Here is a 109,995-nt window from a genome sequence, read left to right on the forward strand (position 1 = left end):
CGCGCAAAGCGGCGCGCATGGAGGAAGCGATCTCATGACGTTCGCCGGGAGACTGAGCGTAGTCACCGCGTACCTCGCCATGGCCTTCGTCGGCGCCATCGTGATCGGCATGATCTAGCGGCTCATCAAGGGCCGTTCTTCTTCCTTCCCCCCTTGTGGGAGAAGGTGGCGCGAAGCGCCGGATGAGGCGTCTGCTTCAAGCGAGTGCCGCAGGGTGAGCAAAGGCGGACTTGCGCCGTGCCCACCATCTGGCAGTTCAATTCGAGATGAATCGTGGGCACGCTTCGCTTTGCCCACCCTACGACCGCGCGCTCCATTGCCGCGACGTCGTCATCATTTGCTCGCGCGGCTCCTCGACCCGCGTCCAGTCGTTGCCCGAGCACCAGAAGCGGCCGATCGCGCAGGCCTCGACATAGAGCCTGCCGGAGCTCTTCAGCGTCATCCTTCCGTAATAGGTGCGTCCGCTGGTGCGACTGTAAATGCTGCCGGTCCAGACGTCGTGCGATTTCGGCTTCATGTTGACGAGCACACTCTCGCCCCGGCTCAAGGCCTCGGTCAGCGCAAAACCGCACAGGGCAGGTCCACATCGTTCGATCCGAACCGTGCCCTTGGCGCCGACACTCTCCCATTCGCCGAGCGCCGTATAGCCCGGCTCGTCGTCGCTACGCTCTGCGATCGGTGCCGCCTGTTTGATGTCTGGCTTCGCAACGGCTGGCGGCTCCATGTGCGGCGGATCGAGGTGCGGCAACTCAATCCTTGGCGGACTGGGGCTCAGCGCCTCGGGTCTTGACGTCTCGAGTCTTGACGTCTCGAGTCTTGGGGCCGGCGGCGGCACAACCGGCTGCGACATGGTCGCGGCAAGGACGGGGGCTGGAGCGGGCGGCGGTGTTGCGACATATGTCGCCGGTGCTGGCCGGGCGGGAGCAACCGAGACCGGCTGTGGCGCTTGGACCACCGGCGCAGGCGTAGGCGGCGCGGCCGGCCTCGCGTCGGCATCCTCGGAGGGTCGAAGGCTGCGATTGGAGATTGAAACGCAGGACGCGGATCGGCAACTCTTGGGCGCCTCGACGTGAAAGCGGTGGCCGCCGATCGAGAAGGAATAGGAGCCGGCCTCGGCCGCGGGCGAAGTCGCCAGCAGTGCGATCAAGGTGCCAAGCGAAGTCGCAAGCCGTTTCATCCACGCCTCCCTGAGTGCAGCCACGAGCTTATGCAGAGGATCTTCCGCTGAATGTGCGCTTCCTCACCCAGACCGCGCGCCACCGTTGTGATCCCCATCACAGAACGCCGGGCGGCCCCGGCGTAGGGTCGAACCACGCTTCATCCACCAGCGACTTCAGTCCATATCGGGACCGCGCCATTTTCGGAGGTTGTCATGAACAAGCTCGCCATCGCCGCCACCGCGCTCTTTCTGGCCTCGACCGCCGCCGCCCACGCCGGCGGCAACACGATCGCATTCCAGATCGAGGGCCAGCACATCCGCATCGAGACGCCGCGCAATTGCGCCTCACTCAACTGCGTGACCATCGTTGCACCCGGCCTGTCGGACAAGCCGATCAAGTTGAACAACATCAACCTGAAGGGCCTTGGCGGCTCCAAGGACGATGACGACACCACACCAAGCACGACGACTGCACAGCCCGCGCCGGCTCCGGTGCAGCAGGCGCCAGTGCAGGCGACTGCACCGGCCGCGCCCGCCGTCACGGCTCCCGCCGCTCCGGCCCCGACGGTTGCCGCCGCGCCGTCGGTCGGCTTCGACGCCAACACGCAGCCGGCGCCCGTCGCGGCTCCTGCTCCGGCCCCCGCGCCGGTCGCAATTGCTCCTGCGCCCGCTCCCGCCCCTGTGGCCGCCGCGCCCGTGGTCGTCGCCAACTCGCCGATCGGCGTCTGGGCAACCGAAGAGAACAAGGGCAACGTCCGGGTCGAGCAGTGCGGCGCCAATCTCTGCGGCTACGCCGCGAAGACCAATGAGCGCATCCTGATCAACATGAAGCCCGAGGGTTCGAAGTGGAGCGGCCGCATCCACGATCCCGACTCCGGCCGCAATTACGACTCGACCATCGCGATGAAGGGCCCGAATGCGATGCGCGTGCAGGGCTGCGCCTTCGGCGGCATGTTCTGCGGCGGCCAGACCTGGAAGCGCGTGAGCTGACACGCCGAGCGCACAATTCCTCGTCATGCCCGGGCTTGTCCCGGGCATCCACGTTCTAAACGTCGTACGTCAAGACGTGGATGGCCGGGTCAAGCCCGGCCATGACGATGCGGAGACAGCTAGTCCCTCGTTAGCATAGCGCGCCCTTTGATCGTTCGTCGCTCCCGTACGACGCATGTTCATCCGCCATTCAGGTCCCCCCGGCTGATATCAACCGATCTCGCCTCGCGTTCTCACCGGGACTTCTTCGTGACATCCATGCTGGCCTGGCGCCGCTTCGTGTTCGCGCTCATGCTGCCGGCTTTGCCGGTGGCAGGCAGCAGCGTGGCTCGCGCGTCCGAGACAATCGAGCTCGCGCAGACGCAGCCACAAGCTCAGCCGTCCCCTGCTCCCTCCCCGGCGCCCTCCGCTTCGCCAACGCCTGCCGCGGACGCACAACCCGCCGCGGTCGAGCCGATTGGCAACGTTGCGACCGTCACGGGGATCGCCACCGTGATCCGTGACAAGAATTCCTATCCTCTGCGCGTGCGCGACGACATCTATCTCAACGACGTGGTGCAGACCTCGTCGAACTCCTCGCTCGGCATCACCTTCGACGATGCCACCACGTTCAATCTCTCCGCCTCCTCGAAGATCACCATCGACAATTACGTCTACGAGGACGGCGGCAAGCAGAACTCCGCGATCTTCGACGTCGGCAAGGGCACGGTCGCCTTCGTCGCGGCCGCCGTGGCGAAGACCGGCGACATGAAGATCACGACCCCGACCGCGACGCTCGGCATCCGCGGCACCACCGGCGTCGTCGACGTGCCGGAGGGCGCGGCAGCGAGCAGCGCGCGCAACGTCAACATCAAGCTCTATCCCGATGCCGACGGCCGCGTCGGCCACATCGACGTCGACGACCGCAGCAGCGGCACGCGGCTCGGCGCGCTGACGCAAGGCGCCAGCGGCTTTGCGATCCGGCCCGGCGCGGCCACTGCCGGAATCATGCGCTTCGCCGCGGTGCCGATCACGATTCCCGCACAGCAGATCGCGCGCGACCGCGGCTTCGTCGGCCAGGTGCATCTGGCGCAGACCACCGGACGCCAGATCGTCACCGAACAGCGCGACTTCCGCCGGGCCAATCCGGCCGCGGTCAGCCGCATTCCGCGGCCGGTCCAACCGCCGCAGCAACAGCAATTGCGGCCGGCGACCGCACCTGGCCAACAGCCGCAGCGGCCGAACGGCCAGCCCGGCCAGAACATCCGTCCGGGTCAGCAACCGCCGGGCACGCCAGGCCGGCAAGGCGCGCAGCCGCCGCAACGGCAAGGCCAGCAAGGCGGCGCCGTGCAACCGGGCACGCCGCGTGCGGGCCAGGGTCAGCAGCAACAAGGGCAACAGCAACGCGGTCAGCGCCAAGGTGCAGGACAACCGGCCGGCGCACCGCGCACCGGACCAGGCACGCCGCCCCGCGGCGCGCCGCAGACGCAGCCGTCACGCACCGGCCCGCCTAACGTGCAACCCGGCGGGGCCCTGCCGCCGCAGCCGGCGACGACGCCACAGCCGCAAACCCCGCGCACCGGATTGCAACCGGGCCTACCGCCCGCGGCTCAACAGCCGGGCGTGCAGCGACCAGGCAGCTTCCAGCAGCGCCTCCCTGCCGCACAACGGCCCGCCGCGCCGCGCAAGCCGGCACCCGCGAGGGAGAAGAAAGAGCGGCGGTGACTCTTCTTCCCTTCTACCCTTGTGGGAGAAGGTGGCGCGGAGCGCCGGATGAGGGGTATCTATCCGCAAATTCAAACGTGAGAGATTTGCACGCGGAGAGAGACCCCTCACCCGTCTCGCCGCTACGCGGCGATCCACCCTCTCCCACAGGGGGAGAGGGAGTGCACCCTCAACGCGGCGCAATAATTCTGTGCCAAAAATCTCACGCCTCGCCGCGCAGCCAGGCTTTCACTTTCTGCAGCAGACCATGCCGCAGCTCGTCGACGGAGGCGGCTTCGGCCGGCGTCAAAGTCTGCAGCGTTGCATCGATATCGTCGGCGGCGAGCGTCGGCTCGGGCGCGGGCAGCGCCGTCAGCCCCGCTGCCGCAAGCGCGATCGGGCCGATCTGGGTCAGGAAGGCGCGCTCATATTCGCGCGACAGGCGCGCGAGCGCATCGTCGAGCGTCAGCCAGTCGACCGCCTTGATGTCGTTCATCAGCTTGCGGATCGGACCGCCCTCGACCTCCATGCGCCAGAAATGCACGACCTTGGTCCGCCCGCCGGACTGGTAGACGAGCGTGCCCAGGAATTCATGGATGGCGACGTCGTGCCCGGTTTCCTCGAGCACCTCGCGGTGCGCCGCCTGCTTCGGCGTCTCGCCGTCGTCGAGCTTGCCCTTGGGCAAAACCCATTCGTTGCGCTTGCGCTGGCGCACGACCGCGATCAGCGGCGGCGCACCACGCCGCAGCACAATACCACCCGCCGCCATCACCGGCGCCCGCGCCATCGCTCGAATCCGTGTCGATCTATCGTCCCCGCCGAGGATATAGGCGGCGGGGACGGCGGATTGAAGGCTACTTTTTCCTCAACAGCGCTTGACCGGCGCGAATGCGCGTGCCCTCGGCGATGCCGTCGCAGAAGGTGAAATCGCCGGGCGCGAGGATGATGATGGTCGAGCCGTGCTCGAACCAGCCGAGCTCCTCGCCCTTGGCCACGTTGACGTCGCAGGGGAAATTGACCGGGCCGTGGGACTGCGCGTTCAGCACCATGTCGAGGAAGTGCAGGCGGATGCTGGCGACCAGGATCGCGGCGACCGGCACCAGCGTCACGGCTTCGCCGGTCGAAAGCTTCGTCCGGATCACCGCGCGCTCGTTCTTGCAGAACAGACGCTCGACCCGCTTCAGCGCGATCGGGTTGACATTCCAGACATCGCCATGGATCAGCGTGACCCGCTCGACATGCGCGTCGAAAGGCGCATGGAAGCGGTGATACATGCTCGAGGTCAACCGCAGCGTGACGAAGGAGCCGTTGCGGTGCTGGTCGACCAGCGCGGAATCGCCGAGCAGGTCGAGCAGCGAATAGGGGGCGCCCTTGACCTGAAATAGTTCGGTGTCGGCGATCCTACCATGGGCACCGACGATGCCGTCGGAGGGACTCGCGACAACGGACGGATCCGGATCGAAGGGACGCAGGCCCGGCTTGAGCTCCCGGGTGAAGCAATCGTGCAGGCTCGTGAAATGATCTTTCCGCGCCTCCGACAGATCGAGGTCGGAGAACAACTTCCACAGCGCGATCGAGGCGTCCCGCACCAGCGGGTTCTCGATCTTGGAGAACCAGCCCATGAAGCGGGTCAGGGCCGCGCGGGGGATGCGGTTGGTCAACAGGAAGTTGAGGTCTTCCTGCTGGGTGAAAGAGGCGATGATGGCTTTGACTGTCATGAATCTGTCAGCTCACAGTATTAGCGCTTGTTGTCATGGAAACGACACTCCCGATTCTCTCGATGTCCGTGGCCGCGGCAGCGTCTGCTGCCGCCGTCTTCCCGAAGCTCAAGGCGCGGGTCGAGCTGTCCCGCGCCAAGCACCGCTCGCTCGCCGGGCACTCCAAGATGTCGCGGCGGGTGGCAAAGCTGCTGCCGTTCTACGAGTTCGAAGGCGACAAATATTTCGGCTGCGACGGCGCGCCTGATGACGTGGTCGCGCAGCGCAAGGACGCCTTCTTCCGTCTCGCTAGCATCTACGCCGAGCGCTACCCCAAGGGCCGCGCGATGACGAAGGAAGCGGCAGAGACGATCTCCGACCTCAATTTCACCGAAAGCTACCGCGTGCCGTTCCAGTTCTCGCGCCTCGTCCGCGAGCATCTGGGCACCTCGACCTTCGTGGACTCCTCGAGCGGCGTCACCGTCACCGATGTCGACGGCAACACGTCGTACGATCTCACCGGATCCTACGGCGTCAACATCTTCGGCAACGACTTCTACAAGGAGTGCATCGAGGGCGCCGAGAAGCGCGCGCATGCGCTGGGTCCCGTGCTCGGCCCCTATCATCCCGTCATTCTCGACAACGTGCAGCGGCTCTGCCGGATCTCCGGCCTCGACGAGGTCTCCTTCCACATGTCCGGCACCGAAGCCGTGATGCAGGCGGTGCGGCTCGCGCGCTACCACACCAAGCGCACGCATCTGGTTCGTTTCGCCGGTGCCTATCACGGCTGGTGGGGCGACGTGCAGCCCGGCGTCGGCAACCCCATTGCCGCGCATGAGACCTACACCCTCGCCGAAATGTCGGAGAAGACGCTGCACGTCCTGCGCACGCGCCGCGACATCGCCTGCGTGCTGGTCAATCCGCTGCAGGGCCTGCATCCGAACGGCAACGCGCCCGGCGATTCCTCGCTGGTCGACAGCTCGCGCGGCGGCCATTTCGATCGCGCGGCCTATACCGAATGGCTGAAGCAGCTGCGCGATGTCTGCACCGAGCGCGGCATCGTGCTGATCTTCGATGAAGTCTTCGTCGGCTTCCGCCTCGCCGCCGGCGGCGCCCAGGAATATTTCGGCGTCAAGGCCGACATGGTGACCTACGGCAAGAGCCTCGCCGGCGGCCTGCCGATCGGCGTCGTCTGCGGCAAGCGCGAGCTGATGCGCCGCTTCCGTGACGACCGTCCCGCCGACATCTGCTTCGCCCGCGGCACCTTCAATTCGCACCCTTACGTCATGACGGCGATGGACGAGTTTTTGAGCCGGCTCGCCAGCCCGAATTTTCGCGCTGTGTATGACGGACTCGAGGAAACCTGGAACGGCCGCGCCGAGAGGCTCAACCAGATGATGCGAGATGCCGGCCTGCCGGTGCGGTTCGCAAACTTCTCGTCGATCTGGACGGTGAAATACACCACGCCGTCCCGCTACAACTGGATGCTGCAATATTACCTGCGCGCCGAGGGGCTGGCGCTGAGCTGGGTCGGCACGGGACGGCTGATCTTCAGCCTCAACTACACCGATGCCGATTTCACCGAGGTCGCCGAGCGCTTCGTCCGCGCCGCCGGAAAGATGAAGGCCGACGGCTTCTGGTGGCACGACGGCGTGCTCACCAACAAGAATATCAAGCGGCAGATCCTGAAAGAGATGCTGGCCAGGCGCTTCGGACGCTGAGGCTGATTTCTCCAGTGCCGTCATGGCCGGGCCTGTCCCGGCCATCCACGCGTCTCCGCGCAACAGCCCCAACACGTGGATGCCCGGGACAAGCCCGGGCATGACGCAACCATTGGACATCGGAGTGCTTGATGAGACCGGCGCGCTCAGGCGTGCTGCTCTTCGAGCGTGGGCTCGCCGATGAGACCCAGAGTGTGCTCGGGGTTGAGGTGCAGGCCGGGGTCCATCAGCTCGCCGCGCATCAAGGCGAGCGGCGCGGTGCGATAGAGCATCAGGTCGTGGAAGGGGTCGGTCAGGATCTTGGTCATCCAGACGAGACCGGTTTCGACGTCGCGGATGAAGAACAGGTGCACGGTGCGGAACAGCAGACCGCCGCCGCCGACCACGAGCCAGATCTTGGCAACCTGCCGCATGAAGTCGGTCGCGGTCGCCCAGGGCGTGAACAGGCCGAACAGCGTGGGATCGGCGACCAGCACCAGCGGAGACAGCGCCCAGATCGCCATCAGCACCACCTTGCGCTGCAGATTGTAGCCGACCTTGATCTCTTCCTTGTACTCGTGGGTGGCCTGGTTGACGTGATCGTACGTGTGCGGCTCGAAGAAGAAATGACCGGCCTGGCGCGAGGTCATCGAGACCAGCCATCCGACCAGCGCGGAGACGACGGGATCGATGAACAGCCAGACATAGGCAAAGAGAAAGCTCAGCGCGCTGATGAAGTGCAGGCTCTGATTGATCCGGCTGTGGTGATAGTAGCGATGGTCGTCCCAGCGCTGGATCCGCAGCTGCTCGAGATAATTCTTGATCATGCTCTCCCCCAAAATGCTTTCGGGTACGGGAATACAGGGATTCGATGTAGGCCGTGTGACATCATCATTGTGTCATGTGACGATGCGGAGCGGCGCGATGACGCACGCGACGTGTAAGCTCACGCCGCTTTCGCGACGTCGACCTTGCGGAAGCGCACCAGCGAGAAATGACCGAGCGGCGGGATCAGGCGGCGCTCGGCCAGCTCGATGCCGTGGGCTCCCGCCAGCCACGTCGCATAGCGCGACCAGGCGAACTCGGCGGTGCGGAAGCCGAGCGGGCGCACCACCGGCTGCAGCTTCTGCTCGATGAAGCGGCGCATGCCGGTATCGGCACTGACCCGGGTGAGGATGATCAGCTCGCCGCCCGGGCGCAGCACGCGGGCGAATTCGTCCAGCGCGACTTCCGGATTCGGCACGGCGGTGACGACGTATTGCGCCATCACGACGTCGAAGGAATTGTCGGGGAATTCGAGCTTCTCGGCGTCCATCACTGCAAGTCCCTCGACATTCTTCAGCTGGCCCTCGGTGACGCGCTGGCGCGCCTTGTCGAGCATCGCTTCCGAAATGTCGGTACCGAAGATGCGCAGGTGCGGCGCGTAGAGCGGCAGCGAGATGCCGGTGCCGACGCCGACCTCGAGCACGCGGCCGCCGATCTTGTTGGTGGCCGCGATCGCAGCCTGCCGGCCCTTGGCAAACACGCCGCCGAACACGAGATCGTAGACGGGCGCCCAGCGATCGTAGGCCTGCTCGACCGTGCCACGGGTGAGGTCGAGCTGCTGGGTGCCGTCAAGGTTCATGATCTTGGACATCGGTGTGGTTCTCGCTGTGGTCAGACGTTTTGGGATCAACCGCGCACCGGCCGCCGCGCCATCCGGGGCGAGGCGCGCAGGACGCGGCTGGGCTGAAGTGATGTGAGGTTGCCGACGAACTGGCGCGCGCTGTTTTCCCAGGAGCGCTCCAGCGCGAAGTTGCGGCAGGTCTCCCGCGACATGGTGAGCGCGCGGAGGCATGCGGTGCGCAGATCCTGATCGATCGCGCCGATCGGATGATCGGCGATCACGTCCTTGGGCCCCGTCACGGGAAATGCCGCAACCGGCGTGCCGCAGGCGAGCGCCTCCAGCTGCACCACGCCAAAGGTGTCGGTCAGGCTCGGAAACACGAAGACGTCGGCGGCGGCGAGATGCGCGGTGAGATCGGCGCCCTTCTTCTCGCCGAGAAACACCGCATCCGGGTATTTCTTCTCGAGTGCCGCCTTCTGCGGGCCGTCGCCGACCACGACCTTGGTGCCGGGCAGATCGAGCGACAGAAACGCTTCGAGATTCTTCTCCACCGCGACCCGGCCCATGGTCATGAAGATCGGGCCCGGCAGGCCGAGCTTGGCGGGATCGTCGGGATGAAACAGCTCGGTGTTGACGCCGCGCGTCCAGAAGCCGAGTCGCTTGAAGCCGCGCTCGGAGAGCTCCTGCCGCAGCGAAGGCGTCGCCACCATGGTCATCGCGGCGGCATCGTGGAAGTGGCGCAGCACGGCATAACCGACGGCAGAGGGGATGCCGGTCCGCACCGCAACATATTCAGGAAAGCGCGTCGTGTAGGAGGTGGTGAAGGCAAGCCGGTTGCGGCGGCAATAGGCGCGCGCGGCCCAGCCGATCGGGCCTTCGGTCGCGATGTGGAGCGCGTCCGGCGCGGCCTTCTCGATCCGTCGCGCGATCTCCTTGCGGCCCGGCAGCGCAAAGCGCAGGCCCGGATAGGTCGGCAGCGGCCAGGACGGAAAGCCCTCCGGCGTCAGGAAGTCGATCTCGACATCGAGCGCCTTGGCGGCATTCGCCAGCGAGGTCAGGGTGCGGACCACACCGTTGACCTGGGGATGCCAGGCGTCAGTTGCGATTAATACCCGCATGGGGAAATTCCGAGAGTTTGATGATTCTCGGTTTCAGACCATCAACGAAGGATATTTCAGGCGTGTGACGTCACAGAAGTGTCGGCCCACCGTTTTGTTCGTTAACGGACGCCTGCGGCCACGAAACTGTCATGAAACAATCCTTTCAGCGACGAAACCGTTTTCGGTTTTCCGCGCAAATGTCCTGAAACGTTTTGCCGTTAGTGATCCAGGCAACAGAGCACCGCAATGGTGCCGCGGTGGCGAGACCACCGAGCAGACAGGGGCGATCAAATGTTCAATCTGGACACGATCAGGAATTTTTCGCGCGCCGTTGCGCTCGGCGCAGTCGCGGTCTCTGCAATTGCATTTGCAGGTGCGGCCAAAGCCGCGCCGGTGCAGCTCTTCCCCTTCTTCCAGCCGCTGCCGTTCGCCGCGCCGCAGCCGGTTCAGCCCTATCAGCCTTACCAGGCGCCGACCTATCAGACCGAGCCTTCCGACGATCAGGACGCGGTGGAGATGCCGGCACGCTTCCGCCGCCAGACCGTCTCCTACGCGACGCGCGAGGCGCCGGGCACCATCATCATCGACACCCCCAACACCTATCTCTATTACGTGCTCGGCCACGGCAAGGCGCTGCGCTACGGCATCGGCGTCGGCCGCGACGGCTTCACCTGGTCGGGCACCCAGTCGGTGACCCGCAAGGCCGAGTGGCCGGCCTGGACTCCGCCGCCGGAGATGATCGCCCGCCAGCCCTATCTGCCGCGCCACATGGCCGGCGGCCCCGGCAATCCGCTCGGCGCCCGCGCCATGTATCTCGGCGGCACCATTTACCGCATCCACGGCACCAACGCCCCCGACACCATCGGCAAGCGCGTCTCCTCCGGCTGCATCCGCCTGACCAATGACGACGTCTCCGACCTCTACTCCCGCGTCAACGTCGGCACCAAGGTGATCGTGCTGCCGATGACCGAACGGAGAGCCGAGCTCGGAACCGCGACTCGCTGAATCGACAGGACATTGTGACGCAAACGGCCCCGGAACCCACCGGGGCCGTTTTCGTTTGCCCTCGACGCGCTCGCCTGTTGCGGCGCGAATTCCGAGAGAGGCGCAGATGCGATCACGCCTGCAGACGCTACGAGGTTCATGGCTGCGCACGATCGCGGCCGCCGGAGCGGTGACGCTGCTTCTCTCGCCCCCCTCCTCGCACGCGCAACAGCCTGCGGGCGACGAAGCGGCCCACCAGGCCTTCAACAATTCCTGCCGCACTTGCCATTCCGTGAAGGAAGGCGACAACCGCCTTGGGCCCAATCTCAACAAGATCCTGGGCCGCAAGGCCGGCTCGCTGCCGGACTACAATTATTCCTCCGCAATGAAGGATGCCGGGTTCGTCTGGGACCAGGACAAGCTCACGCGCTTCATGGTCAAGCCCGACGAGGTGGTGTCGGGCAACAAGATGCAGCCCTATGGCGGCATCTCGGCCGAGGAGGCCGCGAAGGTGGCGGCGTATCTGCAGGCGGCGGGGGCGCAATAGCAGCGCCTGCGCCGCGCGGCTTGCATCGGAAGTCGCGGCGATCCTTCGAGACGCCCGCCTTCGGCGGGCTCCTCAGGATGAGGGCGGAGTGCGCGGTAACACTCCTGTTGCGGCACGACTGCCGGTTAGCCTCATCCTGAGGAGCGCGCCCTTGCGCGCGTCTCGAAGGACGAGGCGTTCGCTCCGGCGGATGCTCCCAATTCCCGCTACTCCGCGATCAGCTTCAGCCACGCGGCTGAATGAAACGCGCTCATCAACAGATACATCGGCACCATGCCGCCGAGCAAAGAGCCGTGCCCGGCGGCGCAGAGCATGTCCGCCGGGCCCTCGCCGAGCACGGCCGTCAGCAGCGCCATGATCGCGAAGGTCGGCGCGGCGGCCAGACCAAGCCATCGGGCGAGACGGCGCGCGGCCACCACGCCGTCGCGGCTGGCGCAGGCGGGACTAGTCACGGCCTTCCGCGGCCTCCTTGCGAAACGCCTTCTCCCCGGCATCGGTGACCTCGACCCATTTCCTGTCGGGCGCAGCACCTTCCGTATAGCTGTCGTGCCAGTTCCACCATTTGTAGGTCGGCGTCTGCGGATAGCCCTTTGGCGAGTCCTCCCAGACCTCCTGCCGGCCGAGCGGCGTGATATCGAGATAGTTCCAGGTGCCGCCCATCTGCTCGTCGCCGCGGCTCTTGACGAAATAGGTGCGAAAGATGCGCGTCCCGTCATGGTAGAACACATTCGTGCCATGCCATTCATCGACACCGAAATCGGCGTCGAAGCTGTCGGTGATCGTCACCCACGGCATGGTCCAGCCCATCCGCTTCTTCAGCCTGATGATGTCCGCCCGCGGCGCGCGCGAGGCGAACACCAGCGTGGTGTCGCGGGCGTTGAGATGCGCGACATCGGCGACCTGGTCCGCCACCATCGAGCAGCCGCGGCAGGCGTGATCGGGCCAGCCGAACACGCCGGGCTCGAAGAAGGCACGGTAGACGATCAGCTGCCGCCGGCCCTGGAACAGGTCGAGCAGGCTGATCTTGCCGCCGGGCCCCTCGAAAGCATAGGCTTTGCTCACCTCCATCCACGGCATGCGCCGGCGCTCGGCGGCGAGCGCATCGCGGGCACGGGTATGCGCCTTTTCCTTCACGAGCAGTTGCTGACGGGCCGCCTCCCAATCCTGCGGCGACACCACCGGCGGCGTCTGCATGGCGGTTCCTGCTTTTTCAACTGATGTCATGATGTCTCTCCAAACTTTTTGCCTGACGTCCTGTCAACGAATTCTGCCACCTCGCGGTTGCGCGGTGGGAGTAACAAGTGTGGCGGGATTGACATGGAGTCGCTGATCAATGCCGCAGCGCGTGCGCTCGCGGCCGGCGATCCGCTCGGCGCGCTGAACCGCGTCGCGCTGCGCAACGATGCGCCGTCGCTGGCGCTGCGCGGCATCGCGATGGCGCAGCTCGGCGATCTGGCAAAGGCGAAGACGCTGCTGCGAAGCGCGGCGCGCGCGTTCGGTCCGCGCGAGGCGGTGGCGCGCGCGAGATGCGTGGTGGCCGAAGCCGAGATTGCGCTGGTCTCGCGCGATCTGGGCTGGCCGGCGAAAATGCTCGCGGCGGCGCGAACGACGCTCGAAAAACACGGCGATGTCGCCAATGCCACGCATGCCGGCCACATCGAGGCACGCCGCCTCCTTCTCGTGGGACGGCTCGATGAAGCCGAGCGTATCCTCGCCGAGCTCGGCACCTCGCCGCTGCCGCCTGCGCCGCAGGTCGTCCGCGAGCTCGTGGTCGCCGGCATCGCGATACGGCGGCTCAGAACCAAAGACGCGCGCGCAGCACTCGGCCGGGCGGCTCGCGCAGCGAGCCTGGCAGGCATCCCTGGGCTCACGGCCGAGGTCGAGAATGCGAACCGCGTGCTCGATACGCCCGCAGCGCGACTGATCACGCATGGTGACGAACGTCCGTTGCTGCTGGAGCAGGTCGAAGAGCTCGCGGCGTCCGACGCGCTGGTCGTCGACACGTTCCACCATTCGGTGCGCAGGCGAGGCACCATCGTATCGCTCGGGACCCGCCCGGTGCTGTTCGCACTCGCCCGCGCCCTGGCGCAGGCGTGGCCCGCGGACGTCTCGCGCGAGGCGCTGATGGCATCGGCGTTTGGGGCGAGGCACGTCGATGATTCGCACCGCGCGCGCCTGCGGGTGGAGATCGGCCGGCTCCGCGCCAAGCTCAAGCCACTCGCCGATGTGGCCGCGACGAAGCAGGGTTTTGCGCTGACACCGCGCAAGACGCGGCAGGTCATGGTGCTGGCGCGGCCCGTCGAGGAGAAGCACGCGGCTGTCCTCGCCTTCCTCTCCGAGGGCGAGCCGTGGTCGAGCTCGGCGCTCGCGCTGGCGCTCGGGACCAGCGCGCGCACGGTACAGCGGGCGCTCGACGAGCTGGCGCGATCGAACAAGGTGCAGTCGTTTGGTCATGGCCGGGCGCGGCGCTGGATGACGCCGCCCGTCCCGGGTTTCCCGACAGGCTTGTTACTCCCGGGACCGCTCCTGAAGACGTAAGGTAGCAGCACATCACAGGGAGACAGAACATGAAGCGATCAGCCGCCGAGATCGTCAGGGAGTACGGACCTTTTGCCGGCGTCGAAGCCGTGCACGGCGTCACCTATGACGGCAGCCATGTCTGGTTCGCATCCGGCGACAAATTGAGTGCGGTCGATCCGGAGAGCGGCAAGATCGCGCGCTCCCTCGATGTCGCAGCCGATGCAGGCACGGCGTTCGACGGAAGACACCTGTTCCAGATCGCCGAGGATCGCATTCAGAAGATCGATGCGGCCTCGGGCAAGGTGCTCGGCACGATTCCAGCGCCGGGCGGCGGCGGCGATTCCGGCCTGGCCTGGGCCGAAGGCTCGCTGTGGGTCGGGCAATATCGCGAGCGCAAGATCCACCAGATCGATCCTGATACGGGCAAAGTCCTCCGCACCATCGAGAGCAAGCGCTTCGTGACCGGCGTGACCTGGGTCGACGGCGAGCTCTGGCACGGCACCTGGGAAGGCGAGGACAGCGACATCAGGCGGATCGACCCAGAGACCGGCAAGGTGCTCGAGCAGCTCGACCTGCCCGCGGGAACGATGGTGTCAGGGCTGGAGTCCGACGGCGGCGACCGCTTCTTCTGCGGCGGCGGCGCTAACGGCAATGTGAGAGCGGTCCGCCGTCCCCGGCGCGGCTAGCCCCCCACGATGGTTGAAGGTGCATCAACGTGGCCGCTGCCGTTAACCCATCCGCCCCAATTCCACCCCATCGGTGCGCTCTAGCGCCCTCCTCGCCTGCCCTGTAGAATCCCTGCCGGGGCGGCCCGGGGGATCGATGCGACTGACGTTGAATCTGAAGACCATCATGATCGCCGTCGCGGTGCTCGCGGCGTCGTTCTTCATCAGCTTGAAGGCGATGGACTGGCTGTCGCCGCGCGCGACGAATTCCGCGCCGCCGGTGGCGCAATTGCCGCCGCTGCCGCCGGCGTCGAAAAGCTCGATCGTGGTGGCGCCGGTCGCCATCGCGCTGTCGGCGATCCGCGACCAGGCCGAGAAGGCCGCGCCGCGCAATTTCGCGGGGAAGGCCGACAACCCGATCTCGCAGATCCTGGAGAACGCCGACATCGGCTGGACCGCCGTGCGCGGACCGATGGCAGCTGCCGGCGACAAGGACGTGCTGACGATCTCGACGCCGCTCAACGGCAAGCTGAACGTGACCGGCTCGCTGTCCTCGAAGGCCACCGGCGCGCTCGGCGACGCGCTTAGCAGCGTGCTCGGCGGTGACGCCGCGAAACGGATCGGCGCGGTCAACATCAAGAATTTGAACGCCAGCGCCGAAATCAGAGGCAACGTGGTCGTCACCTCGCGCCCGAAGCTCGCGGCCAACTGGCATCTCGAACCCAATCTCGGCGCCCAGGTCAATCTCGGCGACACCAACCTCAACGTCGCCGGCGCCAAGGTCAACGTGCCGGCACAGGTGAAGCCGCTGATCGACAAGAATGTCGGCGAGCAGATCAACATCGTCTCCGAGCGGATCCGCAACGATCCGAGCCTGCGCGAGAACGCAAAGCTGCAATGGGCCAAGGCCTGCCGCTCGATCCCGCTGCAGGGCTCGGGCGCCTCGGCCGGGCTGCCGCCGCTCTGGCTGGAGATGAAGCCGATCCGCGCCATCGCCGCGCAGCCGCGGGTCGATGCCCAGGCCGTGACGCTGCTGATAGGTCTGGAAGCGGAGACGCGCGTGACGTCGACGCAGACCAAGCCGGACTGCCCGTTCCCCGACAAGATCTCGATCGTGCCGCCGACCGGCACCGGCGTGAACGTCGGCGTGCCCATCGACGTGCCCTTCACCGAAATCAACAAGCTGATCGCCGCGCAGATGGTCGGCCGCACCTATCCCGAGGACGGCTCCGGCCCGGTCGACGTCACCGTCAAGAGCGTCAACGTGGTGCCGTCGGGCGAGCGCCTGCTGATCTCGCTGCTGGTGCGCGCCAAGGAAAAGAAGAGCTGGCTCGGTCTCGGCGCCGAGGCGACCGTGCACATCTGGGGCCGGCCGGTGCTCGACCAGGCGCAGCAGACGCTGCGGCTCACCGACATCCAGCTCGCGGTGGAGTCCGAAGCGGCCTTCGGACTGCTGGGCGCCGCGGCGCGCGCGGTGGTGCCGCAGATGCAGCAGGCACTGTTGCAGAGAGCCACGCTCGACCTGAAGCCGATCGCCGCCAACGCCCGCGAGAAGATCGCCGGCGTCATCGCCGACTTCCAGAAAAGCGAGGACGGCGTCAAGGTCGACGCCAAGATCGACAGCTTGACGCTCGCCGACATCGCCTTCGATTCCAAGACGCTGCGCGTAGTCGCAGAAGCCGGCGGCTCGCTGAATGTGTTCGTGAGCAAGCTGTCGGGGATGTAACGCTCCTTCGCTCCAGCGCATTGAGAGGCTTTCCCTGCTGCCATCCTTCGAGACGCCCGCCTTCGGCGGGCCCTCAGGATGAGGACGGAATGTGCAGCGATAATTTCAGCGAACCCCCATGCCGATGAGCCTCATCCTGAGGAGGCGCGTCAGCGCCGTCTCGAAGGACGAGGCGTCCGCACAGGCTGCGCCGCGAGTCGAACCCACGGCCGCGTCATCGCTCCCCCCGCTGGCATTCTCGCCCGAGGCTGCTAAGCTGCTGCTCGGCAACCTCGAACGAGGTTCTGACGGCATTGTAGCGGCAAGTCGAGGTCAACATGGAAGCCGGCATGGTCACGCCTGCGCCGGCACTGGTACGTTTTTCCGGCATTCAGAAGACCTATGATGGCGAGCATCTCGTGGTGAAGAACCTCGATCTCGACATCAGGAAGGGCGAGTTCATCACCCTGCTCGGCCCGTCCGGCTCGGGCAAGACGACCACGCTGATGATGCTGGCCGGCTTCGAGGTTCCGACCCAGGGCGAGATCTACCTCGCCGGCCGGCCGATCAAGAACATGCCGCCGCACAAGCGCGACATCGGCATGGTGTTCCAGAACTATGCCCTGTTTCCGCACCTGACGATCGCGGAGAACATCGCCTTCCCGCTTTCCGTTCGTGGCACCAGCAAGGCGGACGTGCAGGAGCGCGTCGGGTTGGCGCTGCGCATGATCAAGATGGAAACCCTGGCGCACCGGCGGCCCGGGCAGTTGTCCGGCGGCCAGCAGCAGCGCGTGGCGCTGGCCCGCGCGCTGGTCTTCAATCCGCAGCTCGTGCTGATGGACGAGCCGCTCGGCGCGCTGGACAAGCGCCTGCGCGAGCAGATGCAGCTGGAGATCAAGCAATTGCACGAGACGATGGGCATCACCGTCGTGTACGTCACCCACGATCAGAGTGAAGCGCTCACGATGTCGGACCGCATCGCCGTGTTCAACGACGGCATCGTGCAGCAGATCGACAAGCCCGACGCGCTGTATGAGCATCCGGTGAACAGCTTCGTCGCCCATTTCATCGGCGAGAACAACGTGCTTTCAGGCACCGTCGAGACGGTCGACAAGGATTATTGCCGCGTCGTGCTTGCTGGCGGCGGCACTGTCACCGCACGGGCGATCAATGTGCCGGGCGCAGGCGCATCGACCTCCCTGTCGGTGCGGCCGGAGCGGATCTCCATCGTCCCGGACGGCAGCTCCAGTGACGGACCGAACCGCCTGCCGGCCAAGGTGCAGAACACCATCTATCTCGGCGACCACGCGCTGGCCGTGCTCGATGTCGCGGGGAATGCCGAGTTCATGGTCAAGCTTCAGCCTGGCGCGCATGACAGCCTGACGCATGGTGCAGACCTGTTCGTCACCTTTCGCCCCGAGGACTGCCTCGCCCTCGATCCGGTCTGATGCAGCGATCGAAATCCACGCAACGCAGATGAAGAAGGAACAAGGACCATGCTGAAGCGCAAGATTGGCAAGATTGCTCTGGGTTTCACCGCGGCCTTCGCCGCCAGCGCCGCGCTGGCCAATGTCGCGCAGGCGCGTGATCTCACAATCGTGTCGTGGGGCGGCGCTTATCAGGATGCCCAGAAGAAGGTCTATTTCGAGCCGTTCAAGAAGGCGGCCGGAATTGCCATGAACGATGAATCATGGGACGGCGGCGTCGGCGTGCTGCGCGCGAAGGTGCAAGGTGGCGCGGCCACCTGGGACGTCGTCCAGGTCGAGAGCGACGAGCTCGCGGTCGGCTGCGAGGAAGGCCTGTTCGAGAAGCTGGATTACTCCAAAATCGGCGGCGAGGCCGCCTATATCCCGCCGTCGGTCAACCCGTGCGGCGTCGGCGCCATCCTCTACGACTTCGTGCTCGGCTACGACAAGGACAAGCTGAAGCAGGCCCCGAGCGGATGGGCCGATTTCTTCGACACCAAGAAGATCCCGGGGAAGCGCGCCCTGCGTCAGGGCCCGAAGACCACGCTGGAGATCGCACTTATGGCCGATGGCGTCGCGCCAAAGGACGTCTACAAGGTGCTGGCGACCGACGAGGGCGTCGAGCGCGCTTTCAAGAAGCTCGACACCATCAAGGGCGACATCGTCTGGTGGAAGGCCGGCGCCCAGCCGCCGCAACTGCTCGCTTCCGGCGAGGTGGCGATGACCTCGGTCTACAATGGCCGCATCGACACCGCGAACAAGAACGAGAAAAAGAATTTCGGCATGGTGTGGGATGGCGCGCTGTTCACGCTCGACAGCTGGGTCATCCTCAAGGGGAGCCCGAACAAGGAAGCGGCCTACAAGTTCCTGGACTTCGCAGGCAAGGCGGAGAACCAATCGAAACTGTCGGAGAATATCTCCTACGGCACCTCGAACAAGGACGCTGCCGCCAAGCTCTCCCCCGCCGTCCTGAAGGACCTGCCGACCGCGCCTGACAACATCAAGAACGCGGTCGAGATCAACGTTGCCTTTTGGCTCGAGAACATCGACCGCCTGACCGAGCGCTTCAACAAATGGGCCGCGAAATAGCGCGGCGGCCGAAATGGGCGCTGAGGCCAAGACGTGGCAGATAGCGCGCCCGCGGCGCATCCTTCGAGACGCCCGCCTCCGGCGGGCCCTCAGGATGAGGTCTGAGTTTGTGGCAGCGACTCTATGGGCACCGTCGTCGATGAGCCTCATCCTGAGGAGACCGCGAAGCGGTCGTCTCAAAGGACGAGGCGCTTGCGCGGGCCTGTCGTCACGTAGGCTCACGTCATGACGACCTCGTCTCTGACCGGCGCCGACGCGTCGACCGAAGTTCCGCTCAAGCGCCGATTGAGGCGTGCGGAGCGCGCCCGCCAGGTCAAGGCATTGGCGCTGGTGCTGCCGCTTCTCCTCTTCCTGCTCTTCACCTTCGCAGGGCCGATCGCCGGCATGCTGTGGCGTGCGGTCGATGACCGGGAGGTGCGTCACGTCCTGCCGCAAACGGTCGCTGCTCTCGCCAGTTGGGACGGCAAGGACCTGCCGAATGAAGACGCCTTTGCTGCGCTCGCAAGCGATATCGTGGCGGCGCGTGCCGCCGGCACCATCGCGATTGCGGCGAAGCGTTTGAACTACGCACTCAACGGCTTTCGCACAATCCTGACCAGCACGGCACGCAACCTGAAGGCCGCGCCCGAGCCAGGGGCCGCCAAGGAGACGCTGAGCAAGATCAATGCGGCCTGGCGTGAACGTGCGACATGGACGACGATCAAGGACGCCGGCGGTCCCGTGACCGGCTACTACCTTTTGTCCGCGCTCGACCTGATGCGGAACGTCGACGGCGCAATCATCGCAGCCCCGCCGGACCAGGCCATCTACCGCGAGGTTTTCACCCGCACCTTCGTCATCAGTCTCAGCGTCACCGTCCTCTGCCTGTTGCTTGGCTTTCCGGTGGCCTACCTGCTGGCGGCGCTGCCGCCTGCCAGATCGAACCTGTTGATGATCTTCGTCCTGCTGCCGTTCTGGACGTCGCTGCTGGTCCGCACCTGCGCCTGGATCGTGCTGTTGCAGAGCAACGGTGTCGTCAACGACAGCCTGCACTGGCTCGGCATCATCGACCAGCCGTTGCGGCTGATCTACAACCGCTTCGGCGTCTGCGTGGCGATGACCCACGTGCTGCTGCCGTTCATGATCCTGCCGCTGTACAGCAGCATGAAGGCGATCTCGCCGGCCTACATGCGCGCCGCCGCCTCGCTCGGCGCGCCGCCGGTCACCGCTTTCCTGAGGATCTACCTGCCGCAGACGCTGCCCGGCATCGGCGCGGGAAGCCTGCTCGTCTTCATCCTGGCGCTCGGCTATTACATTACGCCCGCGCTCGTCGGCGGCGCCGCCGACCAGATGATCAGCTACTTCATCGCGCTCTACACCACCGAAACCGCCAATTGGGGCCTTGCATCGGCGCTCGGGGCCGTGCTGCTGCTCGCCACCCTTTTGCTGGCACTCGTCTACGGCAAGCTGGTGCAGGGCCAGCAGGTCACGGGAGGCATGAAAAATTGAGCGACAATGCCTCCTTGCGCACGCCCAGCCAGCGCATCGCGTGGACCGCGACCATCGCAGTCTCCACGCTGGTGTTCATCTTCCTGATCGCGCCAATTTTGGCGATCATGCCGCTGTCCTTCAGTTCGGGCTCGTATTTGACCTATCCGCTGCCCGGCCTGTCGTTGCGCTGGTACGACGACTTCATCAATTCGCCGCGCTGGATGAACGCGCTGAAGAACAGCATGATCATCGGCGTCGCCTCGACGGCGCTCTCCATGGTGCTCGGCACGCTGGCCGCGCTGGGGCTGGCGCAATGGAAGAGCCGGTTCAAGCCGCTGGTGCTCGCCTTCGTGCTGTCCCCGGTCGTGGTGCCCGGCGTCATCACCGCGGTCGGCCTGTATTTCTTCTTCGCGCCGATCGGACTGACCGGCAGTTATCTCGGCCTGATCCTGGCTCATACCGCGCTGGCGACGCCCTTCGTGGTGATCACGGTCGGCGCGACGCTGCAGAGCTTCGACACCAATCTGGCACGCGCCGCCGCCTCGCTCGGTGCCTCGCCAATCTACGCGTTCCGCCGCGTGATCCTGCCGCTGATCCTGCCCGGCCTCGCATCGGGCGCGCTGTTCGCCTTCGCGACCAGCTTCGACGAGGTCGTGATCGTGCTGTTCATGGCCGGTCCCGAGCAGCGCACCCTGCCGCGCGAAATGTTCAGCGGCATCCGCGAGAACATCAGCCCGACCATCACGGCCGCCGCGGTCATCCTGACGACGGTGTCGGTAATTCTTCTCGCGACGCTGGAAGGCCTGCGCCGACGCAACGAACGGCTCAAGGCCGGCGGCTGATGGCAAAAAGACACGACGGCGCGCCCGGTGTAACCCAGGCGCGCCGCGTTTAGTCTGTTAGTCCAACCTGATTACTCCGAGTACTTGAACTCGGGCATGTTCTTCAGCTCGTCCTTGGTCGCGTTGAAGACGGCGTGGTCCGGGTACCACTTCGAGGTCGACGAGGTGGTCGTAGCGGCCGGGGCCATCGTCGTGGTCTTTTCAGTGCCGGTCGCGGCGCCCGTCGTGGTGGTGGTCGTCGCCGGCTTGGTGGTGGTGGTCGAAGCCACCGCCTCGTTGACGAACTTCAGCTTCTCATAGGGCACGGCGACCAGATGCTCGCCCATGCCGAGGAAGCCGCCGACGCCGATCACGGCGATCTTGATGTCACCGCTCTTGTCCATCAAGAGATCGCTGATCGTGCCGATGTTCTCGTTGGCATCGTTGTAGATCTTTAGGCCGTCCATCTTGGACGTACGCCACTGGCCCGACGCCGTCGTGGTGGTCGTCGTGGCGGTGGCAGCGGCCGGCGCCTTGTCGGTGGTCGCGGTCGGCGATTGTGCGAACGCAACGGTGGCAAACAGTGCGGTGCCGGCAAGACCGGCGGCGATCGATTTCATCATCATGTTGTCCTCTCCTTCATGAAAAACTCGTGTTGAGAAAACAGCGATGATCACCCGCAGTTCCGTGCGCGCCGCAATTTCGTCGCGCTATGCGCGAGCGCGACGATTTTCAAAGGACTGGTCTTGCAGCGACTGTTCCTGTGTCACCCAGGAACATTCGCGGCGCCCGGTTCCCCGCCTGCGATCATGCGCCCTGGGTGAAGCACGATCGCGGCGAGGACCCGCGCCGACCCGCGTCGCTCAGGGTCAGCTCTTGTAGTCGATCAGAAGCGCGGAGAATCCGGAATTGCCGGACGACCCGCCGTTGGCGCCGTAGGACGAGCTCGACGATTGCGACTGCTGCAGCGCCTGAAGGAATTGCTGGAGGATCTCGGCCGTGGTGGCATCGGCCGACGTGCTGCCGGTCGAGTCCGTGGACGACGCCGAATCCGAAGAGCTGTCGTCCGGCGGCGGACCGGGCGGAGGTCCGCCTGCACCACCGGGGCCGCCCGCCCCGCCTGGACCGCTCGCGAAGGCGGACTGAAACACATTCTTCAGCTCCTCGGCCTGGTCCGAGGTAAGCGTCCCGTTCGACACCTGGTTCGAGATGAGGTCGTCGATCTTCGACTGAACCTCGTCCTTGGAGGGGCGCGTGCCGCTCGACTGATCGCTCGACCGGCTCTGCTGGAGCGCGGTGTCGATGTCGGTCAACGCTGTCGAGAGCGCCGACTGGTCCGACGACGAGATCGTGCCGGCGGACACTTCCGATTGCAATTCCTGCTGCAGCCGCTGCAGCGGCGACTGGTGATTGCCGGCGGAGGCCGCCGAAATCGAGGTCATGATGGCTCCGTGGATTTTGCGGGGTTTCGTCGCGAACCACGCCACGGTATGGTTAACGGCCTTAACGAGACCTTGCCGCTCCACAACCCGGCGATTGCCGCCTGTTGCGGAAAGCCAGGCAGAAACAATCCGAAACAAAAATCTTCGCCATTTAGCCGGAATCTTGGACAAACAAAGCGCATGGCCATTCCCAATCCCAACATCCTGGTCGTCGAAGACGACCGCGAAACCCGGACATTGATTGCGAAGTACCTGCGCAGCAACGCCTGCAACGTCACTGCCGTGGGCGACGGCCGCGAGATGTCGCGCGCCATGGCCGATCACCGCATCGACCTGATCATCCTCGACGTCATGCTGCCGGGCGAGGACGGCCTCAGCCTGTGCCGCAAGGTACGTGCCGAGGCGCAGACGCCGATCATCATGCTGACCGCGCGCGGCGAGGACGTCGACCGTATCGTCGGCCTCGAGATGGGCGCGGACGACTATCTGGCGAAACCCTTCAACCCGCGCGAGCTGCTCGCCCGCATCAACGCGGTGCTGCGCCGGCAGGCCGCAGCTCAAGCGGCAAGCTCGATCGAAGGCGCCTCCACGCTCGCCTTCGAGGGCTGGCACATCGACCTGCGGCTGCGCGAGCTGCGCAATCCCGAAGGCGCGCGCGTCGCGGTGACCAGCGCCGAATTCGATCTGTTGCGCACGTTCTGCGAACGGCCCGGCCGCGTGCTGTCGCGCGACAGCCTGCTCGACCTCACCCAAGGGCGCAGCACCGGATCGTTCGAACGCTCCATCGACGTGCTGGTCAGCCGCATCCGCCGCAAGATCGAGCCCAATCCGGCCGACCCCATCCTCATCAAGACGGTGCGCTCCGGCGGCTATCTGTTCACGCCGAGAACGCAGGCTGCGAGCCCTCTGGCGGCAGGCACTGAAGCGGTTGCGGCGCCCCTGAGCGGTTGAAGGGGACGCCGACGATGAAGTCGTTCGGGTTCTTCCACCTCAAGGGGATCGGCGGGCAGATCGCCGCGCTGGTGCTGGCTTCGACCGTCGCGCTCCATCTCGTGGTCACCACCGCGTTCCTGATCGGCCGGCCGGACCGCTCCGATGCGCCGCCGGATGGCGCGCATCAGCTGACCGATGCCGCGCTGCTGCTCGGTTCGGCCGAGGCCAGCGAGCGTCCGCGCCTCGTCGCCGATCTCGCGCGCGCCTTTCCCAGGCTCGGCATCGAAATACTCGCGCCCGGCACCGCAAGCGTCGAGGAGAGCGACAACCCGCACCTGCACGGGATGCGCCGTCATCTCGGGCGCGGCTACAAGGCGGTGCAGCTGACCCCGAGCGTTGCAGGATCGCGCGTCGGCGTCGAGTTGCCTGACGGCACCATGATCGCCGGACGCGTCGAGGGCGGGCCGCGCCCATGGTTCTGGGGTGGCCCGTGGCTGATGGCGTTGATGACCGCTTTCATCTGCGTCAGCGTGCTCGGGCTGTGGGCGGCGCGCGCGCTGGCGGCGCCGCTCTCGTCCTTCGCCAAGGCCGCCGAGAATTTCAGCATCGACGGCGGAGCGGAGCCGCTGCCGGAGCGCGGCCCCGAGGAGATCCGTTCGGTCGCGCGTGCGCTCAACCGCATGCACGAGCGGATCGCGCGGCTGATGTCGGACCGCACCCGGATGCTGGCCGCGATCAGCCACGATCTGCGCACGCCGATCACGCGGCTGCGCCTGCGCGCCGAGTTCATCGAGGACGAAGGCAACCGCAAGCGCATGCTGATGGACCTCGACCAGATGCGATCGATGCTGGAAAGCGTGCTGTCGCTGCTGCGCAACGACCGCAAGGTCGAGGCGGTGACGCTGGTCGACATCGCCAGCACGCTGCAGCTCGTCGCCGACCAGTTCGGCGACATGGGCCATGTCGTGCATTACGACGGGCCGGCCTCCGCGACCGCCGCCGCGCGGCCCGACGATCTGCATCGCGGCGTCACCAATCTCGTCGAGAACGCGGTGCGCTTCGGCGCCGAGGTGACGATCCGCCTCGACATATCGGGCACCACGCTCGTCATCGACGTCGAAGACGACGGTCCCGGCATTTCGGACGCGCGCAAGCAGGAGATGCTGGAGCCGTTCGTGCGCGGCGACGATGCGCGCACCATGGACGAATCCACCGGCTTCGGGCTCGGCCTGTCGATCGCGCGCGCGATCGCGCTCGCCCATGGCGGCGAGCTGTCGCTGCACGACCGCAAGCCGCATGGACTGATCGTGCGGATGCAATTGCCGCTCTGGCAGCAGCCGCGGCTTGCCGCCTAGGGCATGATCCGGAAAAGTGTGCAGCGGTTTTCCGAAAAGATCATGCCTTCTTAAGACTACGCCGCGAGCGGCGGGTGCTCGACGGCGACCTCGTCGAAGATCGCCACCGCCTCGAAGCGATAATTGCAGGCGTGGCAGGTCCAGAGATAGGAGACACGCCCCTCGCCCGGCTCGATCCAGTCGGGCCGCGGGATCGGCATGCCGCATTGGGCACAGGGGTTTTGCTTGGGGGTCTCTCTGGGGGTCTCGCTGAGGACTGCTTTTGTCATGGCACCTCTCCCGATTTGCCAGCCGCTTCCTACTCGCTTTCGCCGGCTCGCGCGACTAGACAGCCTTGCTGCCGCGAGCGGGCATCCGCCTGAGGGAACCCGTAGCCCGGCATTGAGTCGTAACAACGGCTCGGCGCCGCCAAATCGTTAACGGCGGCGTTTGGTCACATCATCGCCGCGTTCGACAGGCCTATCGGCCATCGGGCGCAGGTCACTCATAGGACCTCAGGAATATCTGATGAAATTTTTACGCATTGCCGCGCTGCTCGCGGCCGGATTGACATTGCCGCAGGCCGCCTTCGCCGGCGAAGCCGACTATGCCGAGATGGTCGCGGCCCATGCCCGCGCCAACGGCGTGCCTGAAGCGCTGGTGCACCGCGTCATCATGCGCGAGAGCCGTTACCAGCCGCATCTGGTCGGCCATGGCGGCACCATCGGGCTGATGCAGATCAAGCTCGCGACCGCCCGCGGGGTCGGCTACACCGGCGACGCCGCCGGCCTGCGCGATCCCGACACCAACCTCACTTATGCCGTGAAATACCTTGCCGGCGCCTACCGCGCCGCCAATGGCGATCATAATCGGGCCGTGCGTTATTTCGCTGGCGGCTATTACTACGCCGCCAAGCGCCAGCGGCACGAAGCGGTGCAGGTCGCCAACATGGGCGACAACATGATGGGCCAGCCTTGGCTCGAGCCGAACGGCAATCCGCAGCCGATGTTCGGCAACGTGCCACACCGGAAGCTTGCCCAGCGCGTGCGCAACGCCCGGGCGCAGGCATCGAAGTAACTCTCCGTGTCCCGGACGCGCCGCAACGCGCAGCGTTGCTGCGCCGAGCCGGGACCCAGCATCCGCACCAGGCATGGGCCCCGGCTCTGCAGCGCACCACTTCGTGATGCGCCGCGTCCGGGGCACGAGCGGTGAGGTTCCCACCTACCGCGTTGACCATCCCTCTCTGAAGTCCTACATTGGACCCGTTCCGAGGGGTGCTCCGAGGAGGAGCTGAGATACCGCTAAATGGGCAATAACGCCCAGGACCGCGGTGACCCTTTGAACCTGATCCGGGTCATGCCGGCGAAGGGACAGGGATGTTGCAAACGACCAAGCGACCGGATTCTCCGGTATCCATCATCGGCGCAGGCATTGCGGGAGCCTGGCAGGCTCTGCTGTTCGCGCAGGCCGGCCATGCCGTGACCCTGCACGAGCGCGGTGACGAGGCGATGACGGATGCCACCAGCCATTGGGCCGGCGGCATGCTCGCGCCCTATTGCGAGGCCGAGGTCGCCGAACCCATCATCAGCCGCCTCGGGCTGCGCTCGCTCGACATCTGGCGGCGCGAGCTGCCGGACACGCCGTTCAACGGCTCGCTGGTCGTCGCCCATCCGCGCGAGCGCAACGATTTCGAGCGCTTTGCGCGCATGACCGAGGACCACCGCCGGCTCGATGCCGCAGGCCTCGCCGAACTCGAGCCGTCGCTGGAGGGCCGCTTCCGTGATGCGCTGTTCTTCCCGGCCGAGGGCCATGTCGAGCCGCGCCGCGTGCTGCCGCAGCTGCACGATCGCATCCGCGCCGCCGGCGGCACCATCAAATTCTCGAGCGACGTCACCGTGAGCGACCTCGCAAAAAATCCCGACGGCATCGTGATCGACTGCCGCGGCCTCGGTGCCCGCGACGAACAACCCGAGCTTCGCGGCGTCAAGGGCGAGATGATCCTGATCGAGACCAGCGAAGTGCAGCTTGCGCGCCCGGTGCGGCTGATGCATCCGCGCTGGCCGCTCTACGTGATCCCGCGCGAGGCCAATCTGTTCATGCTGGGCGCGACCTCGATCGAAACCGAGGACACCGGCGTCAGCGTCCGCTCCGCGCTGGAGCTGCTGGGCGCGGCCTACACCGTGCACCCCGCGTTCGGTGAGGCCCGCATCGTCGAATTCGGCTCGGGGCTTCGTCCTGCTTTTCCCGACAACCTTCCGCGGATCGGTGTTCGCGGCAGCACGATCTCCGTCAACGGCCTCTACCGCCACGGCTTCCTGATCGCGCCGGCGCTGGCCGAGCTGACGCTTGCCTATGTCGAGCGCGGCCAGATCGACAACGAGGTGATGCGATGCGCGTGATCGTGAACGGCGAGCAGCGCGAGGTGACTTCGGCAAGCGTCCACGCGCTGCTCGCCGAGCTCGACTACGAGGGCACCCATTTCGCCATCGCGCTCAACTACGACGTCGTGCCGAAAAGCCGCTGGGCCGAGACAAGCCTCAAGGCCGGCGACGAGATCGAGATCATCACCCCGCGGCAGGGAGGGTAAGGATGAAGCGTCCGCCCCGCGCTCCCCTGTCATCGCCCGGCTCGACCGGGCGATCCAGTACGCCGCGGCTCCTCGCTTCTAGCCGCGCTGGCTCGGAATACTGGATCCCCGCCTTCGCGGGGATGACAGCGCCTCTGTTGCCCGTTCAGGTCGATTTCTCCCGTCATTGCGAGGAGCGAAGCGACGAAGCAATCCAGAGTGTCTCCGCGGATGAATCTCTGGATTGCTTCGCTACGCTCGCAATGACGACGGAGAGCACATTAATCACGGAGACACCGCCCACATGGTGACCTTCTACGGCAAAACCTTCTCCTCCCGCCTGCTCATCGGCAGCGCGCTCTATCCTTCGCCTGCGATCATGCAGGACGCGATCCGCGCCTCCGGCTCGAACATCGTCACGGTGTCGCTGCGGCGCGAATCCGCCGGCGGCAAGTCGGGCGACGCGTTCTGGAAGCTGATCCGCGAGCTCGACGTCACCGTGCTGCCGAACACCGCGGGCTGCCGCACCGTGCGCGAGGCCGTGACCACCGCCAAGCTCGCGCGCGAATTGTTCGGCACGTCCTGGATCAAGCTCGAGGTCATTGCCGACAACGACACGCTGCAGCCCGATGTCGTCGGCCTGGTCGAAGCCGCCGGCATCCTGATCAAGGACGGCTTCGACGTGTTCCCCTATTGCACCGAGGACCTCTCGGTCGCGAACCGTCTGGTTGACGCCGGCTGCAAGGTGGTGATGCCGTGGGCCGCCCCGATCGGCAGCGCCAAGGGCATCACCAACCGCGATGCGCTGAAGCTCTTACGCGAGCGCCTGCCCGACATCACGCTGGTGGTCGACGCCGGCCTCGGCGCGCCCAGCCACGCCGCCGAGGCGCTCGAGCTCGGCTTCGATGCCGTGCTGCTCAACACCGCGATCGCCAAGGCCGCGGACCCGGTTGCGATGGCGAACGCCTTCCGTCTCGGCTGCGAGGCCGGACGCACCGCCTACGAGGCCGGGCTGATGAACGCCCGCGACTTCGCCTCCCCGTCCACCCCTGTCGTTGGGACACCTTTTTGGCATGCCGTATCCTGATCGCTTCTATCCCGTCGTCGACAGCCTGGCCTGGGTCGAGCGCCTGACCAGGCTCGGCGTCGGCACCATCCAGCTGCGCGCCAAGGCGCTCAACGACGCCGACGCGCTGCAGATCGTCACCGACGCGCTGGCCATCACGAACGGCACGCAAGCCAGGCTGGTCGTGAACGATTATTGGCGCGCCGCGATCGTCGCCGGGGCCAAATATCTGCATCTCGGCCAGGAGGATCTGGCCGAAGCCGACCTCGCGGCGATCCGCGAGGCCGGGTTGTCGCTCGGCATCTCCACCCATGACGACGCCGAGCTCGAAACCGCGCTCGCGGCCAAGCCCGACTATGTCGCGCTCGGCCCGATCTTCTTCACCACGCTCAAATCGATGCGCTTCGAGCCGCAGGGCATTCCGAAGATCACGGAGTGGAAGAAGCGCATCGGCAACATCCCGCTGGTCGCCATCGGCGGCATCAAGTTCGAGCACGCCGCGGAGATCTTTGCCGCCGGCGCGGACTCGATCGCGGTGGTCAGCGACGTCACCCAGAATGCCGATCCCGATGCCCGCGTGCGGCAATGGCTCGATGGTTGGAAGGAGGCGGCGTGATGCCCCACTCTCTCCACGTCATTGGCAGGAGCCCTTGCGACGAAGCAATCCAGACTGCTTCCGCGGATGCATTCCTGGATTGCTTCGCCGCGCTCGCAATGACGGAGCAAGAACTGCCCGCCTCACTCCAATCTCCGTCCCTCACCCTGAGGTGGCCGCGCAAGCGGCCCTCGAAGGGCGACGGCCCGGCTCCATCCTTCGAGGCGCGCAAGTGCGCGCACCTCCAGCGACGAGCGCTCCGCGATCGCGCAAGGATGACGAACAGCACGCAACGACGCGATAATCATATTCACCGGAGGATCCAATGAACATCCGCTCCAACCCTGAGAAAACCGTCCCCGCCGTCACCACCGGCCCGCTTCCCTCCTCGCGAAAGATCTTCGCCTCGCCCGACGCCGCGCCCGATCTCCGCGTACCCCTGCGCGAGATCATCCTGTCCGAAGGCGCCGGCGAGCCGAACCTGCCGGTGTACGACACCTCCGGCCCCTACACCGATCCTTCCGTGACCATCGACGTCAACGCCGGTCTCGCCCGCGGCCGCAAGGCCTGGGTGCTGGAGCGCGGCGGCGTCGAGGAATATCAGGGCCGGCAGGTCAAGCCTGAGGACAATGGCAGCGTCTCCACCGACAAGGCCGCGCGCGCGTTCAGCGCCTATCACCAGCCGCTGCGCGGCCTCGACGGCCACAAGATCACCCAGCTCGAATTCGCCCGCGCCGGCATCGTCACCAAGGAGATGATCTACGTCGCCGCGCGTGAAAACCTCGGCCGCAAGCAGCAGCTGGACCGCGCGGAAGCAGCGCTCGCCGACGGCGAGAGCTTCGGCGCCTCGGTGCCCGCCTTCATCACGCCGGAGTTCGTGCGCGACGAGATCGCGCGCGGCCGCGCCATCATCCCCTGCAACATCAACCACTCGGAACTCGAGCCGATGATCATCGGCCGCAACTTCCTGACCAAGATTAACGCCAACATTGGCAACTCGGCGGTGACCTCTTCGGTCGAGGAAGAGGTCGAGAAGATGGTGTGGGCGATCCGCTGGGGCGCCGACACCGTGATGGACCTCTCGACGGGCCGCAACATCCACACCACCCGCGAATGGATTTTGCGCAACTCGCCGGTGCCGATCGGCACGGTGCCGATCTACCAGGCGCTGGAGAAGTGCAACGGCGATCCTGTCAAGCTGACCTGGGAGCTCTACAAGGACACGCTGATCGAGCAGTGCGAGCAGGGCGTCGACTATTTCACCATCCACGCCGGCGTGCGCCTGTCCTACATCCACCTCACCGCCAGCCGCGTCACCGGCATCGTCTCGCGCGGCGGTTCGATCATGGCGAAGTGGTGCCTGGCGCATCACAAGGAAAGCTTCCTCTACACGCATTTCGACGAGATCTGCGACCTCATGCGCAAGTATGACGTCTCGTTCTCGCTCGGCGACGGCCTGCGCCCCGGCTCGATCGCGGACGCCAACGACCGTGCGCAGTTCGCCGAGTTGGAGACGCTCGGCGAGCTCACCAAGATCGCGTGGGACAAGGGTTGCCAGGTCATGATCGAAGGCCCCGGCCACGTGCCGATGCACAAGATCAAGATCAACATGGACAAGCAGCTCAAGGAGTGCGGCGAAGCGCCGTTCTACACGCTCGGGCCCCTGACCACCGACATCGCGCCGGGCTACGACCACATCACGTCGGGGATCGGCGCCGCCATGATCGGCTGGTTCGGCTGCGCCATGCTCTGCTACGTCACGCCGAAGGAGCATCTCGGCCTGCCCGACCGCAACGACGTCAAGACCGGCGTCATCACCTACAAGATCGCCGCCCACGCCTCCGACCTCGCCAAGGGCCACCCGGCCGCGCAGCTCCGCGACGACGCGCTCTCCCGCGCCCGTTTCGACTTCCGCTGGAGCGACCAGTTCAACCTCGGCCTCGACCCCGAGACCGCCAAGAACTTCCACGACGAGACCCTGCCGAAGGAAGCCCACAAGGTCGCGCATTTCTGCTCGATGTGCGGCCCGAAATTCTGCTCGATGAAGATCACGCAGGACGTGCGGGATTATGCGGCAACGCTGAATGACCCGGCGGCGGTGGGCATGTCGATGAGCGGGACGGCCGAGGACGGCATGGCGAAGATGAGTGCGAAGTTCAAGGAGATGGGGAGCAGCGTTTATCTGGATGCGGAGAAGGTGAAGGAGAGTAATCGGGTGTTGTAAACGAGTTGAATTGCGATTTAGATTGCACGTCGGAAGGGCGGCGGATCGCCCTTCCGCTAGGCATTTAGATCCATCTTCTTTCGAAGGCGACTGATTGCATTAGCTAGCTGGTGGGACCGCCATCTGTTGTCCAAGCGAAGGTCTAGTCGATACTTTAACAGTATCGACAAGGGATCAACTTGAAATTTTGTCTGCGACGGCCGCCCCAAATTCCGGTCCCGAATGACGTAGAACAAGCTCATCAAGATGGCTTGAGCCTTTTTCGTTTCCCCATTTTGCAAAAGATCATCGATGAAGACATCGAGTATTATGACCGCCGCATGAGCAGAACTGATGGAATGGGGATCCGTTCTCTTCAGATCGTTGATATTTGAAAGCCTGCTCCGCAAGCAATCCAAGGGATGCAGAATAAGTATGTCGATTTGGCTGCCCTGGCCTTGGCTCGGTCCCGTGAGCGTTACCACGTTGTTCTTGAGCGATCGCGGATCAACGCCAAGGACAGCTCTCAAAAAATCAACTTGTATCGTCTTCTCCCCGAGCTGCCCGACCACTACGGCAGCATTCGGCGATGGATCAAAAGCTGGCGGTATATAAACCTTCGCGTTCATCAATTTCTTCGCGAAAGCCTCCGCGGCTTTTCTGTCACCGTAAAGATCGACGTCTTCACTCGACATCGAATACACGCGCGCAATCTGCGGCGCTCGACCTAAATAGAGGCGAGACCAAATCGCGAGGGACTGCCCACCAACCAGTACCGCATCAACTTCCTTTAAATAATCTAGGACAGTTTCAATTTCTGCAGGAGTGAGATGAGTGGGCGGGCTACTGGTCATCTTTCGCGAGAGGGCGGCGACCTATCGCACTCACCCTAAAGTCGCTCAAGTTGAGAGAAGCGAAAAAATCATTCTGTATCGCCAGCTCGTAGTTGGAGGAGATACCTTCTTCCAACTTGTGAGCGTCTAAGTCTCGCGATATCTTCTTAATGATATCTCGCTTCCACGCGTCGTCGACAAATACCTTATAGGCCATAGTACTCTCCTGCGAGAGATAAGCTATCGACGGACCACTCCCATGACAATAGGAGGCTTCCAGTATTAATCTTCGACCGTTCCACCTTAACAGAGCCTTAACAATTGCCTGTGAGGAGGTTTCAAGCCCCTAAACCACTTAATCGAAGGCTTACTGAACCCGGAAGGACGAAGTCTGGAAAAAAGGGGAAGACCAGAGGCAGCAATTGGGCTGCATCGCACTTCCGTTCACAAGGCCAATTAATCGTGGTCGCCGACGCGACGCCAAAAACGTCTGATTTGCTCGTGCCCACGCCCCACCGCCTCCCCGACCAGCTCCGCCCCGACCTCCGCCTCGTCTTCGTCGGCACCGCCGCCTCGACGCGCTCGGCCGAACTCGGGCACTATTACGCCCATCCCGGCAACCGCTTCTGGCGCGCGCTGCATGAGGCCGGCATCACGCCGCGGCGCTATCAGCCGGGCGAGTTCGCATCGCTGATCGCGCTCGGGATCGGCTTCACCGATCTTTCCAAGACGGGCGCCGGAATGGATCACCAGATCGCGGCGGAGACGATCGACGTGCCGGGCTTCAGAGCGAAGATGGAGACGTACCGGCCGCGGACGATTGCGTTCACGAGCAAGAAGGCGGCGAGCTTGTTTTATCGCAGGCCGTCGAGCGGGATTGCGCTGGGACGGCAGCCGCGCGATGAGAGCTTGCCGGAGATCTTCGTGCTGCCGTCGCCGTCGGGCGCGGCGTCCGGGCACTGGACGATCGAGCCATGGCGCGAGTTGGCGGCGTGGATCGCTGCACTCGACGCACAACACCCACAGACCTCATCCTGAGGAGACCGCCACCGGGTCCGCCCTACGCGCGGCCCGATGACAGGCTCCGCGGTCGTCTCGAAGGATGGCCGCGGGCGAGATGCGGGCCTGCATGGTTCGAGACGGCGCTTCGCGCCTCCTCACCATGAGGGTCGAGCTTCGTAGGGTGGGCAAAAGGCGCGCCAGCGCCGTGCCCACGATTTGTCCGTGAGTCCCGGCAGTGCGTGGGCACGGCGCGCGAAGGGCGCGCCTTTGCCCACCCTACGGCACCGTCGGTCCTCACCCTGCATAGGCCTTGTCGAGATCGGCGATCACGATCTTCCGCATCCCCATCATCGCCTGCATGACGCGATTGGCCCGGGTGCGGTCCGCATCGCCGAGATAGCGGCCGAGCTTGGTCGGGATCACCTGCCACGACAGGCCGAACTTGTCCTTGAGCCAGCCGCATCTCGACTCCTCGCCGCCGTCGGCGGTCAACCGGCTCCAGAAATAGTCGACCTCCGCTTGCGTCTCGACGCTGATGAAGAACGACACCGCCTCGTTGAAGCGGTATTGCGGCCCGCCATTGAGGGCGTGGAAGCGCTGGCCTTCGAGCTCGAACACCGCCATGAAATCGCTAACGGTCTCGACTTCAGCGTTGGGAAACACCGATTTGTAGAAGGCCACGGCCTCCGGGACGTTGTTGTCGAACCAGAGAAACGGCGTGATGGTGGTCATGGTCGGTCGCACCTCGGCTGGATGGATCCGCGTCGATCGCGGCATCGCCCGGAGGACGAAGCGCGGGCCCCGCATCCGACAAGCCGGGCAGGATTTTTCCGGCCATCCTGGAGGAGGCTCGTGGGCGTCAGCTCGTAGGGGCCGTCTAACCCACCACGTCCGTCAGCGCGGAAACCGAAGCGGTGGGTTACGCCCTGCAGATGCGCTTTGCGCATCCGCAAGGCTTACCCACCCGCCGGCACCTGCGCGCTACCGCATCGTGATCGCGAGGCCCGAGAGATCCGCGTTCGCCATCAACCCGACCTGCGTGCCCGACAGTTCCAGCACCGCGCCCTTCTGGTTGGAGAGCACGATGGCGCGGGCGCCGCGGCCCACCGCAATGCCGGCACCGGCGGCGCCGTAGACGCCGGCGATGTCGGAGGGACGGTTGATGTTGGAGACGCGGCCGCGCAGCACGGTCTTGGAACCGCCGAACACCAGGCCGTAATCGAGCCCGCCGGTCGACAGCGCATAGGACCGGCCGCGGAAGTTCAGCACGCCGGAGCCGCCGGAACCACCGATGATCCAGCCCGCCTTGTAGATTGTCAGCACCACGGTGCCGCCGTCGGCCAGCGCCGAGGTCGAGAGGCCGGCCAGGGCGGCGATGGCGACCAGCGCGGCGCGACAAGAGGATGCGAACTTCATGGGTGTCTCCGGGGGCTATTTTTCAAGGGAGGATTCGAATCAGACGCAGCGAATGTACAGGATGGATCGGGGCGGCAACATGATGGGATGAGGCGTCGGGCGCGCTCGGCCCTCGCTCTCCGTCATTGCGAGGAGCTCTTGCGACGAAGCAATCCAGACTGTCTCGGCGGAGCCGGTCTGGATTGCTTCGCTACGCTCGCAATGACGGACGAGGCAGATGCGGTCCTCTCGCCGAGACTGGCCGGAAGCAGAGGCCTGGTTGCTGACCGACCATGGCCATGATGCCATTCTGCCCCTGTTTTGCCCGACGGAGCAACCGGGCTTCTTCCCCGTTTCCGAATTCTAAAAACTCAATGATCTCTGTATGATCCCTACTGTGCATGGGGTTGTTTTCGCACTTTTTGGTTTGAGCACCCCCCGCCTGCCGCTACGCTCATGGACCACGAGAACACTATTCGAGGTGATCCCATGCCGATCCAGCATTTCGCGCCCCCGCCGCACGTCAAGTCGCCGCCGCTGTCGTTTGCCACCCGCGTCGGCGATCTCCTGTTCGTCTCGGGCATTCCCGGCTTCGACGCCAATGGCGCGCTGCCCGAGAGTTTCGAGGCGCAGTTCGCCAATGTCGTCGTCAACATCAAGCGCGTGCTGGACGAGGCCGGCGCCACCACACGCGACCTCGCCAAGGTCAACGTGCTGCTGACCCGCGCCTCCGACGTCGCCGCCATGAACGCGCTCTATGCCGGCGCGTTCGGCCCGCCGCCCTACCCGGCGCGCACCACCTGCGTGGTGCAGGCCCTGCCCGATCCGAAGATGCTGATCGAGATCGAGGCGGTGGCCTCGCTGGCGAAGTGAGCGGCTTCGCGTGTGGCTTGCAGGGCACGCGGCCCAACCAAATGCGCGGGGAACAGCTGACATGTCCGTGAAGGGCAGCGCCCCGGCTTGCAAAGGACCTGCTTTTACCGCACGAATTTGAGCTCGGACTTCCCCTCAAGGAGATATTTCATGCGTCGCGTTCTTGCGCTCTGTGCCGTTGCCGGCATCGCCACTTCCGTCTTCGCCGTGCCGGCCTCGGCCAAGGTCGGCTATTACGTGATCCGCTGGGACAACACCGGCATCTGCCAGGTCTGGAACGAGGACCTGAAGTACAAGCCGTTCCAGTGGGGCGTGTCGACCTACAAGGTCGTCAGCAAGCCGCTCCCGACCTTCCAGGCCGCGTCCGACGTCCAGATCAAGCTGCGCGCCGAGCGTCGCTGCACGCTCTAAGCTCTAGCAACGGACCGGATTTCGAGGGCGGGTCGCGCGAGCGGTCCGCCCTTCTGCTTTTGCGGGACGCGCGTTTTCGGCCGAAATCAGCCGTTGTCCGTCCGCGCGCTTTGAACCTGATCAGCACGCGGAACTACTCACATCTTGTCCGGCGCGCATCCCCCAGGCGTCCGGCACCGAGCCCTCCCCATCATTGCCGGGAGGCGCATCACATCATTCATTCGAGGAGCTGATCATGCGTCGTATTTCCGTGCTGTGCGCTGCCGCCGGCCTTGCCGTCACCGCCTTCGTCGCGGCGAGCCCGGCGGAGGCCAGCTATCACCTGATCCGCTGGCAGGACACCGGCCTGTGCCAGATCTGGGACGAGAGCATCCCGACCACTCCGTGGCCGGCCGGCTATCATCGCGCCAGCGCAACCGTGCCGACCTTCATCGACGCCCTCGCCGTGAAGGATGCCGCGTTGAAGAACGGCCATTGCAAGTGGTGAAATAATCGATCGGCGGACGAAGAGCGGGCAAGGACGCGGGCATGCGTCCTTGCCCGTTTGTTTTTGAGAACTGAGCTTCTCACCCGTCCCTGTGCGCGCCGGGATGGATCAGGACGTCGCGTGCGGCGGCGAGGTCGATGAAGGCTTGCGCGCTGCCGCCGCGGTCGGGATGCATGCCCTTGGCGGCACGGCGATAGGCCTGGTTGATGTCCTCGCAGGTGAGCTGCACCGAAAGCGGCAGGCCGAGCACCTTGCGCGCGCGATCCTCGCTGGACAATTGTTTCGGCGTGGCGTTGCGGCGGCCGAAGCGCGGCGCGGTCAGGTCATGAACGACCTCGAGAACCACACCGAGACGGCGCTGGGCCGCCAGCGTGACGCCGTGATCGTCATTGTCGGCCGCCTGGCGCAGCACCGGAAGCGCCTGCTCGGCGGCCTGGCGCAGCGTGACATCCGGGCTCATCCGCGCGATCTCGGCCACGAGCCGGCCCGCCTCGGCGAAGTCGGCGGACTGCACCGACCGCAGGCGTTCGAGGGCCAGTTTCCAGGAGTCGAGCCGGGTGTCGAGCCGTTCCATCATGCGCGCAACGTTTAGCAATGAAGATCAGTATGCCAAGGCTGCCGTTTCCGACCCCTTAATTTCGAGTTAGCGTTTGGTGAAACTTCGAAACGAAATCGGGAGGAAAATGTCATGGCATTGCTCGCAAACCATATCGCCGTCGTCACCGGGGCCGGCTCCGGCATCGGCCGCGCCATCGCCGCCGGCTATGCCCGCGAAGGCGCGCAGATCGTGCTGCTCGACGTCAACGCCGACACCGCCGCCGAGGCCGCAGGGGAGATCCGCAAGGCGGGCGGCAAGGCCGAGAGCTTTGCGCTCGACGTCACCAGGCGCGAGGATTGCTTCGCGCTGGCCCAGCAGGTCGCCGACAAGGTCGGGCAGGTCTCGATCCTCGTCAACAATGCCGGCATCACCCGCCGCAACGCCTTCACCGCGGAGACCGAGACGGTAGCGAAGGACTGGAACGACATCATCTCGCTCAATCTCAACGGCGTCTTCAACATGACGCAGGCCTTCCTCGCACCCTTGCGCGCGAGCAAAGGCCGCATCGTCAACATCGGCTCGATCCAGTCCTTCGTGCATCTGCGCACGCCGAGTTCGGCGGCCTACACGACGTCGAAGCATGGCGTGCTCGGCTTCACCAAGGCGTTGGCGGCCGAGCTCGGCCGAGAAGGCGTGCGCGTCAACGCGATCGGGCCGGGCTTCATCGAGACCAACATCAACGCCAATGTGCGCGCGACCAATCCGGCGCTGGTGCAGGCCTTCCTCGACCACACCCCGCTGGCGCGCACCGGCAAGCCCGAGGACATCGTCGGCCCCGCGATCTTCCTCGCTTCGGATCTGTCGGCCTATGTCACGGGAACGATCGTGATGGTGGACGGCGGCTACCGCACGGTGTGAGGGGCCATCACGGAGCCGCCGCCAATCGCGGCGGCTTCGCGGCTTTCCCGAGGTCATCTGGTGCGATCGTCGGCGATTAACCTTTCGTTAACCAAACCGGACCACCGTAGATCTACGGCTTGGGGGTCGTTTGTTCTCGATCCGCTTCCAACGATGGCAGCGGGCGTCGATCGGGGAGTGTGTTGATGACCACTGTTCATGTCGCTGCGTCCGTACCGGGCGCGCAATTCCTGGCCCCTCACCAGATCGTGCCGCTCCTGATAGGCGCCACCGTCGACGAGGTCGAGCGCGAGCTCGTGCTTCAGACGCTCGCGCGCTGCGACGGCAACCGCACCCGCGCCTCGCGCGTGCTCGGCCTGTCGGTGCGCACGCTGCGCAACAAGATCAAGCTCTACGCGGCGTCCGGCATCGACGTGCCCGCCTATCAGGATTAGCGTCCGAGGATGCGCCGCTGAATCAGTCCGCCGATGACGACCGCAAGCGCGATCGTCGCGACCGAGGCGGCGATCATCTCGATCGCGCGAAGGAAGAAGGCCGTCATCACAGCCCATGTCGGCTGCGGCTCATCGGCGAATGCGACCGGCACGATTTCAGGCACCAGCAGGAGAGCGAGACCAAGCGCTGCTGCAAGGACGACGGCGAACAGCCAGAAGATCTTCCACGCCGCGCGCATCGGTCGCTCCAGGAGTTGTGGCCGCACGATCGATGACACGGCGGCGCATGCCGCCGATTGATGTTGATCAAGCGTGGCGAGATGTCCGGGCGGAATTGCTGCTGTCGTCAAACGCCGCTAAGTAGCTTGCTTCCGGTCAAGGGAGCAGCGGCGTGGCAGACGAACAGAAACGGCAGGGACCTCAAGGTCCGCGCGGGCGGCAGGGCGAACCGGGACGGCCGGGACCGCAGGGTCATCCGGGCCGGCGCGGGCCCGACGGCGCGCGCGGCAAGCCGGGGCCCCAGGGCAAACCGGGGCCGATCGGAAAGGCGGGACCTCAGGGCAAGCCCGGTCCGCAAGGCAAGCAGGGCGAAGCCGGCCCGCGCGGGACCGCCGGCGCGCAGGGATCTGCCGGAGCGCAGGGACCTGCCGGAGCGCAGGGACCTGCCGGACCGCAGGGGCCGGCGGGACCGCAAGGCCCGCGCGGCGAGGCTGGGCCGGCCGGTCAATTGCCCACGATCGAACAGGTGCTGCCATGGCTCGATCAGCTGTTCGACGCCTGGGACGAGCGCCGCCGCCAGCGCGAGCGCGACGCCGCCGAACGCGAGGCACTGGAGGCCGCCGAGCGCGCCGCGCTGGAAGCTGCGGTGCGGGAGACCGACGAGGAAATGGTCGACGACGAGAGTGATGACGCCGAAGGCGACGAGCACAGGAAGAAGAAGAAAAAGAAGAAGCACGGCCACAAGGATTAGTGGCAGCGCCCGTGCCCCGGACGCAGCCGCCGCGTTCCTTCAGCGGCGTGCTGCAACGTGTCCTGAACACGCTGGAGCATCAAGGCGTGCTGGTGGAATCATCCTTGTGCGGCAGCATGCCCATGCGCTCGAACTGCCAGCGCATGGCGCGATACCAGAGATAGCCGACCGCTGCGCCGCACAGGGCCAGGATGACCACGTTCGCGCTCGAGAACGAGCCGCTCCACCACATCATCCACGCAGTCCATAGCAGCGTGAAGACGATGGCACCTGCTTTCAAGGGAAGAAGGGGGCGGCTCATGATCCTGCTCCGGGCTGTCAAAAACCCCGGCAGACATCATCGCAGAGCGTGGCGCCCCATTCAGTGAGCCAGATCACGGAACGCGGAGCTGCAGCCCTCTAACCGAAGCGCAGCCGCGAGCGCTCCCTGGCCCTTTCCGCCTCGACCTCGCGATCCCGCGCCGGGGCATGGGTGTGCAGCGAGGTCAGGAGATCTCGCGCGGCCTGCGAGACCTCGGCCACCGCGCGGTCGAACGCCGCCTCGTTGGCCTGCGACGGCTTGTTGAAGCCGGACAGCTTTCGCACGAACTGGAGCGCGCTGGCGTGGATCTCATCCTCCGTCGCCGGCGGCTCGAAGTTGAACAGCGTCTTGATGTTGCGGCACATGCAGGGGCCTCCTTCCGGATGTTTCCTTGAAGACGATCGACGGAGCCGAAATCCTACATCCTTCCGAGGACTTCTGTTAAGTTCCTCCGCAACGCGGCCGCCGACCATGAGCCGCAATGGGGAGAGAAACATGAAGGCTTGCTACGCCGCGCTGTCAGCCGTCGTGCTGATCTTTTCGAGGCCGGTCTTTGCCGCCGATTATCCGGCACCCAGGCAGGGCGACTGGATCGCCAGGGACTTCAAGTTCCACACCGGCGAGACCATGCCGGAGCTGAAGCTGCATTACACCACGGTCGGCGAGCCCTCAGGCCAACCGGTGCTGGTGCTGCATGGCACCGGCGGCTCCGGCACCGGCATGCTGGGGCCGACATTCGGCGGCGAGATGTTCGGCCCGGGACAGCCGCTCGACGCCGCCAAATATTACATCATCCTCCCTGACGGCATCGGGCACGGCAAATCGTCGAAGCCTTCCGACGGCATGAAGACAAGCTTCCCGAAATACGATTACGACGACATGGTCGAGGCGCAGTATCGACTGGTGACGGAAGGCCTCGGCGTCAAGCATCTGCGGCTCGTGATCGGCAATTCGATGGGCGGCATGCACACCTGGCTGTGGGGCGAGAAATATCCGAATGCGATGGACGCGCTGATTCCAATGGCCTCGCAGCCGACCGAGATGGCGTCGCGCAATTGGATGATGCGGCGGATCATGCTCGACACCATCCGCAACGATCCCGACTACAATGGTGGCAATTACACCAGCCAGCCGCGCATGATGAAATACGCCGCCACCGCCTACGGCGTCGCCAGCATCGGCGGAACACTGGCCTATCAGGCGCAAGCTCCGACCGCAGCCAAGGCCGACAAGATGATCGACGAGCGGCTGGCAACGCCGATCACGACCGATGCCAACGACTTCGTCTATCAGTGGGAATCCTCGCACGACTACAATGCCGGCGAGAAGCTGGAGGCCATCGAAGCATCGCTGCTCCTGATCAATTCCGCCGACGACGAGCGCAACCCGCCCGAGACCGGCATCACGGACGCGGCCATGAAGCGGGTCAAGAACGGCCGCCTCTATCTGATCCCGGCGAGTGCCGCGACGCGCGGCCACGGCACCACCGGCAATGCGAAATTCTACAGCGAGCAGGTCCGGCAATTGCTGGAGAGCACGCCGCAGCGAGCCGTCGAGGCGGCGCGTCGCTGATCTTGCAGCGCATCATGTGCGACGCACCCACGCCGCATATTATTTGAGCATGCAATGCACGGATGGCTCGGGCTTAATCGCACGAGCGATGCGAGTCGACGCGCGGACGATCGCGCGCGATCGGCACGGCACGCGACGAGGAGGATCGCATGCGCAGGCTCGCACTGTGCGTCTGGCTGTCCGCAACGACCGCGCTGGCCGGCGCCGCGTTCGCGTTCGACAACGGACAATACGACCACGTCCCGCCCGATATCCGCGCCTGGTTCAAGAGCGTGATCGCGCCGAACGGCGTTCCCTGCTGCGACGTCTCCGACGGGCATCGCACCGAGTACGACGTACGGCGCGGCAGCTATTGGGTTCCGATCGAGGGACAATGGATGGAGGTCCCCGAACGGGCGATCATCCGCGATCGCGGCAACCCGGTCGGCCAGGCCGTGGTGTGGTATGTCCACCACCGCGGCGCCATCATCATCAGCTGCTTCGTGCCGGCGGATGCGGTCTAGCCGCGCGATGGCGCGTCAGTGCTGCGCGTGGTAGTTCGAGCGATGGCTTCCGAACCCGACCGCAGGCGCGCGGTAATGCGCTTCGCTCTCGCCGCACTCTACGTCGCTGCCGGGTTCGCGCATCTGGTCGTCCCCGACAAATTTCTCGCGATCACGCCGTCCTGGGTTCCGTTCCCGGGAGAGGTCATCTTCGCCACCGGCGTTTGCGAGATTGCGGGCTCGATCGCATTGCTGACCACGCCGCTGCGCCGGTGGGCAGGCGTGGCGCTCGCGCTCTATGCGCTTTGCGTTTGGCCGGCGAACATCAAGCACGCGCTGGAGGGCATCGACCTTCCGCCCATCCCCGATAGCTGGCTCTACCATGGACCGCGCCTGATGCTTCAGCCCGTGCTGATCTGGTGGGCGCTCTACTGCGCCGGCGTCATCGATTGGCCGTGGCGGCGACAAAGGGGATAGCGAGAGGGCCGGAGGATGATAGTCTCGGCACGTCAAGCCAAGGAGAGCTTCGTGACCGAGCTTCGCGCTGAAGACCTAGCCACCATCTATGCCGAACCGAGCCCGCGTGTGATCGCGAAGGCGCGGCCCGCGATCGACGCGCATGCGCAGAAGTTCATCGAGATGTCGCCGTTCTGCGTGCTCGCGACGTCGGGCGCGGACGGCAGCGTCGATGCCTCGCCACGCGGCGGCGGCACCGGCTTCGTCCACGTCGCCGGTCCCAACCGCTTGCTGATGCCGGACCGCTCCGGCAACAACCGGATCGACAGTTTCCGCAACGTCGTCGAAGGCTCGGGCTTCGTGCATCTGTTGTTCTTCGTGCCAGGGATCGACGAGACGCTACGCGTCGGCGGACGCGGCACGCTGTCGGCCGATACGGATCTGCTCGCCACAATGGTCGAATTCGGCAAGCCGCCGCGCGCGGTGCTGAACGTCGCGGTCAGCGAGGTCTATTTCCACTGCGGCAAGGCGCTGATACGCTCGAAGCTATGGTCGCCCGAGAAAGTGCAGCGCTCTGTGATGCCCAGCATCGTCACGGTCGTTCACGAACAGACCGGCCTCGGCGAACCCGCGAGCCAGGAGAGCGTGGAAGAAATCTACAAGACGCAGTTGTAGGTGGTGCGTGGTCCCGCGCACGAACGTCATGCCCGGGCTTGTCCCGGGTATCCCCGTCTTCGTTGTGCGGCAACACGTAGATGGCCGAGTCAAGCCCGGCCATGACGAATGGAGAGAGTGGGCCGGAGCTTAGTGCCCCTCGCCCTCGAGCCCGCCGACATGCTTCTGGGTGTAGAGCTCGAGGCCGATGCGGCCGATCAAATCGAGCTGGGTCTCGAGGAAGTCGATGTGGTGCTCCTCGTCGCTCATCAGCTTCTCGAACAGGTCACGCGTGACATAGTCCTTGACGCCGTGGCAGTAGGTCGCCGCTTCCTGGTACAGTGCACGCGCGCTCATCTCGGCAGCGAGGTCGCACTCGATGATCTCCTTGACGTTCTGGCCGATGCGCAGGGGATCGAGCACCTGCATGTTCGGGAAGCCGTCGAGGAACAGGATGCGCGCGGTGAGCTTGTCGGCGTGCTCCATCTCCTCGATGGACTCCTTGCGCCAGACCTTGGCCATGTCGAGGAGGCCCCAATTGTCGAGGAAGCGGTAGTGCAGCCAGTACTGGTTGATCGCAGTCAGCTCGTGACGCAGTGACTTGTTGAGATAGTCGATGACTTTTGCGTCGCCCTGCATGGTTCACTCCAGCTCTTGCAGTCCAAATCGGCCCTAAGCCGAATTTAGAACGCTTCTAAGTCAGTTTACAAACGAGGGCAACTGGCTACACGGACGCAGCCGGGGGAAAAGCTCAGCCATGACCGGCGCAAGATTCAGCAGGCCGCGAGGGCGAACTGGGCGGGCTCGGCCGCCTCGTCATTGGCGGCTACGGTGTGGTTATGCGGGCAGCCCGAGCAACAGGACTGGGCGCACGGGCCCAGGGCTTCGTCGATGATGGTCTTGATCGTCCGGGCGCAGCGGCCGCATTCGGCGCTGCAGCCCAGGCATCCATAGACCTGCTTGGCATGGCGCACGGCGTCGTCGGACTCGGCGACGGCGGCGCGGATGTCGTCATCGCTCAGCACGTTACAGGAACAAACGATCATGGAAGCGGAAGGCCCTTCGGTGATGCGTCATCATCGATATTTAACGGGCCGGCCGGATGCAAAAGGAAAAAGCGGTATTTGAAGCTATTCCAAACTAGCCCGGAAACAGCCTAGAGCACCTCTCGATTTTGGGGTTGTGCTGGATCAAGATTGGAAGGGATCTAATCGCCGCCGCCTCCCCCACCGTCGCCGCCGCCTCCGCAATCGCTGCCACTATCGCTGCTGGAACAGCTGCCGCCGTCGGTCGAGCTGCCCGAACTGTCACTGGAAAACCAGCTTCCCAGCGAGAAGCCGTCATTGCCGCCCGAAGAGTCGCCGCCGCTGCTGCTGCCATCGCCGCCCGCCCCCGCGCGGGAGCGCCGCTGGCCGCGGTTCTGAAGATGGGTGATCCAGCCGTAGCCGATCGCGGACACGACCCCGGCGGCAATCAGTGCATTGACCATCGCGCTACCCATCACCGTCTCCAAGCCGAGCTGCGACCGATATCAATTGGTCGCGCCCGGCAAAGATGCCGTTCATTGATCATTCAAACGAAGTATGGAACTCTGCTCCGAAAGCGTTCCCGCGTGCTCGTACGAAAGGTCCAGCCATGAAGAAGTTGCTTCTGACGGTCGCCGCCGTCGCCTCCCTGGCCGTTGCGGCCGGGGCCCCGGCCCATGCCCAACGTGGCGTCGCGGCGGGCGTGGCGGCCGGAATCATCGGCGGCGCCATTGTTGGCGGCGCGCTGGCTTCCCCGTATTATTACGGACCCGGACCCGGCTATTACGAACCCGGCTATTACCCGCCCCGCTACTACGCGCCGGGCCCGGGCTATGTCGCCGACGGCTATTACGGCGGCGGCTGCGTCTGGCAGAAGCAGCGCTTCTGGGACGGCTATGCCTGGCGCGTCCGCCGCGTCAGGGTCTGTGGCTGAGGCGACCTGAACCGGTCCATCGCGACCGCTTCGGTTGACCGGTTCACGGATGGTCGCGCCGTTCATCTCCGGGCCTGAAAAAGACCGCTTTTTCTCGTCACAGCTCCGTGTGCGTTTACCGTGGGTTGACCAATTGCGCGCTTCCTAGCTGCACGGCCAATTCCACCAGCGTGTGTGTGAACCTTTGAAACCCGGGCGCCTCTCACAAGAGGAACCCATCTCCCAGGAGAGCCAGAAGCATGAAGAAGACTTTAGTTGCCGCCCTCACGGTCGCGACGGTCGCCGGTTCGCTGGTGACTGCCACGCCGTCCGCGAAGGCGCATGACGGCATCGGCGCAGGTCTCGCGGCCGGCCTGATCGGCGGCGCCATCGTCGGCGGCGCCATCGCGTCGAGCCGGCCCGCCTATGGCGGCCCGGTTTACGTCGCCGAGCCCGGCCCGCCGCCCCCGCCCTGCTACTGGCAGCGTCAGCGTTATTGGGACGGTTACGGCTGGGTGGTTCGCCCGGTTCGCGTCTGCTACTGACCTGATCGCCAGATCTGATCGCCTTGGCGCATCCGCGCCGCGATCGAAGCCCGGCCGAGCATCTCGGCCGGGCTTTTTCTTTGCTCCCACGCTATCGCGCCGCCTGGATTGCGCGCAGCACCTCTTCGCTCGGCCAGCAGTCGACCTTGAGGCCCGCCGACTTCTGATAGGCGCCGAGCGCGGCGCGCGTCTGCATGCCGGCCTTGCCGTCGATCTTGTCCTTGTAGAGCCCGGCGCGCGTGAGCCCCCGCTGCATCGTCTCCACGTCTTTCGTGCGCAATTGCTTCGAGGCCGCCCATGGCGTTGCGAACGGCAGCGGGCTCGTCATGCGGTCGGCAAGGTGGCCGACGAACAGCACGTAGAGATCGGAGAAATTATATTCCTTGATGACGAAGTAGTTCTTCGTGGTCAGGAATGAGGGGCCGTAGATGCCTTCCGGCTGCAGCAGCGAGGCCGGCTGTGCCTGTTCGGTGGCGCTCAGCTTCTGGCCGCGCACCGGCACGAAACCTTCGCGCAGCCACTGTCCGATCGGCTTCGTCAGCTCGGGCACGCCGGTGGTGCAATCGACCTTCGCCGGCGCCTGCACCTCGTAGGCCCAGCGCACGCCGCTCTGCCAGCCCTTGTTGACGAGCTGCTGCGCGGCCGACGCCAGCGCATCCGGCACCGAACGCCAGATATCGATGCGGCCGTCGCGATCAAAATCGACACCGTGCTTGTAATATTCGGACGGCAGGAACTGCGTCAGCCCGGTGGCGCCGGCCCAGGACGAACGCATGTCCTTGCGCGTCACCACGCCCTCACTGAGGATCTTCAGCGCGAGGATGAACTCGGTGCGGTATTGGTCCTTGCGGCGCCCGACATAGGCCTGCGTCGCCAGCACACGGACGAGACCGTAAGGCAGCGCATAGCGGCCGTAATCGGTCTCACGGCCCCAGATCGCCAGCATCACGGTCGCCGGCACGCCGGTCTTCTTTTCGATCTCATCCAGCGGAGCGCGATACTTTTGCAGCAGCCGCTGTCCTTCGCTCGCCAGGCGCGCGATCGAAGCCTCCTTGACGTAATCCGCCGGCACCTGCACGAACTCGGCCTGGGACGGTGCGCCCGTCGCGGGCCTGCCGGGCAGGATCAGATCCGGCAGCTTGTAGTCTGGCTCGAGCCCGCGCGTCTGCTCGTCGAAGGTCTTGCGCGAGACGCCTTCAGCCTGCGCCTCCGGCCAGAGCGAGGCGACGAACTGCGTGAAGGCGGCGTCGGCGGCGCGGGCGGACGTCCAGCCGCAAGTGACGACAATCACCGCAGCGATGAGCGCCCGCCGCATCATGCCTAACTCACCGCGTCAGCTTCTTGTACTTCACGCGGTGCGGGATGACGCTGTCCTGGCCAAGCCGGCGCATCTTGTCCTTCTCATAGTCCTGGAAGTTGCCTTCGAACCATTCGACGTGGCTGTCGCCCTCGAAGGCCAGGATGTGGGTCGCGATACGGTCGAGGAACCAGCGGTCATGGCTGATGATGACGGCGCAACCGGCGAAATCCTCCAGCGCCTCTTCGAGTGCGCGCAGCGTGTCGACGTCGAGGTCGTTGGTCGGTTCGTCGAGCAGCAGCACGTTGGCGCCGGACTTCAGCATCTTCGCGAGATGAACGCGGTTGCGTTCACCGCCGGAGAGCGCGCCGACCTTCTTCTGCTGGTCGGCGCCCTTGAAGTTGAACGCCGAGCAATAGCCGCGCGAGTTCACTTCCTTCTTGCCGAGCAGGATCAGCTCGTTGCCGCCGGAAATTTCTTCCCACACGTTCTTGTTGCCATCGAGCGCGTCGCGCGACTGGTCGACATAGCCGAGATGCACGGTCTCTCCGACCGTGATGGTGCCTGAATCCGGCTTTTCCTGCTTGGTAATCATCTTGAACAGCGTGGTCTTGCCGGCGCCGTTCGGTCCGATCACGCCGACGATGCCGCCGGGGGGCAGCTTGAAGGTGAGATTGTCGATCAGGAGGCGATCGCCAAAACCTTTGCTGAGACCTTCGAAGTCGACCACGTTGGCGCCGAGCCGCTCGGCGACCGGAATGATGATCTGCGCGGTCTGGGTCTGTTTCTCGCTCGCCTGCTTGAGCAGATCCTCGTAGCGCTGATAGCGCGCCTTGGACTTGGCCTGGCGTGCTTTCGGCGACGAGGCGACCCATTCCTGCTCGCGCGCGAGCGTCTTCAGGTGCGCGGCGTCCTCGCGGCCCTCCTGCTCGAGCCGCTTCTGCTTCTGCACCAGCCAGGACGAATAATTGCCCTCGTAGGGAATGCCCTTGCCGCGGTCGAGCTCGAGGATCCAGCTCGTGACGTTGTCGAGGAAGTAGCGGTCATGGGTCACGATCAGGATCGCGCCGGGATAGTTGCGCAAGTGGCCCTCCAGCCAGGACACCGACTCGGCATCGAGATGGTTGGTCGGCTCGTCGAGCAGCAACAGCTCGGGCTGGTCGAGCAGCAGCTTGCACAGCGCGACGCGGCGGCGCTCACCACCGGAGAGCTTCGTGACGTCGGCATCGTCGGGCGGGCAGCGCAGCGCGTCCATGGCCTGGTCGACCTTGCTGTCGAGATCCCAGAGGCCCTGGGCCTCGATCTCGTCCTGCAGCTTGGTCATCTCGTCGGCGGTTTCCTCGGAGTAGTTCATCGCCAGCTCGTTGTAGCGATCGAGGATGGCCTTCTGCTTGGCGACGCCCAGCATGACGTTCTCGCGCACCGAAAGCTTGGGATCGAGATGCGGCTCCTGCTCGAGATAGCCGACACGGGCGCCCTGGGCGACCCAGGCTTCGCCATTATACTCCTTGTCGAGGCCGGCCATGATCTTGAGCAGCGTCGATTTGCCCGAGCCGTTGACGCCGAGCACGCCGATCTTGGCGTCCGGGTAGAACGACAGGTGGATGTTATCGAGCACCTTGCGGGTCGGGTAGCTCTTGGTCAGGCCCTGCATGAAATAGATGAACTGGCGCGCCATGGGTCCCGTGACACCTTCAATTTGAGGAGATTTGCTGCCGCCGATGTAGCGATCCCGCCCCCAAAGGGCAATGTTTTCCGTCCGTTCACCACGGATGAATACGGATCGGACACCATCCGGGCCAGATCCGGACAATTGAAACCATCTTTTAATCAATCAGGCCGAATGCTCGGTCTCGCGCGGCAACAGCGCCACCCGCTCAGAACAAGCGGGAGCACAGCGAGACAGCGTCATGGCTCTGATCGACACCCATTCACTCCCTGTTCCGGCCGAAGCCGGCGGCTCCTCCGCGCTCGGCTCGGAGATCAAGGGTTTCTTCAAGCGCTTCTTCGCCACCGCCTTCAATCCCTACCGGCCCGAGCTGCACTACATGCGCGGCCCCGGCCCCGCCTGGCGCGCCAAGCATGGCATGGATGCGCCGTTCCGCCTGAAGCCCCGGGATCTCTGAGCCACCTCCTGCTATCGGACTTTTGAAGACGCAAGCGGCTTGCGCGCCGTCCTGATTGCGCGCAACCATGCCCGGGTTTCGACGATGGCGCGCCCAGCGCCCTCACCTCTCGCCATCAACTCTGGCCCTGGATGAACGCTGATGAGCCGGCTGCGCTGTGCAATTCTCGACGACTATTTCAACCTCGCGCTCGACGTCGCCGACTGGCAGAAACTGTCCGACCGCCTCGACGTCACCGTGTTCAGCCATCCCTTCGCCTCCGAACAGGCCGCGGCCAGCGCGCTGGCCGATTTCGACATCATCTGCGCGATGCGCGAGCGGACGGCGTTCCCGAAGAGCTTGTTCGAGAGCCTGCCGAAGCTGAAGCTGCTGCTCACGTCGGGCATGCGCAACGCCGCGATCGACATGGAAGCCGCGAAGGCGCGCGGCGTCACCGTCGCAGGCACGCAATATTCGCGCGATCCCACGGCGCCCCTGACCATGGGCTTGATCCTGGAGCTGACCCGGGGCATCGGCCGCGAGAACTCGCGCATGCATGCCGGCGAGCCCTGGCAGACCTTCGCCGGCGTCGAGATCGAGGGCATGACGCTCGGCGTCGTCGGGCTCGGCAAGCTCGGCAGCAGGATGGCCGGGATCGCCAAGGCGTTCGGCATGAATGTGATCGCCTGGAGCCCGAACCTGACGCCGGAGAAATGCGCGGCTGCGGGCGTCGGCTACGCCACCAAGGAGGAGCTGTTCGCCAAGGCCGACATCGTCACCATCCACGTGGTGCTGAGCGAGCGCTCGCGCGGGCTGGTCGGCGCGGCCGATCTGGCGCGGATGAAGCCGACGGCGTTCCTCGTCAACACCGCGCGCGGGCCGATCGTGGACGAGCAGGCGCTGCTGGAAGCGTTGCAGCAGCGCAGGATCGCAGGCGCCGGCTTGGATGTGTTCGCAGTCGAGCCGCTGCCGGTCGACCATCCTTTCCGCAAGCTCGACAACCTCGTGCTCACGCCGCATCTCGGCTACGCCACCGAGGACGGCCTGCGCATCCATTACGGCCAGATGGTCGAGGCGATCGACGCCTTCACCGGAGGCCGCGAGCTGCCGCGCAAGCTGGCCTGAAACGAGGAAGGGCGCGCCGGTGGCACGCCCTTCGCAATTCTGAATTGCAATCTACTGACCTGTCAGTCGAAGCTCAGCGCACGGTGACCGGCGCGGGCAGCGGCGGCACCACGGTCGGCTGCGTGCCCGGGACGGGGCCAGCCTGAGCGGCCATCGGAGCGGGACCTGCGGCAGCGCCCGGCATCGGTGCAGCGGAGGCGGTCGCCGTTCCCGGCGGCGGGCCACCGGGCAGCACCACCACGCGGGTGCCGACCTTGACGCGATCGAACAGGTCCGAGACGTCATCGTTCAGCATGCCGATGCAGCCGGACGAGACGAACTTGCCGATGGTCGAGGGCTGGTTGGTGCCGTGGATGCGGTAGACGGTCGAGCCGAGATACATCGCGCGGGCGCCGAGCGGATTGCCGGGGCCGCCGGCCATGAAGCGCGGCAGATAGGGCTGGCGCTCGATCATCTCGGTCGGCGGATGCCAATCCGGCCACTCGGCCTTGCGGGTGATCTTCTGCACGCCGGTCCAGGTGAAGCCGTCGCGGCCGACGCGGACGCCGTAGCGGATCGCACGGCCACCGCCGAGCACATAATAGAGATAGGTGTTGGGCGTATCGACAACGAGGGTGCCGGCGGGCTCCTTGGTCTGGAACGAGACCTCCTGGCGGCGCAGGTTCGGCGGCAGCTGGGCGGGCGCAGCGTCGGGCTGCTCCTCGGGCGGCAGCGAAGCGACCGTCATCGGCCGGCCATCGGCACCGACGGGCGGCTGTCCAGCCTGCACCGTTCCGGTCGCGGCGGGACCGCCGACGGCTTCCGGCGGACGCATGCCGTCATTGCCGGGGGGGCGATCGGCATAGATCACAGCGGGCGGACCGGCGGGGCGGCCGTAGCGGGGATCGTCGGGCGACATCACCGGCCCTTGCGGCGGCGCGGCCGAATAGACCGGCGGAGCGCCAGCCGGACGGCCATAACGCGGATCATCCGGCGACATCACCGGCCCCTGCGGCGGCGCGGCCGAGTAGACCGGGGGGGCGCCGACCGGGCGGCCGTAACGCGGATCGTCGGCCGGGCCGGGCGGCGGCAGCGACGTGTGCGGCATCGCATCGTCGTCATCGTCCAGCGCGTCGAAATTCGGCGCACGATCGCCGGGCCGATATTCGGCCGGGGCGCCGTAGCTGGGCGCCTGCTGGATCGGATAGCTCTGAGCCTGCGCGAGCGAGGTTCCCGCCGCAGCGACTGTTGCGGCAGCGCATATCGTCAGAAAATGTTTGATCATCATCGCTCTTGTAGTGTCCCCGGGCCCGTCAGGACCGATCACGGCCAGATGGCCGAAGATAGCGGCACATTCAAGACATATCAGGCTTATTTGCGCCGGACTTGCCGATTTGTGATCCGCAAGACTACCGTTGCCCCGTTGCATCACGGGGCGGAAATCAACTCATGCCGTCAATTGCCGCAGTCTTTGCCTCCGAATTTAAGGGAATGGCTCGGAATCGTTGCGGTATGTTCGAATCAGCCTGATTCGCCGCCGATTTGAGCACCAGATCCCCGCGTGGCGAACGCGGCAAACAGTACCGTCACCGCGTTCAGATGGCTCATGGGCCCTGGCACCTTCGCCGCCGGGGCGGAAATTCGCAATCCTTCGATGCTTCCCGGCTTTCGCTTCCTGTTTGCCGCGATCCTGCTCTCAACCTCCATCCTGGTGTTCGGCCTGGGCGCCGCCGCACTGCTGCGGGCGAGCCACGAGCAGTATGCCAACAACGCGTCCTGGCTGAACGGCCCGCAGGAGCAGAGGTTCGCCCAGGCTCCCGAGCCGGCCCAGCCGGTGCTTGCGGTTTTGCGAGCGGAGCCGGAAGCGGCCGAGCCCGAGCCGTCGCTGCGCGACCAGGTGCCGACCATCGGACTGCCCGGAAGCGAGCCGGAGCAGATCGCCGCGCTGACGACCGAGGCTCAGCCTCCGGCCGCCACACCTCCGGCTGACGTCCCGGTCGCCGAACCGGCCAACGCCGAGACAACGAAAACCGAGACAACGCAGGCCGAGACAGCGACGGAGGCCGCAGCACCGGCGCCCGCCGATACGCTCACCCCGGCCGACACCACGGCATCGATCCCCGCGCCCGGGCCTGCCGCAACCACCAGCGAGCCGGCGCCAGCGGACAGTGCAGCGCTGGCTACCTCCGCACTCGACGCCGCCTCGGCCAAGCTCGCGGCCCTGAACGAGCCGGCGGCGACGGCCGCGAAGGATACGCCGCCGAAGGCCAAGACCGAGAGCAAGACCAAGGCCGACGACAAGGCGACCAAGCGCAAGGCGAAGGCCAGGAAGCGGCATCGCGTGGTGCGACGTCCGCCACCTCAGCAGTTGCAGCAGCAGCTCGATCCGTTCGGCCAGCCGCAGACCTTCGGGACGACGACCACGCGCACGCGGTGACGTTCATCTCTCCCCGCAAGCGGGGCGAGGGAGCACACTTTCGCAGTGGCGTTACGCCGGCCCGGTCGCGATGGCGGGGCCGCCCTCCTGGCCCCATTCCGACCAGGAGCCGTCATAGAGCGCGGTGTCGGTAATCCCCAAGCGATACAGCGCGAGCGTCAACACACCGGCCGACACGCCCGAGCCGCAGCTCGTCACGATCGGCGCATCGAGCTTGACGCCGGCACCCGTGAAGGCAGCGCGCAAGTCGTCGAGCGGCTTCATCTCGCCGGTCGCGGCGTCGAACAGCTGATTGTAGGGCACGTTGCGGGCGCCGGGGATGTGACCGGAGCGAATGCCGGCCCGGGGCTCGGGCGCGCGGCCCTCGAAGCGGTCGGCGGCACGAGCGTCGATCACCTGCTCGGCACGGCTTTCGACATTGGCGATCAGCTGCTGCATGCTGCGCACGCGGTTTGAATCATAGCTCGCCTTGAAGCTCGCGGGTTTCGGCTTCACCTCACCGCTCTCGACCGCCCGCCCTTCGGCGCGCCACTTCTTCAAGCCGCCGTTGAGGATGCGCACGTTGGTATGGCCGAAGGCCAGGAACATCCACCACGCGCGGGGCGCGGCGACCCAGCCGCCGGCATCGTAGAGCACGACGGTGTCGGCGTTGGAGATGCCGAGACCACCGATGTCACGGCCAAACTGCTCGGCGCTCGGGTACATGTGCGGCAGCGGATTGGAATGATCCGACACCGCATCGACGTCGAAGAACACCGCGCCCGGCAGATGCGCGGCGAGATAGTCGTCCTTTGGCAGCGGCAGCACGCCGGGGAGCTTGAAGCTGGCGTCGAGGATCTTGACGTTGGAATCGTTGATATGGGCGGCGAGCCATTCGGTGGAGACGAGGGGGTCTGTGGCGGTGGTCATGCTTCTGTACTCTCCAATCGTCATTGCCCAGCTTGACCCGGCAATCCATCCTTCTTGAGATGATGGACACGCGGGTCAAGCCCGCGTGTGACGAGTTTACCCCTTCTTCTTCGGCTCCCACTTCTCCGTCGGCCCGCCGGCATCGCGCCAGGCGGCGTAGCCGCCGGCGATGTGGGCGACGGGCTTCAGGCCCATGTCCTGCGCGGTCTTGGCGGCGAGCGCGGAGCGCAGGCCGCCGGCGCAGTGGAACACGAACTTCTTGTCCTCCTGGAACACCGGCTTGGCATAGGGGCTCTGCGGATCGATCCAGAATTCCAGCATACCGCGGGTGCAGGCGAACGCGCCGGGGATGCGGCCGTCGCGCTCGATCTCGCGGGGGTCGCGGATGTCGACGATGACGACGTCGCCGTTCTTGGAGATCTCGATGGCGTCCCTGGCGTTGAGCGTCTCGATCTCGGCATTGGCCTCGTCGATCAGCGCCTTGATGCCGCGGGTGATGTTTTGGGGCATTGGGTCTTCCCTTCTCTTTCGTCATTCCGAGGCGATGCACAGCATGGAACTATGGTGCGCAATTGCGCAACAGAGAATCCATTTATCTGCACGTACCGCGGCCCGATGGATTCCGGGTTCGCCCTTCGGGCGCCCCGGAATGACAGGGGCTAGTGCGTCAATTCCTTCATCGCGCCTTCCAGACCCTCGATCGTGATCGGATACATCCGGTTCGCGAAGATGCGTTTGATGATGGTAGTGGATTCCGAATAATCCCAGTGCTTCTGCGCGACCGGATTCAGCCATACCGCATGCGGATAGGTGCGGATGATGCGGTCGAGCCAGACCGAGCCGGGCTCCTCGTTGACGTGCTCGACCGAGCCGCCGGGCACCATGATCTCGTAAGGCGACATCGAGGCGTCGCCGACGAACACGATCTTGTAGTCGTGCGGATACTTATGCAGCACGTCCCAGGTCGGGGTGCGGTCGGTGAAGCGGCGCTTGTTCTGCTTCCACACGCCTTCATAGAGGCAGTTGTGGAAGTAGAAATACTCCATGTGCTTGAACTCGCTCTTCGCCGCCGAGAACAGCTCCTCGACCTGCTCGATATGCATGTCCATGGAGCCGCCGATGTCGAAGAACACGAGCAGCTTCACCGCGTTGCGGCGCTCGGGGCGCATGTGCACGTCGAGATAGCCGTGATTGGCGGTTTCGCGGATGGTGGTGTCGAGATCGAGTTCGTCGGGCGCGCCGGTGCGCGCGAATTTTCGCAGGCGGCGCAGCGCCACCTTGATGTTGCGGATGCCGAGCTCGACATTGCCGTCGAGATCCTTGAACTCGCGCTTGTCCCACACCTTCACGGCGCGGTTGTTGCGGTTCTTCTCCTGGCCGATACGGACGCCCTCGGGATTGTAGCCGTGGGCGCCGAACGGCGAGGTGCCGGCGGTGCCGATCCACTTCGAGCCGCCCTGGTGGCGGCCCTTCTGCTCCTCGAGGCGCTTCTTCAGGGTTTCCATGAGCTTGTCCCAGCCCATGGCCTCGATCTGCTTCTTCTCTTCCTCGCTGAGATACTTCTCGGCGAGCTTCTTCAGCCACTCCTCGGGGATCTCCGCCTTCTCCATGGCGTCGAGCAGGTTTTCCAGCCCCTTGAACACCGTGCCGAAGACGCGGTCGAACTTGTCGAGGTTGCGCTCGTCCTTCACCAGCGAGGTGCGCGACAGATAGTAGAAATTCTCGACCGAATAGTCCGACAGGTCGGCGTCGAGCGCCTCCATCAGAGTGAGGTATTCGCGCAGCGTCACGGGGACCTGCGCATCGCGCAGAGAGGTGAAGAATTGCAGGAACATGGGTGACAGATTGCCCGTCGGGGGACGAACGTCAAGGGGCGGAGACCGCCGCGGGGCGCTGGACCGGGAAGCTTTTTGCTCTAGAATTGGGCCCTCACGGGGTTGTTTGGGGACGTTTGCAATGGGAATTGTCGCAGCACTCATCATCGGCGCGATCGCAGGCTGGCTTGCGGGCAAGATTGTCCACGGGGCGGGATTTGGACTGATCGGCAACATCGTCGTCGGCATCATCGGCGCGCTGGTCGCAAGCTGGGTGCTGCCCCAGCTGCACATCCAGCTGGCAACGGGCACGGTCGGCGCGATCGTAGACGCCACGATCGGCGCGGTGATTGTGCTCGTCATCCTTTCGCTGATAAAACGGGTCTGAAAGCCTGACTGAACCAGGAACGGCCGCCGTGCGCGGCCGTTCCGTTGTCGCGACCGGGGCCGCCCCTCGCGCCGACGATTACCCAAGGACACGCCAAGGACACGCAATGAAATTTACCGGCACCAAGGACTATGTTGCGACCGACGATCTCAAGGTCGCCGTCAATGCCTCGATCGTGCTGGAGCGCCCGCTGCTCATCAAGGGCGAGCCCGGCACCGGCAAGACGGTGCTGGCCGAGGAAGTGGCGAAGGCGCTGAACGCGCCGCTTCTGACCTGGCACATCAAGTCCACCACCAAGGCGCAGCAGGGCCTCTATGAATACGACGCGGTGTCGCGCCTGCGCGACAGCCAGCTCGGCGATGCCAGGGTCTCGGACATCAAGAACTACATCAAGCGCGGCAAGCTGTGGGACGCCTTCGCGGCCGAGCAGCGCCCGGTGCTGCTGATCGACGAGATCGACAAGGCCGACATCGAATTCCCGAACGATCTGCTACTCGAGCTCGACCGCATGGAATTCCATGTCTACGAGACCGGCGAGACGATCAAGGCCAAGCAGCGCCCGATCATGATGATCACCTCCAACAACGAGAAGGAGCTGCCGGACGCCTTCCTGCGCCGCTGCTTCTTCCACTACATCAAGTTCCCCGACGCCGACACGATGGGCCGCATCGTCGACGTCCACTTCCCCGGCATCAAGAAGCGCCTGGTGGAAGAGGCGCTGCGCATCTTCTTCGAGGTGCGCGAAGTGCCCGGGCTGAAGAAGAAGCCGTCGACCTCGGAGCTTCTGGACTGGCTGAAGCTGCTGCTCAACGAAGACATGAGCGTCGAGCAACTGCGCGAACGCGACCCGCGCAAACTGATCCCGCCGCTGCACGGCGCGCTGCTCAAGAATGAGCAGGACGTGCACCTGTTCGAGCGGCTGGCGTTTTTGAGCCGACGGGAAGTGTGAGGCTCGTGTCCCGGACGCGCTGCAGCGTGTAACGCTGCTGCGCAGAGCCGGGACCCAGACATCACGTGGAGATCGTGGAAAGATGGGCCCCGGCTATGCAGCGCACCGCCGAAGAGGCGCTGCGTCCGGGGCACGAGACCACCCTACGCCACCGCTGTATCCGGAATCCTTGCGGCCTCCATCGGCGTCTTGCCGCGGATCAGGTCTGAGGCACGATCGGCGATCATCATGGTCGAGGCATTCAGGTTCGCCGAAATCATGCGCGGCATCACCGAGGCGTCGATCACGCGCAATCCCTCCAACCCGTGGACGCGGAGTTGGTCGTCGACGACTGCCCAGCTCGAATCCGCCGGGCCCATGCGGCAAGTGCAGCCGGGATGGAACGTGGTGGTGCCGCGTTCGGTGGCGGCGGCGAGGAATTCGTCGTCGGTGTTGATGTTCGGGCCCGGGAAATCCTCATAGGCGTAATAGGGCGACAGCGGCGCAGACTTCAGCAGCCTGCGCGCCAGCTTCATGCCGCCGACGATGACACGGCGGTCGAGCTCGGCGTCGAGATAATTGGTCTGGATGATCGGCGGCGCGAAGGGATCACTGGAGCGGATGCGGACATAGCCGCGACTCTCGGGGCGCTGCTGCCAGGACGCGACCGTCATGCCCGGCTCGTCCTCGAGCTGGCCCTGCACGCCTTCCTTGTAGGACGCGGGGGTGAAGGTGAGCTGCAGATCGGAGGAGTCCGCGCTCTCGCCGGAGTGCCAGAAGCAATAGACCATGGTCGGCGACAGCGAGAGCAGGCCGCGGCGCGCGGTCGCCCATTTCAGCGCCTCGATCCACAGCGAGACGCCGCGGCGAAGCTCGTTGATGGTCTTGATGTCCTTGACCCGCGCCACCGTGCGCGGGGCGTAATGGTCCTGCAGGCCTTCGCCGACGGGAAGCGCATGACGCACGGCGATGCCGTGTTGCTGCAGCAGGTCGGGCGAGCCGATGCCGGAGAGCTGGAGCAGCTGCGGCGAATTATAGGTGCCGCCGGACAGGATCACTTCCTTGTTGGCGCGCACTTCGATCGGCGTGCCGCCGCGGCCGCCCTTGGTGTAGCGCACGCCGACGGCACGCTTGCCTTCGAAGATGATCTCGGTGGCATGCGCATGCGTGTGCACATGCACGTTCGGCCGCTTCATCGCGGGCTTGAGGAACGCGGTCGAACCGGAAACGCGCAAGCCCTTGTCGATGGTGCGCTGGCAGTAGGAGACGCCCTCTTGTATGGCGCCGTTGTAATCGGGATTGCGGGGAATGCCGAGCGACATCGCGCCTTCCATGAAGGCTTCGCAGAGCGGATCGCGCCAGTCCATGGTGGTGACGGTGAGCTTGCCGTCGCGGCCGCGGAAGGTGTCGTCGCCCTCGCCGACCCGCTTCTCCAGCCGCCGGAAGTAGGGCAGCACGTCGGCATAGCCCCAGCCGCGATTGCCCATCTGCGCCCAGGTGTCGAAATCCATCCGTTGGCCGCGGTTGTAGATGTGGCCGTTGATCGAGGAGGAGCCGCCGAGCGTCTTGCCGCGCGGCGCGTAGATGCTGCGCCCGCCGGTCCAGGGACCCGGCTCCTGCTGATAGGCCCAGTTGATGCTCTTCATGTGGAAGGTCTTGATGAAGCCCGCCGGCAGATGGATGTAGGGATGCCAGTCGGATGGGCCGGCTTCGAGCACGCAGACGCTGGTGTTGGGGTCCTCGCTCAGCCGGCTGGTGAGCACGCATCCGGCAGAGCCCGCGCCGATGATCACATAATCAAATCTGTCCATGATGCCTCGGCGCCGCTCAGCGCGGCTTTTCGTTGAGTTGATAATTCAGATGCGTCCGCACCGTCGGCCATTCGGCCGCGGTGATGCTGTAGACCACGGTGTCGCGCAGCGTACCGTTCGGCGCGACCTGGTGGCTGCGCAGGATTCCGTCCTGCTTGGCGCCGAGGCGCTCGATGGCATTGCGGCTCTGGTGATTGAAAAAGTGGGTGCGGAATTCCACCGCGATGCAGTTCAGGGTCTCGAAGGCATGGGTGAGCAGCAGCAGCTTGCACTGGGTGTTGAGCGGGCCGCGCTGCGCGCTCTTGCCGTACCAGGTCGAGCCGATCTCGACCCGCCGGTTGGCGGCATCGATGTTCATGTAGGTCGTCTGTCCCACGATCTTGCCGCCGGCATCGAACACGGTGAACGGCAGCATCGAGCCAGCTGCCTGCAGTCCCAGGCGGCGGTCGATCTCCTTGGCAACGTTCTCCGGCGTCGGGATCAGGGTGTACCAGATCTTGTAGATCTCGCCGTCCTTCACGGCCTCCACCAGCCCCTCGCGATGCTGCTGCGACAGCGGCTCGAGACGGGCGTGCTGTCCACGCAGGGTGATGGGATCGGGCCAGGGCATTTGATACTCTCTCTTTTGTCATTGCGAGGAGCGAAGCGAAGAAGCAATCCAGACCGTCACCGCGGAGGCATTCCTGGATTGCTTCGCTTCGCTCGCAATGACGGTCACTAGCACCGTTTACTTGTTTAGGAAATTGAGCGGCAATCCGCCGCGCGGCCAGTCCATGGCGACCAGCTCGCCCTTGCCTGATAACGTGATGTACGCCGTCTTGAGCTCGGGGCCGCCGAAGGCGATGTTGGTGGTGACGCGGTCGCCGGTCGGGATCTGCTCGACCAGAGCGCCGTCCGGCGCGATCACCGAGATGCAGCCGGAGACGAGGGTGGCGACGCAGACATTGCCGCCAGCTTCCACCGCGAGCGAGTCGAACATCTGGTAGCCGCCAAGGCCGCAGATCGGTTTTCCCCGCTCGCCACGATAGATCACGTCGCGCGGCTTCAGCGTACCCGGCGCCGAGAGCTCGTAGGCCCAGAGCCGGCCGGTCGGCGTCTCCGCGATGTAGACGGTATTCTCATCCGGCGACAGCCCGATGCCGTTGGCCGGCAGGATGCCGTGCACGACCTCGACCAGCTCACTCATGCCGGGCTTGAGATAGTACATGCCACCGACATCCATCTCCCGCGCGCGGCGCTTGCCGAGATCGGAGAACCAGAGTCCGCCCTGCTTGTCGAACACCAGATCGTTCGGCCCGCGCAGATCGTGCTCGCCGCATTTGGTGACGACGGTCTCGACCTTGCCGGTCTGCAGGTCGACGCGCTGGATCGAGCCGCCGAGATAATCGTCGGGCTGCGGGCCCGGCATGATCATGTTGCGTGTCGGGATCCAGGAGAAGCCGCCATTGTTGCAGATGTAGATCTTGCCGTCGGGACCGAGAGCTGCGCCGTTCGGGCCGCCCGGAATTTTCGCGACGATTTCCTTGCGGCCGTCGGGGTAAACGCGCGTCAGGCGCTGGCCGCGGATTTCCACCAGCACAACCGAACCATCCGGCATCACGACCGGCCCTTCGGGAAATTCGAGGTCGGTGGCGAGAACGCGAACGTTGGACATTGGAGACCCTCCCGGCTGCTTGTTATGGCTTGCGCGGGATGTCCGGCACGGGCCCGCACGCAAGATTTGCCCGCGGTTATGGCAAAGCCGCCTCGACTTGCCAAGCAAGCGGGATGGTATGCCAGCGTTGCGCGCATTCCTTCGGCGCCGCGACACGACTGCGCTGAACGCCACTGGCAACGCGCCGGCGTTCGTGGCTACACTCCGCAGAACCGCTCACCAGAAAGCCCGGAGGAACCGCGCCATGGAAATCACCGATGTGCGGGCGCATCATATCCGCATCCCCTATGATGCCGGCGTCGCGAGCTTCCGCCAGGGCGCGTCCGCGATCTCCGCGCTCGACATGGTGCTGGTCGAGGTGACCACCGACGCCGGGCTGACCGGCTGGGGCGACGCCTTCGCCTATGTCTGCCCGCGCACCACGCGCAGCGCCGTCGAGGAGATGATCGCACCGCAGGCCCGCGGGCTGAAGGTGCCCGATGCGGCCGGCATCCCCGGCGTCATGGAGCAGATCCAGCGCAATTTGCATCTGTTCGGCCGCTACGGCATCACCATGTTCGCAGTCTCGGGGCTCGACATCGCGCTTTGGGACCTTGCTGCCAAGATCGAGGGCGTGCCCGTGCATCGCCTGCTCGGAGAAACCAGGCGCACGGCCATTCCGGCCTATGCGAGCCTGCTGCGGATCGGTTCGCCCGAGAATATCGCCAGCGAATGCAGCAAGGCGCTTGCGCTCGGCTATGGCGCGATCAAGCTGCACGAGACCACGGCGCCTGCGGTGTTCGCCGCACGGAAGGCGATCGGGCCGGCCATTCCGCTGATGGTCGACATGAACTGCCCCCTGACGGCCGAGCAGGCGATCGCATTCGCGATCACGTGTCGCGACGCGCGACCGATGTTCCTGGAGGAGCCGGTGTGGCCGCCGGAGGATTTCGCTGGGCTCGCCGAGGTGCGCAGCAAAGGCGGGCTTGGGATTGCCGCCGGCGAGAATGCCTGCACGGAATATCAATTCCGCCAGATGATGGAAGCCGGCGCGGTGAGCCACGCCCAGCCATCGGTGATTAAGGTCGGCGGCATCACGGAGTTTCTGAAGATCACAGCGCTGGCCGACCGGCTCGGCGTCAAGATCGTTCCGCACTCCCCGTATTTCGGCCCGGGCCTGCTCGCGACGCTGCATCTGCTTGCGACACGCGACGATGGTCTCGTCGAGCTGTTCTATCTGAAACGCGAAGCCTGCCTCTGGGGCGGCCGCGCGGACAGCGATGCCACCGGCCATGTCGCGGTGCCCTCGGGCGTGGGGCTCGGCTATGAGCCAGATCGGGAGGTGATGGAGCGATATCGCGTGACGTGACCGGCGGGCCTATTTCGCGTCCTTCGCCGGCGGCGCGTCCTGCTTCTTCTTCAGATCCTCGGCCGTCTTCACTTGCGCGGCCTGGAGATCGCCAAGCGTCTTCTGCAGACCTGCCACACTCGTCTTCAACGCATCGATCTGACGATTGGCTGCGTCCAGCTTCTGCTGATGGTCGAGCGTGAGCTTGGTGATCGTCTTCTGCAGGAAGTCGACATTGCTTTGCAGGCAGCTTGTGCGCCGCTCCATCGTCTTCTCGACCGTGCAGATCTCGATGCCGGGCACGTCCTGCGCGTGCGTCGGCGCATTCGCCAGCGTTGCGAGCAGCAATGTCGCGAAACAAAAGCCGGCGTTTCGATGCAGCATGCAGGTTCCTCGTCCAATCGATCACGGCAATGTGCGCTGTTTGCGCGCAGCCACCCAAGGCTACCACACTCGTACCGCATTCTCGCGTTGAGCTTGCATCGTTCCCTTGGACGGGGAACGATGATCCGCGCGCGGCAGAAGTGGGCGCTCTTGCTGCGGCTTTGTTTAGGGGAGATTTTTGGAATGGCAACGCGCGATAGACGTCTGGCGGAATTCGACGGCGCCGGAGAACCACCGCCGGGCCTTGCAGTCGAAGTGCTGTGCGAGGACCACAGCGGGACGTACCAGCTGCCGTTCGCCTGCCGTTATGTCGAGGGACGATGGCAGAACCACGAGGCCGGTATTGCGGTCGAGGCGACCGTCATCGGTTGGCGCCTGCCGCGCGTGAGGCAGCGCGGGGCCGCCTGACGCCTGCATCTGTTTCAAAATGCAACGGGGCCGCGCTCCGCCTTAACCTTCAGAACGCGGCCCGAACGAATCACGTCCGAATCAGCCGAATGGCCGCGTACGTAGCTGTTCACGGCTAGATGTCGATGCAGCTCTGCCGGCGCGTACAATATCTGCGCAGCTCGGCGGATGGCCCGGGCCGGCACCAGCGTCAAAGGTTAATTGTGACAAGGGTATAGCTCGCGGACCGCCCCGGCCGGTCCCCGCCCCCGAAACAGGCAGGGCCATGTAATGCCTGCCTAATATTCGACCTCGAGCTCCTCGATCTCGGCCGGCTCTTCCCGCGCCGCGGCGATCCATTCCTTCATCTCGGGCATCGCCATGATGGTATCGGCATAGGCCTTCAGCTGCGGCTCGAGCTTGACGTCATAGGTGACGAAGCGCGTCACCACCGGCGCGTACATCGCATCCGCCATGGTGCGCCGCTCGCCGAACAGGAACGGGCCGCCCGACATCTCCAGGCAGTCGCGCCAGATCGACCAGACCCGGTCGATGTCGGCCTGCGCGCGCGACCAGATCTTGAAGCCGGGAAAATGGCCTTTCAGATTGACGGGCAGCGAGGCGCGCAAAGTGGTGAAGCCGGAGTGGATTTCGCCGCAGATCGAGCGGCAATGGGCGCGCTGCACGCGGTCATCAGGCAGCAGGCCGGCTGCCGGCATCGCCTCGTTGAGATATTCGGCGATCGCCAGCGTATCCCAGACCGTGGCGCCGTCGTGGCGCAGGCACGGCACCAGGATCGACGACGACAGCAGGAGGATTTCGGCGCGCGCCGACGCATCGTCGGGCGCGGTGACGATTTCATCGAAATCGAGCCCGGAGAATTTCGTCAGCAGCCAGCCACGCAGCGACCAGGACGAGTAGTTCTTGCTGCTGATGGTCAGTGTCGCCTTCGCCATATCGGCCCTTCCCTGTGACCTGCACCCCGCCCGGCCCGCGAGTGTGCCGTGACCCGTACTTTCCGCGAAATGAGCAGCAAGCGACGTGCCAATTTTCGGAGGCGATCTGGCTCCCGTCTGGCGTCGATATTGCATGACAGCAGGGGGAAAGTGGGCATTTCAGTATGATGTCGATGTATTATCAGGCCTTTCAGAACCATATGGACCTGACCGCGCCTTGGCGGGCCGGGGCGTCCTCTGCGCTCAAATTCCTCAATCTGGTGCCCGAGGGCGTGCCGGGCCAGGTCGTCAACCGGCTCTCGGCGGCGCTCGAGCTGATCTCGCGCTCCACCCTCACCTATCATCGCCCGGCCTACGGCATCGACAGCGTGATGGTGGGCAATCGCGAAATCGCCGTCACCGAGGAGATCGCCTACGCGACACCGTTCGGCTCGCTGCTGCATTTCAGGAAAGAGGGCGTATCGGAGCAGCCGCGCATGTTGCTGGTGGCGCCGATGTCGGGCCATTTCGCCACGCTGCTGCGCGGCACCGTGAAGACGCTTCTACAGGATCACGACGTCTACATCACCGACTGGCACAATCCGCGCGACATTCCGCGCAGCGAAGGCCGTTTCGGGCTCGACGACTACACCGAGCATCTGATCGATTTCCTCGGGCAGCTCGGCCCGCGCCCGCACATGGTGGCGATCTGCCAGCCCTCGGTCTCGGCGCTCGCGGCCGCCGCGATCATGTGCGAGGACAACCATCCCTCGCGGCCGGCGACGCTGACGCTGATGGCGGGGCCGATCGACACGCGGATCCAGCCGACCAAGGTCAACGACTTCGCCAAGAGCAAGCCGATCGAATGGTTCGAGCAGAACCTGATCAACTACGTGCCGATGCAGTGCGCCGGCGCCTTGCGGAAAGTCTATCCCGGCTTCGTGCAGCTCACCGCCTTCGTCTCGATGAATCTCGAGCGCCATATCAAGCAGCACATGGATCTCGCCAACCACATCGCCAAGGGCGAGAAGGACAAGGCCGCGAGCATCAAGACCTTCTACGACGAATATTTCGCAGTGATGGATCTTCCGGCCGAGTTCTACATCGAGACCGTGCGCGATGTGTTCCAGGAGCATCTCCTGCCGCAAGGCAAGCTGATGCACCGCGGGCGCCCCGTGAACACCAAGGCGGTCGGCCGCATGGGGCTGATGACGGTCGAGGGCGAGAAGGACGACATCTGCTCGATCGGCCAGACGCTCGCCGCGCAGGACCTCTGCACCGGCGTGCGCGCCTATCGGCGCGTCCACCACATGCAGGCCGGCGTCGGCCATTACGGCGTGTTCTCCGGCAAGCGCTGGAACAACGAGATCTATCCGCTGCTGCGGGATTTCGTGCACGTCAATTCGTGAGGCGGTTTCAAGCCGACCACTCCTCGCCCCAGACCTGGACGACGTGGCCGGGCGACACTTCGCGATATTGGCGCAGCGGCGGCTGATAATCCGGCGCGCGCATCGGGCTTCTGATCTCGTCGTATGCGACCTCGCGCTTGGTGGCGCGGCGTGCGGGATCGGGCACCGGCACGGCCGCCATCAGCTTCTTGGTATAGGGATGCTGCGGATTGCCGAACACGGACGCGCGCGGGCCGGTCTCGACGATCTCGCCGAGATACATCACGGCGACGCGGTGGCTCATGCGCTCGACCACCGCGATGTCGTGGGAAATGAAGAGATAGGCGAGACCCATGCTGGCTTGAAGATCGAGCATCAGGTTGACGACCTGCGCCTTGACCGAGACGTCGAGCGCGGAGACCGCTTCGTCCGCGACGATGAGCTTCGGCCCCAATGCAAGCGCACGGGCAATGCAGATGCGCTGGCGCTGGCCGCCGGAAAATTCGTGCGGGAAACGCGCGGCCATGTCGGCGGTCAGGCCGACACGGACGAGGAGGTCTGCGACCTTCTCCCGGGCCTGCGACGCCGAGGCGAGTCCATTGGCCAGCAAGGGCGCCGCGATCGCCGTGCCCACGGACATCCGCGGGTTGAGGCTTGCGAACGGATCCTGAAACACGATCTGCATCTGCTTGCGGACGTCGCGCAAGGTGCGGCCGGACATCTTCAGCACGTCCTGGCCGTCGATCAGGACGGTGCCGCTGTCAGGCTCCGTCAGCTTGAGGATGGAGCGGCCGGTGGTCGACTTGCCGCAACCGGACTCGCCGACAAGCGCCAGCGTCTCGCCGGCGCGCAAGGTGAAGGAGACGTTCTCGACCGCATGGACCCGGCCCGAGACCTTGCCGAACAGGCCCGAGCGGATCGGAAAGCGCGTGGTGAGGTTCGCGACCTCGAGCAGCGGGCGTTCGGCGGGCGAGACCGTATCGGGCGTCTCCGCCGGTTCATCCGAGGTGCCCGTCACCTTGTCGACGATGGGAAAGCGCATCGGCCGCGCGCGACCCTCCATCGAGCCCAGGCGCGGCACGGCGGCGAGCAGCGCGCGCGTATAGGGGTGCGAGGGCGCGGCGAAGATGCGCGAGGTCGCGTCCGTCTCCACCGCTTGCCCGCCATACATCACCACGGTCCGGTCGGCGATCTCGGCGACCACACCCATGTCGTGGGTGATGAAGAGGATCGACATCCCCTCCTCCTGCTGGAGCTCTTTCAGCAGCTCCAGGATCTGGGCCTGGATGGTGACGTCGAGCGCGGTGGTCGGCTCGTCCGCGATCAGGAGTTTTGGCTTGCAGGCGAGCGCCATCGCGATCATCACGCGCTGGCGCATGCCGCCGGAGAAGCGATGCGGATGCTCGTGGAAGCGGGACTTCGCCGCGGGAATACGGACGCGGTCGAGCAGCCGGATGGTCTCGGCCTCCGCCGCCGCGCGCGACAGGCCTCGATGCTGGATCAGCGCTTCCGCGATCTGGAAGCCGATGGTGAGCACCGGATTGAGGCTCGTCATCGGCTCCTGGAAGATCATGGCGACATCGTTGCCGCGAATGTCCGTCATGCTTGCTTCCGGCAGCGCCAGCAGATCGCGGCCGGCAAGCCGGACGCGGCCCTCGACGCGGCCGATGTCCTTCGGGATGAGCCGCATGATCGACAGCGCCGTGACGCTCTTGCCGGAACCGGACTCGCCGACGGTCGCCACCGTCTCCCCGGGCGCGACATCGAACGACACGTTGCGGACGACGGGAATCCATCGCCGCTCGATCATGAACGATGTAGTGAGGCCGGAGACCGACAGCACGGGGGCCTGTGGTTCGGCGGAGACTTGGTGTGGTACGTTTGCGCCGATGCTCATGCGAGTGTCCTAATAGCCGCGCCGACGATCGACGCGCCCCGGCAGCTCCTCGCCGCGACGGTGGCGGTCGATAACGTCGAGCACGAAATCGACGGCCGTGTCCGGCGTCGTCATGCTGGCATTGTGCGGGGTCAGCAGGATCCGCGGGTGGCTCCAGAACGGATGTCCTTCGGGCAGCGGCTCTGGATCGGCAACATCAAGCACGGCGCCTGACAACGCACCGCTGTCGAGCGCCGCGAGGAAATCCGCCTCGATGAGATGCGGGCCGCGTCCGACATTGACGAGGGACGCGCCGCGCGGCAGGCGCGCGAACAGATCGGCATTGAGGATGCCGCGCGTCTGGTCGGTCAATGGCAAGAGGCAAACGAGAATGTCGCTCTGCGCCAGGAAATCCGGCAAGGTGTCGGCGCCCGCGTAACAGGTCACGCCTTCGATTTCACGCGGCGAGCGATTCCACCCCAGACGCGGAAACCCGAACGCCTTGAGGCGTTCGAGCACGGCCTGGCCGAGCTGGCCGAGCCCCATGACGCCGACGCGCCGCCGCTTCGCCGGCGTGATGCGGATCTCGCGCCAGACCTGGTGCCTCTGCTGATCGATGAACTGCAGGAGATCGCGATGCAGGGCCAGCACGGCCATGGTGACGTACTCCACCATCGTCTCGGCGATGCCGGGCTCCAGCATGCGGACCAGTGGAATGTGCGCCGGAACTTTCGTGGCGTCGAACTGATCGACGCCGGCGCCGACCGAGAAGACCAGCTCGAGATTGGGAAACGTCGTCGCGATGTTATCAGGCGGCACCCACGCCACGAGATAACGGATATCAGCGGGATCGCCGATGTCAGGCCAGAGCCGGAACGGGACGTCGGGCGCGCGCTCCGCGAAGAAGCGCGCCCACTCGGCACCGCGAACCATGTTGGCCTTGTAGAGAACCGTCATGCGGCCCTCAGAACGGGCTGACCGGCGCGAGCCGCCGGCCGTCGATCATGCGCTTGTGGCTGTAGGGCTCGGGATCGACCAGCGGCGTCGCGCCGGTGACGATATCGGCGGCGAGCTTGCCGGCGGCGGGTCCAATGCCGAAGCCGTGGCCGGAGAAGCCGGTGGCAAGGAAGAAGCCCGGCAGCGCATCGACCGGCGAGATCACGGGAATCGTATCCGGCGTGCAGTCGATGGTGCCGCCCCAGGCTTCTGCGATCTCGATGTCCTTGAGTTCAGGATTGGCCTTGATCAGCGACGCCAGCGCGGCGTTGACCAGCGACATGTCGGGCGCGGGATCGCGCACGCGCTCGGTCTCGAACGGCGACGGCTTGTCGAAACTCCAGCTGGTGCCGCGCATGATCTGGTCGAGGAAGGACTTGCCGAGCGACAGCTTCAGCCCGTTCTTGCGATGCAGATAAGTCGGCCAGAACGTCCAGGCGTAGCGGAGCAGATCGGGCGACAGCTCGACCGTGCCGCGGTTGCGCAGCGCCAGCGTGTAGCCGCCGTCGAGGCGGCGGCGGATGCAGTAAAAGTCGGTGCCGAGCGCGCCGGCCGTGATCTCCGGTCCCGGCGCGGTACGGCACGCGGTGGCGTTGACGAGGCCGATTGGCAGCTCGATGCCGTGACGCCGGCAGAACAGCGACGACCACGCGCCGCCTGACAGCAGCACGGATTGCGTACGGATGGTGCCCTTCTCGGTGACGACGGCGCTGACGCGCCCGCCCGTCGTCTCCAGCCCGCGCGCCGCGCAGCCCTGATGGATGGTGACGCCGTGCTTTCGCGCGGCGGTGGCGAGCGCGGGCACCGCCATCGAGGGTTCGGCGCGCCCGTCACTCGGCGTGTGCAGCCCGCCGACCCATGTGTCGGTATTGCCCGGCATGCGCTCGGCGACCTCGGCCGGCGTCAGCACGGTGGAGTGGACCTGCATCTCGCGCGCGACCGCGGCCCAGCGTTGCCAGCTCGCAAGCTCGTCCTTGCTCTTGGTCAGGAACAGCACGCCGGTGCGGCGGAAGCCGGCATCGACGCCGGCGTCGTTCTGCATGTCCTCCCACAGCCGCAGCGCCTCGCGCGCCAGCGGGATCTCTTCGCGCGCCCGGCCCTGCTGGCGGCACCAGCCCCAATTGCGGCTCGACTGCTCGCCGCCGACATGGCCTTTCTCGACGAGAGCGACCGAGAGGCCCTTCTTCGTGAGATGATAGGCCGCGGAGACGCCGATGACGCCGCCGCCGATGACGACGACGTCCACCTGCGCCGGCAGGCGTTCATCGCTGTTGATACGGTTGAGCGGCGGGGACATGAAGCACTCCTGGAGGTCGGTCCGATCGAATTCTTGTCATCATGGGATGTTCATGCGCGGGTCGAGCGCATCGCGCAGGCCGTCGCCGAGGAAGTTGAAGCTGGTTACGGCCAGCGTGATGGCGAGACCCGGCGCGATCGCGAGCCACGGCGCGCTGGTGAGATAGATCTGCGCGTTGTTGAGCATGTTGCCCCAGCTCGCCGCCGGCGGCTGGATGCCGTAGCCGAGATAGCTGACGTAGGATTCCAGCAGGATCGCCTTCGCGACGTTCAGCGTCGCCGCGACCACGATCGGCGCGATCGCGTTGGGCACCAGCTCGCGGAACATGATGCGCAGGTTCGAGGAGCCGAAGGCGAGCGCCGCGACGGCAAATTCGCGCTCGCGCAGCGAACGGACCTGGGCCTCGACGACACGGGCTACGGCCATCCAGGCCGTCGCCGCGATCAGCACGGTGGTGGTGACGAGGCCGGGCTCGGTGAGCGCCGCCAGCGCCAGCAGCAGGAAGATGGTCGGGAAGCACAGCACGGCATCGACGAGCCGCATCAGCACCGCGCCGACCGCGCCGCCATAGAATCCGGCAAAGGCGCCGACCACGATGCCGACAGCCATCGCCATCACCATCGCGACGATGCCGATCGAAAGCGAGACGCGTCCACCCATCATCAGCCTCGCGAGCACGTCGCGGCCGAGCTCGTCGGTGCCGAGGATGTGCGCGCCGGAGAACGGCGGCGCGAACCGCTTCATGATGTCGATATAGGTGTCGTCGAACGGCAGCAGGTACGGACCGAACGTCGAGCCGAGCACCAGCACCAGAATGATCACGGCGCCGGCAAGCGCCAGACGATGCCGGCGGAAACGCCGCCAGGCGGCCTGGCCGGGAGCGAGCTGGGTGGTGGAGAGGGTTGCGGTCGCCATCGCTTCATCCCACCCGGATGCGCGGATCGACGACGGCGTAGAGGATGTCGGCGAGAAGCGAGCCGATCAGCACCATCGTCGCCGAGAACATCAGGATGCCCATCACCACGGGATAGTCGCGATAGCCGATGGAATCGAGGAACAGCCGCCCCATGCCGGGCCAGGTGAACACGGTCTCTGCCACGAGCGCGCCGCCGAGCAACGTCGGAAATTGCAGGCCCGCGACCGTGATCATCGGCAGCAGCGCGTTACGCAACGCATGCACGGTGAGGATACGCCATTCCGGTATGCCCTTGGCGCGCGCCGTGCGGATGTAGTCCTGATTGATGACCTCGAGCATCGAGGAACGCATGAAGCGGCCCCACATCGCGGTCTCGACCAGCGCCAACACCATCGCCGGCGCGATCAGATGATGCAGCAGGTCGAGGAAGGAGCCGTCGCCGACGGTCTGCCGGTTGCCGGCCGGCAGCCAGCCGAGCTTGACCGAGAACACGTAGATGGTGACGAGGCCGAACCAGAAGGTCGGGATCGACAACGCGATCATGGCGCCGACGGTGGCGAGCGTGTCGAACAGCGAGTATCGCCTCAGCGCGCCAAGGATGCCGATCCAGCATCCCAGCAGCACTGCGATGATGGTCGCCGTCGCCATCAATTCCAGAGTGGCGCCGAGATGCGAGGAGATCACCGACAGCACCGCATCGCCGTCGCGATAGGACTTGCCCCAATCGCCTCTCAGCATGCGGCCGAACCAGTCGAGATACTGGATCGGCAGCGGCCGATCGAGCCCGAGCTGTCTGGTGACGCGGTCGAGATCCTCCTGGGTCATCTGCGCGGAAGCCGCGAATTGCGACAGCGGCCCGCCCGGCGCCAGATGCAGGATGGCGAAGCCGATCGCGGAGACGATCACCAGCAGCATGATCGCCTGTGTCAGGCGGTTGACGACGTATTGGGCCATCTCAGGCTGCCCAGCGAACCCTGTGCATCAGGCCCAGTACCATTCGCGGATGTTCCAGCAATTGATCGAGGTGTTGATGTTGGGACGGAAGCCTTGCAGCCCTTCCTTCACGCCCTCGGCGATGAAGCCCTGGAACAGCGGCAGGATGGCAAGATCGTTGCGGATGAGCTTTTGCAGATCGCCATAGGTCGTCTTGCGCTGGGCGAGATCAAACTGCCTGGCGCCTTCGGCGAGCAGACGATCCGCCTCCGGGCTCTTGTACTGATAGGTGTTGAAGCCGCGGCCGCCCTGGGCGGGGATAGCGCCGGAGCCGAAGCGCGGCGTCACGTCGGGGTCGCTGCCCAGCATGAAGTTCACGCCCACGATCACCGAATTGAATTTCGACTGCTGCCAGAAGTCCCCCCAGATCACCGCGGCCGGCATGTTGTTGACGCGCATCGCAGCACCGATCGCGCGCCAGTCCTGGATCAGCAGCTGCTGGGTCTGCTCGCGCACCGCATTGCCCGACGTCGTCGAATTGGTGAACTCGAGCTTGACGCCGCCCTTCTCGCGCACGCCGCCGGAGCCGCGTACCCATCCGGCTGCATCGAGCAGCGCGTTGGCCTTGGCGGGATCGTATTTGTGTTGCGGCAGGCCTTGCTGGAACGACCAGGCCTGCTGCGGCACGAAGCTCTCGGTCTGCGTCGGCAGGCCGTAGTTCAGCGCATCGATGATCGCCTGCTTGTTGATGCCGAGATAAAGCGCCTCGCGCACGGTGCGATCGGCGAAGGGACCGAACTCCAGATTGGGCGCGATGTGCTCGACCGAGGAGGTCGAGGAGACGAAGATCTTGCGGCCCTTCAGCGTCTTCGCCTCCTGCACGAAATTCGGCAAAATGCCTTGTAGGCCGGTGTAATCGACCTGGCCGGTGCGGAACTGGGTGTAGAGCACGGTGAGGTCGGGAATGTATTTGAACACTACGCGTTCGACGTAAGGTCCTTTGCCGTGATAGCCGGCGTGGGCATTCAACAGGATGTGGTCGCCCGGCACGCGCTCGCCCCAACGGAACGGTCCGGTGCCAACGGGCGCGTTGTGGAACGGCGAGGCGTTCGGATCGGACACCTTCCCCAGGATGTGTTTTGGCACGATGAAGGTAAGCGACAGGATCGACATGTAGGGCGAATAGGGAGCCTCCATTCGCCAGTGGATCTCGTCGGGCGCGACGACCTTGATGTCCTTGACGAGGCTATGGCCGACGCGGTTGCGGACACGAAAATCGGGATTGTTGATCAGCTCGAGCGAGAACTTGACGTCCTCGGCCGTGAACGCCGTGCCGTCGTGCCACTTCACGTCGCTGCGCAGCTTGACCTTCCAGGTCAGGCCGTCGGCCGACAGGCCGCCATTCTCGATGGTCGGGACTTCGCGCGCGAGGTCGGGGACGAACTTGCCATCGGGCTCGATGAACCAGAGCGGCGAGAACAATTGCCACCAGATGCCCTGGTCGACCTCGATGCCGGGCATCAGGGGATGAAAGACGGTCGGCTCCTGCGACAGCGCCGCGATCACCTGCCCGCGCGGCTTGTCCGGCGGATTGGTCGGACGTTCGGTCTGGGCAAAGGCGCTGCCTGAAAGCGTCCATCCCGCCGCGGCGCCGGCGCCGAGCTGAAAGATCTGTCGGCGATTTGGAATGCCGAAGTGCGATCCGCCAACGCCGAACCTGCCGGTGCTGTCTGCCATGACCAGTCTCCGTTCCCGCACGCGGCACCGTCTCCCGCGCCCCGAGACCCCGGCAAGGGACAGGAGTGGGCTTTAGTGCTTCTAAATTTTTCAGACAAAATTTCACCATGACTAAATACAGCTGTCAATCACATTGCTAATATGCGCGACCTTTTCACCCCGACTGAAGCCCGGCCCGATGCGGTCCTGGGCTCAAGATGATGCATGGGAGAGCGACATGGATGGTCGCGCCGACACGAATAGTCCGAAGGATGCCCCGACGATCGAGCCGGACGATGCGGTCGACCAGCGCCTCGGTGAAACCGTGCGGCTGCTGCGCCAGCGCGCCGGCTTCTCGATCCAGGACGTCGCCACCAAGACCGGCCTGTCCACCGGCATGATCAGCCAGCTCGAACGGGCGCGCGCCATGCCGTCGATTCGGACGCTGCGCCTGCTCAGCATCGCGCTCGACGTTCCCATCTCGTACTTCTTCGAGACCAGCGATCCCGCCGACGTGCAGCGCTATATCGTGCGCAAGAACAGCCGGCGGCTGCTGCGGCTCACCGCCAGCGGCGTCGTCAAGGAAGCGCTGACGCCGGCGGACAAAGGCCAGCTCGAGCTCTACGAGCTCACGCTCAATCCCGGCGCCTCCTCCGGTACCGACTTCCTGCAGCACACCGGCGAGAAGGCGGGCTACATCCTCTCCGGCAGCCTGCGGCTGTGGCTCGACAACCAGGCCCATGTGCTGGAAGCCGGCGACAGTTTCCGCTTTCCGAGCACCGTGCCGCACATGTTCGACAACCCGACCCAGCAGGTCGCGCGCGCGATCTGGGTGACGACGCTGCGCCAGACCGACTCGCCCGCCGGTTGAAGCGCTGCCGCCCGGTAGCGCCGGAAATTACCCTCGACGCCGCCCTATTGAATCTGTAGCTCACGTGAGACCGGAATCATCTGCCGGGCGGACATGGGGGTCCGTACGGACGTCGTTGGTAGGAGACCATGGAATCCAGGGGGCTTCTGACACTCGCGATGGCTGCACAGCTCGTCGTGACCGCGGCGGCCCTCTTCGCCTCCTATGCCGTGGCCGGACCCGGGTTCGGCATTGCTCAGGTCGCGGCCCTCATCGCAACCGCCGCGGTTGCAAATGTGCTCGTGCGGCTCTGCACACGCGCGATCGAGGCGTCAGAGCACAAGCGCGCCGCTACGCAATCGGCCGAGCTGGCGCAGGCCCGCAGCGACAGCGCGCAGATGATGCAAGCCGTCATCAAGACCGCGCTCGATGCCTTCATTCAGATCGACGACAGCGGCGCCGTGCTGGAGTGGAGTTTTCAGGCCGAGGCCCTGACCGGATGGACGCGCCAGGAGGCGCTCGGTGCCGACGCCGTCGATCTCATCGTCGCCGAGCCGCTGCGCGCCGCCTTCAGGCAGCGCATGGCGCGGCTGGTTCCGGAATTGTCGGACACACCTTCCGGCCTGCGCTTCGAGCTCAACCTGATCCACAGGAACGGCGACCAGATCCTGGCCGAGGCGTCCAGCACGGTGTTGCGGCTGGGCGGACGCGTCATCGTCAACACCTTCGTCAGGGACATCACCCGGAAGCGCGCTGCCGAGGAGCAGTTGGTGCAGTCCCAGAAGATGGAGGCGGTCGGGCAGCTCACCGGCGGCATCGCGCACGAATTCAACAACATGCTCACGGTAATCACGGGCACGATCGAGATCCTCGCCGACGCCGTCAGGGACAACCCGCCGCTTGCGACCATCACCAAGCTGATCAGCGAGGCCGCCGATCGCGGCGCCGCGCTGACGTCGAGCCTGTTGTCCTTTGCCCGCAAGCAGGCGCTGCAACCGGCCGAGATCGACGTCAACCAATTGCTCGAAGAGCTGGCCAAGCTGCTGCTGGCGACCTTCGACAAGAAGATCGAGATCGTCACCCGCCTCGACCGCAACGTCTGGCTCGCCTACGCCGACCGCGGCCAGTTGAGCTCGGCACTGCTCAACCTCGCCATTAACGCCCGCGACGCCATGCTGGAGGGCGGCAGGCTGACGCTGACGACACGCAACGTCGTGTTCGGCGTGCGCGAGGCCGTCGCGGTCGGCGCCGGCTATGCCGGCGACTATGTCGAGATCGAGATCGCCGATAGCGGCACCGGTATTCCCCAGGCCATCCTGGAGCGGATCTTCGATCCGTTCTTCTCGACCAAGGAGGTCGGCAAGGGCACGGGGCTCGGGCTCAGCATGGTGTTCGGCTTCGTCAAGCAGTCTGGCGGCGGCATCAAGGTCGCATCGGAAGAAGGCCGCGGCACCATCTTCACGCTCTATTTGCCGAAGGCGGAGATGAGCGCGCTACGCCCGACCGGCTATGACGACCGCAAGATCGTGGGGGGCAAAGAAACCGTGCTCTGCGTCGAGGACGACCGCGACGTTCGCCACTACGTCACGGTCCAGCTCGAAGGCCTCGGCTACAAGGTCATCCCGGCCGCCAATGCGACCGAGGCGCTCGCAATTGCGGCCGAAGGCACGCCGTTCGACCTGCTCTTCACCGACATCGTGATGGCCGGCGGCATGAACGGACGGGAGCTCGCCGAGCAGATGGTGGCGGCGCGGCCGTCACTGCGCGTGCTGTTCACCTCCGGCTACGCCTACGACTCGCTGCACACGCAGGGCCGCGCCACCATGGGCGCGCCGCTGCTGCGAAAGCCATATCGCAAGGCCGAGCTCGCCCGCATGCTGCGCCGCAGCCTCGACACCGCCGTCGATTCCGCCGGCGACGCCATCCCGACGCCCTACTCGGTGCAGGCGGATGTCGAAGCGTTCCTGCGCAGGCAGGCGGCGGAGGACGACGGCACGCGACCACGGAAATAGCGCGGCGTCGGCAAAATCTTCATGCTGCACGGCAGCAGGCGCTTCGCGGATTCGTTTAGCGGATAGACAGGCGCCCCTTTGATGGCCGAAGCTCCAACCTCGCCGGAATCCAATGGGAGCATGCGATGACTGCACTCGAAAAAGGCATTACCGCTAACGGCACGGGCTATGGCGGCAAGAGCTGGAACATTCTGGGCCAGGTCTATTTCCCCAAGGCTGTCACCGACTCCACCTTCGCGTTCGAGACCAACAGCGATCCCGGCCAGTTCGTGCCGGTGCACATCCATCCGACCCAGGACGAGTTCATCCTGGTGCAGGAAGGCACGCTCGACCTCAAGCTCGACGGCAAATGGGTCAAGGCTCACGCCGGCGATCTCGTGCGCCTGCCGCGCGGTATTCCGCACGGCTATTTCAACAAGTCCGACAAGCCGGCCCGCGCGCTGTTCTGGGTCTCGCCGATGCAGAAGCTGGAGGCGCTGTTCGAGCAGCTGCACAATCTGACCGACCCTGCCGAGGTCGTGCGCATCTCGGCGCTGCACGAGGTCGACTTCCTGCCGCCCGAGGCCAACGACTAGCCTCCTCGTCCATCTTCATCGGCTTGCAGAATCGCCGGCCGCGCGCCTTGCGGCCGAACGAGGCCGCTTGCGCGCGAAACACACATCGATTGCGAGCAATCCCATGGTCAGCCCCAAGCATGTCTGCGTGATCGGCGCCGGCGTCTCCGGCCTTGCTGCCGCCAAGGCGTTCTCCAGCCGCGGCCATCGCGTCACCATCGTCGAGCGCAGTGGCGATCTCGGCGGCGTCTGGGAGCCGGCGCGCTCCTATCCCGACGTACAGACCCAGAGCCCGAAGGAACTCTACCGCTACACCGACCGCGCCATGCCGGAGGCCTATCCGGAATGGCCGACCGGGCCGCAGGTTCATGCCTATCTCGCCGACTACGCCAAGAGCTTTGGTCTCGACCGTATGCTGCGCCTCGGCACCGAAGTTGCCGACATGGCGCGGCGTGCCGACCGCAGGCCAGGCTGGACGCTCGCGCTGAAGGACAAGGACGGCGCGAGCGCGAGCGAGGATTTCGATTTCGTCGCGGTCTGCACTGGCCAGTTCAACGAGCCGCGCGAGCTGCATTGCCCGGGCGAGGACGGCTTCCGCGCGCAGGGCGGCCAGATCCTGCACTCATCGAAATACGGCGATCCCGTGCTGGCGAAGGGACGCCGCATCGCCGTGCTCGGCGGCTCGAAATCGGCGACCGACATCGCGGTCAACGCGGTGAAATCGGGCGCGCGCGAGGTGACCATCGTGATGCGCGAGCCGGTCTGGCGCATCCCCTATTTCATCGGCGGCCTCGTGAATTTCAAGCGCATCCTCTACATCCGCGCGCAGGAGGAGATGTTTCCGGGCTGGGGCATCAGTGCGATGACACGGCTCGCGCACCGCATCGCGGCGCCGCTGGTGTGGGCGAACTGGCGCGGGCTGGAGAGCCTGCTGAAGGCGCAGCTCAAGCTTGGCCGCTGCAACATGGTGCCGAAGGAGCGGATCGAGGACGGCGTCAACTGCTCGGTGCCGATCGCAACGCCCGGCTTCTATCCGATGGTCGCCGACGGCCGCATCAAGGCCGTGTTCGGCACGTTCGATCATTATGACGGCGACAGCATCGTCATGAGCGGGGGCGAGCGCGTGGGCGCGGATGTCGCGGTGCTCGCGATCGGCTACAAGCTCGGCGTGCCGTTCCTGCCGGAGGCCTACAGGAAGAAGCTGGTCGACGCCGACGGGCAGTACCGGCTCTACCGCCTGATCGCAAATCCTGATCTGCCCGAGCTCGGCTTCGTCGGCTTCAACTCATCGTTCTGCACCGTGCTCTGCGCCGACCTCGCCGCCAACTGGCTGGTGCGTTACGCCGACGGTCAGCTCGCCAACCAGCCGACGGAGCAGCAGATGCGCGACAACATCGAGATGATGCTGCACTTCAAGCGCGTCGAGCGGCCGGCCGCAGGCGTCTATGGCGGCCTCTGTGTCGCGCCCTATCACTACCGCCATTTCGACGAGCTGATGGCCGACATCGGCGCGAAGAACCAGAAGCGCGGCGGGCTCGCGGGGCACTTCCAGCCGCCGGACGCGGATGCCTATGCGACATTCCTGGCGACGGCGCCGGAATACCGGGCAGCATAACAATTCCGGCTGAGCGGGATTTGCATCTCGCCAGCCCTCACATTGGATGCTTACGATCCCTGGCCATCGAATCGACAGGGAAACGGCCATGGGATCCAGACGTCTCGCAATCCTTGCGGCTATTGCCATCCTGGTCGCGGCACCCGCCGTCGCACAACAGCGCGCGCTCACGCCCCGGCAATCCGAGGCGGTCGGCGCCTATGACAAGGCGCTCGCCGATTTCAAATCGATCCTTGCCGAGCGGCGGCGCCAGATCGAGGCGAAGCAGCCGCTGCCGAACCTGCCGGGACAGGCGCTCTATCTGGCCCGCGTCGCCGTGATCAGCACCTACAAGGATCTCACCGATGCGATTCCGTCGCGGATCGGGCGGCCCAACAAGTTCGAGATTCCGCCGGCCTATTTCGATGCCGATATCGAGCCGCTGATCGACGAATATTCGAACTTGTTCGACGTCATGGAGGCGCCGCCCGCCAATGCGCAGAATTCGGCGACGCCGTTCAAGGACGTCGTCGATCTCGCCACGGTGATCGCGCGCGCCAAGGGACTTGCGCCTGAGCATGCCGCGGCTGCGGGTCGCATCAGCCTCGGGCTGTTCTTTGCCGAAACCAACGGCAAGCAGAACGTCCGCAACGGCCGCTCGAACACCTATATGGGCAGCTTCCAGACCGGCCCCTCCGAAGACCGCAACGGCCACAGGAAATGGCAGGCCATCAAGGGCGAGATCGCGGCGATCGATCCGCACCTGAGCACGCGCGACGACAAGGAGGAGGCGCGCGCCCGCGGCACCGATCACCGCTTCAACCACTGGACCAACGTGCGCGACGGCCTGATGAACGCGCATGCGGATGTGTTCCGCGAGATCCCTGGAATCGTGAAGACGCTGCCTGATACGATCGACCAGATGAAGCTGTTCGAGCTGATCCAGATCGTGCCGACGCCGACGCGCGCGGCGCTGAAGTCGGGCGATCTCCTGAATTACAGGGTGTCGAGCCCGACGATCATGAAGCACCTGCGCAACAACAGCATCTTTGCGTTTGGACAGGCCGACCGGGCGAAAACCTCTGCCAGCTACCGCGAGATCCTCGCGGCGATGTGGCTGTTCAACCGCAAGTTCGAGAAGGCGATGGCGAAATATGCGGAGATCAGAGGACGATAGTCTCGCCAGCGAACCTTATTGGCTTGCCACGGTCCGTACGTGCGAAGGGCGACCGGCTTGACCGGTCGCCCTTTTTCTCATTTTCACGTCGCCTGGATCAATGATGACAAATCCGCGGCCGCGCCAGTGGTCCTCAGTAACGCGACAAGCCCGGCCCGCCGAAGCGATAGTTGATGCGCGCAGTGACGATATCCAGGTCCTGACCAATGCTGTTGGTCGTGGCAACCCCCGCAGGGGCGGCCGCAAAGCCTAGAGTCCGACGATCGAGGAAGATGTGATCATATTCCACGCCCACCGACCAATTGGGAGCGAAACCGTACTCCACGCCGGCGCCGACGGTAGCTCCCCACCGCGTATCGCTGCTGCTGTTGATCAACGCATTGGTCGCCGTGAAGGTGTGGGTGTAGCGGCTATCCACCACGGCCGCGCCGCCCTTCGCATATAGCAGCACGTTGTTCCAAGCCCAACCGACTTGGCCCGTGAAAAGACCGAAGGCACGCACCCGGGAATTGATGGTGAGGTCGCCCGGCGCGAACACGAAGGCAGGCGACGACACCCGCGATCCGTTCAAGTCGGCCCAATCACCCTGCGCCTCCAATCCGAACACCCAGGACGCCGACTGCCAGCGATATCCGATCTGACCGCCCGCGACGGCGCCGTCTGCATCGTGACATCCCTCGCTTGCCGTAGCGGGAACGCCTGCGAAGCTCACGAAGTCCCAGCAGTTGCGGCTGGTGCCGTATCCGCCGTTGCCGCCGATGTAGAAGCCGCTCCAATCGTAAAGCGCTGCGACCGCGGGCGGCGCTTTAACGTAGGGCCTTGCCGCCATATCAGCGGCGTCAGCATGGGTACTCAACGCCAGTGCCGCCACTGCGGCACCGGCAAGCATTGTTTTTTTCATGTCTAGTCCCCTTGGGCTGAAATGCCGTAACAACTAGACACCATTGAGCGGCGCTTCGCTGTAACCGTGAAAACACGGGCATACTGGACGTTGGGCCGCGAGAGTTCCTCCCAGCGCTTAGCGTTCGGAACGAAAAACCGAACTGAATCAATGAAGCACAGCATCCGACGTGCCCAGCATATCGGAACTCAGATTTGGCTGAGGCGGCGCTATCTGTCTTTCCGCACCGAAAAACGGTTCTTGCGCTTTTCGAACGCGAGGTACTTTTCGATCGTGGCCTGAAGTTCATCGGCCAATTCCAACCGCCGCTCAGGTGTGTTGAGGCCGCGCTGAAGTTCGAGCACCCGGCCGGCCATTTCCTGGCAGATCTTCGCAAGCGTTTGGTTCATAGACAGCTTCCCTCGGTCTCTCAAACGAGAGGAAGTCGGTCTTGGATCACATCCAATCCAAGCCCAGGAGAACTCGTGCCCGGGCGAAGCGATCCGCGATTGCCCGTAAAAGGCAAGGCGATCGCGCGTCTCACTCCACCCGAACCTACTCCGTCCGGATCGGCGAATCCTTCAAGCCGTTGTCGTCATAGGCTTTGCGCAGCGTGCCGTTGGTCGTCGCGTCCGTCATGAACTTGGCGACAAAAGCCAGCGCCTCCTTGTGGCCCAGCGGTACGGCGACGGCGGTCACCGTCTTCTTGAACGTCTCGTCCAGCACCTTTGTCCCCGGAATCTTCAACGCCATCTTGTTGAGCTGGTCGCGCGACAGGGCGAAGGCGTCGATCTCGCCGCTCTTGAGCAGCCCGAAGATCTCGTCATAGGTCTGATAGCCGGTGACCTTGGCGTGCTTCAGATGCGCGATGGCGCCGCGCATGGTGGTCGTGGCGTTGACGGCGGCGACCTTGATGCCGGGCTGGTCGAGCGTTGCAAAGTCGGTGACCGCCGAGCCTGATTTGACGATGTAGGTGGCGTCGGCGACCTCGTAGATCGGGCCGAACAGCATCTTCGTCTCGCGCTCGGGATCCTTGGGCAGCCAAGTCACGTCCCATGTCCCCTTGCCGGCCGCATCGGTGATCTGCCCGGAATTCTGGTGCGCGACATATTCGACGGGGACGCCGAGCTGGGCGGCCATCGCCTTGCCGAGATCGACGGGCACGCCGGCATAGCCGGTGCCGGTCCTGGTCGACCAAAACGCCCCGCCCGCGGGGCTGATGGCGATCGCGACCCGCAGTCTGCCGGTCGGCGCGATATCGCCCTTCAAGCCATCGGCTAGCGCGGGCATGGCGAGCATCGCGGCGAGAGCGAGGCCGGCGATGGCCGACCCGAGGGGCGCTGGCATGTCATGGTCTCCTCGCCTGTTTTTCTTGTCATTTGATCTTCTTGGTTTTGATCTCGTCGCGCCGCCGTCATGGCGCGATGGCTGACATAATTCTGGTCGATCATGCGCCCGATGAAAAGCGCTTTGTCATGGGGGCCGTCGCAAGCACACCGTCGTTTCCGGCGCAAGGCCGATGACCGCCATGGCCATGGTGGTTCCACGGGCTGCGGTTTGTTGGTAGCCTGCCGCATCGACAAGATTTCCATCGGGGGCGACCGAATGACCTCAGCAAATCCCGCATCTTCCGCAAGGCGACATCGCGCGTGGAGGCATTCCGGGCTGGCTCTGGCCGCAGCGGCGTCCGTGGTTTTGCTGGCCGGCTGCGAGGACAAGAACACCTTCGTGGCGCCGCCGCCACCTAAGGTGGACGTGGCAACGCCGGTGCAGCGCGCCGTGACGCGCTACATCGAGGCCACCGGCAACACCGCGCCGGTCAAGAGCGTCGACCTCGTCGCACGGGTGCAAGGCTTCCTGCAATCGATCGATTATCAGGACGGTACCTTCGTCAAGCAGGGCACCCAGCTGTTCACGATCGAGCCGGAGACCTACAAGCTCAAGCTGGAGCAGGCGCAGGCGGCCGAAGCCGGCGCGCAGGCCTCCGTCCGGCAGACGGAAGCCGATTACAAACGGCAGGCCGATCTGGTGCAACGCCAGGCGGTCTCGCAGGCCACGCTCGACACGTCGACTTCGAATCGCGACAACGCGCAAGCCAATCTGCAGCAGGCGCAGGCCAACACCAGGCTCGCCGAGGTCAATTACGGTTACACCAAGGTGACGGCGCCGTTCGACGGCGTCGTCAGCGCCCATATGGTCTCGATCGGTGAGCTCGTCGGCGTTTCCTCCCCGACCCAGCTCGCCACCATCGTCGCGATGGATCCGATCTACGTGAACTTCACCGTCAACGAGCAGGATGTCTTGCGCATCCGCGCCGAAGCGACCCGCCGGGGATTGACGCCGGCCAACCTCAAGCAGTTTCCGATCCAGATCGGCCTTCAGACCGAAACCGGCTATCCGCACGAGGGCCATCTCGACTACGTCGCGCCGACTCTCAATCAATCGACCGGCACGCTGGCGGTGCGCGGCCTCATCCCCAATGACAAGCGGGTGCTGCTGCCCGGCTATTTCGCCCGGGTCCGCGTGCCCTTCGACCAGGAGAAGAGCGCGCTCCTCGTCCCCGACACCGCGCTCGGCAGCGACCAAGGCGGCCGCTATCTGCTGGTGGTCAACGGCGACAACGTCGTCGAGCAGCGCAAGGTGCAGATCGGCCCGGTCGACAACGGACTGCGCGTCATCGAGACCGGCCTCAAGCCGGAGGACCGCGTCGTCATCGCCGGGCTGCTGCGGGTGATCCCGGGCCAGAAGATCGATCCGCAGGTGACGAAGATCGAGCAGCCGCAAGCCTCGAACAAGTAAGGGCTGCAGCCATGATCTCAAAGTTCTTCATCGAGCGGCCGGTCCTCTCGAACGTCATCGCGCTCCTGATGATCCTGATCGGCGGCGTCGCGCTGTTCAATCTCGCGATCGCGCAATATCCTGATGTGGTGCCGCCGACGGTGCAGGTCACCACGCGCTATCCCGGCGCCAGCGCCAAGACCGTGATCGACACGGTGGCGCTGCCGATCGAGCAACAGGTCAACGGCGTCGAGGACATGCTCTACATGCAGTCCTACAGCGCCTCCGACGGCACCTATACGCTGACCGTGACGTTCAAGATCGGCACCGACCTCAACTTCGCGCAGGTGCTGGTGCAGAACCGCGTCTCCAGCGCGCTGTCGCAACTGCCGGCGTCCGTGCAGAACCAGGGCGTCACCGTCCAGAAGAAGTCGACCTCGATCCTGCTGTTCGTGACGCTGACCTCGCCGGACAAGACCTTCGACAGTCTCTATTTGAGCAACTACGCCACCATCAACATCCGTGACGAACTCTCGCGCCTGCCCGGCGTCGGCAACGTCACGGTGTTCGGCGCCGGCCAATACTCGATGCGGATCTGGCTCGACCCGAACAAGCTGCAGGCGCGCGGATTGGTGCCGCAGGACGTCATCCAGGCGATCCAGCAGCAGAGCCAGCAGGTCTCCGCCGGACAGATCGGCGCACCGCCGACGCCGCCGGGCCAGGCGTTCCAGTACACGCTCAACGTCAACGGCCGGCTCGACGACACAAGCCAGTTCGAGAACATCATCGTCAAGACCGGCAGCAGCGGCGACGTCACGCGCGTGCGCGACGTCGGCTGGGTCGAACTCGGCGCGCAGACCTACAGCCAGATCTTCTCGCTGAACAAGCAGCCCGCCGTCGGCATCGGCGTATTCCAGTCGCCCGGCGCCAACGCGCTGCAAGTCGAGCAGGCCGTCGAGAAGAAGATGGTGGAGCTCGCCAAGCGCTTCCCCGAAGGCATGAAGTACGACACCCCGTTCGACACCACGAAATTCGTCGAGGCCTCGGTGCACGAGGTCTACATGACGCTGATCGAGGCCGGCCTGCTGGTGCTGGTCGTGATCCTGGTGTTCCTGCAGGACTGGCGCGCGATGCTGGTGCCGGCGACCACGGTGCCCGTCACCATCATCGGCGCTTTCGCGGCAATGGCGGCGCTCGGCTTCACCATCAACATGTCGACGCTATTTGCGATCGTGCTGGCGATCGGCATCGTGGTCGACGACGCCATCGTCGTGGTCGAAGGCGCCGCCCACAACATCGAGCAGGGGATGAACGGCCACGACGCCGCGATCAAGGCGATGGACCAGCTGTTCGCGCCGATCGTCGGCATCACGCTGGTGCTGATCTCGGTGTTCCTTCCGGCCTCGTTTCTGGCCGGTCTCACCGGGCGCATCTATTCGCAATTCGCGCTGGTGATCGCGGCGACCGCGCTGCTGTCCGCCATCAACGCGGCGACCCTGAAGCCGACGCAATGCGCGCTGTGGCTGCGGCCGACCGTGCCGCCGGGGCAGCGCAACTTCTTCTATCGTGGCTTCAACAACGTCTATAACAGGGTCGAGCGCGGCTACACCCGGCTGATCACCTTCCTGGTGAAACACGCCACCGTGTCGGTCGCATTCGCGCTGCTGGTGATCGGGGCCAGCGGCTATGGCCTGTCGCGGGTGCCGACCGGCTTCCTGCCGATCGAGGACCAGGGCTATCTGATCGCCGCGATCCAGCTGCCCGACGGCGCCGCGCTGGAGCGGACCCAGAAGGTGCTCGACCGGGCCAGCGAGATCATCAAGGAGACGCCCGGCGTGGCGCAGGTCATCACCATCGCCGGCATCTCCGCGCTCGACAGCAGCGCGAGCCTTGCCAATGCCGGCGTCGCCTACATCATCCTGAAGGACTGGGACGCCCGCAAAGGGTCCGGCGAGGATCTGCGCTCGCTGGTCTACGGCCTCAACGACAAGCTCGCGACCATCATGGAGGCCCGTACCATCGTGCTGCCGCCGCCGCCGATCCAGGGCATCGGCAACGCCGCCGGCTTCTCGATGCAGGTCGAGCTGCGCGACGGCAACAGCGATTTCGCCAAGCTGCAGGCCATCACCGGCGCGATGGTCTCAAACGGCCAGAGCCAGAGCGCGCTGCAGCGCGTGCAGTCCTCGTTCCGCTCCTCGGTGCCGCAGTTCAATGTCGAGATCGACCGCGTCAAGACCCAGACGCTGCACGTGACCACCGACCAGGTGTTCTCGGCGCTGTCGACCTATCTCGGTTCGTCCTATGTCAACCAGTTCAACAAGTTCGGCCGCGTGTTCCAGGTCTACACCCAAGCCGATCCCGCCTTCCGCGTCACCGAGCGCGACATCGCCAACATGCAGGTACGCAACTCGAACGGCGACATGATCCCGATCGGCACCGTCGCCAAGATCACGCCGGCCACGGGGCCGTCGCTGATCAGCCTCTACAATCTCTATCCGTCCTCGACCGTGATCGGCCTGCCGGCGCAGGGCTATTCCTCCGGCCAGTCGCTGAAGCTGATGGAGGAGATCGCCGACAAGACGCTGCCGCCGGGCACCGGCTACGAATGGACCGCGATGTCGTATCAGGAGAAGGCGGTCTCGAACCAGATCTACTGGGTGTTCGGGCTCGCCATGCTGCTGGTCTATCTCGTGCTCGCCGGACAGTATGAGAGCTGGTACGCGCCGATCTCGGTGATCCTCGCGGTGCCCCTGTCGCTGCTCGGGCCGATGCTGATCCTCAACGCGCTCAAGATCGACAATAATCTCTACTGCCAGATCGGCCTGATCCTGCTGATCGCGCTGTCCGCCAAGAACGCCATCCTGATCGTCGAGGTCGGTCTCGAGCTGCACGGCCGCGACGGCAAGCCGGTGCTGGAGGCCGCGATCGAGGCCGCCCGCGCCCGCTTCAGGCCGATCCTGATGACGTCGTTCGCCTTCATCCTCGGCGTGGTGCCGCTGGTGCTCGCCACCGGCGCCGGCGCCAGCGCCCGCAAGTCGATCGGCATCACGGTGTTCTCCGGCATGCTGGCTTCCACATGCCTTGCGGTGCTGTTCGTGCCGGCGTTCTTCGTGGTGGTGCAGCGCTTCGAGAACTGGCGGGCGGGCAAGAAGGCGCCGAAGGCGGTGGCGGTGGTGAAGCCTTAGGCGCGATGGGAGGGGACGAGCCCTCCGCGCGCTCGGTTTAACCTCTCCCGCTTGCGGGAGAGGTCGGCGCGTAGCGCCGGGTGAGGGCTCCCTCCTCTGGGGGAGTGTCCCGATGCGGAGCCAGCCCTCTCCCCGACCCTCTCCCGCAAGCGGGAGAGGGGGCGCACTGCCCGCGCGGGCATGGCATGCCTCAGCCCTTCTCCGCTCCCGCCTGCCGCGCCTCGCCGCTCGACACCAGCAGCACCGAGACTTTCGCCTGCCGCAGCACGGCGTCGGCGACGCCGCCGAAGGAGAGATGATCGCCCTGGATGCGATCGACGCCCATGACGACGAGATCGACGTCGGTGGTTTCGATCTCGCGCAGGATCGCGGCTTCCGGTGCCCGGTTCACCCGCAGCGTGGTGGTAATGTCGACCTCGTAACGGGCGGCGAGATCGCTGGCGTCCTTGAGGATGCCGGTCTCCTGGCCGAGTCCGCGGGAGGTGCCACGCTGCGCGCCCTTGTCGCGCGTGGTTGCGACATAGATCACCCGGAGCGAGCCTGAACCCGCTTGCGCCAGCGCGACCGCGACCTCGGCGCCCCGCTTGGAGATGGCGCTGCCGGAGACGGGAACGAGAATATTGAGCGCGTCGGGGTTCGGCTGCTTCAAATGCTTGCCCTTTGCTGCGACCACCGCCAGCGGTCCCTCGAACTTCGCGGCAATGTCGTCGATCTTGCGGTCGAAGCGGTCCTTGTCGGCGATGACCTTGTCGATGCCGACAACCATGAGGTCGAAGCCCTTGCGCGCCTCCTCGGCGATGGTCTCACCAAGCTCCGTGCGCCGCGCCCGCGTGACGATATCGACGCTGCCGGTGTCGTCTTCGGCGTTGGCGGACACCGTCTCGGCCGCCTTCTTCACCACGGCTTCGTGACTCTCCTCCGCGTCGCGGCCCTTCTCCTGCTGCTTCGCGTTTCTGCCGATATGCAGCACGGTAATCGGCAGGCCGCGCATGCCGGCGATCAGGCCCGCGATGTGGGCGGCAAAGGTGGCGTTGACGCTCTCGTCCACCGCCAGCAACGGGCGTTCGAGATTGGCGACGAAGCCGCGCTTCTCGAACTCCTCCCGCTCAAGCCTTTCCTTCTCCTCCTTGTTCATCGGCAGCCGCGCCAGCGCCGCGCGCAGCATCGGCGGCATCGCCATCGTGGTCACGATCGCCATGGTGACGATCATCGTGAACAGGTTCTGGCTGAGCACGCCGATGGACAGGCCGATGGTGGCGATGATCACCTCGGTCGAGCCGCGCGCATTCATGCCGCTCGCCAGCGCCAGCGACTCCTGTCTGGTCAGGCCGCCCAGCGTGCCGCCGACAAAGGCGCCGCCGAACTTGCCGACGCTGGCGATCACGACCAGCAGGCCGGTGAGCATCAGCAGATTGGGATCGCGCAGCACCGAGAGATCCGCGGCAAGGCCGGCGAGCCCGAAGAACACCGGCATGAAGAAGCTGGAGATCAGCCCACGCAGGCGCTCGTCGATCTGCCGCGTCAGGATCGGGGACTCCCCGACCAGGATGCCGGCGACGAAGGCCCCGAGCACGGTATGCACGCCGATGGCATGCGTGATCATCGCCATCGCACACATCAGCAGCAGGATCACCGTGATGACGGGCGCCGTGCTGACGAGATTGTCGTTCGCCCAGCGGATCAACTGGAACACCAGGCGGCGGCCGATCGTGAAGCTGACGGCGAGGAAGACGAGCGTGCCGAGCACCGCCTTCGCCACCGAGGCGATGTCCAGCGCGCCTTGCGCGGCGAGGCTGAAGATGACGGCGATGATGATCCAGCCGATGGTGTCGTCGATCACGGCGGTCGCGACGATGATCTGGCCGACATTGCGGCGCATGAAGTTCATCTCGCGCACCACCACGGCCACGATCTTCACCGAGGAGATCGACAGCGCGGTGCCCATGAACAGCGAGGCCACCAGGCGGGCTTGCGGGTTCGGCAACAGCGAGTCGGGCAGGAATTCGCCGAGCGCGAAGCCGCAGGCAAAGGGCACGAGGATGCCCGCGATCGAGATCGTGATCGCCGCCTTGCCGACTTTCTTCACCAGCTTGAGGTCGGTCTCCATGCCCGTCAGCAGCAGGAGCAACAGGATGCCCACTTGCGCGATGCCGTCGATCATCGCCTTCTGCTCGGGCGTCTTCGGGAAGATCGCGGCTTGCGCCTCCGGCCAGATCCAGCCGAACAGCGACGGCCCCAGGATGATTCCGGCGAGCAGTTCTCCGATCACCGAGGGCTGCCCGATCCGCTGCATGATCTCCCCGAGACCGCGGCCGACCGCAATCAGCAGGATGATCTGGGCCACAAGCAGGAATTCGGACGGGCCGGCCGCCTTGCCTGTTTCAGCACCGGCCGCGATGGTCGTGAGTGCAAGCGCCGCGAGAACGAGCCCAGCCGAACGGAGCAGGCGCCATGGCATGCAGTGATGTCCCCCTCACCCCGATGTCGGGGATGCCCGAACAGAACCCGCGGAGTACGGAACTGGTTCCAACAGCGGCTGTCGGCCGTGGGAGCAAAAGTGCGAAAACAACCCCATGCACAGTAGGCATGTATTTGAAGACGCTCATAATTTTTGACGGCTATTTCAGCCCATGCCCCGGCCGCAGCGCAGCGTCTCTTCGACGGTGCGCTGCAGAGCCGGGGCCCATCTCTTCGCGTGCCGTTGCTCTCTGAGTCCCGGCTCTGCGCTGCAGCGTTGCACGCTGCAGCGCGTCCGGGACACGAGAGCTTCACACCGGCTGCGGCGTCCTGATCTCGCGCGGCAGGATGATGGCGGCTGCGATGGCGAGCAGGCAGAGGCCGGCGAAGGCGTGCAGCATGGTGACGAAGCCGCCCTGCTCGTAAAGCCAGGCGACTAGGCCGACCGAGGCGCCGGCCGCGGTGAAGCCGATGAAATAGCGCACGGCATAGGCGCGCGAGCGCCATTCCTCGCTGGTGTATTTGCCGACCATGGCATCGTTCACCGTGACCTGCCCGAACGCGCCCATGACGATGCCGATCGAGACCAGAATCAGCGGCAGATTGTTCAGGCTCGCGGCCAGATACAGGAACGGCGCCAGCATGAAGGACAACGGCAGCGCCACCGTCTTCAGCGAGTAACGGTCGAGCAGCCGGCCGATCGTGTACTGCGTCATGGCGCCGAACACGTAGACACAGGCGGCGATGACCCCGAGCATCGCCGGGCTCCTGGTGAGATCGGCCAGCCGCTCCGCGAACAGTTTCGGCAGCGCGACCGTGACGGCGTTGAACGTGGTGGAGATCGCGATCACAACGATCAGCAGCGACAGCACAACGCGCCACATGTCCTGTTTAGCCACCCGCGCCTGCGCCGCCGCCTGCTTCGAGCCCTTGCGGTCCTCGTGCACGACCATCATCGCAAAGGCGATGCCGATCAGGATGGTGACGATACCGGGCACGATGAAGGCAAAACGCCAGCCGAAATACTGGCCGATCACGCCGGTGACCAGCGCCGACGAGGCCACGCCAAGATTGCCCCAGACGCCGTTGATGCCCATCTCGCGGCCGAGCCGGTCGGCATAGGACACGATCATCGCCGTGCCGACGGGATGATAGATCGAGGCGAAAATGCCGATCGCGAACAGCGCGGCACCGAGTTGTGCCGGGGTCTGCACGACGCCGACCGAGATCATCGACGCTCCGATTCCGACGAAGAAGATCAGCATCATGTGGCGGCGGCTCCAGCGGTCGCCGAGCCAGCCGGTCAGCAGCGAGCCGGCGCCGAAGGCCACGAACCCCGGCGTCGCATAGGGCAGAAGTTCCGAATACGCCATGCCGAGCGCCGGGCCCATGATGATCACCGCGGCGGCGAAGATCAGCATCGCGTAATGGTCGATGAAATGGCCTGCATTGACGAAGCTGATCACCCGGCTAGGGCTGTTCATATTCCGAATCCTCTCCTGCTCCGAAATGAGTTATATCTCCTCCCCGCGACGGGATGCTGCCAATGACTGTCTTGGAAACGCCAACCTCGGAAAAGCCAACCCTGCGGGAGGTCCGGAGCAACCACCGCTCGCCGGCGGGCGTGCACCTGGTCGCGCGCGACTATCCCAGAGGCATGCGGATCGATCCGCATCTGCACCGCGAGGCGCAGCTGATCTATGCGGCCAGGGGCACCATGCAGGTGACGACGCCCGGCGGCCGCTGGCTGGTGCCGCCGGACCGGGCGGTCTGGGTGCCGGCCGGTCTCGAGCACGCCATCGACCTGCTCGCCGACATCGAGATGCGCACGCTGTATTTCGACCTCGCCTGGCTCAAGCGCGAGCAGCGCTATGACGGCCTGACCCGGGAGTTCGTGGTGCGGGTGTCGCCGCTGCTCAATCAGGCGATCCTGGCGCTGTTCGACGCGCGCAACACCGCAGAGCGCACCGAGCTCCTGGTGCGGCTCGTCATGCTGGAATTGCACCAGGCCGAGGATTCCACGACCTTCGTACCGCTGCCGCATGAGCCGCGCTGCCGCCGCGCCGCCATGATCGTGCTCGACGATCCCACCGGCCTGCACGACATCGAGACGCTGGCGCGCGAGGTCGGCACCTCCGCGCGGACGCTGTCGCGGCTGTTCTCGACGCAGACGCAGCTGAGCTTCAAGAGCTGGTGCCAGCGCGCGCGGATCGCCGCGGCGATCCAGCGGCTTTCGATTGATGCCAACGTGTCGGTCAAGCAGCTCGCGACCCAGCTCGGCTATGCCAGCGTGCCGGCTTTTTCAGCCGCGTTTCGGCATGTGACGGGGCGCACGCCGACGGAGTTTGCCGGGAAGGACAGCTCGTAGGCACGCAATATCGAACCCCTGTTGATTGCGCTTCCTACAACCTGCGATCTGCCCAGTTCATGACTGCCTGTAGACGGACATTCAGCTTCTCGATCCAGTCGTCCTTCGTGTTCTCATTCCCGGCGGGACGATCGAACTGGTTCATGCAGGAGTATCGGTTTCTGTCCTCTACGAGCAATGGGTGATTCCCCGCCGCGTTGTGATTATGGCTAGCGCGGCGCATCATGCAGCCGCGATGACGGAGTTGAGCGGGACATCCAATGAGTACACGAACCCGGATGGCTCATAAGCGAGTTGAACCTGGCCACTCAATTGCTGTCCGAGAGTTTCCATCATCCGGGTACCGAAACTTCGTCGTGTCGGCACCTCGACCGCGGGACCGCCACTTTCGGTCCAGGTCAGCCGGAGGCGGTGCTTCGTCTCGTCAATCGTCCACACAACCTCCACGCGGCCGGCCGGGTTTGAAAGAGCGCCGAATTTCGTGGTGTTGGTACACAGTTCATTGAAGGTCATTGCAAGCGCAATGACGGCACCGGAGGTAATCCGAATGTCAGGCCCGTTGAAATGAAACCGCCTGCCGCCGTTACTGTCATACGGATCGGTTGCCCCGCTCAAGGTATGCGTGAGACTGGCGTTCGCCCAGCTGACTTGCAGGAGCAGATCGTGGGCGCGCCCCAACGCGATCAATCGGCCTTCCATGGCTTTCTGTCCGTGCTCGACACTCTTTGCGGCCCGGAAACTCTGCGATGCAATTGCGCTGACCGTGGCAAGTGTGTTCTTGACGCGATGATGCAGCTCCCCAAGGATGAGCTTCTGCAGCTTGTCGGATGCCTCGCGCTCCTTGGCGTCGATGCCGGCCTGGGTAAGCAGGGCACTGGCGTCTATTTCAGCCTGTTCAAGCAATAGCCGAAGGTTGTCATTTTCTGCCGTTAAGATGGCCTCATGCGCATTCGCACCCGCCATTGCTGCGTTTGGGACGATCCTCAATGCCCCCACACCGATCATCGCTTGCAGTTGGGCAGCCATTGCCTCGACTCCCAGCGGCTTTCCAAAGAAACGGCTTTCCGCCGGTCGTTCGGCCTCCGAAGGATTCACCTGACCGGAAACCAGAATGATCTTAATGGCCGGCCAGCGGTCGTGGACCGCGTGGGCGAGTTTCAAGCCGTCCATGCTGCCTGGCATCTGAATATCGGTAAACAACAACGAGATATCCGAGCGCGCTTCGAGAATGGAAATTGCCTGGTCAGCATTGACGGCTTCGACAGCGCTGAACCCCGCATCCTCGACAATGTCCACCGCGCGCATGCGCAGCACCATTTCATCTTCGACGACGAGGACGTTGGCTCGAGAACCGGTTAAATCCGATGACATAGGGGAACTCCTGGAAAGGAGCCAAAATGATTGCCCACGCCAATTGCTCAGTGGAGTCGGGCTGAACGACATTCTGCCTGTCGCAGACGCAAGGCAGCTCTGGAGGTCTGCGAGAAGCGCCTCTATCAGCGCTGCGCGATCAGGCGAGCTTCAGGCACCGGCATCCCTGATCTGACGTCGCGCAAGCAGGACGGATCGAGGTGCGGCCAAATCTGGCTCGAGCAACCTGGGACACCGGGCGGGATGGGAAGCCGATCCGCCTTCGCCAGGGCAGCTGGTTCGTCCGCGTTGGCTCGAGGCGCAACACCGGGCACCGCAATCACCGATGCGCCGAGCAGCGCCAGGATGGCGAAGGCCATGAGAGATTTGATCATTTGAGTTGTTACTTTGGCTGGTCGCCGATCCCGCTACGCTAGGGGATACTGGACTCCGCCAACAACCAAATCGATAAATGGTTCCATTCCACAACTTATGTTTGAGAAAACCATTTGCCGCGCCGTCGCCTTTGGTCAGACGAAGTCGCTGTCCAGGACTTGCGCTGCGGGGTCCCCGTGGCGGCGTTGTCGGAACGCATGAAAGTTTCCTCCAGGGACGAACGGACCAGCTCCGTTGCCAAAATCCCCCTAAATGATTGTGATCGGCTTCCGCCCAAATCCCGTGTAAACTTCTCGCAGCGCACAACCCGTTTTCGAAAGGCCAAGATGGCGAACGCCTTCTTCTCTGACCTGCTCGCCACTATTTCCGAGCGCGGCCGCACCCTGCTTCGCGGCGGCGATTCCGCCGGCACCAAGCGGGATGCCGACGGGCTGCTCGAACTCTGCGATGCCCTGCTGTCGGGCCGCGGCGAAGCATCGGGCATCGCCATCGCGCGTGAGGTGCTCGACATCTACCGGGAACTGGATGCGGCAGGACGCCGCGCCTTTTTTGACGGACTGGTGCGCGATTTCGGCCCCGATCGGGAACGCCTGTCCAAGGCGATCGAGAAGTGGCGCGCCAAGCCGAGCGACGAGGACGCAAGCTCGCTGCACTTCGCCTCGGAGCCCCGGCGGCAGGAACTGATCCGCCGCCTCAACCGTGCGCCCGGCGGCACCGGCGATCTCGTCGCCATGCGTGCCGATCTGATCGGCATGTCGAAGGGGCACAATGATTTCGCCGCGCTCGATCGCGACGTCTCGCATCTTCTCTCGTCGTGGTTCAACAGGGGGTTTCTCGTGCTGCGCCGGATTGACTGGTCGACCCCGGCCAATATCCTCGAAAAGATCATCCGCTATGAGGCCGTGCACGAGATTTCGGACTGGGACGATCTGCGGCGCCGCATCGATCCGGTCGACCGCCGCTGCTACGCCTTCTTCCATCCGGCGATGGTCGACGAGCCCTTGATTTTCGTCGAGGTGGCGCTGACCGAGACGATCCCCGGCGCGATCGCGCCGCTGCTGGCCGTCGATCGTCAATACCTTCCGATCGAGAAGGCGCGCACCGCCGTGTTCTATTCGATCTCCAACACCCAGCGCGGCCTGGGCGGCATTTCCTTCGGAAGCTTCCTGATCAAGCAGGTGGTGGAGGAGTTGCGCCGCGAAACGCCCAAGCTCGACAGTTTCGTGACGCTGTCGCCGGTGCCCGGTTTCATGCCATGGCTGAGGCAGGACAAGGATTTGCCGCTGTCGGACGAGGACCGGGAGGTGCTGAAGCGCCTCGACGACCCCAAATGGTTCGAGAGCCCCGAGACGACGGCGCAACTGCGCGCCGTGATCGAGCCGCTCGCGGCACACTACTTCCTGAAGGCGCGCACGCCCAAGGGCAAGCTGATCGATTCCGTCGCCCGCTTCCATCTCGGCAACGGCGCGAGGCTGGAACGCATCAACTGGCTCGGCGATCTCTCGCCGAAGGGGCTTCGCGAGTCGGCCGGCGTCATGGTCAACTATCTCTATCGCCTCGACGACATCGAGAAGAACCACGAAGCCTACGCCAACGAGGGCGAGGTCGTGGCCTCGAGCGCGGTGAAGAAGCTGCTGAAGAGCGAAGGGCGACGGTTGCTGGACATGCGGTTGTCGTAAGAAGCGCTCGATCCCGCGGCGCCGTCATTGCGAGGAGCCCTTGCGACGAAGCAATCCAGACTGCCTCGGTGGAAGGATTCTGGATTGCTTCGCTTCCGCCGTCGCTCTTCGAGCTATGGCGGACAAGCCGCTCGCAATGACGGAGAGGCCCCCCTACTCCGCCAGCGCCTTCATCTCCTTGTAGAGATCCGACTTGCCTTCGAAGCCGATGCCCGGGAGATCCGGCATGGTGATATGGCCGTTCTCGACGCGCACGCCGTCCGGGAAGCCGCCATAGGGCTGGAACAGGTCGGGATAGCTCTCGTTGCCGCCGAGCCCCAGGCCGGCGGCGATGTTGAGCGACATCTGGTGGCCGCCGTGCGGGATGCAGCGGCTAGGCGACCAGCCGTGCGTCTTCAGCACGTCCAGCGTGCGCTGGTATTCGCACAGGCCATAGGACAGCGCGCAGTCGAATTGCAGCCAGTCGCGATCGGGGCGCATGCCGCCGTAGCGGATCAGATTGCGGGCATCCTGGTGGCTGAACAGGTTTTCGCCCGTGGCCATCGGGCCCGGATAGAATTCGGCGAGCGCTGCCTGCAGCGCGTAGTCGAGGGGATCGCCGACTTCCTCGTACCAGAACAGCGGATAGTCGCGCAGCATCTTGGCGTAGGCGATGCCGGTCTCGAGATTGAAGCGGCCGTTGGCGTCGACGGCGAGCTGCGCGTCCTTGCCGATCTCCTTCAGCACCGCCTCGATGCGGGTGCGGTCCTCGGCGATATCAGCGCCACCGATCTTCATCTTGACGACGTTGTAGCCGCGATCGAGATAGCCGCGCATCTCGGCTCGCAGCATCGAGAGGTCCTTGCCGGGATAGTAATAGCCGCCGGCGGCGTAGACGAACACGCGCGGATTGGCTTTGACGCCGTGGCGTTCAGCGAGCAGGCGAAACAGCGGCTTGCCCGCGATCTTCGCCACCGCATCCCACACCGCCATGTCGATGGTGCCGACCGCGACCGAACGCTCGCCGTGGCCGCCCGGCTTCTCGTTGGTCATCATCGCGCCCCAGACCTTGTCGGGGTCGAGATTGTCGCAGGCCTCGTTGAGCAGCGACTTCGGATCGGCCTCCGTGATGCGCGAGGCAAAGCGCTCGCGGATCAGGCCGCCCTGCCCGTAACGGCCGTTGGAGTTGAAGCCGTAGCCGACGACCCGCTTGCCGTCGCGCACGACATCGGTGACGACGGCGACCAGGCTCGTCGTCATCTTGGTGAAGTCGATATAGGCGTTGCGGATCGGCGAGGAGATCGGCTTGGTGATCTCGCGAACGTCGACGATGCGGACGGACATGGGGGTGGCCTCTAACGGTTATGCTCGTCATTGCGAGCGAAGCGAAGCAATCCAGAGATGCATCCGCGGAGACAGTCTGGATTGCTTCGTCGCAAGAGCTCCTCGCAATGACGAGGAGAGAGCGCGACGCGCTTACTTCTTGTCCCTGAAATACGGCTCCACCGGGCCATGCACCTTGATGGTCAACGGATTGCCGTGGCGGTCCTTGGCATTGCCGGCGGTGACGCGGACCCAGCCTTCGCTGATGCAGTATTCCTCGACGTTGGTCTTCTCGACGCCCTTGAAGCGGATGCCCACGTCGCGCGACAGGATGTCCGCATTGTAAAAGGGGCTGTTCGGATCGACCGACAGGCGGTCCGGAAATTCGTCGCTCATGATTGTCTCGCTCATAACAGGGTCTCGATTTGATTGCGCAATCCTTCGGGCCGTGCGGTCGGTGCGTAGCGCGCGATCACCTTTCCGGCACGGTCCACCAGGAATTTGGTGAAATTCCATTTGATGGAGGCGCCCAGCAGGCCCGATTGCTGGTGTTTCAGGTACTCATACAGAGGATGCGCGTTGGTGCCGTTGACGTCGATCTTTTCGAAAAGCGGAAAGGTGACGTCATAATTGGTCGAGCAGAACGCCTGGATCTCACCCGCCTGCCCCGGCTCCTGCGCGCCGAATTGGTTGCAGGGAAAACCTAGCACCGAGAAGCCGCGCGGCGAGAGATCGCGATGCAGATCCTCCAGACCACGATATTGCGGCGTGAAGCCGCATTTGCTCGCGGTGTTGACGATCAGCAGCACCTGTCCTTCGAAACGTTTCAGTGCGACCTCCTCGCCGGCCAGCGAGTTGGCCTTGAAGTCGTAGATGGCGGACATCGCTAACCCACGGGATCGATCGGCGACGGCGGCACGCCGCCGGCCTCGATCGCCTCGCCTGCGAGCAGGCAGAGATCCTCGCGATAGCGGCCGGAGACGATGTGCACGCCGACAGGCGCCTTGCCGACCAGACCGGTGGAGACCACGAGGCCCGGCAGACCCATGAAGGGAATGGCGATCTGCGGCAGCTGCGCTTCCCAGACCCGCTTGAAGGATTCGTCGTCCTTGCGGTCGAGATGATCGGGGAACGGCAGTTCGCCGGACACCGGCGTCAGCAGCACGGCGTATTTTTCGAAGAACAGCATCCAGTCGCGGGTCAGGGTGGCTCTTCGGGTCAGCGCCTTGGCGTAATTGGCCTGATCCATCGGCGTGACCCTGGCGCGGTTGCCGCGCAGACACGCCAGCGCACCGGGATCGCCCTCGCGCTCGGCCATCTCGAGCTGCGCCTCATAGCCGTCGCCGAGCCAGAGCTTGATCTGCCACTCGACGGCTTCGCGCATCGACGGCGTGTTTTCGATCGTCTCGACCGTCCAGCCGGCACGCTCGAGCCGCTTGCCGGCATCGATCACCGCCGCCTTCACTTCAGGCGTGGTGGCAAGGCCGTCCGGATTGAGGCAGAGCGCGGCGCGCTTGTCCCGTGCGGGGCCTTCCAGCGGGGCCGGCACAAACCAGGGGTCGCGGATATCGCGGGCCGACATCGCGGCCAGCGAAATCCTGATGTCGTTGACGGTGCGCGCCAGCGGGCCCGAGACCGCCATGATCTGCGGCCCGATCGGCCGCTCCGGCAGCGCCGGGTTGAAGGCGGGAATGCGGCCGAGCGTCGGGCGCAGGCCGTGGACGCCGCAGGCATAGGCGGGATAGCGGATCGAGCCGGCGATGTCGGTGCCGTGGGCGATATGGCCGATGCCGGCAGCGACCGCCGAGCCGGCGCCGCCGGAGGAGCCGCCCGGGGTCAGCGAGGCATCGCGGGGGTTCTTGGTATCGCCATGGACCAGATTGGTCGTGAACCAGCGATAGGAGAAGGCCGGGCAATTGGTGCGCCCAAGGAGAATGGCGCCGGCCTTGCGGAAATTAGCGACCACCGGATTGTCCTCGCGCGCGATCAGATCGCGCTGCAGCTTCAGGCCGTTGGTGGTGGCAAAACCCTCCTGGTCGACATTGGCCTTGATGGTAACAGGCACGCCGGCGAGCACGCCGGGGTCCTCGCCGCGCGCGATGGCGGCATCGACGGCGTCGGCCTGCTTGAGCACGTCCTCCGGCCGGTGGTCGATCACCGCGTTGAGCTTGGGATTGACGGCATCGAGCCGGGCGAGACCGGCCTTGGCCGCCTCCCTGGCGGAGACCTTTTTGGATTTGACGAGGGTGGCGAGGTCGGCAGCCGACAGGCGCCAGAGATCTTGCATGGCTTGCTCCGTGTAACCGGCGTCTTTTAGCGCCGGGAACGCGGCAAAGCCATGCGGATTTCGCAGGGGCGAAGGGGGGAGGTGAGTGCAGCAAAGGTCTCGCCACGGGCACAACTGCAGCCTCTCCCGCGTGCGGGAGAGGCCGACGCGAAGCGGCGGGTGAGGGTTTTCTCCTCTCGGGGGTTCTCGATTGCGGAGACACCCTCTCCCCAGCCCTCCCCCGCAGGCGGGGGAGGGAGCGCACCTCGCGCGCCTCTAATGCCGCGTCGCAGACTTGTCGGGGATGTCCAGCAGGGCCTCGGTGAACGGGAACTCCAGTACGATCTCGCCTTCGCCGTCGGTCACCTCGATCACGGCATCCAGCAGGGCGCGCTGGGTGCCCTCGGACTTCACCACCTCCAGGATCATCTGGCGGGCCACCTCCCAGGCGTGGTCGGGGTTGCGCAGCTCTTCGCCTTCGGGATCCACGATCAATTCGTCGCCGATACGGGTGTTGAAGAAATATCTAGGCATCATCGAGATCCAGTTGGGTCGCCTGTACCGGAATGAAAGCTGCACTGCACTCACAACTGCTTTATCAGGACAGGGTTCGCGACCGAATGCGCCGGACGCAAGGCAGTGCCTCATAAGTAGTGTTCCCAGGGCCATTTTTCGCGGCGCAACATGGCTTTATCGGGAAAATTTCACTGGCGAACTTCTCAGCGCGCACTAACTTAACCCGTGGGCGGATACGTCCGAAATCGCGAAAAATGGAGTGCCAAAATGGCTTGGAAAGCCCCGAAGATCGTCGAAGTGCCCTGCGGCATGGAAATCAACATGTATGTGAGCGCCACCCGCAAGTAAGCGGTTGGTGAGTTTGCGTTCTGCGCAGGTGGATCTTTCGGCCCGCGTTCTTCCGGTCGCGACAGGTTTCCGGAAGATTGGACGTGTGTCGGCCTGAGGTCCACCTGGCGACGTTGCTTCCAGGAGACGGATCATGCTTCGCGTCGTCGTCCTGGGCGCCGCAGCCGGCGGCGGAGTGCCGCAATGGAATTGCGGCTGCGAGGGCTGCCGGGCGGCCCGTGCGAACGGTCACGAACTCCAGAGAACCCAGGCATCGGTCGCCTTCAGCGGTGACGGCGAGCACTGGTTCCTGATCAACGCCTCCCCTGACCTGCGCCAGCAATTGAATGCCACGCCGCAACTGCACCCCAAGGCCGGGGCGTTGCGCCATACGCCTGTCGCGGGCGTGATCCTGACCAACAGCGAAGTGGATGCGGTGGCCGGCCTGCTGTCGATGCGCGAGAGCTCGCCGTTCACGATCTATGCGCACGACAAGGTACTGGCGATCCTTGCCAGCAACAGCATCTTCAACGTGCTGAACGAGAAGCACGTGCGGCGCCAGCCGATCGGCATCAATGAGCCGTTCGAGCCGCGCCTCCCCGACGGTGCGCGCTCCGGACTGGAAGTGCTGCCCTTCGCAGTCCCAGGCAAGTCGGCCTGGTATCTGGAGGGCAAGGCGCATCCCGGCGGCGAGAGCGGCGACGGCGACACGCTGGGCCTGAAGGTCACCGACAAGGCGACCGGCAAATGTTTCTACTTCATCGCCGCCTGCGCCGAGGTAACCGACGCGCTCAAGGCCGAGATCGACGGCGCTTCGATGGTATTCTTCGACGGCACGGTCTGGCAGGACGACGAGATGATCAAATGCGGACTCGGCCAGAAGACCGGCAAGAGCATGGGACATGTCGCAATGTCCGGCGACGACGGTGCCATCGCACGGCTCGCCGATCTAAGTATCGACAGGAAGATTTTTCTGCATATCAATAACTCGAACCCGGCGCTGCTGCCTGCCTCGTCCGAGCGCAAGGCCGCCGAGGCGGCGGGCTGGCAGATACCGGCGGATGGAACGGAGATCGTGCTGTGAACGCGGCGTCAATGACTGGAATGACTGCACTCTCGATCGGCAAGGATATCAAGCTCAACTCGGCCGAGGAGTTGGAGGCGACGCTGCGCCATATCGGGGCGACGCGCTATCACAGCCTGCATCCCTTCCATAGGCTGCTGCATGGCGGCAAGCTCAACAAGGGCCAGGTGCAGGCCTGGGCGCTGAACCGCTACTATTACCAGAGCACGATCCCGATCAAGGACGCGGTGGTGATCTCGCGCTTCCGCGACCGTGCCACGCGGCTGGAATGGCGCCATCGCATCGAGGACCATGACGGCGATGTCGGCAGCGAGGGCGGCATCGAGCGCTGGATCAAGCTGACCGAGGGCCTCGGGCTCGACACGGCTTACGTGGAATCGACCGAAGGCATTTTGCCGGCGACGCGCTTTGCGGTGGAGGCTTACGTCCATTACTGCCGCGAGAAGAGCCCGCTGGAGGCGATCGCCTCCTCGCTCACCGAATTGTTTGCGCCGAACCTGCATGAAGAGCGCATCGCCGGCATGTTGCAGCACTACGACTTCGTCAACCCCGATATCATGAGCTACTTCAAACGTCGTCTGACGCAGGCGCCCCGCGACGCCAATTTCGCGCTCGACTATGTTAAGGCGCATGCACGGACGCCGGAAGAGCGCGCCTCGGTCTGCAACGCGCTGATCTTCAAGACCAACGTCCTGTGGGTGCAGCTCGACGCGCTGCAGCACGCTTATGTCGAGGGCAATATTCCGCCGGGCGCGTTCGTGCCCAAAGCGGGCTGAAGAGGAACTGGAATGGCCGGGCCGCGGAACATCAGCGTCAGCGAGGCGAGCCGCCCCGTGCTGCCGCGGCATGCCAAGCTGAAATATGACGAGACGCGCAAGGTCTGGGTCATCCTGGCGCCGGAACGTGTGCTGGCACCCGACGAGATCGCGGTCGAGGTCTTGCAGCTCTGCAACGGCGAGCGCAATGTCGGCGACGTCGCGGACCTGTTGGCGACGAAATATGCCGCACCGCGAGAGGCGATCCTCGCCGATGTCGTGGTCATGCTGCAGGATCTCGCCGACAAGGGATTCCTCACGGAAGCCCGGGAGAAGACGACATGAGCGATGTGCTCGGCAATCCCGGCATCCCCCCTGACGCCAGTGACAGCCTCGCGGTGCTGGAGAAGCAGCGCTCGACGGCGGAGACGTTTGGGATCCCACTCGCGGTGCTGCTCGAGATCACCCATCGCTGCCCGCTGCAATGCCCCTATTGCTCCAATCCGGTCGAGCTCGATCGCTCGGGCAAGGAGCTGACCACCGATGAATGGAAGAAGGTGCTGAGCGAGCTCGCCGAGATCGGCGTGCTGCAGGTGCATTTCTCCGGCGGCGAGCCGACGGCGCGCAAGGACCTCGTCGACCTCGTCAAGCATGCCAGCGACGTCGGCCTCTACACCAATCTCATCACCTCGGCCGTGCTGCTGACGCGCGAGAAGCTTGGCGAGCTCGCCGATGCCGGGCTCTGCCATGTGCAGATCTCTTTCCAGGGCATCGAGGAAGGCCTCGCCGATCGCGTCGCCGGCTACAAGGGCGGGCACCGCAAGAAGCTCGAGGTCGCAAAATGGACGCGCGAGCTCGATCTGCCGCTCACCGTGAACGCGGTGATGCATCGGCAGAATTTGCATCAGCTGCCTGATATCATCCAGATGTCCGTCGATCTCGACGCCGACCGGCTCGAGGTCGCCAACGTCCAGTATTACGGCTGGGCGCTGAAGAACCGCGCCGCGCTGATGCCGACGGTGGCGCAGCTCGACGCGTGCACGGCCATTGTCGAGGCCGCGCGCGAGCGGCTGAAGGGCCGGCTGACGATCGACTACGTCGTGCCGGACTATTATGCGCTGCGGCCGAAGAAGTGCATGGGCGGCTGGGGCCGGCAGTTCTTCAACATCTCGCCCGCCGGCAAGGTGCTGCCCTGCCACGCCGCCGAAAGCATCACCGGGCTCGACTTCGAATCGGTGCGCTCCAACCATTCGATCGCCTGGATCTGGCAGAACTCCGAGGCCTTCAACCGCTACCGCGGCACCGGCTGGATGAAGGAGCCGTGCAGGAGTTGCGAATTCCGCGAGATCGATTTCGGCGGCTGCCGCTGCCAGGCCTTCGCGCTGACGGGCGATGCCGCCAACACCGACCCCGCCTGCGCGCTGTCGCCGCTGCACGAAACCATCTTCAAGCAGGCGGAGCGCGAAGCCGAGGGCGAGACCAACCGCTTCCTTTATCGCAACTTCGCCGGCGGCACCCTGGAATCCGAGAATGGCGCCTGACGCCGACGCTGGGACGACCGCAAGACGCGCCGATCCCTTTGCGCCACTGACCTCCGACATGCTCGACGTCGGCGACGGCCATGAGCTCTATGTCGAGAGCGTCGGCCGCAGCGACGGTATCCCCGCGGTCTACCTGCACGGCGGCCCGGGCAGCGGCTGCCAGCCCGACCATCGCCGGCTGTTCGATCCCGAGCGCATGCATGCGGTGCTGTTCGACCAGCGCGGCTGCGGCCGCAGCCGGCCGAAGGGCTCGCGCGAGCACAACACCACGGCGCATCTGATCGCCGACATGGAAAAGATCCGCGAAAAGTTCGGCTTCGAACGCTGGATGGTGGTCGGCGGCTCCTGGGGCGCGACGCTGGCGCTGGCCTATGCGGAGGCCCATCCCGAGCGCGTCTCCGGCATTGCGCTCCGCGCGACCTTTCTTGGCACGCGGGCGGAGGTCGAGACGGCGTTCAACGAGCGCCTGCCGCAATTCTATCCCGCGCTCTACGAGGATTTTCTGAGCGTGCTGCCACCCGGGGAACGTGCGCATCCGGTGCAAGCCTATTATCGCCGCATCCTCGATGCCGATCCGGCCGTGCATGGGCCGGCCGCCCGCGCCTGGCACGACACCGAGCGAGCCCTGTCGGAGCACAAGCCGGCGAAGACGCGGCTGGACCTGGCGTCGCTGAACGTCTGGCGAACGCTGCCGGCGACGCCGTTCATGGAGGCGCATTACTTCATCAACGACAGCTTCATGAGCGAAGACCAACTGCTGCGGAATGCGGACCGGCTCGCCGGCCTTCCCGGCATTATCGTGCAGGGCCGCTACGACCTGCTGTGCCCTCCCGAGACGTCGCACGCGCTCGCGAAAGCCTGGCCGGGTTCCGAAATTCGCCTCGTGGAAGAAGCCGGACATTCGCTCTATGATGGCGGCGTGCGGGACGCGGTGATGAAGTCGATCGCCGACCTCGCGTCGAAGGCTGCGCGCTGACGCGCAAAAAAGGACAACAAGAAAATGCCGCTCGCCGGAAAGGGCATGCTGCTGACGTCGATGAACATCGACGCAGCCGATGAGGCCGATTTCAACCGCTGGTACGATCGCGAGCATCTCGAGGAGCGCGTCGCGATCGACGGCTTCCTGGAAGCGCGGCGCTATGTCGCGCATGCCGCCAACCCCAAATATCTCTCGCTGTATTCCACCGCGACGCTCGACGTGCTCGACAGCCCCGCCTATCGCGCGCGGCTCGCCAACCAGACCGAATGGTCGCGACGGAGCATGGCTCACTTCAAGGACATGCTGCGCGTGGTCGCGCGCATTACCATCAGCAAGGGCACCGGCCGCGGTGCCGCGCTCGGCGTGGTGCGGCTGCGCCCGACAGCGGACAACGCAGGGGCATGGCGTGACGCACTGCAAGAAAAACTGGCACCGGAGACACGCGACGGCATCATCTCCATGCATCTGCTGGAGAGCGAGCCCGAATTGTCCGTCGCGACGGCGGACATTCCGGCGATGCGCAACGAAGGCGCGCGCGACTGGTTCGTGTTGATCGACGGCACGCATGTCGGCGCGGTCTCGGCCGTGATCGCCGAGCGCTTTACCGGCCCTGCTGCATCGCCCTTCCCGCTGCCCGTCTCGGTCGGCACGTACAGCCTGATGTGGGACCTTGCGAAGAGCGACATCGCGCGCGGCTGACGCGCTCGGGCGCATCGCAGCATATTGCACCGCACGCACCTCGCTTGCGGCGTTAATGCTGTGCGCGCTTGGCTCCCATGAAAGCCGGCGATCTCGAAACTTTGCCGTTGTACTTCGGAAAGGTTCTAATAAGCTAACCCAATGACGTCATTCAGAAACCAGATCGAAGCGCGTTAAGCGCTCGCCAAGCTCAACAAAAGAGGCCGCCGGGTCTTTGAGCCTGCGCGGACAGGGTAGGAATGAAACCGACCGATATTGCGGCCCCCGACTACTTTCACAAAGTGGTCGATTGCCAATGGGCCTGTCCCGCACACACCCCCGTCCCCGAATATATCCGACTGATCGCTCAGGGCCGCTACAGCGACGCCTACATGATCAACTGGAAATCGAACGTGTTTCCCGGAATCCTGGGACGCACCTGCGATCGTCCCTGCGAGCCGGCATGCCGTCGCGGACGCGTCGAGGAGACGCCGGTGGCGATCTGCCGGCTCAAGCGCGTTGCCGCCGATTTCAAGGACGATATCGGGCAACGCCTGCCGCGTCCCGCCGCGAAGAACGGCAAGCGCGTTGCGTTCGTCGGCGGCGGCCCCGCATCGCTGACGGTGGCGCGCGATCTCGCGCCGCTCGGCTATCACTGCACGGTGTTCGACGCCGATCCCCGGGCCGGCGGCATGATGCGCTCGCAGATCCCGAAATTCCGCCTGCCTGATTCGGTCATCGACGAGGAGACCGGCTACATCCTGGGTCTCGGCGTCGAGTTCAAGGGCGGGCACCGCATCGAGAGCATGAAAGCGCTGCTCGCAGAGAAATACGACGCGATCTTCGTCGGCACCGGCGCCCCGCGCGGACGTGAGCTCGACATTCCCGGCCGCAAGGAAGCCGCCGGCAACATCCACATCGGCATCGACTGGCTGTCCTCGGTGTCATTCGGTCACACCGACAAGATCGGCAAGCGCGTGATCGTGCTCGGCGGCGGCAACACCGCGATGGATTGCTGCCGCACCGCGCGCAGGCTCGGCGGCGAAGACGTCAAGGTCGTCGTGCGGTCCGGCTTCGAGGAAATGAAGGCCTCACCGTGGGAGAAGGAGGATGCGATCCACGAGGACATTCCGATCCTCAACTTCATGGTCCCCGTCTCCTTCGTGCACGAGGCCGGCAAGCTCACCGGCATCACCTTCCAGAAGGTGAAGGCGGAATACGACGCCAAGGGCCGCCGCAACCTCGTGCCATCGGGCGAGCCGGACCAGACCATCGCATGCGACGACGTGCTGGTCGCGGTCGGCCAGGAGAATGCCTTTCCCTGGATCGAGCAGGATTGCGGCATCGCGTTCAACAAATGGCACATGCCGGAGGTCGATCCCAAGACGTTCGTCTCGACCAATCCGAAGGTGTTCTTCGGCGGCGACGCCGCCTTCGGCCCGAAGAACATCATCTGGGCGGTCGCGCAGGGCCATGACGCCGCGCTGTCGATCCACAAGATGCTCTCGGGCGAGGACATCACCGAGCGGCCGCTGCCCGACGTGCATGTCTCCTCGCAGAAGATGGGCATCCACGAATGGAGCTATGACAACGACATCTCCAACGACAAGCGCTTCAAGGTGCCGCATCGCGACAAGGTGATCGCGCTGAAGGACATCCGCACCGAGGTCGAGCTCGGCTACGACGTCAAGCTCGCGCTCGGCGAGGCCGAGCGCTGCCTGAACTGCGACGTGCAGACCGTGTTCTCGACCTCGCTCTGCATCGAATGCGACGCCTGCGTCGACATCTGCCCGATGGACTGCATCACCTTCACCGGCAACGGTGAGGAAAGCGATCTGCGCCAGCGCTTGAAGGCGCCCTCGCTCCATCCGGACCAGGAGCTCTACGTCTCCTCGGACCTCAAGACCGGGCGCGTCATGGTCAAGGACGAGGATGTCTGCCTGCATTGCGGGCTGTGCGCCGAGCGTTGTCCCACCGGAGCCTGGGACATGCAGAAATATCTCATCGAAATGACTCACGCGGGATCGACATGTCCGACAAAAAGCCGCTCAGCAGCGTAAACGACTTCGTCGTCCGCTTCGCCAACGTCAACGGCTCGGGCTCGGCCAGTGCCAACGAGATGTTCGCGCGCGCGATCCTGCGGCATGGCGTGCCGGTCAGCCCGCGCAACATCTTCCCCTCCAACATCCAGGGCTTGCCGACCTGGTACGAGGTGCGCGTGACCGAAGCCGGCCATCTCGGCGCCCGCGGCGGCGTCGACATGATGGTGGCGATGAACCCGCAGACTTGGGACAAGGACGTCGCCGGCATCGAGCCCGGCGGCTATCTGTTCTACGATTCCACCAAGCCGATGCCGTCGACCAAGTTCCGCGACGACATCACCGTGATCGGCGTTCCCCTCACGGCCATCACCAATTCGACCTATACCGATCCGCGCCAGCGCCAGCTGTTCAAGAACATCATCTATCTCGGCGCGCTCTCGGCGCTGCTCGACATGGACCCGAAGCTGATCGAGCAGCTGATCGGCGAGCAGTACAAGGGCAAGGAGAAGCTGCTCTCCTCCAACGTCCATGCGCTGCATCTCGGCCGCGACTGGGCACTCACGAACCTGAAATGCCCGATCGGGCTGCGCGTGAAGAAGTCCGACAAGGTCGGCGATCGCATCTTCATCGAAGGCAACAGCGCCGCTGCGCTCGGCGCCGTCTATGGCGGAGCCACCGTCTGCGCCTGGTATCCGATCACGCCGTCCTCCTCGGTGGCCGAAGCCTTCACTGCGCACTGCAAGAAGTACCGGCACGATCCCCAGACCGGCAAGGCGAAATACGCCATCGTGCAGGGCGAGGACGAGCTGGCCTCGATCGGCATCGTCATTGGCGCCTCCTGGAACGGCGCCCGCGCCTTCACCGCGACGTCAGGCCCCGGCATCTCCCTGATGACCGAGTTCATCGGCCTCTCCTACTTTGCCGAGATCCCAGCCGTAATCATGAACATCCAGCGCGCCGGGCCTTCGACGGGCATGCCGACCCGCACCCAGCAATGCGACATCATCGCCTGCGCCTATGCTTCGCATGGCGACACCAAGCATGTGCTGCTGTTCCCGGAAGATCCGGCCGAAGCGTTCGAGTTTGCGGCTGCCGCCTTCGATCTGGCCGAGCGGCTGCAGACCACGATCTTCCTGATGCTCGACCTCGACATCGGCATGAACCACCGGCTCTGCCGACCGCTGAAATGGGACGATGCCAAGCAGTACGACCGCGGCAAGGTGATGACCGCGGAGATGCTGGACGAGGGCCGCGACTTCGGCCGCTATCTCGACGTCGATGGCGACGGCATCCCCTACCGCACCTATCCCGGCACACACCCGACCAAGGGATCCTACTTCACCCGCGGCACTTCGCGCGATCGCTATGCGCGCTACTCCGAGGAAGGCTCGGTCTACGCCGACAACATGCAGCGCCTGATGCGCAAGTTCGAGACCGCGCAGGACCTGGTGCCGCGGCCGTTGCAAGCCAATGCGGAACGGCCGACCAAATACGGCGTGATCTATTTCGGCTCGACCTCGCCGGCGATGGACGAGGCGATCGGCCAGTTGGAAGCGCGCGGGCATCAGCTCGACCGCCTGCGCATCCGCGCCTTCCCGTTCCATTCCAGCGTGGCGAGTTTCCTCGCCGAGCACGACTTCGTCTACGTCGTGGAGCAGAACCGCGACAGCCAGCTGCGCCAGCTCATCGTCAACGAGAACGGCATCGACCCGGTGCGACTGGTGCCGATCGTGCATTACGACGGCTCGCCCATCACCGCCCGTTTCATCGCAAAAGCCATTGGCGACCACCAGGATCATCTCAAGGTGACCCCGCTGCGGAAGGCCGTGAGCTAGCTGCGAAAGCCAATCCCGGGGCCAGAGCATGGAGCCCGGGCTCCAGCCGACGTGTCAGGTAGAGAGCGAGGCAATCCCTCTCGGTGGCCTGGTTCGGCCAACTGCCATGACTCCAGGGGCTGGGCTCTTCTCATCTCGCAAGTCTTAGATCAGGCGCTTCCGGCAGGAGGCGACTGACCTGTCGCGCCATTTTGTCGCGGGGCCTGCGCGACGTTCGGCGATTCGATGCGAAATGCTTCACACGTGCCCCCGTTCGAAGGTGAGAGGATCGAACGGCATATCGTCCCTGCGCGCATCGAGGAAACTGATATGAAGGCAGTTGCACTTGCTTGTGTTCTTGGTCTCGTCGCGACCGGTCCCGCCGCGACCCAACCTGCCCCTTCACCCACACCGACCATCACCATCACGCCAAAGCCCCGCCCATCGACGCTGCGCCTTTTGAAAGTGACGGCGGCCATCAAGAACGACGCCCTGCGCCGCATCGACCGCGGCACCGTCGCTCGAAACCCCGGCGCTCCCTCGATGGCCGCGACAAAGCTGGTCGACACCCGGCTGGGAAGCGCGGTCGCGGGATTTCAGCAACAGTTCGAGCAAATGCGCTTGCGACAAGCCGCCGCAAACAAGCAGAATCCGCAATTCATCGGCGTCATCGATTCCATGAAGGTCGGCGAAACCGAGATCAGTCTCGAGCGCCGCAAGGTTCGCACCGGGCGCGGTGTCCAGAACCTGTTGCTGACCCGGTTCAACGGTCAGTATGTCTATGACGGCGACTTGATCGTGCCGTGGACCGCGATCGAAACGGGCAACGCCACTACCTTCTCCGCAGGCGTGGCCGGCACGTTCGGAAAGGGGTCGCTGTGGGATGACGCGATCATTCCCTTCGAGGTCGACTCCAACTTCTGCTGCAGGGACGCGCTTGCCGATGCGATCGCGTTCTACGAAGCGAATACCATCTTCCGTTTCGTCCCGCGCGACGGCCACGAGACTTATGTCCGCCTGGTCAACGCCGAGCCGTTCACCACCAGCCGGAGCGAACTCGGCAAGGCGCACGGCGAAAACATCATTCGCATTCAGGGCACCAGGCTCGACGGGTCGCCAGCGGATTCTTCCTCTCTGAGCACAACCATTCAGCACGAAATCGGACACGAGCTCGGACTGATCCACGAGCACCTGCGCTCCGATCGAGACAAGTTCATCGCCCGCAATCCGTCATGCGCGGTCAAAGACATATTCCAGGGCATCTATGAGGGCTGGATTGATGTCGGCCAGGTCGCCATTGTCGACGATTCGGCCGAACTCCTCACGGGCTACGATTTCGACTCACTCATGCACTACTCATTTGGGCTGGACACCAACGGCGACGGCTTCGGCGACTGCTCGACCTGGGTGCGCATCGCCACTTGCCCTGGCCGCGATCCGACGTCGCCCCGCTGCAACAGCACTTTTTCGTCCTTTCAGCTCACTCGCTCGGACATCGAAGGCCTGCACAAGCTCTATGGCCGCATACCCAACGACCCCGACATCCGGACCTTTGCGGGCGACAATGTGCGCTACCGCGGCCGCAAGGTCGATCACTGCCTGCAGGGGCTTCCGATCGGACAGAATGGCTGCTCGGCTGAATCGCGCGGCGCGGCCGCCGATGCATTCTGCAGGGCCAAGGGTTTCCAACATGGCGTCGGCATCACCAGCGAGAGCGCGTGGGGCGAACATTCCGGATATGATGTGGTGGTGGGCTGGAAGAACGTATGGGGGACTGACGTCATCTCCTCGGTCACCTGCGAGGGTCGAAGCTCCGATCCCGAGAGAGTCAGCAGCGGCGATCTCGAAGCCCAGGTTTTTACCGGGGATGAGATCAAGGTCGGCGGCCGGCGGGTGGATCGCTGCGTTCATGGCGGCGGGATCGTCGGTGACCGCTGCAGCGAGGAGAACCAGGAACGAATTGCAAACAGGTTCTGCGAGCTCAAGGGCTTTGATCGCTCCTCGTCCGAAAGCACGGACTTCGCCGTGGAGATCAATGCGACCGGATTCCACCCGTCGACCAACGACTTCAGGAACGTCAGCAGCCTCGACATCTTCAACGAGGTGACCTGCGTGCGGCGCCCTCGCGCGACAGCCGCGACAAGCCTCACTTTCAGCGGTGCAAATGTCGTGCATCGCGGCAAGCGCATTGATCGGTGCTTGCAGGGCACCAGCTTTGGCGAGGATGGCTGCTCGGCAGCTGCGCAAAGGCGCGTGGCGACGGAGTTCTGCCGAGTCAAGGGTTTCCGCGACGCGAGCAACATCCAGCTGCAAGGCGACGTTGGCGAACACTCGATCTTCGACAAGGTGGTGGGATGGAAGAATGCCTGGGGGACCGACGTCATTTCGGCCGTCACCTGCGAGAACGAGACGGAGGACGCTGAGGCCGTTCGAACCAACACGCTGGAAGAACGGAAATTCAGCGGAACAAGGGTTAAGCTCTCCGATCGTCATATCGATCGTTGCGTCCACGGGGACGGAATCTCGGGAGATCGCTGCAGCGTCGTCAATCAGCGGCGGATTGCGAACAAGTTCTGCGAGCTGAAGGAATTCGACCACGCTACGGTATTTGAGACGGACGGCAGCGTCGACTTGAACACGACGGGATTCCGGCCGAAAACCGACGACTTCCAGAACGTGAGCAGCCTCGACATCTTCACTCAGATCACATGCGTCCGGGCGCCGTCATAGCGACCCGCTCGCGCTTCCAAACCCGCCGGTGGATTGCTGCGGTGCAAGATAATCGGCGGCCAGACCGGTTGGTGACCGCGCTGGTTCGCTCGGTCCTGTATCAATTTTCCTGCAGATTGGGTAACGTGGCTGTCGCTTCCACGAGGGCGAGGTGCGCCGGCACATGACCTACATTGCAAAGCCGAAATTCCATCATCCGGGCCTCAAAAAGAACGAGCTCGGCTACACGCATCGCGATTACGAGGGCAAGATCTCGACGCTGTGCGCGGGCTGCGGCCACGACTCGATCACGGCCTCGATCATCGAGGCCTGCTACGAGTTGTCGATCGAGCCGCATAGGGTGGCCAAGATCTCCGGCATCGGCTGCTCGTCGAAGACGCCCGACTATTTCCTCGGCAATTCGCACGGTTTCAACACCGTGCACGGCCGCATGCCCAGCGTGCTCACCGGCGCCAATCTCGCCAACCGCGATCTGATCTATCTCGGCGTCTCCGGCGACGGCGACAGCGCCTCGATCGGATTCGGCCAGTTCGCGCATTCGATCAGGCGCGGCGTCAACATGACCTATATCGTCGAGAACAACGGCGTCTACGGCCTGACCAAAGGCCAGTTCTCGGCGACCGCCGACCGCGGCTCGAAGTCCAAGAAGGGCGTCACCAACACCGACAACGCCATCGACCTCGTCGCCATCGCGCTCCAACTCGGCGCCACCTTCGTCGCGCGCTCGTTCTCGGGCGACAAGACCCAGCTTGTGCCGCTGATCGCGGCCGCGATCGGCCACAAGGGCGCCTCCTTCATCGACGTCATCAGCCCCTGCATCGCCTTCAACAACCACGCCGGCTCGACCAAGAGTTTTGATTATGTCCGCGAGCACAACGACGCGGTGAACCGGCTCGACGTGCTGGTCGGCCGCGATCCGATCGCGGTGG

Annotated in this window: 111 protein-coding genes and 1 riboswitch (1 of these 112 only partly in view); of the genes, 61 read left to right on the plus strand and 50 right to left on the minus strand. The window is 64.9% G+C overall.

The genetic code is table 11. The annotated features are described in order from the left end of the window. Positions 1–298: 298 nt before the first annotated feature. A complete protein-coding gene (locus CIT40_RS26785; RefSeq protein ID WP_244611858.1) occupies positions 299–724 on the minus strand; it encodes a DUF2147 domain-containing protein in 426 nt (141 codons plus the stop codon). A gap of 648 nt (positions 725–1,372) precedes the next feature. On the opposite strand from CIT40_RS26785, the gene CIT40_RS26790 reads away from it, so the two are divergent. Together CIT40_RS26790 and CIT40_RS26795 are read left to right on the plus strand one after the other, a co-directional pair. After that, complete coding sequence (locus CIT40_RS26790; RefSeq protein WP_094893855.1) at positions 1,373–2,149, plus strand: DUF2147 domain-containing protein; 777 nt, start codon at positions 1,373–1,375, stop codon at positions 2,147–2,149. Positions 2,150–2,407: 258 nt separating this feature from the next. Beyond that, a complete protein-coding gene (locus CIT40_RS26795) occupies positions 2,408–3,853 on the plus strand; it encodes a FecR family protein (RefSeq protein WP_162307898.1) in 1,446 nt (481 codons plus the stop codon). A 202-nt stretch (positions 3,854–4,055) separates the two neighbouring features. Here the strand turns inward: CIT40_RS26795 and CIT40_RS26800 are convergent, their stop codons facing one another. Both CIT40_RS26800 and asd read right to left on the minus strand, forming a co-directional pair. Next, positions 4,056–4,619: an NUDIX hydrolase gene (locus CIT40_RS26800; protein WP_094893853.1), complete on the minus strand. Its 564-nt coding sequence runs from the start codon at positions 4,617–4,619 to the stop codon at positions 4,056–4,058. 67 nt (positions 4,620–4,686) lie between these two features. Further along, positions 4,687–5,550, minus strand: a complete 864-nt coding sequence (asd, locus tag CIT40_RS26805; RefSeq protein ID WP_094893852.1) for an archaetidylserine decarboxylase — start codon at positions 5,548–5,550, stop codon at positions 4,687–4,689. A gap of 35 nt (positions 5,551–5,585) precedes the next feature. Here asd and CIT40_RS26810 point away from each other — a divergent pair, with 35 nt between their 5' ends. After that, complete coding sequence (locus CIT40_RS26810) at positions 5,586–7,250, plus strand: aminotransferase class III-fold pyridoxal phosphate-dependent enzyme (protein ID WP_094893851.1); 1,665 nt, start codon at positions 5,586–5,588, stop codon at positions 7,248–7,250. A gap of 146 nt (positions 7,251–7,396) precedes the next feature. Here CIT40_RS26810 and CIT40_RS26815 read toward each other — a convergent pair whose 3' ends face one another. From CIT40_RS26815 to CIT40_RS26825, 3 genes are all read right to left on the minus strand, one after another. Next, on the minus strand, positions 7,397–8,056 hold the full coding sequence (locus CIT40_RS26815; RefSeq protein WP_094893850.1) for a hypothetical protein: 660 nt from the start codon (positions 8,054–8,056) through the stop codon (positions 7,397–7,399). Positions 8,057–8,175: 119 nt separating this feature from the next. Then, positions 8,176–8,865 carry a class I SAM-dependent methyltransferase gene (locus tag CIT40_RS26820; protein ID WP_094893849.1) on the minus strand — a complete coding sequence of 230 codons (690 nt, stop codon included), beginning with the start codon at positions 8,863–8,865 and terminating at the stop codon, positions 8,176–8,178. A 35-nt stretch (positions 8,866–8,900) separates the two neighbouring features. After that, on the minus strand, positions 8,901–9,953 hold the full coding sequence (locus tag CIT40_RS26825) for a glycosyltransferase family 4 protein (protein ID WP_094893848.1): 1,053 nt from the start codon (positions 9,951–9,953) through the stop codon (positions 8,901–8,903). A gap of 273 nt (positions 9,954–10,226) precedes the next feature. On the opposite strand from CIT40_RS26825, the gene CIT40_RS26830 reads away from it, so the two are divergent. After that, positions 10,227–10,940, plus strand: a complete 714-nt coding sequence (locus CIT40_RS26830) for a L,D-transpeptidase (RefSeq protein ID WP_094893847.1) — start codon at positions 10,227–10,229, stop codon at positions 10,938–10,940. A 106-nt stretch (positions 10,941–11,046) separates the two neighbouring features. After that, entirely contained in the window at positions 11,047–11,466 is a 420-nt protein-coding gene (locus CIT40_RS26835) for a c-type cytochrome (protein WP_094893846.1), read from the plus strand. A gap of 206 nt (positions 11,467–11,672) precedes the next feature. Here the strand turns inward: CIT40_RS26835 and CIT40_RS26840 are convergent, their stop codons facing one another. Both CIT40_RS26840 and CIT40_RS26845 read right to left on the minus strand, forming a co-directional pair. After that, positions 11,673–11,960 (minus strand): hypothetical protein, encoded by a 288-nt coding sequence (locus tag CIT40_RS26840; protein ID WP_414645372.1) that lies wholly within the window; start codon positions 11,958–11,960, stop codon positions 11,673–11,675. Next, the gene (locus CIT40_RS26845) at positions 11,911–12,693 is read right to left on the minus strand and encodes a DUF899 domain-containing protein (RefSeq protein WP_094893844.1); all 783 of its coding nucleotides are present in this window, start codon (positions 12,691–12,693) and stop codon (positions 11,911–11,913) included. Before CIT40_RS26845 ends, CIT40_RS26840 begins: the two co-directional genes overlap by 50 nt. A 90-nt stretch (positions 12,694–12,783) precedes the next feature. Here CIT40_RS26845 and CIT40_RS26850 point away from each other — a divergent pair, with 90 nt between their 5' ends. From CIT40_RS26850 to CIT40_RS26880, 7 genes are all read left to right on the plus strand, one after another. Next, a complete protein-coding gene (locus CIT40_RS26850; protein WP_094893843.1) occupies positions 12,784–14,004 on the plus strand; it encodes a helix-turn-helix domain-containing protein in 1,221 nt (406 codons plus the stop codon). Between the two features lie 29 nt (positions 14,005–14,033). Beyond that, positions 14,034–14,672 carry a Vgb family protein gene (locus tag CIT40_RS26855; protein WP_094893842.1) on the plus strand — a complete coding sequence of 213 codons (639 nt, stop codon included), beginning with the start codon at positions 14,034–14,036 and terminating at the stop codon, positions 14,670–14,672. 136 nt (positions 14,673–14,808) lie between these two features. After that, positions 14,809–16,377, plus strand: coding sequence for a DUF4403 family protein (locus CIT40_RS26860; RefSeq protein WP_094893841.1), 1,569 nt, complete (start codon positions 14,809–14,811; stop codon positions 16,375–16,377). 317 nt (positions 16,378–16,694) lie between these two features. Next, complete coding sequence (locus tag CIT40_RS26865) at positions 16,695–17,804, plus strand: ABC transporter ATP-binding protein (protein WP_094893840.1); 1,110 nt, start codon at positions 16,695–16,697, stop codon at positions 17,802–17,804. A gap of 48 nt (positions 17,805–17,852) precedes the next feature. After that, positions 17,853–18,911 carry an ABC transporter substrate-binding protein gene (locus tag CIT40_RS26870; RefSeq protein WP_094893839.1) on the plus strand — a complete coding sequence of 353 codons (1,059 nt, stop codon included), beginning with the start codon at positions 17,853–17,855 and terminating at the stop codon, positions 18,909–18,911. Between the two features lie 225 nt (positions 18,912–19,136). After that, a complete protein-coding gene (locus CIT40_RS26875; RefSeq protein ID WP_094893838.1) occupies positions 19,137–20,399 on the plus strand; it encodes an ABC transporter permease in 1,263 nt (420 codons plus the stop codon). Beyond that, positions 20,396–21,223: an ABC transporter permease gene (locus tag CIT40_RS26880; protein ID WP_162307692.1), complete on the plus strand. Its 828-nt coding sequence runs from the start codon at positions 20,396–20,398 to the stop codon at positions 21,221–21,223. The genes CIT40_RS26875 and CIT40_RS26880 overlap by 4 nt, the downstream gene beginning before the upstream one ends. A 71-nt stretch (positions 21,224–21,294) precedes the next feature. Here the strand turns inward: CIT40_RS26880 and CIT40_RS26885 are convergent, their stop codons facing one another. Next, on the minus strand, positions 21,295–21,828 hold the full coding sequence (locus tag CIT40_RS26885; protein WP_094893837.1) for a PRC-barrel domain-containing protein: 534 nt from the start codon (positions 21,826–21,828) through the stop codon (positions 21,295–21,297). A 243-nt stretch (positions 21,829–22,071) separates the two neighbouring features. After that, positions 22,072–22,644, minus strand: a complete 573-nt coding sequence (locus tag CIT40_RS26890) for a hypothetical protein (protein WP_162307693.1) — start codon at positions 22,642–22,644, stop codon at positions 22,072–22,074. Between the two features lie 180 nt (positions 22,645–22,824). Between CIT40_RS26890 and CIT40_RS26895 the strand changes: the two genes are divergently transcribed. Next, the gene (locus tag CIT40_RS26895; protein WP_094893836.1) at positions 22,825–23,595 is read left to right on the plus strand and encodes a response regulator; all 771 of its coding nucleotides are present in this window, start codon (positions 22,825–22,827) and stop codon (positions 23,593–23,595) included. A 14-nt stretch (positions 23,596–23,609) separates the two neighbouring features. Continuing rightward, the gene (locus tag CIT40_RS26900; RefSeq protein WP_094893835.1) at positions 23,610–24,932 is read left to right on the plus strand and encodes an ATP-binding protein; all 1,323 of its coding nucleotides are present in this window, start codon (positions 23,610–23,612) and stop codon (positions 24,930–24,932) included. 56 nt (positions 24,933–24,988) lie between these two features. On the opposite strand, the gene CIT40_RS26905 is transcribed toward CIT40_RS26900, so the two are convergent. Then, a complete protein-coding gene (locus CIT40_RS26905; protein ID WP_094893834.1) occupies positions 24,989–25,201 on the minus strand; it encodes a hypothetical protein in 213 nt (70 codons plus the stop codon). A 238-nt stretch (positions 25,202–25,439) separates the two neighbouring features. On the opposite strand from CIT40_RS26905, the gene CIT40_RS26910 reads away from it, so the two are divergent. The 6 genes from CIT40_RS26910 (at position 25,440) to thiC (ending at position 31,362) form a co-directional block, all read left to right on the plus strand. Further along, positions 25,440–25,988 carry a lytic transglycosylase domain-containing protein gene (locus CIT40_RS26910; RefSeq protein WP_162307694.1) on the plus strand — a complete coding sequence of 183 codons (549 nt, stop codon included), beginning with the start codon at positions 25,440–25,442 and terminating at the stop codon, positions 25,986–25,988. Between the two features lie 183 nt (positions 25,989–26,171). After that, positions 26,172–26,300: riboswitch (TPP riboswitch) on the plus strand. Then, the gene (locus CIT40_RS26915) at positions 26,288–27,310 is read left to right on the plus strand and encodes an FAD-dependent oxidoreductase (protein WP_094893832.1); all 1,023 of its coding nucleotides are present in this window, start codon (positions 26,288–26,290) and stop codon (positions 27,308–27,310) included. It overlaps the preceding riboswitch by 13 nt. Continuing rightward, the gene (gene thiS, locus CIT40_RS26920; RefSeq protein WP_094893831.1) at positions 27,301–27,498 is read left to right on the plus strand and encodes a sulfur carrier protein ThiS; all 198 of its coding nucleotides are present in this window, start codon (positions 27,301–27,303) and stop codon (positions 27,496–27,498) included. Before CIT40_RS26915 ends, thiS begins: the two co-directional genes overlap by 10 nt. Before the next feature lie 283 nt (positions 27,499–27,781). After that, entirely contained in the window at positions 27,782–28,564 is a 783-nt protein-coding gene (locus CIT40_RS26925; RefSeq protein WP_094893830.1) for a thiazole synthase, read from the plus strand. After that, the gene (locus tag CIT40_RS26930; protein WP_094893829.1) at positions 28,551–29,159 is read left to right on the plus strand and encodes a thiamine phosphate synthase; all 609 of its coding nucleotides are present in this window, start codon (positions 28,551–28,553) and stop codon (positions 29,157–29,159) included. Before CIT40_RS26925 ends, CIT40_RS26930 begins: the two co-directional genes overlap by 14 nt. A gap of 304 nt (positions 29,160–29,463) precedes the next feature. After that, complete coding sequence (gene thiC, locus CIT40_RS26935) at positions 29,464–31,362, plus strand: phosphomethylpyrimidine synthase ThiC (RefSeq protein ID WP_094893828.1); 1,899 nt, start codon at positions 29,464–29,466, stop codon at positions 31,360–31,362. A 56-nt stretch (positions 31,363–31,418) separates the two neighbouring features. On the opposite strand, the gene CIT40_RS26940 is transcribed toward thiC, so the two are convergent. After that, a complete protein-coding gene (locus CIT40_RS26940) occupies positions 31,419–32,195 on the minus strand; it encodes a hypothetical protein (protein ID WP_148667235.1) in 777 nt (258 codons plus the stop codon). A gap of 441 nt (positions 32,196–32,636) precedes the next feature. On the opposite strand from CIT40_RS26940, the gene CIT40_RS26945 reads away from it, so the two are divergent. After that, on the plus strand, positions 32,637–33,212 hold the full coding sequence (locus CIT40_RS26945) for a mismatch-specific DNA-glycosylase (RefSeq protein ID WP_414645373.1): 576 nt from the start codon (positions 32,637–32,639) through the stop codon (positions 33,210–33,212). A 258-nt stretch (positions 33,213–33,470) separates the two neighbouring features. Here CIT40_RS26945 and CIT40_RS26950 read toward each other — a convergent pair whose 3' ends face one another. Together CIT40_RS26950 and CIT40_RS26955 are read right to left on the minus strand one after the other, a co-directional pair. Next, on the minus strand, positions 33,471–33,908 hold the full coding sequence (locus CIT40_RS26950) for a VOC family protein (protein ID WP_094894015.1): 438 nt from the start codon (positions 33,906–33,908) through the stop codon (positions 33,471–33,473). Between the two features lie 249 nt (positions 33,909–34,157). Next, on the minus strand, positions 34,158–34,592 hold the full coding sequence (locus CIT40_RS26955) for a hypothetical protein (protein WP_094893825.1): 435 nt from the start codon (positions 34,590–34,592) through the stop codon (positions 34,158–34,160). Positions 34,593–35,060: 468 nt separating this feature from the next. Here CIT40_RS26955 and CIT40_RS26960 point away from each other — a divergent pair, with 468 nt between their 5' ends. From CIT40_RS26960 to CIT40_RS26970, 3 genes are all read left to right on the plus strand, one after another. Beyond that, positions 35,061–35,444: a RidA family protein gene (locus CIT40_RS26960; RefSeq protein WP_094893824.1), complete on the plus strand. Its 384-nt coding sequence runs from the start codon at positions 35,061–35,063 to the stop codon at positions 35,442–35,444. A gap of 150 nt (positions 35,445–35,594) precedes the next feature. After that, complete coding sequence (locus CIT40_RS26965) at positions 35,595–35,855, plus strand: hypothetical protein (RefSeq protein ID WP_094893823.1); 261 nt, start codon at positions 35,595–35,597, stop codon at positions 35,853–35,855. Between the two features lie 235 nt (positions 35,856–36,090). After that, positions 36,091–36,342 (plus strand): hypothetical protein, encoded by a 252-nt coding sequence (locus CIT40_RS26970; protein WP_094893822.1) that lies wholly within the window; start codon positions 36,091–36,093, stop codon positions 36,340–36,342. Positions 36,343–36,421: 79 nt separating this feature from the next. Here CIT40_RS26970 and CIT40_RS26975 read toward each other — a convergent pair whose 3' ends face one another. Beyond that, positions 36,422–36,919 (minus strand): molecular chaperone DnaJ, encoded by a 498-nt coding sequence (locus tag CIT40_RS26975; protein ID WP_094893821.1) that lies wholly within the window; start codon positions 36,917–36,919, stop codon positions 36,422–36,424. A gap of 111 nt (positions 36,920–37,030) precedes the next feature. Between CIT40_RS26975 and CIT40_RS26980 the strand changes: the two genes are divergently transcribed. After that, on the plus strand, positions 37,031–37,798 hold the full coding sequence (locus tag CIT40_RS26980) for an SDR family NAD(P)-dependent oxidoreductase (protein ID WP_094893820.1): 768 nt from the start codon (positions 37,031–37,033) through the stop codon (positions 37,796–37,798). 185 nt (positions 37,799–37,983) lie between these two features. After that, positions 37,984–38,232 (plus strand): helix-turn-helix domain-containing protein, encoded by a 249-nt coding sequence (locus CIT40_RS26985; RefSeq protein WP_094893819.1) that lies wholly within the window; start codon positions 37,984–37,986, stop codon positions 38,230–38,232. Here CIT40_RS26985 and CIT40_RS26990 read toward each other — a convergent pair. Beyond that, positions 38,229–38,471 (minus strand): hypothetical protein, encoded by a 243-nt coding sequence (locus tag CIT40_RS26990; protein ID WP_094893818.1) that lies wholly within the window; start codon positions 38,469–38,471, stop codon positions 38,229–38,231. The genes CIT40_RS26985 and CIT40_RS26990 overlap by 4 nt on opposite strands. A gap of 152 nt (positions 38,472–38,623) precedes the next feature. Between CIT40_RS26990 and CIT40_RS26995 the strand changes: the two genes are divergently transcribed. Continuing rightward, a complete protein-coding gene (locus tag CIT40_RS26995) occupies positions 38,624–39,202 on the plus strand; it encodes a collagen-like domain-containing protein (protein ID WP_094893817.1) in 579 nt (192 codons plus the stop codon). A 79-nt stretch (positions 39,203–39,281) separates the two neighbouring features. Here CIT40_RS26995 and CIT40_RS27000 read toward each other — a convergent pair whose 3' ends face one another. Further along, the gene (locus CIT40_RS27000; protein ID WP_094893816.1) at positions 39,282–39,503 is read right to left on the minus strand and encodes a hypothetical protein; all 222 of its coding nucleotides are present in this window, start codon (positions 39,501–39,503) and stop codon (positions 39,282–39,284) included. 98 nt (positions 39,504–39,601) lie between these two features. Then, positions 39,602–39,868, minus strand: coding sequence for a DUF2277 domain-containing protein (locus tag CIT40_RS27005; RefSeq protein WP_094893815.1), 267 nt, complete (start codon positions 39,866–39,868; stop codon positions 39,602–39,604). 130 nt (positions 39,869–39,998) lie between these two features. Between CIT40_RS27005 and CIT40_RS27010 the strand changes: the two genes are divergently transcribed. The 4 genes from CIT40_RS27010 to CIT40_RS27025 all read left to right on the plus strand — a co-directional run bounded on the left by CIT40_RS27010 (position 39,999) and on the right by CIT40_RS27025 (position 42,688). Beyond that, positions 39,999–41,075 (plus strand): alpha/beta fold hydrolase, encoded by a 1,077-nt coding sequence (locus CIT40_RS27010; RefSeq protein ID WP_094893814.1) that lies wholly within the window; start codon positions 39,999–40,001, stop codon positions 41,073–41,075. 149 nt (positions 41,076–41,224) lie between these two features. After that, the gene (locus CIT40_RS27015; protein ID WP_094893813.1) at positions 41,225–41,578 is read left to right on the plus strand and encodes a hypothetical protein; all 354 of its coding nucleotides are present in this window, start codon (positions 41,225–41,227) and stop codon (positions 41,576–41,578) included. A 75-nt stretch (positions 41,579–41,653) separates the two neighbouring features. Next, positions 41,654–42,034, plus strand: a complete 381-nt coding sequence (locus CIT40_RS27020) for a DoxX family protein (protein ID WP_244611859.1) — start codon at positions 41,654–41,656, stop codon at positions 42,032–42,034. Positions 42,035–42,085: 51 nt separating this feature from the next. Continuing rightward, positions 42,086–42,688 (plus strand): MSMEG_1061 family FMN-dependent PPOX-type flavoprotein, encoded by a 603-nt coding sequence (locus tag CIT40_RS27025; RefSeq protein WP_094893811.1) that lies wholly within the window; start codon positions 42,086–42,088, stop codon positions 42,686–42,688. A gap of 129 nt (positions 42,689–42,817) precedes the next feature. On the opposite strand, the gene bfr is transcribed toward CIT40_RS27025, so the two are convergent. The 3 genes from bfr to CIT40_RS27040 form a co-directional block, all read right to left on the minus strand. Then, the gene (bfr, locus tag CIT40_RS27030; protein ID WP_027529403.1) at positions 42,818–43,306 is read right to left on the minus strand and encodes a bacterioferritin; all 489 of its coding nucleotides are present in this window, start codon (positions 43,304–43,306) and stop codon (positions 42,818–42,820) included. Between the two features lie 134 nt (positions 43,307–43,440). Next, positions 43,441–43,713 carry a (2Fe-2S)-binding protein gene (locus CIT40_RS27035; protein WP_094893810.1) on the minus strand — a complete coding sequence of 91 codons (273 nt, stop codon included), beginning with the start codon at positions 43,711–43,713 and terminating at the stop codon, positions 43,441–43,443. A 161-nt stretch (positions 43,714–43,874) separates the two neighbouring features. Further along, the gene (locus CIT40_RS27040) at positions 43,875–44,168 is read right to left on the minus strand and encodes a hypothetical protein (RefSeq protein WP_094893809.1); all 294 of its coding nucleotides are present in this window, start codon (positions 44,166–44,168) and stop codon (positions 43,875–43,877) included. Between the two features lie 134 nt (positions 44,169–44,302). Between CIT40_RS27040 and CIT40_RS27045 the strand changes: the two genes are divergently transcribed. Together CIT40_RS27045 and CIT40_RS27050 are read left to right on the plus strand one after the other, a co-directional pair. Continuing rightward, positions 44,303–44,626: a hypothetical protein gene (locus CIT40_RS27045; RefSeq protein WP_162307695.1), complete on the plus strand. Its 324-nt coding sequence runs from the start codon at positions 44,303–44,305 to the stop codon at positions 44,624–44,626. 239 nt (positions 44,627–44,865) lie between these two features. Beyond that, complete coding sequence (locus tag CIT40_RS27050) at positions 44,866–45,150, plus strand: hypothetical protein (protein WP_091966137.1); 285 nt, start codon at positions 44,866–44,868, stop codon at positions 45,148–45,150. Positions 45,151–45,241: 91 nt separating this feature from the next. Here the strand turns inward: CIT40_RS27050 and CIT40_RS27055 are convergent, their stop codons facing one another. Together CIT40_RS27055 and ettA are read right to left on the minus strand one after the other, a co-directional pair. Then, entirely contained in the window at positions 45,242–46,468 is a 1,227-nt protein-coding gene (locus CIT40_RS27055) for a lytic murein transglycosylase (protein ID WP_094893808.1), read from the minus strand. A gap of 7 nt (positions 46,469–46,475) precedes the next feature. Continuing rightward, complete coding sequence (gene ettA, locus CIT40_RS27060) at positions 46,476–48,125, minus strand: energy-dependent translational throttle protein EttA (protein WP_094893807.1); 1,650 nt, start codon at positions 48,123–48,125, stop codon at positions 46,476–46,478. Between the two features lie 232 nt (positions 48,126–48,357). Between ettA and CIT40_RS27065 the strand changes: the two genes are divergently transcribed. After that, complete coding sequence (locus CIT40_RS27065; RefSeq protein ID WP_094893806.1) at positions 48,358–48,573, plus strand: hypothetical protein; 216 nt, start codon at positions 48,358–48,360, stop codon at positions 48,571–48,573. 141 nt (positions 48,574–48,714) lie between these two features. Beyond that, a complete protein-coding gene (locus CIT40_RS27070) occupies positions 48,715–49,677 on the plus strand; it encodes a D-2-hydroxyacid dehydrogenase family protein (protein WP_094893805.1) in 963 nt (320 codons plus the stop codon). A 73-nt stretch (positions 49,678–49,750) separates the two neighbouring features. On the opposite strand, the gene CIT40_RS27075 is transcribed toward CIT40_RS27070, so the two are convergent. Further along, entirely contained in the window at positions 49,751–50,941 is a 1,191-nt protein-coding gene (locus CIT40_RS27075) for a L,D-transpeptidase family protein (RefSeq protein WP_162307900.1), read from the minus strand. Between the two features lie 321 nt (positions 50,942–51,262). On the opposite strand from CIT40_RS27075, the gene CIT40_RS27080 reads away from it, so the two are divergent. Further along, a complete protein-coding gene (locus CIT40_RS27080; protein WP_162307696.1) occupies positions 51,263–52,093 on the plus strand; it encodes a hypothetical protein in 831 nt (276 codons plus the stop codon). A 51-nt stretch (positions 52,094–52,144) separates the two neighbouring features. On the opposite strand, the gene sseA is transcribed toward CIT40_RS27080, so the two are convergent. The 3 genes from sseA to CIT40_RS27095 form a co-directional block, all read right to left on the minus strand. Then, complete coding sequence (sseA, locus tag CIT40_RS27085) at positions 52,145–53,002, minus strand: 3-mercaptopyruvate sulfurtransferase (RefSeq protein WP_094893802.1); 858 nt, start codon at positions 53,000–53,002, stop codon at positions 52,145–52,147. 96 nt (positions 53,003–53,098) lie between these two features. Continuing rightward, entirely contained in the window at positions 53,099–53,512 is a 414-nt protein-coding gene (locus CIT40_RS27090) for a rhodanese-like domain-containing protein (protein WP_094893801.1), read from the minus strand. 149 nt (positions 53,513–53,661) lie between these two features. Continuing rightward, positions 53,662–54,837 carry a vWA domain-containing protein gene (locus CIT40_RS27095; protein ID WP_094893800.1) on the minus strand — a complete coding sequence of 392 codons (1,176 nt, stop codon included), beginning with the start codon at positions 54,835–54,837 and terminating at the stop codon, positions 53,662–53,664. Positions 54,838–54,958: 121 nt separating this feature from the next. Between CIT40_RS27095 and CIT40_RS27100 the strand changes: the two genes are divergently transcribed. Together CIT40_RS27100 and CIT40_RS27105 are read left to right on the plus strand one after the other, a co-directional pair. Continuing rightward, entirely contained in the window at positions 54,959–55,204 is a 246-nt protein-coding gene (locus CIT40_RS27100) for a GlsB/YeaQ/YmgE family stress response membrane protein (RefSeq protein WP_018318587.1), read from the plus strand. 106 nt (positions 55,205–55,310) lie between these two features. Continuing rightward, positions 55,311–56,153 carry an AAA family ATPase gene (locus CIT40_RS27105; RefSeq protein WP_027529387.1) on the plus strand — a complete coding sequence of 281 codons (843 nt, stop codon included), beginning with the start codon at positions 55,311–55,313 and terminating at the stop codon, positions 56,151–56,153. A 143-nt stretch (positions 56,154–56,296) separates the two neighbouring features. Here CIT40_RS27105 and CIT40_RS27110 read toward each other — a convergent pair whose 3' ends face one another. The 3 genes from CIT40_RS27110 to CIT40_RS27120 form a co-directional block, all read right to left on the minus strand. Next, entirely contained in the window at positions 56,297–57,943 is a 1,647-nt protein-coding gene (locus CIT40_RS27110; protein WP_094893799.1) for a GMC family oxidoreductase, read from the minus strand. A gap of 16 nt (positions 57,944–57,959) precedes the next feature. Then, entirely contained in the window at positions 57,960–58,553 is a 594-nt protein-coding gene (locus CIT40_RS27115; protein ID WP_094893798.1) for a GNAT family N-acetyltransferase, read from the minus strand. Positions 58,554–58,670: 117 nt separating this feature from the next. After that, a complete protein-coding gene (locus tag CIT40_RS27120; protein ID WP_094893797.1) occupies positions 58,671–59,597 on the minus strand; it encodes an SMP-30/gluconolactonase/LRE family protein in 927 nt (308 codons plus the stop codon). 244 nt (positions 59,598–59,841) lie between these two features. Here CIT40_RS27120 and CIT40_RS27125 point away from each other — a divergent pair, with 244 nt between their 5' ends. Next, entirely contained in the window at positions 59,842–60,945 is a 1,104-nt protein-coding gene (locus CIT40_RS27125) for a mandelate racemase/muconate lactonizing enzyme family protein (protein WP_094893796.1), read from the plus strand. Positions 60,946–60,954: 9 nt separating this feature from the next. Here the strand turns inward: CIT40_RS27125 and CIT40_RS27130 are convergent, their stop codons facing one another. Continuing rightward, the gene (locus CIT40_RS27130) at positions 60,955–61,308 is read right to left on the minus strand and encodes a hypothetical protein (protein WP_094893795.1); all 354 of its coding nucleotides are present in this window, start codon (positions 61,306–61,308) and stop codon (positions 60,955–60,957) included. Between the two features lie 183 nt (positions 61,309–61,491). Here CIT40_RS27130 and CIT40_RS27135 point away from each other — a divergent pair, with 183 nt between their 5' ends. Beyond that, complete coding sequence (locus CIT40_RS27135) at positions 61,492–61,716, plus strand: hypothetical protein (RefSeq protein WP_094894014.1); 225 nt, start codon at positions 61,492–61,494, stop codon at positions 61,714–61,716. A 278-nt stretch (positions 61,717–61,994) separates the two neighbouring features. Here the strand turns inward: CIT40_RS27135 and CIT40_RS27140 are convergent, their stop codons facing one another. Continuing rightward, complete coding sequence (locus CIT40_RS27140; RefSeq protein ID WP_094893794.1) at positions 61,995–62,651, minus strand: glutathione S-transferase family protein; 657 nt, start codon at positions 62,649–62,651, stop codon at positions 61,995–61,997. Between the two features lie 164 nt (positions 62,652–62,815). On the opposite strand from CIT40_RS27140, the gene CIT40_RS27145 reads away from it, so the two are divergent. Continuing rightward, positions 62,816–64,039, plus strand: a complete 1,224-nt coding sequence (locus CIT40_RS27145; RefSeq protein ID WP_094893793.1) for a polyhydroxyalkanoate depolymerase — start codon at positions 62,816–62,818, stop codon at positions 64,037–64,039. A gap of 7 nt (positions 64,040–64,046) precedes the next feature. Here the strand turns inward: CIT40_RS27145 and CIT40_RS27150 are convergent, their stop codons facing one another. Genes CIT40_RS27150 through CIT40_RS27175 form a run of 6 tightly spaced genes read right to left on the minus strand, consistent with a single transcriptional unit; the run spans position 64,047 to position 71,773 of the window. Then, positions 64,047–65,915, minus strand: a complete 1,869-nt coding sequence (locus CIT40_RS27150) for an ABC transporter ATP-binding protein (RefSeq protein ID WP_094893792.1) — start codon at positions 65,913–65,915, stop codon at positions 64,047–64,049. 9 nt (positions 65,916–65,924) lie between these two features. Next, on the minus strand, positions 65,925–66,851 hold the full coding sequence (locus CIT40_RS27155) for a 2-hydroxyacid dehydrogenase (RefSeq protein ID WP_094893791.1): 927 nt from the start codon (positions 66,849–66,851) through the stop codon (positions 65,925–65,927). Between the two features lie 7 nt (positions 66,852–66,858). After that, complete coding sequence (locus CIT40_RS27160) at positions 66,859–68,187, minus strand: NAD(P)/FAD-dependent oxidoreductase (RefSeq protein ID WP_094893790.1); 1,329 nt, start codon at positions 68,185–68,187, stop codon at positions 66,859–66,861. A gap of 39 nt (positions 68,188–68,226) precedes the next feature. Further along, positions 68,227–69,102, minus strand: a complete 876-nt coding sequence (locus tag CIT40_RS27165; protein WP_094893789.1) for an ABC transporter permease — start codon at positions 69,100–69,102, stop codon at positions 68,227–68,229. Between the two features lie 4 nt (positions 69,103–69,106). Beyond that, positions 69,107–70,057, minus strand: a complete 951-nt coding sequence (locus tag CIT40_RS27170; protein WP_094893788.1) for an ABC transporter permease — start codon at positions 70,055–70,057, stop codon at positions 69,107–69,109. Positions 70,058–70,084: 27 nt separating this feature from the next. Next, positions 70,085–71,773 carry a peptide ABC transporter substrate-binding protein gene (locus tag CIT40_RS27175; RefSeq protein WP_094893787.1) on the minus strand — a complete coding sequence of 563 codons (1,689 nt, stop codon included), beginning with the start codon at positions 71,771–71,773 and terminating at the stop codon, positions 70,085–70,087. A 217-nt stretch (positions 71,774–71,990) separates the two neighbouring features. On the opposite strand from CIT40_RS27175, the gene CIT40_RS27180 reads away from it, so the two are divergent. From CIT40_RS27180 to CIT40_RS27200, 5 genes are all read left to right on the plus strand, one after another. Then, complete coding sequence (locus tag CIT40_RS27180) at positions 71,991–72,623, plus strand: cupin domain-containing protein (RefSeq protein WP_094893786.1); 633 nt, start codon at positions 71,991–71,993, stop codon at positions 72,621–72,623. A gap of 128 nt (positions 72,624–72,751) precedes the next feature. Continuing rightward, on the plus strand, positions 72,752–74,614 hold the full coding sequence (locus tag CIT40_RS27185) for an ATP-binding protein (protein WP_094893785.1): 1,863 nt from the start codon (positions 72,752–72,754) through the stop codon (positions 74,612–74,614). A gap of 125 nt (positions 74,615–74,739) precedes the next feature. Then, positions 74,740–75,189, plus strand: coding sequence for a cupin domain-containing protein (locus CIT40_RS27190; RefSeq protein WP_094893784.1), 450 nt, complete (start codon positions 74,740–74,742; stop codon positions 75,187–75,189). A gap of 103 nt (positions 75,190–75,292) precedes the next feature. After that, on the plus strand, positions 75,293–76,783 hold the full coding sequence (locus CIT40_RS27195) for a flavin-containing monooxygenase (RefSeq protein ID WP_094893783.1): 1,491 nt from the start codon (positions 75,293–75,295) through the stop codon (positions 76,781–76,783). A gap of 88 nt (positions 76,784–76,871) precedes the next feature. Beyond that, complete coding sequence (locus CIT40_RS27200) at positions 76,872–77,939, plus strand: hypothetical protein (protein WP_094893782.1); 1,068 nt, start codon at positions 76,872–76,874, stop codon at positions 77,937–77,939. Positions 77,940–78,072: 133 nt separating this feature from the next. Here CIT40_RS27200 and CIT40_RS27205 read toward each other — a convergent pair whose 3' ends face one another. The 3 genes from CIT40_RS27205 to CIT40_RS27215 form a co-directional block, all read right to left on the minus strand. Continuing rightward, on the minus strand, positions 78,073–78,840 hold the full coding sequence (locus CIT40_RS27205) for an outer membrane protein (RefSeq protein ID WP_094893781.1): 768 nt from the start codon (positions 78,838–78,840) through the stop codon (positions 78,073–78,075). A gap of 209 nt (positions 78,841–79,049) precedes the next feature. Beyond that, positions 79,050–79,229, minus strand: a complete 180-nt coding sequence (locus CIT40_RS27210; RefSeq protein WP_094893780.1) for a hypothetical protein — start codon at positions 79,227–79,229, stop codon at positions 79,050–79,052. Positions 79,230–79,374: 145 nt separating this feature from the next. Then, positions 79,375–80,166, minus strand: coding sequence for a transporter substrate-binding domain-containing protein (locus tag CIT40_RS27215; protein ID WP_094893779.1), 792 nt, complete (start codon positions 80,164–80,166; stop codon positions 79,375–79,377). 258 nt (positions 80,167–80,424) lie between these two features. On the opposite strand from CIT40_RS27215, the gene CIT40_RS27220 reads away from it, so the two are divergent. After that, complete coding sequence (locus CIT40_RS27220) at positions 80,425–81,618, plus strand: efflux RND transporter periplasmic adaptor subunit (protein ID WP_162307697.1); 1,194 nt, start codon at positions 80,425–80,427, stop codon at positions 81,616–81,618. Positions 81,619–81,629: 11 nt separating this feature from the next. Beyond that, positions 81,630–84,782, plus strand: coding sequence for an efflux RND transporter permease subunit (locus CIT40_RS27225; RefSeq protein ID WP_094893778.1), 3,153 nt, complete (start codon positions 81,630–81,632; stop codon positions 84,780–84,782). 190 nt (positions 84,783–84,972) lie between these two features. Here the strand turns inward: CIT40_RS27225 and CIT40_RS27230 are convergent, their stop codons facing one another. Continuing rightward, positions 84,973–87,240, minus strand: a complete 2,268-nt coding sequence (locus tag CIT40_RS27230; RefSeq protein ID WP_094893771.1) for a cation:proton antiporter domain-containing protein — start codon at positions 87,238–87,240, stop codon at positions 84,973–84,975. Between the two features lie 310 nt (positions 87,241–87,550). Continuing rightward, positions 87,551–88,723: an MFS transporter gene (locus CIT40_RS27235; RefSeq protein WP_094893770.1), complete on the minus strand. Its 1,173-nt coding sequence runs from the start codon at positions 88,721–88,723 to the stop codon at positions 87,551–87,553. 62 nt (positions 88,724–88,785) lie between these two features. On the opposite strand from CIT40_RS27235, the gene CIT40_RS27240 reads away from it, so the two are divergent. Next, complete coding sequence (locus CIT40_RS27240) at positions 88,786–89,607, plus strand: AraC family transcriptional regulator (RefSeq protein ID WP_162307698.1); 822 nt, start codon at positions 88,786–88,788, stop codon at positions 89,605–89,607. Positions 89,608–89,829: 222 nt separating this feature from the next. On the opposite strand, the gene CIT40_RS27245 is transcribed toward CIT40_RS27240, so the two are convergent. Both CIT40_RS27245 and CIT40_RS27250 read right to left on the minus strand, forming a co-directional pair. Further along, positions 89,830–90,978, minus strand: coding sequence for a sensor histidine kinase (locus CIT40_RS27245; protein WP_094893768.1), 1,149 nt, complete (start codon positions 90,976–90,978; stop codon positions 89,830–89,832). Between the two features lie 125 nt (positions 90,979–91,103). Further along, a complete protein-coding gene (locus CIT40_RS27250; protein WP_094893767.1) occupies positions 91,104–91,352 on the minus strand; it encodes a hypothetical protein in 249 nt (82 codons plus the stop codon). 327 nt (positions 91,353–91,679) lie between these two features. On the opposite strand from CIT40_RS27250, the gene CIT40_RS27255 reads away from it, so the two are divergent. Then, positions 91,680–93,032, plus strand: a complete 1,353-nt coding sequence (locus CIT40_RS27255; protein ID WP_094893766.1) for a malonyl-CoA decarboxylase — start codon at positions 91,680–91,682, stop codon at positions 93,030–93,032. A gap of 153 nt (positions 93,033–93,185) precedes the next feature. Here the strand turns inward: CIT40_RS27255 and tarD are convergent, their stop codons facing one another. The 5 genes from tarD to CIT40_RS27280 all read right to left on the minus strand — a co-directional run bounded on the left by tarD (position 93,186) and on the right by CIT40_RS27280 (position 97,134). Then, positions 93,186–94,355, minus strand: a complete 1,170-nt coding sequence (gene tarD, locus CIT40_RS27260) for a D(-)-tartrate dehydratase (RefSeq protein WP_094893765.1) — start codon at positions 94,353–94,355, stop codon at positions 93,186–93,188. A 132-nt stretch (positions 94,356–94,487) separates the two neighbouring features. Continuing rightward, entirely contained in the window at positions 94,488–94,745 is a 258-nt protein-coding gene (locus CIT40_RS27265; RefSeq protein WP_094893764.1) for a DUF3297 family protein, read from the minus strand. Continuing rightward, positions 94,742–95,218 carry a glutathione peroxidase gene (locus CIT40_RS27270; RefSeq protein WP_094893763.1) on the minus strand — a complete coding sequence of 159 codons (477 nt, stop codon included), beginning with the start codon at positions 95,216–95,218 and terminating at the stop codon, positions 94,742–94,744. The genes CIT40_RS27265 and CIT40_RS27270 overlap by 4 nt, the downstream gene beginning before the upstream one ends. 2 nt (positions 95,219–95,220) lie before the next feature. Beyond that, positions 95,221–96,621 (minus strand): amidase family protein, encoded by a 1,401-nt coding sequence (locus CIT40_RS27275; protein WP_094893762.1) that lies wholly within the window; start codon positions 96,619–96,621, stop codon positions 95,221–95,223. A 255-nt stretch (positions 96,622–96,876) separates the two neighbouring features. Next, positions 96,877–97,134: a DUF6894 family protein gene (locus CIT40_RS27280; protein WP_162307903.1), complete on the minus strand. Its 258-nt coding sequence runs from the start codon at positions 97,132–97,134 to the stop codon at positions 96,877–96,879. A gap of 249 nt (positions 97,135–97,383) precedes the next feature. Between CIT40_RS27280 and pqqA the strand changes: the two genes are divergently transcribed. From pqqA to CIT40_RS27335, 11 genes are all read left to right on the plus strand, one after another. Beyond that, positions 97,384–97,464, plus strand: a complete 81-nt coding sequence (gene pqqA / locus CIT40_RS27285) for a pyrroloquinoline quinone precursor peptide PqqA (RefSeq protein ID WP_007595659.1) — start codon at positions 97,384–97,386, stop codon at positions 97,462–97,464. A 133-nt stretch (positions 97,465–97,597) separates the two neighbouring features. Then, the gene (gene pqqB, locus CIT40_RS27290; RefSeq protein ID WP_094893760.1) at positions 97,598–98,527 is read left to right on the plus strand and encodes a pyrroloquinoline quinone biosynthesis protein PqqB; all 930 of its coding nucleotides are present in this window, start codon (positions 97,598–97,600) and stop codon (positions 98,525–98,527) included. Then, positions 98,524–99,303 carry a pyrroloquinoline-quinone synthase PqqC gene (pqqC, locus tag CIT40_RS27295; protein ID WP_094893759.1) on the plus strand — a complete coding sequence of 260 codons (780 nt, stop codon included), beginning with the start codon at positions 98,524–98,526 and terminating at the stop codon, positions 99,301–99,303. Before pqqB ends, pqqC begins: the two co-directional genes overlap by 4 nt. Positions 99,304–99,315: 12 nt before the next feature. Further along, a complete protein-coding gene (gene pqqD, locus CIT40_RS27300) occupies positions 99,316–99,627 on the plus strand; it encodes a pyrroloquinoline quinone biosynthesis peptide chaperone PqqD (RefSeq protein ID WP_094893758.1) in 312 nt (103 codons plus the stop codon). Next, positions 99,624–100,823, plus strand: coding sequence for a pyrroloquinoline quinone biosynthesis protein PqqE (gene pqqE, locus CIT40_RS27305; protein ID WP_094893757.1), 1,200 nt, complete (start codon positions 99,624–99,626; stop codon positions 100,821–100,823). Before pqqD ends, pqqE begins: the two co-directional genes overlap by 4 nt. Then, positions 100,813–101,799 (plus strand): prolyl aminopeptidase, encoded by a 987-nt coding sequence (pip, locus tag CIT40_RS27310; RefSeq protein ID WP_094893756.1) that lies wholly within the window; start codon positions 100,813–100,815, stop codon positions 101,797–101,799. The genes pqqE and pip overlap by 11 nt, the downstream gene beginning before the upstream one ends. A 24-nt stretch (positions 101,800–101,823) precedes the next feature. Beyond that, on the plus strand, positions 101,824–102,501 hold the full coding sequence (locus CIT40_RS27315) for a DUF4286 family protein (protein WP_094893755.1): 678 nt from the start codon (positions 101,824–101,826) through the stop codon (positions 102,499–102,501). A 239-nt stretch (positions 102,502–102,740) separates the two neighbouring features. Further along, complete coding sequence (locus CIT40_RS27320; protein WP_094893754.1) at positions 102,741–104,540, plus strand: FAD-dependent oxidoreductase; 1,800 nt, start codon at positions 102,741–102,743, stop codon at positions 104,538–104,540. After that, entirely contained in the window at positions 104,510–106,357 is a 1,848-nt protein-coding gene (locus tag CIT40_RS27325) for a 2-oxoacid:acceptor oxidoreductase subunit alpha (protein WP_162307699.1), read from the plus strand. Before CIT40_RS27320 ends, CIT40_RS27325 begins: the two co-directional genes overlap by 31 nt. Before the next feature lie 309 nt (positions 106,358–106,666). After that, positions 106,667–109,066, plus strand: a complete 2,400-nt coding sequence (locus CIT40_RS27330; protein ID WP_162307700.1) for a M12 family metallopeptidase — start codon at positions 106,667–106,669, stop codon at positions 109,064–109,066. Positions 109,067–109,229: 163 nt separating this feature from the next. After that, positions 109,230–109,995, plus strand: partial view of a 2-oxoacid:ferredoxin oxidoreductase subunit beta gene (locus CIT40_RS27335; RefSeq protein WP_094893751.1) — the 5' portion only. The gene runs 290 nt beyond the window's last position; the window shows 766 of its 1,056 coding nt (coding positions 1–766); it begins with the start codon at positions 109,230–109,232; the stop codon falls past the right edge of the window.

Source organism: Bradyrhizobium amphicarpaeae, assembly GCF_002266435.3.
Taxonomy (GTDB): domain Bacteria; phylum Pseudomonadota; class Alphaproteobacteria; order Rhizobiales; family Xanthobacteraceae; genus Bradyrhizobium; species Bradyrhizobium amphicarpaeae.

Coding starts and splice junctions, on each gene's coding strand:
- CIT40_RS26860 (WP_094893841.1), top strand. CDS start 14,809: ATGCGACTGACGTTGAATCTGAAGACCATCATGATCGCCGTCGCGGTG.
- CIT40_RS26855 (WP_094893842.1), top strand. CDS start 14,034: ATGAAGCGATCAGCCGCCGAGATCGTCAGGGAGTACGGACCTTTTGCC.
- CIT40_RS26875 (WP_094893838.1), top strand. CDS start 19,137: ATGACGACCTCGTCTCTGACCGGCGCCGACGCGTCGACCGAAGTTCCG.
- thiC (WP_094893828.1), top strand. CDS start 29,464: ATGAACATCCGCTCCAACCCTGAGAAAACCGTCCCCGCCGTCACCACC.
- CIT40_RS27070 (WP_094893805.1), top strand. CDS start 48,715: ATGAGCCGGCTGCGCTGTGCAATTCTCGACGACTATTTCAACCTCGCG.
- CIT40_RS27165 (WP_094893789.1), bottom strand. CDS start 69,102: ATGGCGACCGCAACCCTCTCCACCACCCAGCTCGCTCCCGGCCAGGCC.
- sseA (WP_094893802.1), bottom strand. CDS start 53,002: ATGACCACCGCCACAGACCCCCTCGTCTCCACCGAATGGCTCGCCGCC.
- CIT40_RS27230 (WP_094893771.1), bottom strand. CDS start 87,240: ATGCCATGGCGCCTGCTCCGTTCGGCTGGGCTCGTTCTCGCGGCGCTT.
- CIT40_RS27210 (WP_094893780.1), bottom strand. CDS start 79,229: ATGAACCAAACGCTTGCGAAGATCTGCCAGGAAATGGCCGGCCGGGTG.
- CIT40_RS26940 (WP_148667235.1), bottom strand. CDS start 32,195: ATGACCAGTAGCCCGCCCACTCATCTCACTCCTGCAGAAATTGAAACT.
- CIT40_RS27195 (WP_094893783.1), top strand. CDS start 75,293: ATGGTCAGCCCCAAGCATGTCTGCGTGATCGGCGCCGGCGTCTCCGGC.
- CIT40_RS27100 (WP_018318587.1), top strand. CDS start 54,959: ATGGGAATTGTCGCAGCACTCATCATCGGCGCGATCGCAGGCTGGCTT.
- CIT40_RS27015 (WP_094893813.1), top strand. CDS start 41,225: ATGCGCAGGCTCGCACTGTGCGTCTGGCTGTCCGCAACGACCGCGCTG.
- tarD (WP_094893765.1), bottom strand. CDS start 94,355: ATGTCCGTCCGCATCGTCGACGTTCGCGAGATCACCAAGCCGATCTCC.
- CIT40_RS27330 (WP_162307700.1), top strand. CDS start 106,667: ATGAAGGCAGTTGCACTTGCTTGTGTTCTTGGTCTCGTCGCGACCGGT.
- CIT40_RS26900 (WP_094893835.1), top strand. CDS start 23,610: ATGAAGTCGTTCGGGTTCTTCCACCTCAAGGGGATCGGCGGGCAGATC.
- CIT40_RS26820 (WP_094893849.1), bottom strand. CDS start 8,865: ATGTCCAAGATCATGAACCTTGACGGCACCCAGCAGCTCGACCTCACC.
- CIT40_RS27125 (WP_094893796.1), top strand. CDS start 59,842: ATGGAAATCACCGATGTGCGGGCGCATCATATCCGCATCCCCTATGAT.
- CIT40_RS27040 (WP_094893809.1), bottom strand. CDS start 44,168: ATGGGTAGCGCGATGGTCAATGCACTGATTGCCGCCGGGGTCGTGTCC.
- CIT40_RS27315 (WP_094893755.1), top strand. CDS start 101,824: ATGCCGCTCGCCGGAAAGGGCATGCTGCTGACGTCGATGAACATCGAC.
- CIT40_RS26800 (WP_094893853.1), bottom strand. CDS start 4,619: ATGGCGCGGGCGCCGGTGATGGCGGCGGGTGGTATTGTGCTGCGGCGT.
- pqqD (WP_094893758.1), top strand. CDS start 99,316: ATGGCCGGGCCGCGGAACATCAGCGTCAGCGAGGCGAGCCGCCCCGTG.
- CIT40_RS26980 (WP_094893820.1), top strand. CDS start 37,031: ATGGCATTGCTCGCAAACCATATCGCCGTCGTCACCGGGGCCGGCTCC.
- CIT40_RS27155 (WP_094893791.1), bottom strand. CDS start 66,851: ATGACGGTTCTCTACAAGGCCAACATGGTTCGCGGTGCCGAGTGGGCG.
- CIT40_RS27220 (WP_162307697.1), top strand. CDS start 80,425: ATGACCTCAGCAAATCCCGCATCTTCCGCAAGGCGACATCGCGCGTGG.
- CIT40_RS26970 (WP_094893822.1), top strand. CDS start 36,091: ATGCGTCGTATTTCCGTGCTGTGCGCTGCCGCCGGCCTTGCCGTCACC.
- pip (WP_094893756.1), top strand. CDS start 100,813: ATGGCGCCTGACGCCGACGCTGGGACGACCGCAAGACGCGCCGATCCC.
- CIT40_RS26895 (WP_094893836.1), top strand. CDS start 22,825: ATGGCCATTCCCAATCCCAACATCCTGGTCGTCGAAGACGACCGCGAA.
- CIT40_RS27080 (WP_162307696.1), top strand. CDS start 51,263: ATGGGCCCTGGCACCTTCGCCGCCGGGGCGGAAATTCGCAATCCTTCG.
- CIT40_RS27160 (WP_094893790.1), bottom strand. CDS start 68,187: ATGTCCCCGCCGCTCAACCGTATCAACAGCGATGAACGCCTGCCGGCG.
- CIT40_RS26795 (WP_162307898.1), top strand. CDS start 2,408: ATGCTGGCCTGGCGCCGCTTCGTGTTCGCGCTCATGCTGCCGGCTTTG.
- CIT40_RS26905 (WP_094893834.1), bottom strand. CDS start 25,201: ATGACAAAAGCAGTCCTCAGCGAGACCCCCAGAGAGACCCCCAAGCAA.
- CIT40_RS26840 (WP_414645372.1), bottom strand. CDS start 11,960: ATGCCGGGGAGAAGGCGTTTCGCAAGGAGGCCGCGGAAGGCCGTGACT.
- CIT40_RS26925 (WP_094893830.1), top strand. CDS start 27,782: ATGGTGACCTTCTACGGCAAAACCTTCTCCTCCCGCCTGCTCATCGGC.
- CIT40_RS27270 (WP_094893763.1), bottom strand. CDS start 95,218: ATGTCCGCCATCTACGACTTCAAGGCCAACTCGCTGGCCGGCGAGGAG.
- pqqB (WP_094893760.1), top strand. CDS start 97,598: ATGCTTCGCGTCGTCGTCCTGGGCGCCGCAGCCGGCGGCGGAGTGCCG.
- CIT40_RS27325 (WP_162307699.1), top strand. CDS start 104,510: ATGTCCGACAAAAAGCCGCTCAGCAGCGTAAACGACTTCGTCGTCCGC.
- CIT40_RS27180 (WP_094893786.1), top strand. CDS start 71,991: ATGGATGGTCGCGCCGACACGAATAGTCCGAAGGATGCCCCGACGATC.
- CIT40_RS27075 (WP_162307900.1), bottom strand. CDS start 50,941: ATGATCAAACATTTTCTGACGATATGCGCTGCCGCAACAGTCGCTGCG.
- CIT40_RS26810 (WP_094893851.1), top strand. CDS start 5,586: ATGGAAACGACACTCCCGATTCTCTCGATGTCCGTGGCCGCGGCAGCG.
- bfr (WP_027529403.1), bottom strand. CDS start 43,306: ATGCAGGGCGACGCAAAAGTCATCGACTATCTCAACAAGTCACTGCGT.
- pqqE (WP_094893757.1), top strand. CDS start 99,624: ATGAGCGATGTGCTCGGCAATCCCGGCATCCCCCCTGACGCCAGTGAC.
- CIT40_RS26885 (WP_094893837.1), bottom strand. CDS start 21,828: ATGATGATGAAATCGATCGCCGCCGGTCTTGCCGGCACCGCACTGTTT.
- CIT40_RS26785 (WP_244611858.1), bottom strand. CDS start 724: ATGGAGCCGCCAGCCGTTGCGAAGCCAGACATCAAACAGGCGGCACCG.
- CIT40_RS27255 (WP_094893766.1), top strand. CDS start 91,680: ATGGCGAACGCCTTCTTCTCTGACCTGCTCGCCACTATTTCCGAGCGC.
- CIT40_RS26955 (WP_094893825.1), bottom strand. CDS start 34,592: ATGAAGTTCGCATCCTCTTGTCGCGCCGCGCTGGTCGCCATCGCCGCC.
- CIT40_RS26835 (WP_094893846.1), top strand. CDS start 11,047: ATGCGATCACGCCTGCAGACGCTACGAGGTTCATGGCTGCGCACGATC.
- CIT40_RS26865 (WP_094893840.1), top strand. CDS start 16,695: ATGGAAGCCGGCATGGTCACGCCTGCGCCGGCACTGGTACGTTTTTCC.
- CIT40_RS26815 (WP_094893850.1), bottom strand. CDS start 8,056: ATGATCAAGAATTATCTCGAGCAGCTGCGGATCCAGCGCTGGGACGAC.
- CIT40_RS27240 (WP_162307698.1), top strand. CDS start 88,786: ATGACTGTCTTGGAAACGCCAACCTCGGAAAAGCCAACCCTGCGGGAG.
- CIT40_RS27120 (WP_094893797.1), bottom strand. CDS start 59,597: ATGTCCAACGTTCGCGTTCTCGCCACCGACCTCGAATTTCCCGAAGGG.
- CIT40_RS27090 (WP_094893801.1), bottom strand. CDS start 53,512: ATGCCCCAAAACATCACCCGCGGCATCAAGGCGCTGATCGACGAGGCC.
- CIT40_RS26950 (WP_094894015.1), bottom strand. CDS start 33,908: ATGACCACCATCACGCCGTTTCTCTGGTTCGACAACAACGTCCCGGAG.
- CIT40_RS27245 (WP_094893768.1), bottom strand. CDS start 90,978: ATGTCATCGGATTTAACCGGTTCTCGAGCCAACGTCCTCGTCGTCGAA.
- CIT40_RS27110 (WP_094893799.1), bottom strand. CDS start 57,943: ATGGACAGATTTGATTATGTGATCATCGGCGCGGGCTCTGCCGGATGC.
- CIT40_RS27135 (WP_094894014.1), top strand. CDS start 61,492: ATGGCAACGCGCGATAGACGTCTGGCGGAATTCGACGGCGCCGGAGAA.
- CIT40_RS27265 (WP_094893764.1), bottom strand. CDS start 94,745: ATGAGCGAGACAATCATGAGCGACGAATTTCCGGACCGCCTGTCGGTC.
- CIT40_RS27095 (WP_094893800.1), bottom strand. CDS start 54,837: ATGTTCCTGCAATTCTTCACCTCTCTGCGCGATGCGCAGGTCCCCGTG.
- CIT40_RS27140 (WP_094893794.1), bottom strand. CDS start 62,651: ATGGCGAAGGCGACACTGACCATCAGCAGCAAGAACTACTCGTCCTGG.
- CIT40_RS26975 (WP_094893821.1), bottom strand. CDS start 36,919: ATGATGGAACGGCTCGACACCCGGCTCGACTCCTGGAAACTGGCCCTC.
- CIT40_RS27185 (WP_094893785.1), top strand. CDS start 72,752: ATGGAATCCAGGGGGCTTCTGACACTCGCGATGGCTGCACAGCTCGTC.
- ettA (WP_094893807.1), bottom strand. CDS start 48,125: ATGGCGCGCCAGTTCATCTATTTCATGCAGGGCCTGACCAAGAGCTAC.
- CIT40_RS27170 (WP_094893788.1), bottom strand. CDS start 70,057: ATGGCCCAATACGTCGTCAACCGCCTGACACAGGCGATCATGCTGCTG.
- CIT40_RS27020 (WP_244611859.1), top strand. CDS start 41,654: ATGCGCTTCGCTCTCGCCGCACTCTACGTCGCTGCCGGGTTCGCGCAT.
- CIT40_RS26790 (WP_094893855.1), top strand. CDS start 1,373: ATGAACAAGCTCGCCATCGCCGCCACCGCGCTCTTTCTGGCCTCGACC.
- CIT40_RS27130 (WP_094893795.1), bottom strand. CDS start 61,308: ATGCTGCATCGAAACGCCGGCTTTTGTTTCGCGACATTGCTGCTCGCA.
- CIT40_RS27280 (WP_162307903.1), bottom strand. CDS start 97,134: ATGCCTAGATATTTCTTCAACACCCGTATCGGCGACGAATTGATCGTG.
- CIT40_RS27205 (WP_094893781.1), bottom strand. CDS start 78,840: ATGAAAAAAACAATGCTTGCCGGTGCCGCAGTGGCGGCACTGGCGTTG.
- asd (WP_094893852.1), bottom strand. CDS start 5,550: ATGACAGTCAAAGCCATCATCGCCTCTTTCACCCAGCAGGAAGACCTC.
- CIT40_RS27045 (WP_162307695.1), top strand. CDS start 44,303: ATGAAGAAGTTGCTTCTGACGGTCGCCGCCGTCGCCTCCCTGGCCGTT.
- CIT40_RS27145 (WP_094893793.1), top strand. CDS start 62,816: ATGATGTCGATGTATTATCAGGCCTTTCAGAACCATATGGACCTGACC.
- CIT40_RS26965 (WP_094893823.1), top strand. CDS start 35,595: ATGCGTCGCGTTCTTGCGCTCTGTGCCGTTGCCGGCATCGCCACTTCC.
- CIT40_RS26915 (WP_094893832.1), top strand. CDS start 26,288: ATGTTGCAAACGACCAAGCGACCGGATTCTCCGGTATCCATCATCGGC.
- CIT40_RS27250 (WP_094893767.1), bottom strand. CDS start 91,352: ATGATCAAATCTCTCATGGCCTTCGCCATCCTGGCGCTGCTCGGCGCA.
- CIT40_RS27105 (WP_027529387.1), top strand. CDS start 55,311: ATGAAATTTACCGGCACCAAGGACTATGTTGCGACCGACGATCTCAAG.
- CIT40_RS27005 (WP_094893815.1), bottom strand. CDS start 39,868: ATGTGCCGCAACATCAAGACGCTGTTCAACTTCGAGCCGCCGGCGACG.
- CIT40_RS27055 (WP_094893808.1), bottom strand. CDS start 46,468: ATGATGCGGCGGGCGCTCATCGCTGCGGTGATTGTCGTCACTTGCGGC.
- CIT40_RS27320 (WP_094893754.1), top strand. CDS start 102,741: ATGAAACCGACCGATATTGCGGCCCCCGACTACTTTCACAAAGTGGTC.
- CIT40_RS26825 (WP_094893848.1), bottom strand. CDS start 9,953: ATGCGGGTATTAATCGCAACTGACGCCTGGCATCCCCAGGTCAACGGT.
- CIT40_RS26870 (WP_094893839.1), top strand. CDS start 17,853: ATGCTGAAGCGCAAGATTGGCAAGATTGCTCTGGGTTTCACCGCGGCC.
- CIT40_RS27010 (WP_094893814.1), top strand. CDS start 39,999: ATGAAGGCTTGCTACGCCGCGCTGTCAGCCGTCGTGCTGATCTTTTCG.
- CIT40_RS26930 (WP_094893829.1), top strand. CDS start 28,551: ATGCCGTATCCTGATCGCTTCTATCCCGTCGTCGACAGCCTGGCCTGG.
- CIT40_RS27175 (WP_094893787.1), bottom strand. CDS start 71,773: ATGGCAGACAGCACCGGCAGGTTCGGCGTTGGCGGATCGCACTTCGGC.
- CIT40_RS27050 (WP_091966137.1), top strand. CDS start 44,866: ATGAAGAAGACTTTAGTTGCCGCCCTCACGGTCGCGACGGTCGCCGGT.
- CIT40_RS27235 (WP_094893770.1), bottom strand. CDS start 88,723: ATGAACAGCCCTAGCCGGGTGATCAGCTTCGTCAATGCAGGCCATTTC.
- CIT40_RS27215 (WP_094893779.1), bottom strand. CDS start 80,166: ATGCCAGCGCCCCTCGGGTCGGCCATCGCCGGCCTCGCTCTCGCCGCG.
- CIT40_RS26850 (WP_094893843.1), top strand. CDS start 12,784: ATGGAGTCGCTGATCAATGCCGCAGCGCGTGCGCTCGCGGCCGGCGAT.
- thiS (WP_094893831.1), top strand. CDS start 27,301: ATGCGCGTGATCGTGAACGGCGAGCAGCGCGAGGTGACTTCGGCAAGC.
- CIT40_RS27000 (WP_094893816.1), bottom strand. CDS start 39,503: ATGAGCCGCCCCCTTCTTCCCTTGAAAGCAGGTGCCATCGTCTTCACG.
- CIT40_RS26990 (WP_094893818.1), bottom strand. CDS start 38,471: ATGCGCGCGGCGTGGAAGATCTTCTGGCTGTTCGCCGTCGTCCTTGCA.
- CIT40_RS27150 (WP_094893792.1), bottom strand. CDS start 65,915: ATGAGCATCGGCGCAAACGTACCACACCAAGTCTCCGCCGAACCACAG.
- CIT40_RS26985 (WP_094893819.1), top strand. CDS start 37,984: ATGACCACTGTTCATGTCGCTGCGTCCGTACCGGGCGCGCAATTCCTG.
- CIT40_RS27200 (WP_094893782.1), top strand. CDS start 76,872: ATGGGATCCAGACGTCTCGCAATCCTTGCGGCTATTGCCATCCTGGTC.
- CIT40_RS27065 (WP_094893806.1), top strand. CDS start 48,358: ATGGCTCTGATCGACACCCATTCACTCCCTGTTCCGGCCGAAGCCGGC.
- CIT40_RS27190 (WP_094893784.1), top strand. CDS start 74,740: ATGACTGCACTCGAAAAAGGCATTACCGCTAACGGCACGGGCTATGGC.
- pqqA (WP_007595659.1), top strand. CDS start 97,384: ATGGCTTGGAAAGCCCCGAAGATCGTCGAAGTGCCCTGCGGCATGGAA.
- CIT40_RS26830 (WP_094893847.1), top strand. CDS start 10,227: ATGTTCAATCTGGACACGATCAGGAATTTTTCGCGCGCCGTTGCGCTC.
- CIT40_RS26890 (WP_162307693.1), bottom strand. CDS start 22,644: ATGACCTCGATTTCGGCGGCCTCCGCCGGCAATCACCAGTCGCCGCTG.
- CIT40_RS27035 (WP_094893810.1), bottom strand. CDS start 43,713: ATGATCGTTTGTTCCTGTAACGTGCTGAGCGATGACGACATCCGCGCC.
- CIT40_RS27115 (WP_094893798.1), bottom strand. CDS start 58,553: ATGCCCTGGCCCGATCCCATCACCCTGCGTGGACAGCACGCCCGTCTC.
- CIT40_RS26910 (WP_162307694.1), top strand. CDS start 25,440: ATGAAATTTTTACGCATTGCCGCGCTGCTCGCGGCCGGATTGACATTG.
- CIT40_RS27225 (WP_094893778.1), top strand. CDS start 81,630: ATGATCTCAAAGTTCTTCATCGAGCGGCCGGTCCTCTCGAACGTCATC.
- CIT40_RS27275 (WP_094893762.1), bottom strand. CDS start 96,621: ATGCAAGATCTCTGGCGCCTGTCGGCTGCCGACCTCGCCACCCTCGTC.
- CIT40_RS26960 (WP_094893824.1), top strand. CDS start 35,061: ATGCCGATCCAGCATTTCGCGCCCCCGCCGCACGTCAAGTCGCCGCCG.